This is a genomic window from Halomonas sp. PBN3 (genome assembly GCF_000475415.1).
GTDB lineage: Bacteria > Pseudomonadota > Gammaproteobacteria > Pseudomonadales > Halomonadaceae > Halomonas > Halomonas shengliensis.
Map to the genome: position 1 here is coordinate 1 of NZ_AXCA01000152.1, position 112221 is coordinate 112221.

Consider the following 112221-nt stretch of genomic DNA (forward strand, 5'->3'; position numbering starts at 1 on the left):
GACTCCCCCTCCTACTCGATTTCTCAAGGCACGAAGCGCCTTTACTTACAGCTTACGGCGTATAGCTTACAGCGCTGAGCTGGCCGAAGGCCGGCTCAGTCCCTCAGGCTGATGATTCGCCAGCCCCGGGCCTCGGCCACCTCGCGCAGGCTGGGGTCTGGGTCCACCGCCACCGGGTACCCCACGAGCTCCAGCAGCGCCAGGTCGTTGTGGGAGTCGCTGTAGAACCAGGCGTCATCCAGGGTGTGCTCCTTGTCGGCGAGCCACGCCTCCAGCCGCACTACCTTGCCCTCGCGGTAGCTGGGCGTGCCGCTGACGCGCCCGGTATAGCGGCCGTCGACGACCTCGGGCTCCACGGCGATCAGGTCGTCCACCCCGAGGCGCTCAGCGATGGGGCCGGTGATGAAGCGGTTGGTGGCGGTGACGATCAGCAGGGTATCACCGCGGGTGCGGTGGCGGGCCAGCAGCTCCTCGCCCTTGGCCAGGATATGCGGCTCGATCTTGCTGGCCATGAACTGCTGGTGCCAGGCGGCGAGCTGTTCGGGGCTGTTCTCGGCCAGGGGGCGGAGCGCCACCTCGAGGAAGGCGTGGATGTCCAGGGTGCCGGCCTCGTAGTCGGCCAGGAAGCGGTCGTTGGCCTCGCGGTAGGCCACCGGGTCGACGGCGCCCTGCTCGAGCAGGAACTCGCCCCAGGCATGGTCGCTGTCGATCGACAGCAGGGTGTTGTCCAGGTCGAAGATGGCCAGGCTCACGGCGACTCCAGGGTTGCGATGACGGATGAAGGAAGGCGGCGAAAGCCGGCGATTATGGCAGATGCCGTGGCCCCCTGCATCCTGCGCCGGAAGGCGTATTGATGCGCTTCGCGCCCTTGTGGAAGAATGGCGTCAATACTGTTTCAGACAAGGTGAAGTCCGTGATCGACGCTGACGGCTTTCGCCCCAACGTTGGCATCATCATCGCCAACGACGCGGGGCAGCTGCTCTGGGCGCGTCGGGTAGGGCAGAACGCATGGCAGTTTCCCCAGGGAGGCATCAAGGCGAGCGAGACACCGAAACAGGCGCTTTTTCGAGAGCTGCATGAGGAGATCGGCCTGACCGCCGATGACGTCGAGATACTCGCCTGTACCCGGGGCTGGCTGCGCTACCGCCTGCCGCGACGCATGATACGCACGCATTCCCGGCCGGTGTGCATCGGCCAGAAGCAGAAGTGGTTCCTGCTGCGGATCCGGTGCCAGGAGAGCCGCATCTGCATGGACCTCTCCGGCAAGCCGGAATTTGATGGCTGGCGCTGGGTCAGCTACTGGTACCCGCTGGGGCAGGTGGTGCCCTTCAAGCGCGAGGTCTACCGGCGCGCCCTGAAGGAGCTCTCCCCCCGGGCCCAGCGCCTGGCGCTGGGCCATGGCTGAGCCCGGCACGCCGTCGGGCCGAACCCCGGCCGGGTGAGGGAGTCACATGGCCGGGGTTCGACGTTTCCGTCGTGACCTCTGCCGCTACCGCCACGCCGCTCAATATACGACGTATAACAACAGGAAAAACGCGCGCCATGCTCGAGGTCTTGCGCCGCATCATCCAGGAAGTCAACGGGGCCCGCAGCCTGGAGGCGGCGCTCTCCACCATGGTGCGTCGCATCCGCAAGGCGATGCAGACCGATGTCTGCTCCTTCTACTTGTTCGACGAGGAGCTAGACCGCCTGGTGCTGATGGAGACCATCGGCCTGCGCGCCCAGGCGGTGGGCCAGGTAACCCTGCCCATCGGCGAGGGGCTGGTGGGCCTGGTGGCCCGCCGCGAGGAGCCGCTCAACCTGGAGGACGCCCAGGCGCATCCCCAGTTCCGCTACTTCGAGTCCACCGGCGAGGAGCGCTACTCCAGCTTCCTCGGGGTGCCCATCATCCACCAGCGTCGCATGCTCGGGGTGCTGGTGGTGCAGCAGGCCGAGAAGCGCCGCTACGGCGAGGAGGATGAGGCCTTCCTGGTGACCATGGCCGCCCAGCTCGGCGGGGTGCTGGCCCACGCCCTGGCCACCGGCAACCTTACCCGCCCGAGCCTCGAGGGCCAGGTGCGGTTCAAGGGGGTGGCCGCCTCGCCGGGCATGGCCATCGGCGAGGCGGTGGTGATCGCCCCGCCCGCCGACCTCGACAGCGTGCCGGACCTGATCCCCACCGACGTCGACTACGAGATCGCCCGCCTCAAGGAGGCGATCGGCCGCGTGCGCGAGGAGATCCGCGCCGCCGGCGAGCGCCTGGCCAACCGCATCTCCGCCCAGGAGCTGGCGCTGTTCGAGGTCTACCAGCAGATGCTCAGCGAGGCGGCCCTCTCCCAGGAAGTGGAGAAGCGCATCCGCGAGGGGCAGTGGGCGCCGGGGGCGCTGGCCGACGTGGTCAAGCGCCACGTGCAGTACCTCGAACGGGTCGACGATGACTATCTGCGCGAGCGCTCCGCCGACGTGCGCGACCTGGGCCGCCGGGTGCTGGCCCACCTCCAGGAGGAGACCCCCCAGACACCGGACGTCTATCCCGAGCGCACCATCCTGGTGGGCGACGAGCTGAGCGTGGCGCTGCTTGGCGAGGTGCCGCGGGACAGGCTCGTCGGCCTGGTCTCGGTGCGCGGCTCCAGCACCTCCCATGTGGCGATCCTGGCGCGCGCCATGGGCATCCCCACGGTGCTGGGCATGGTCGACCTGCCGCTGCCGCGCCTCTCCGGCGCGCGGGTGATCCTCGACGGCCATCGCGGCCGCCTCTTCGTCCGCCCCGGCCCGGAGCTGCTGACCCACTACGAGGGGCTGATCAGCGAGGAGCAGGCGCTCGCCGAGGTACTCGAGCACGAGCAGCACCTGCCCAGCCGCACCCCGGACGGCCACGACATGCCGCTGATGGTCAACACCGGCCTGGCGGTGGATGCGGTGGCCCAGCTCAAGCCGCGCATCAGCGGGGTGGGGCTCTACCGCACCGAGGTGCCCTTCATGGTCACCGAACGCTTCCCCGGCGAGCAGGAGCAGACCCGCCTCTACCGCGACCAGCTGGAGAGCTTTTCACCACTGCCGGTGGTGATGCGCACCCTGGACATCGGGGGCGACAAGGACCTGCCCTACTTCCCCATCGAGGAGGCCAACCCCTTCCTCGGCTGGCGCGGCATCCGCGTGACCCTGGACCATCCCGAGGTGCTGATGGTGCAGCTGCGTGCCATGCTGCGCGCCTCCCAGGGGCTCGACAACCTCCAGGTGCTGCTGCCCATGGTCACCAACGTCGACGAGGTCGACGCCGCCCAGCGCCTGCTGGAGCGCGCCATCGTCGAGCTGGGCGAGGAGGGGGTGACGGTGCCGCGGCCGCGGGTGGGGGTGATGATCGAGGTGCCGGCGACCCTCTACCAGCTCGACGCCCTGGCGGCGCGGGCCGACTTCTTCTCGGTGGGCAGCAACGACCTGACCCAGTACCTGCTGGCGGTGGATCGCAACAACCCGCGAGTCGCCGACCTCTACGACGCCTGCCACCCGGCGGTGCTCTCCGCCATGGCGACCCTGGCCCGGGAGTCGAGGCGGCTGGCGATGCCGGTCTCGGTGTGCGGCGAGCTCGCCGGCGACCCGGCCGGCGCCCTGCTGCTGATGGGCATGGGCTTCGATGCGCTCTCCATGAACGCCCCCAGCCTGCCCCGGGTGCGCGCCGCCATCCGTCGCGTCACCCGGGAGAGCGCCGAGGCGCTGGTGGCCCAGACCCTGCGCCTCGACTCCCCCGGCGAGGTGCGTCGCCATCTCGACCAGCGCATGGGGGAGTGGGACCTCGCCCACCTGTTGCCACCCCGCGATTGACCCGGCCTCGTTGCTGTAGGAGCGCGATTTATCGCGCGATGTTTTGGACAACGCCGAATAATCGCCCGATAAATCGGGCTCCTACGTCTGGATTCGCGTCTCACCCTCTGCCACTCCCCCCGGCCCGAAGCGTCGCTCGCCGATCTCGATACTCCCGCTGGCGTGCCAGCTCACCCAGGTCATGGCGCGGGTGCCGTACTGCTCGCCGATGATAAAGGGGGAGGAGAGGGTGCGCTCCAGTTCTAGCCCCACGCCGGTATCCGGCAGGGCGTGTTCATCGGCGGGGTGCGGATCGGCCATCGCCGCCAGGGCGTCATCCGGCCAGCGGCCATGGTGCAGGGCGCTGGCCAGGCCCTGGCGGGCGTCGATCAGCTTCGGCCAGGGCGTGTCGAGGGCGGCGTTGGAGAGGCCGTGGATACCGGGCGGCACTTCGCGGAGCGCGGCGCCTTGCCTGCCGCGGTGCAGGTGCCACAGCCGTTCGCCGTCGCCTGCCAGCAGGTTGAAGCCGGCATAGCGCAGTGCCTCGCCGCTTTCCAGACGGGCCAGCCAGGCAGGCAGGTCAGGGTGGGTGAGGGCATCATGGACCAGGCCGCCGCGGCTCGGTGCGCCATCGGGCACACGCTGCTCGGGGTCGCGCACGTTGGTCACCGCCGCGAAGCGACCGCGGCAGTGCACCGCCAGCCAGGTGCCGCCGGCCTCCAGGTCGCGCCCGCCGATGATCTCGGGGGCGTCGTCCCAGGCGGCCAGCGGGGCGGCGGGGCGGGCGTGAAACTCGTCGCGGTTGGCGACCAGGCGCAGGGGCCAGGCGCTGCCGGGGCGGTGGTCGAAGGCAATCAGGCACATGCGGCCAGCTTAGCGGCTCGGCGCCGGCCGGGGAAGCGTCCGCCATGACAGCGCCCACGGGCCGGCGTACACTCGTGCGATACCTCGTTAACGGCCAGGGATGACGGATGCGAGACGCCTATCGGCGCCCCCGGCGCCTTCCACCACTCATCGTCATGGCGCTACTGTTCCAGCTGCTCCTGCTGCTGGCCGGTGGCGCTATCCTGCTGTTTGGCCCCGGCGGCTCGGCAGCCTGGCTGATGGCCCTGCTGCTGGTTGCGAGCCTCAATCTGATGCTGGTGGTGCTGCAGCCCTGCGGCTGGACGAGCGACCCGCAAGCCGATCTGCCCGCCGAGGCCCCCGAGCAACGCCGGCTCGTGCGCGACTCGGTGGCCGAGCCCTCGGCGGTCGAGGAGCGGTTGCGGCGTCGGGTGAGCGACCTGGAAGACGACCTCGCACACCGTGAGCAGCGACTCAGCCGCCTGGCGGCCGGACGCGAGAGAGCTCGCGAGGAGTCCCGGCTCAAGTCGGACTACCTGACCCTGATGAGCCGCGAACTGCAGCGGCTACGCCTGCGTATCGATCAACTGGCCGGCGAGCAGGCGCCGACCCCGGAGGCCGGTCTGCGCATGGCCAGTGAGCTGCGCGAGCGTCTTGCCGACCTTGGCGAGCTGCTCGAGGGGCTGGCCGGTGAGCGCGAGCCGCCGTCGCCGCGTCCGGCCGAGCGCCCGGGGCGGGTTCTGATCGTCGACGATGGCCCGGTCAACCTGGTGCTGGCGCGTCAGGTGCTGGAGCGCGAGGGGCTCGAGGTCACCGCCGTGACCTCGGGGGCCGAGGCCCTGGCCCTGCAGGAGCAGGAGCACTTCGACCTGGTGCTGATGGATATCTTCATGGAGGGCATGGACGGCATGGAAGCGAGCCGGCGCTGGCGCGAGCAGGAGCGCGCGGGCCAGGTCGCCGCCGGCAGCGTACTGGTGGCGCTGACCGCCAATGCCAGCGATGCCGATCGCCGGCGCTTCGCCGAGGCCGGGCTGGACGACTTCCTGGCCAAGCCCTATCGCCCTCAGGAGTTGGTCGAACGGGTCACCCGCTGGCTGCCCGAACGCTTGGTGGAGGTTGGTGTCTTGTGAGCATGTTGTTGGTCTTCATCGGCTACCTGGCGTTGGGTGCCGTCGCCGGGACGCTGGCCGGCCTGTTCGGCGTGGGTGGCGGGTTGATCATCGTGCCGGCGCTGGTCTTCGCCTTCGGCCTGCAGGGCGTGCCCGCGGAGGTCACCATGCACCTGGCGGTGGGCACGTCGCTTGCCACCATCGTGGTCACCGGCGCCTCCTCGGCCTGGGGCCATTATCGCCGCGGCAGCATCCATCGCCAGTGGTTCCTGTCGCTGTTGCCCGGGCTGCTGCTGGGAGCTGTGGCCGGGGTGTTCGTCGCCGATGGGCTCTCCGCGGGCAGTCTCGGCACCCTGTTCGGTATCTTCGTGCTGGTGATGGCGGTGCGCATGGCGCTCTCCCGCGGGCCGCGCCTCGGCAGCGTGGCACCGGGGCGGGCGGTGATGGCCGCCGCCGGCGGGGTGATCGGTGGCGTCTCGGCGCTGTTCGGTATCGGCGGAGGCACCCTCTGCGTGCCCTGGCTGACCCGTTGTGGCGCGCCGCTGACCCAGGCCGTGGGTACCTCCGCCGCCTGCGGCATTCCCATCGCCCTGTTCGGGGCGGCTACCTTCATGGTGCTGGGTTGGGGCAATGCCCTGCTGCCCGCCGGCGCCGTGGGCTTCGTGATGTCGCCGGCCCTGCTGGGTATCGTGTTGGCCAGCGTTCCCTGTGCCCGCCTCGGGGTGTGGCTCGCCCATCGCCTGCCGGCCAGGGTGCTGCGCCTGGCCTTCGCTGGCCTGCTGGCTGGTGTCGGCCTTACCTTCGTTCTTTAGCTTTAAGCTGTAAGCTATAAGCTTTAAGAAAAACCCAATGCCGTCAGTCTTGGTGGCGAAATTCTACGCGGCCTACGGCTATATAAGGACTCGCATGCTCAGCTATCCCGACATCGACCCCGTAGCGATCTCTCTGGGCCCCTTCCAGGTGCACTGGTATGGCCTGATGTATGTGGTGGGCTTCGTCGCCGCCTGGTTCCTGGGGCGTCGTCGCGCCGCGCGCATCGGCCTTACCCCCGACGATATCGGTGACCTGCTGTTCTACGCCGCCCTGGGCGTGGTGCTGGGCGGCCGGCTGGGCTATGCGCTCTTCTATGGCCTCGACCAGTGGCTGGCCGACCCATTGTGGATCGTGCGGGTGTGGGATGGCGGCATGAGCTTCCACGGTGGCCTGCTCGGTGTGCTGATCGCGGCCTGGTGGTTCGCCAAGAAGAAGCAACTGGCCTTCTTTACCCTCACCGACTTCGTCGCCCCGCTGGTGCCCATCGGTCTGGGGGCCGGGCGCATCGGCAACTTCATCAACCGCGAACTGCCTGGGCGCGTGACCGAGATGCCCTGGGGCATGCCGTTCCCCGGCCTCGGGCCCGAGCCGCGTCACCCCAGCTCGCTCTACGAGGCGCTGCTGGAGGGCGCGGTGCTGTTCGTGGTGCTGTGGTTCGTTACCGCCACCCCGCGCCGCCGTGGCCTGGCTTCGGGACTCTTCCTCGCACTCTATGGTGCCTTCCGCTTCCTGGTCGAGTTCTACCGCCTGCCGGATGCCCATATCGGCTACCTGGCCTTCGGCTGGTTCACCATGGGCATGCTGCTGACGCTGCCGATGATCGCCGGTGGCCTGGCGCTGATCGCCTGGTCGCGCCGCCAGCCCGTCGATGCCCGTATCGGCACCCCGTAGGAGAGCGATTTATCGCGCGATACGCTAGAATTCGCTCCCTGCATTCATCAGCCAGAGAACACCGTGACCGACGAAACCCTGCCCGCCCTGGAACAGCCCTACCTCGACCTGATGCGCCAGGTGCTCGACTACGGCGTCGAGCGCGATGACCGCACCGGGGTGGGCACGCGCTCGATCTTCGGCCACCAGATGCGCTTCGACCTGGCCCGTGGCTTTCCGCTGCTGACCACCAAGAAGCTGCACACCCGCTCGATCTTCCACGAGCTGCTGTGGTTCCTGGCCGGCGACACCAATATCGCCTACCTGAAGGAGCACGGCGTGCGGATCTGGGACGAGTGGGCCGACGAGAACGGCGACCTCGGCCCGATCTACGGCTACCAGTGGCGTAGCTGGCCCGATCCGCGCGGCGGCCATGTCGACCAGATCGCGGGTCTGCTCGAACAGCTGCGGGTGAATCCCCGCTCGCGGCGGCTGATCGTCTCCGCCTGGAATCCCGCCCAGGTCGACGAGATGCAGCTGCCGCCGTGCCACTGCCTGTTCCAGTTCTACGTAGCCGAGGGGAAGCTCTCCTGCCAGCTCTACCAGCGCAGCGCCGATATCTTCCTGGGGGTACCCTTCAATATCGCCAGCTACGCGCTGCTGACCCAGATGATCGCCCAGGTGGCGGGTCTCGAACCCGGCGAATTCATCCACACCCTGGGTGATGCCCACCTCTACCTGAACCATCTGGAGCAGGCCGAAGAGCAGCTGTCTCGCACCCCTCGACCGGCCCCCCGGCTGGTGCTCGACCCGAGCATCGATGACCTGTTCGCCTTTGGCATCGAGCATATCGCCATCGAAGGCTACGATCCCCATCCGCATATCAAGGCCGAGGTGGCGGTATGAACCAGTCAGACCTCCTGAGCGATGACACCCTCGTTCCAGTGGCCATGATCGCCGCCATGGATCGTCGGCGGGTGATCGGCGTCGATAACCAGCTGCCCTGGTACCTGCCCGAGGACCTCAAGTTCTTCAAGCGCATGACCCAGGCCAAGCCGCTGGTGATGGGGCGCAAGACCTTCCAGTCCATCGGCCGGCCGCTGCCCGGGCGGCTCAATATCGTGGTCACCCGCGACACCGGGTTCGCCCACGACGGCGTGCGGGTCTGCCACGACCTGCCCTCCGCCCTGGCGCTGGCCGACCAGCAGGCCACCATCGACGGGGTGGAGGAGATCATGGTGATGGGCGGCGCCGAGATCTACGCCCAGGCGCTGCCGCATGCCAGCCGCCTCTACCTCACCGAGGTGGCGATTGAGGTGGCGGGCGATGCCCACTTCCCCGAGCTCGACCCCGCCGAGTGGGAGGAGGTGCAGCGCGTGCCGGGCAACCCCGCCGAGGGCCAGCCTGCCTACGACTTCGTCGAGTATCGCCGCCGCGAGGGCTAGCGCCGCGCGGCTGTCGGTGGCTAACGACATTTGTCACGCGCCGGCATCTGGCACAGACTGCATGGCAGTGTCCGTTTCACGCGCCTGGGAGGAGACCGGTTTGGCCGAGCAACGCCTACACTCGCTGCTGGATGCCCTGGACGGGCGAACCCGATCGCTGCTGCAGCACCTGGCCCTCGAGCGCGAGGCGCGCCGCCACGCCGAGGCCGTGCAGGGCGAGCTGGCCCAGCGCCTCGCCGAACTGGAGCGGCAACTGGCCGAGGCCGAGGCCACGCGCCTGGAACTCGACGAGGTGCGCCGCGAGCTCATGGAGGAGAATCGCGAGCTTGACGAGCAGAACAGCGAGCTGGAGGCCCACAACCGCCATCTCCACGAACGCCTGGCCGCCGGCGAGCCCGCCGAGGGCGGCTTCCGCCCCGGGCGCCGCTCCCAGGGCCTCTCGGCGCTGATCGGTCGGCGCCCCGCGCCGGCACCTGCCTCGGAAGCCCCCGTGGGAGCCCGATTCATCGGCGATAAGAGTGCCGCTGCTGGACCGGATGCTGATGCCAAGGGTGTCTCATCCCCTGTGGAAACCCGATCTGTTGGCGATCAGGCCACCTCAGCTGGCGCCGAGGGCTCGCCTGAATCGCCAAGCGCTCGCCAGGATTCCCTGGCCATCGGCGAGGCCCCTTCCCCCCAGGCACTGCTCGCCGAGTGGTACCAGCGCTACTCATCGACCTTCTTCAAGGGCCATACCCGGCCGCTCAAGGTCGGCATCCACGAGGAGCTGACCGCGCGCGAGCCCTGGTCCGAGAAGCTGGTGCGCCGGGCGCTGGCCTGCTACGTCAACCTGCCGCGCTACCTCAAGTCGGTGCGCGAGGGCGCCGAGCGCCTCGACCTGGCCGGCGAGCCGGCGGGGCGGGTGGATGCCGCGGCCGCCGAGCATGCCCACAAGAAGCTCGAGCGGCTGCAGGCCGAGCGCCGCCAGAAGGGCCGCCCGGCCCGGCAGCGCGGCAGGAAGGGGGAAGCCGCCAAGCGCGGCAAGCGCTCCGCCGAGGCACCCCGGCCTGACGCGGCCAGTACCGCCGCTCCCTCCTCGAACCGGGCTCCGGCCGCGGCCGAGGGTGCCGGACATGGCACCGCGCCGGGCCGGGAACCCGCCACCCTGGAAGAGAAGCTCTCCGCGCTGCTCGCCAAGCACAACCAGCGTTGATGCGCTGACTTGCTCTCGTCATATTCGCGGGGCATGATGAACTCGCCCGTGGCGCCAGGTGCCTGATTCGCTTGACGGATCGCCGTGGCTGGCCGAGCGGGTAGCGGGCACGCCGGGATGGCGCCCGAATCGCAAGGGCAGGAGGAGACGCGGGAGAACGGTGTTCGCAGCGAAGGAAAACAGTGTTTTTTCTTGTTGCGTTCCCGTATATCTCGGTATAGAGTTCTTCTTGCGAGCATTGGACTATAACAAGGCTTTGCCGAGGTCCGGCTCGCGCGCTGCCACCTCCCGGGAGGGAGCCTGCAGGCACGAGAACCGGCACCAAGACCGGCCAAGCCCGCTGACCCGCTCACCAAGAACGGGCAGCCACGATCGAAACAGCAAGCTAGTCAATAAGGAACCATCGCAATGAAAAAGACACTGTTAGCGACTGCTATCGCCGGTGCCCTGGCCGCTTCCGGCGCCCAGGCCGCCACCATCTACAACGAAGATGGCACCAAGTTGGATCTGTATGGCAACATCCAGTTGGCCTACTCGTCTGTAGAAAATGGTGAGGGCAGCACCGAGGATGAACTGTTCGACAACGGTTCTACCGTGGGTATCAACGCTTCTCACATGATCACGCGTGACCTGACAGCCTACATGAAGGCAGAGTGGGAGCACGATGTTGATGAAGCTAAAATCGATGACGGTATTGAAAACGGTGATCAGGCCTACGTTGGTGTTAAGGGCAACTTTGGTGACCTACGCGTTGGTTCTTGGGACCCGATAATTGATGACTGGGCACAAGATAAAATCACCAACAACGAGTTCGTTGACGTTTCAGACTCCTCTACTGATGCTGCTGGCCTTGCTAGTGCAGCCGGCTTCAGCTCTATCGACCGTGAAGGCGACAAGGTTCAATACGCCTCGCCAAGCTTCGGTGGCTTCGACTTTGCATTGGGTGTCCAGTACAAAGGTGATGCAGAAGACGAGTCTGGCTTCTCGCCTGTTGAAGATGGCTATACTTCTCAAGACGATGAAGCTGCCTTCTTTGGTGGCGTTCGCTACACCGTTGGTGGTCTCCAGCTGGCAGCAATCTATGATTCCCTGGATAACTACACGTTCGAAAGCGCTGCAGGTGATCTGGAAGCAGAAGCATACGCACTAAGCGCAGTTTACGGTTTTGGTGCTACTACGCTGGCCGCTAAGTACGAGCGTACTGATCTAGATTATGGCAGCGATGACGGTGAAGTGGACCGTTACGGCCTAAGCGCCCGTCATGGCTTCAACTTCGGTGACGTTTACGGTGGTTACCAGTTTGTAGATGCCCAAGACGCTGCTTACATTGTTGATGACAACGCGGGTACTTTTAACAACGCGGGCACTCTCGATACAGGTGGTGATGAAGAGTATAACGAGTTCCTGATCGGTGCTACCTACAACCTCAGCGCCAGCATGTACCTTTGGGCGGAAGCCGGCGTTTATGATCGTGAAGAAGACGCAGATGACTTCGTTGCTACAGGTGTTCTTTACAGCTTCTAAATCTTGTTCCTCGCGAACAAAGCTGTAATGATCGAAGCCGGCCCTTTGGGTCGGCTTTCTTGTATGCGGATTTTATTGGGTATCAAAGGAGAATAGTCATGGTCAATCGGTATGTGATCGGCCTCGGCGTAGTGCTGGTAACCACCAGTTTGCCGCTATGGGCGCAAAGCCCTGCCGAGCAGCGTAGTCTTGAGGCTGCTAGTCAGGTGGACATTTCAAAGTTCCTTTCTTCACAAACCGACGCGCGCAGCCGTACTTTTCCTTTTCGTGGCGAGCACACCCATACCTTTACGGTGACTGACACCGGGCAGTATCAGTTAGTCAGCAATCCCGTGGGAGGGGATAGCGATTATCGTATTTCCGCCTCGCTAACCGATGAGCAGGGCAATGTGATTCGACAGGAAGATGCCTTCGGTCGTAGTGGTGGGCTGGAAATGACCGTGGAGTTGGAGCCAGGTGAGTACACGCTTGCTACCGAGGCGCGTAAGATGGGATCAGCCAACTCTGGTGCGAACGGCTATTTGATTCAAGTAGTAGGGCTGGATGCGTCAGGCAATCGCGTAGCGCAAGGCGAAAGCGGCATTGATGATGGCGATGATGCCATTTTTGGTCAGGCAGGCGACACGGGTTCAGTGTTTGTTAGGCCGGGAGCTGCATCGGTGGCTCTTGGCAGCGACAAGCGCGGCAGTGAACAACAGGCCGCATCGGAAACGCTTGCTCAGCAAACAGATGACGCAGGCGGCAGTGATGATACGCTCGATACCATTCTGGCCGACGTGCGGATTGCCTTTGAGGGTGAGGTTGTCACCTTTACGCTCGATGAGCCAAGCAACGTTCAGATTGACAGCTCTACCTTTCCAGGCAACGAAGGTAGTTACCGCCTAGAAGCGCGTTTACTGGATGCTCAAGGTAACGTGGTCGCACAAGACCAGGGAACGGCTGTCGCGGGCGATTTTGCTATCAGCCAACAGTTAGAGCCCGGTGAGTACCGCGTATGGGTGGATGGGCGTCGGATCGGGTCGGCCCATGGGCGCGATTCGACCTACCAATTGCGTGTTGAAGTTATGCAATAACCCCGTATTGTGATTGCTTTTCGTCTTGATGGTACAGGGGAAGCCCAGTCACGCTGGGGCCGAGGGTGCCGGCGAGGGCTTCGATGGCGACGTCGACATGACCACCGAGTGGCCCCCGGCCGCTATCGCATTCGCGTGCAGGGCCAGAAGTTCGGGTCAGCCAGGACGGGTGTGAACAACTACGAACTCAAGGTGCAGCAGCTGGATCGTCGGTAGGGCTCGGCCCTCGGGTCCCGCATTCCGCCATTCGATCGGGACCACCAAAAAGCGCCCCGGCCAGTCTCTGGTCGGGGCGCAATCGATCGAACCTTCTCTTCTGTTCAGGCCGTCATCATCGGGCCGTCATCCGAGAGCTCAGAAGCTGTACTTGACCATGCCCTGCAGGCGCACCGCGTCGCCGTCGCGGCCGTCGACCACCTCGCGGGTATGGTAGGCCGCCTCGATGCCGTAGCTGACGCGCTGGATCGGTGACCAGATGTAGTTCAGGTGTACCGCCTCGAACTGCTCGTTGGCGCCTTCCACCCCAGCAATACCAGCTTCGCGGGCATCATCCAGATCCGCCTTGGAGATACCGTAGCCCAGGTTGATGGCACCGGGGCCAGCAGCCAGGCTCATGCCCACGTTGGCACCCCAGGCCTCGATGGTCTCGATGCTGTCGCCCTCCAGGTAGGCAGGCGCTGAGGGGTTGTTCTGCATATATTCGCCGATGCCGTCCCCCCAGGTCAGCGCGCCTCGCAGGGTCAGCGTTTCGGTGGCGGGATAGCGAGCCGCCAGGTTGAGGCCATAGCCGGTGGCGTTGTCATCGACGCCGTTGACCTCTTCGACTTCCAGCTGGCGGGCCATGGCAGAGGCGGAGTAGTGCAGGCCGGCGGCCTGGTTCTGATAGCGCAGAGTCAGATCGGGCAGGCCGGTCTTGGCGCCTTCATGCTCGGTGTAGATGCCGCGGTTGGGGTTGAAGCTGGAAGCGACGCCGTCCCGGTAGTCTTCCGGATCCGGATTCTCCAGGGCGACGTGCCAGTTGTTGAAGGAGTAGCGCAGCTGCGCCTTGCGGCCCACCTTGCTCTGGCCCGGCTGGGGCGCCAGGTCGATGGTCGGAGTCTTGCCCAGCAGGCTGCCGAAGTTGGTCCAAGTCTTGCCCGCCGTGATGCCGTTCCAGCTGCCGAAGGCGTGACGCAGGCGCAGGTCGCCGCCTTCCGGGGCGTTGTCGAACCAGTCCACCTCGACCAGGGTAGTCAGCTGGCTGCCGCCCACGGGGGTGGCGGTCTTGAAGCCCAGGCGGCTCTGATAGGCATGCAGGGTGGTATGGCCGTCGCTGCCCTCCTGGCCGTCGATCAGGATACGCGGCCGCGCGGCCAGGTCGCCGAGCTCGTTGTCGACGTCGTAGATCATGTCCAGCTTGGCGTAGCCGTAGACGCTGGCCTTGGTGTCGCCGACCTCGAAGTCGACGGCGTGGGAGGCTGAGGCGATGGCCAGCGCCAGGCTGCTGCCGGCGAGCAGCGTGGCGTGCTTGAGGCGGATGGGAGCGATCATTGGCTTTTCCTTCTTGCGGGACGCCCGGTGGGCGGAAGCGGCTCGGCAGCGCTGGCGGGTTCCCTCGATGATTCCGCTTGCCGCCGATGGTTGTCATGCTAACCACCCCGGCCCCCAGGGCCCACCGCCATGGGGCGGGAAAAGCTTGATATGGGTCAAGGCTTGGGAAGATCCGGGGATCCCCGTGATTTTCGTGGAAAATCCTGTTGCAGCGAGGGGTTAAGAAGGAATTAACGCCATGCCGTGGGTCATGGAGATGACGGGAAGGGGGCTGGTTAAACCAAAAAGCCCGGGCCAGTGGCCGGGGCGGAAGGATCGAAGCGTTCTGCTTGTACTGTCGGTGCTATCACCATGATGGCGGGGCGCGCCCCGCCAGCGGTCGGTGGCTTAGAAGCTGTACATCACCATGCCCTGAAGGCGAGTGGCGTCGCCATCGTCGCCACCCTTGGTCTCGCGGCTGGCCCAGCTGGCCTCGATGCCGTAGCTGATACGTTCGGCCGGCGACCAGATATAGTTCAGGTAAGCGGTCTCGAAGGTATCGTTGTAATCGACGGTGTCACCTGTTCCATCTGTGTAGTAGTCAGCATCGTCCAGATCGACAGTGGCAACATTGTAGGAGGCGTTAATGGCGCCGGGGCCGACCTTGATGCTGGCACCAAGGGTGCCGCCGGTACTCTCTACAGTTTCCATATCCCCGTTTGCATCGAGGTAGGCCGCGTGAGTAGAGCTATTCGGCGGTAAGTTCTTCGGGCTAACGTTCATGTAGCCGCCGATACCATCGCCATGGGTTACGCCGGCACGAAGTGTCACGGCCTCGGTAACATCCATGGCGGCTTCCAGAGCCACGCCCCAGCCAAAGGCGGAGTCGTCATCGACGGTGGCAGCGGTATCAGCATCGGCATCGTATTCGAGCTGGCGCAGCACCTGGTCCTCGTCATCGCCCACCAGCATCAGGCGCTGGCCGGCGGAGCAGGCCTATGTCGTCGTCCGTCGCTGGAAGGAGGGGCGCCAGAAGGCACTGTTTCCTGTCGACACCATCATCCTGGTGTCTCGGGATGATCTGCCGCTGGCCGAGCTTGTCGCCCGGCACCGCGGCAAGTAGTCCACAACCGGTCTTGAGCCAGCGGGATCGCGATCCTGGCAGCCAGGATCGCCAGGTCCCTCTGCGCGACTGGCGGCACTGCAGCCAGCAAGGGCGTCGTCAGACGCCAAGACGGCACGTTAATGCTCGCCATCGAGCCCGCTGACGACGACATTCGGGAGATCGACCACCCGATCCCAGTGGTCGAACGGTTCTATCACTGCTATCCGGGGATTAGGAGGGGTGGCGCCCCCATCAGGATTCGAACCTGAGACCTTCCCCTTAGGAGGGGGACGCTCTATCCAGCTGAGCTATAGGGGCGCTGCGGGGCAGCATTATAGGGAAACCGGCCGCGGAGGGGAACCGGTGACACCGGGCGGATGCGGGCATGAGCCCGATGCGGCTTGCGGGTAGAATGCCGGTATCACCGTTCAAGGTAGCCCGATGACCACGGCCGCGTCCCCGCTCTCCGCCCATGGCGACCGCCACTTCGATGGCCTGGCCGACAAGTTCGCCGCGAGCCTCTATGGCGGTGCGCGCGGCGAGCTGCGCCTGGCGCTGCTCGACCGCCTGCTGCCGGAGGTGCTCGACCTCGCGGGCCAGCCGGTGCTCGACGTGGGCGGCGGCCTGGGGCAGCTGGCGGCGTGGTTCGCCGGGCGCGGCCATCCGGTCACCCTCGCCGAGCCCTCCCTGGAGATGCTGGCGCATGCCCGGGAGGCGCTCCTGGCAACATCGGGTGAACGCGAGGTCACCTTCCTGCCGGTGCCGCTGCAGGCGCTGCCCGAGAAGGCCCCGGGCCCCTGGTCGCTGATCGCCTGCCATGCGGTGCTGGAGTGGCTGGGCGACCCGCGGGGTGCACTCGCCACCCTGGCCGGGCTGCTGGCGCCAGGCGGCCAGCTCTCGCTGATGGTCTTCAACCGCGACGCGCTGCGCTTCTCCAACGTGGTCAAGGGTAACCTGGAGAAGGCCCTGGCCGACCGCCTGGAGGGCAAGGGGCGGCGCCGGCGGCTGACGCCGATCTCGCCGTTGACCCATGCCCAGCTCATGGCCTGGAGCGAAGAACTGGGCCTGGAAGTGCGCAGCGTGGCCGGCGTGCGGGTCTTCCACGACTACCTGCGCCAGCCGCCGCAGAGCGACGCCGACCGTGAGCGGCTGTTCGAGCTCGAGTGGCGCTACTGCCGGGCCGAGCCCCACTGGCGGCTGGGCCGCTACCTGCTCTACACCCTGGTGCGCCCCGACGCATCGCCTTCCCCCGCCGAGGAGCCCCTGTGATGACATACCCGACCCCGCCTGCCGAGAGCCCGGTCTGCCAGCTGCTGGAACGCCAGGCCGCCGACTATCGCGGCTGGTGGTGGGTGGCGCCACCCCATGATGCCTGGCTGGCCTCGGGGCAGGGCGTGGCGGTCAGTGCCGACCTGGCGGTGCGCCAGGCGTGGCAGGCCGCCGGGCGCACGGCGCTCTCTCCCCTGGCGGCCGGGTTGCCGGCCGGTGAGGCCTCGCCACCCGGGGCGGTGCTGTTCTGGCCCAAGAGCCATGCACTGGGCGAGTGGTGGCTGCTGTGGCTCTGCGCCACCCTGCCGGAGGGCACGCCCCTGCAGCTGGTGGGAGAGAACCAGGGCGGCATCAGGCGGGTACTCAAGGTCCTGGCCGCGCTGGGGCTGGGGTGTCGCAAGCTCGACAGCGCCCGGCGCTGCTCGCTGTTCGAGACGCGTCTCGGCCGCGTGGGCATCGACCCCGAGGCGGCCTGGACCTCCTTCGAGGTCGAGCTGGACGGCGAGCGGCTGGCCCTGGCGAGCCACCCCGGGGTGTTCGGCCACGGCAAGCTGGATGACGGCACCCGGCTGCTGATCGAGACCCTGGCGGGGGAGGGAAAGTCGTCCGTCGATGTTCTCGATATGGGCTGTGGCGACGGCATCCTGGCCGCCTGGCTGGCGCGGCGCGGTGCCCGGGTGACCGCGGTGGATGTCAACGCCTTCGCGGTGGAGGCGACCCGGCGCAGCCTGGCGGCCAACGGCCTCGACGGCGAGGCCTTGCCTGGAGAAACGTTAGAGAGCGACGTCTACTCGGCGCTGGGGGGGCGCACCTTCGAGGCCATCGTCAGCAACCCGCCGTTCCACCAGGAGCGCGCCATCGACTACGGCCCCGCGGCGCGACTGATCGAAGAGGCCCCGGCGCACCTTACCCCCGGCGGCCAGCTGGTCATCGTCGCCAACGCCTTCCTGCCCTACCCGGATCGGCTGGAGCGCGCCTTCGGCGGCTTCGAGATCCTCGCCGACGACCGCCGCTTCCGGGTCTACCGGGCGGTCAGGCGCTGAAAGGGCGGCCCCTCACTGCGTCGGATCGCGGTAGTCGATCTGGGTGATGATCCAGGTGGTCTCGCCACCCGGGGCGGCCACCGTCACCTCCTCGTCAAGGGGCTTGCCGAGCAGTGCCCTGGCCAGGGGCGAGTCGACGCTGATCCAGCGCTTGTCCGGGGCGATCTCGTCGTGGCCGACGATGCGGATCCTCATCTCCTCGCCTTCCTCGTCCTCCAGGGTGACGAAGGCGCCGAAGTAGACCCTGCCGGTATCCGCCGGCAGCCGGTCCACCACCGTCAGCTCGTCGAGGCGCTTGGTCAGGTAGCGGATGCGGGCGATGACCCGGTTGAGCTCCTTCTTGTTGTAGGTGTAGTCGGCGTTCTCGGAGCGGTCGCCCAGGGCGGCGGCCTCGCCCACCTTGGCGGAGAGGGCGGGGCGCTTGACCCGCGAGAGATGGTCGAGGATGCCACGCAGCCGCTCGGCGCCCTCGGCGGTGATCAGGTGGCTCTTGGGTTCCTGGCGCGGGTCCTTGGCCGGATCGCGCCAGCGGGTCATGTTGCGGCCTTTCATGCTATTCCTCTTGATCCGGGCTATGGCGGCGAACATACGCCATGGCGGCCAGGCGGCCAAGCCGCTAGCCAATCATTCAAACGTTCGTTACATTTCAGGGCGGGAGCACAATACCAACACCCCGAAGGAGATCTGATATGCCGCGTCGTCGTCTGCTGAATACCACCATGGGCCTGGGGCTGAGCCTCGGCCTCGCTGTCCTGCCGCTGGCCGCTGCCCATGCCTGGGAGGCCCGCGTGGAGGGCATGAAGAACCACTGGGAACGCCTGATTACCGAGCAGCCCGAGGGGCAGCGCGGCGATGGCTTGAAGGCCCTCGCCGGCCAGGCCGAGCGGCTGGTGGAGGCCAACCCCGGCGAGGCGGTGCCGCTGGTGTGGCAGGGCATCATCGAGGCCTCCTGGGCCCGCGAGCGCAGCGGCCTGGGGGCGCTCTCCAGCGCCAAGCGTGCCCGGGAGGCGCTGGAGCGCGCCGTCGAGCTCGATCCCCAGGGCCATAACGGCTCCGCCTACGTCACCCTGGGCGCCCTCTACGATCGGGTGCCGGGCGGCCTGCTTGGCTTCGGCGACAGTGAGGTCGCCGAGGCGATGTTCCAGCAGGCGCTGGCGATCCGCCCCGACGGCATCGATGTGCACTTCTATTACGCCGCCTTCCTCGAGGAGGAGGGTCGCCTGGAGGCCGCCCGCGAACACGCCCGCCGTGCGCTGGAAGGGCGGGCGCGTCCTGGCCGCCAGGCCTCCGACGAGGCGCTGCGCGAGCAGGCACGCGAGATGCTCGCCCGGCTCTGACGCCGCGGCGACGGTTGGCATCCTCGTCCCGGGTCACGATAATGGGCGTCTTTGCGCCAGCGGAGGCCGCCATGAGTGACACGCCAGAGGTACCCGACCCGGCAACGGCGGCGCCCTTCACCCGCGCCGATGTGGAACTGCTGGAGCGGCGCTGCCTGCACCAGGGCTTCTTTCGGCTCGAGGAGCTGCACCTGCGCCACCGCCTGTTCGAGGGCGGCTGGAGCCAGCCCATGGTGCGCGAGGTGCACCATCGCCATGACGCCGTGGGGGTGCTGCTCTACGACCCCGAGCGCGACGCCGTGGCGCTGGTGGAGCAGTTCCGCGCCGGCGCCCTGGAGGACCCCGACTCGCCCTGGAAGCTCGAGGTGGTGGCGGGGCTCGTCGAGCGTGGCGAGAGCCCCGCCGAGGTGGCGCGCCGTGAGGCGCTGGAGGAGGCCGGCTGCGAGGTGGGCGAGCTCATCGAGCTTCACACCTACTACCCGAGCCCCGGGGCCTGCGACGAGCGGGTCACTCTCTACTGCGGCCTGATCGACAGCCAGGGCCTCGGTGGGGTGCATGGCCTCGACGAGGAGCACGAGGACATCCGCGTGCAGGTGATGCCGTTTCTGCGCGCCTGGGAACTCCTACAGGCGGGACGACTCGACAATGCCATGTGTCTGATCGCCTTCCACTGGCTGGCGGGCGAACGGGCCTCATTGCGAGCAAGGAGGTAGCGTGCCGAATCGAAGCGCCTACGTGACCGACCTGAAGGGCCTGCAGGGCGAGTGCAGCGCCAACTACCTGCGCCTGACGCGCCTGCTGGGCGACCTGGAGGCCGGCGAGACTCGCGAGGTGGAGCTGGTGAGCCACGGCCGCCGGGTGGGGGAGCTGTGCCTGAAGCTGCAGGAGCGCGCCCCCTACACCAGCATCGTGAGGGTCTCCCAGCGCGGCATCCTGGATGCCTACCTGGAGACGCCGCGCATGCGGGTGCATCTCTACCACGACGTGCGCATGGCCGAGGTCACCGATTTCCAGCGGCGCCGCCACTTCCACGGTCGCTACCGCTACCCCAACGCCCAGATGCACCAGCCCGACGAGAAGCTGCAGCTCAACCGCTTCCTCGGCGAGTGGCTGGAGCACGGCCTGGCCCATGGCCACTCCCTGGACCTGCCCGAGCTTCCCTGACTGAAGCCCTGAAGCTCTGCCCTGAAATATTGCTCTGAAGTGCTGCCCTGAAGCGTCGCCGCGAAACTGCCTCCCGGATTCGCCCTGAGCCATTGATGCCCCCGGAGTCCTGCCATGCCCCGCCTGATCCAGATCAGCGACTGTCACCTGTGTGCCGACCCTCGGGCCCGCGGCCGGCGCGGTGTTCCGCTGCGCCAGCTGGAGGCGGTGGTGGCGGCCGTCAACCATGAGCGGCCGGATCGGGTGCTGGTCACCGGGGACATCAGCAACGACGACAGCCCCGCCTCCTACGCCCTGGCCAGGCGCACCCTGGACACCCTCGAGGCCCCCTGGGAGTGGCTGCCCGGCAATCACGACGTGATCGAACCCATGGCCGCCACCCGGCCATTGCCGGCGGAGCTGACACTCGGCAACTGGCGCATCCTGCTGCTCGATACCCACCTGCCCGGCAAGCCCCATGGCGAGCTTGGCGAGGCGGCCCTGAAGGCCCTGGCCCGGCGCCTCGCCGCCGGCCCGGAGCGCCCGGTGCTGATTGCCATGCACCATCCTCCCGTGGCGGTGGGTTCGGCCTGGCTCGATGCCATCGGCCTGCACCACGCCGAGGCCCTCTGGGCGACGCTCGCCCCCTTTCCCCAGGTGAAGGCGATCCTCTGCGGCCATGCCCACCAGGCCTTCGCCACTCGCCGTGCGGTGGGGGGGCGCTCCATACCGGTCTACGGCTGCCCCTCGGTCACCGACCCCTTCCTGCCCGGCAGCGAGACCTTCGCCGTGGATCCGGTCACCCGGCCCGGCTTCCGGGTCTTCGAACTGGGGGAGGGCGAGGTCGAGACCCGGGTAGAACGCGTCGATATCTCCAAATAAGTTATAAAAAGATAGTCATTAATTCTTTTGGGTTATTATAGGCCCGGCGTTACCCTGCTGGCATCACGTACTCCACGTCATGCGAGGTAGCCGGCCATGACTCTGCTTCACGCCCCCCGACGCACGGCGTCGCTCCAGGCGAACGACGCCCCGGTCGCCGCCGATCCGCGGCGGCTGACCCACCTCAAGCAGCTCGAGGCGGAGTCGATCCATATCATCCGCGAGGTGGTCGCCGAGTTCGACAACCCGGTGATGCTCTACTCCATCGGCAAGGACTCCTCGGTGATGCTGCACCTGGCGCGCAAGGCCTTCTACCCCGGCCCGCCGCCCTTCCCGCTGCTGCACGTCAACACCACCTGGAAGTTCCGCGAGATGATCGCGTTCCGCGATGCGATGGCCGCGGAGTCCGGCATGGAGCTGATCGAGCACATCAACGAGGAGGGGCGGGCCGCCGGCATCAACCCCTTCGACCATGGCTCCAGCGGCTACACCGACGTGATGAAGACCCAGGCCCTCAAGCAGGCGCTGGACAAGTACGGCTTCGACGCCGCCTTCGGCGGGGCGCGCCGCGACGAGGAGGCCAGCCGCGCCAAGGAGCGGGTGTTCTCCTTCCGCGACAGGTTCCACCGCTGGGACCCCAAGAACCAGCGCCCGGAGCTGTGGAACCTTTACAACGCCCGGGTCAACAAGGGCGAGTCGATCCGTGCCTTCCCGCTCTCCAACTGGACCGAGCTGGACATCTGGCAGTACATCCACCTCGAAGGCATTCCCATCGTGCCGCTCTACTTCTCGGCGCCGCGTCCGGTGGTGGAGCGTGACGGCATGCTGGTGATGGTCGACGACGAGCGCCTGCCCCTCGAGGAGGGTGAGGTGCCCGAGGAGCGCTCCGTGCGCTTCCGCACCCTGGGCTGCTACCCGCTCACCGGGGCGGTGGAGTCCACCGCCGCTACCCTGCCCGAGATCATCCAGGAGATGCTGCTGACCCGCACCAGCGAGCGCAGCGGCCGCGCCATCGACCACGACCAGGCCGGCTCCATGGAGAAGAAGAAGCGCGAGGGCTATTTCTGATGTCACACCAATCGAGCCTTATTGCCGACAATATCGAGCAGTACCTGCACGAGCACGAGAACAAGGACCTGCTGCGCTTCATCACCTGCGGCAGCGTCGATGACGGCAAGTCGACCCTGATCGGCCGGCTGCTCCACGACTCCAAGATGATCTTCGACGATCAGCTCGCGGCGATCACCCAGGCCTCGAAGAAGAGCGGTACCACCGGCGAGGAGGTTGACCTGGCGCTGCTGGTCGACGGCCTGCAATCCGAGCGCGAGCAGGGCATCACCATCGACGTGGCCTACCGCTTCTTCTCCACCGACCGGCGCAAGTTCATCATCGCCGACACCCCGGGGCATGAGCAGTACACCCGCAACATGGCCACCGGCGCCTCCACGGCGAGCCTGGCGATCATCCTGATCGACGCGCGGCACGGCGTGCAGACCCAGACCCGGCGTCACAGCTTCATCGCCGACCTGCTGGGCATCCAGCACCTGGTGGTGGCGATCAACAAGATGGACCTGGTGGACTACTCCAGGGAGCGCTTCGAGGCGATCGTCGCCGAGTACCGGGAGCTCGCCGAGAAGCTCGATGCCCGCGATATCCGCTTCGTGCCGATCTCGGCGCTGGAGGGTGACAACGTGGTCAACCGCAGCGAGCGAACCCCCTGGTACGAGGGGCCGGCGCTGCTCGAGCTGCTGGAGACGGTGGAGGTGAGCCGCGACCGCAACCTCACCGACCTGCGCCTGCCGGTGCAATACGTCAACCGGCCGGACCTCGACTTCCGCGGCTATGCCGGCACCCTGGAGGCGGGCCTGCTGCGGCCCGGCCAGGCGATCAAGGTGTTGCCCTCGGGCCAGCGCTCCCGGGTCGAGCGCATCGTCACCTGGGACGGCGACCTGGAGGAGGCCTTCCCCGGCCAGGCGATCACCGTGACCCTGAGTGATGAGATCGATATCTCCCGTGGCGACTGGATCGTCGCCGACGACGCCGAGGTGGCGCTCTCCCATGCCTTCGAGGCGGACATCGTGTGGATGCACGAGACGCCGCTGGTGCCGGGGCGCCAGGTCGACATCCGCCTGGCCGGCCGCTCGGTGGCGGGGCAGGTGAGCGCCATCGACTACCAGGTGGACGTCAACAGCCTCGCGCAACATCCGGCCGAGCGCCTCGAGCTCAACGCTATCGCCCGCTGCCGGGTCGAGCTCACCGCCGAGATACCGCTGGACGAGTATGCGACTAGCCCCGGCACCGGCAGCTTCATCGTCATCGACCGGCTCTCCAACGTCACCCTGGGGGCGGGCATGATCCGCAGCGTGGTCGAGGGCGACGCGCCGCGTGTCGGCGAGGTGGACTGGGCCGGCTTTGAGGTCGAGCTCAACGCCCTGGTGCGCAAGTACTTCCCGCACTGGGAAGCCAAGGACATTCGCGAGCTGTTGAAATAATCTCAGCCCCGAGCTACTGCACCTGAGTAGCAGGAGCTCGGGGCTGTTCCGTCGACAAGCCTGCGAGGAGGCGCTGTGAACCCCTCCATGGGCGCTACCGATGCCCTGCTGCGCTTCTCGCGTCCCGCTCCGCTTGCAGGTCCGGTGCTGGCCATCCATGGCCAGCCCGTTCGGAGCAGTGCTCCTCACCCCTGGCATAGGACCTCCTCTTCGGCTTGTCCCCGGCGCCCCTCGCTGTGCTGTTGCAAGGTGCGGAGTACGGAAACCGGCTCTGTTAGGCTGTGTCCAATGCCTCATCGCCTTCGGAGCCGCCTTCGATGCTCGTGATCGCCGTCATCCTGCTGCTGGCTATCTTCCTGTTGCCCAATGTCTGGGCCCGCTGGGTGCTCAGGCGTCACGCCCGTGGCCGCGACGACTATCCCGGCACCGGGGCGGAGCTGGCCGATCACCTGCTGCGCCGGCTGGGCATCGAGGGGGTCAGGGTGGAGCGCACCGACCAGGGTGACCACTACGACCCCGAGGCGCAACGGGTGCGGCTCTCGCCGTCGGTGCATGACGGGCGCTCGCTCACCGCGGTGACGGTGGCGGCCCACGAGGTGGGGCATGCCATCCAGCATCACAACGGCTATGCGCCGCTGCTGGCGCGTTCACGTCTGGTCGCGGTGGCGCAGAAGGCCGAGAGGCTCGGTGCCCTCTTGATGATGGCCGCCCCCTTCCTGTTCCTCCTCACCCGCCTGCCCGGCGGGCTGGCCATCGTGGTGGCGGCGGCGGTGGTGAGCTTCGGCACCGCCGCCCTGGTGCACCTGGTGACCCTGCCGGTGGAGTTCGACGCCAGCTTCCAGCGCGCCCTGCCGCTGCTCAAGGAGTACATCCCGCCCTACGACATGCCTGGCGCCCGCCATGTGCTCACCGCCTGCGCCTTCACCTATGTGGCGGCGTCGCTGGCCAGCATCCTCAACCTGGGCCGCTGGCTGGTGATCCTGCGACGTTGACACTCCTTCCTTTCGGGTATTATGAGGTGTTACTTGGGTGGAACATAAACGGAGATAGCGTATGCGAGTCCGTTTGCTGACGATCGGAAACTCGAGAATGGTTTTGCTTCCTGCCACCATCTTGGACGAGTTGGGAATACGCGATGAAGCAGAGGTATGTTGGGACGGAACTCGTCTTGTAGTGGAGCCGGTCAAGCAACTGCGCAGACACTGGTTCGATGGCTATTGCGTTACAGGAGAAGAGGAGGCTTATGAGGGCTCGACCTCAGTCGATGAAGATGAGTGGCAGTGGTAGTCTTTGAGTTGATTTGCGCTGGCGAGGCTGTATGCCAACCCTGCTGAGGGATGGTCCTTATCGTTTCTTCTTCTATAGCGATGAAGGCGATCCTCGAGAACCTGCTCATGTGCACGTTGCTGCCGGTGAGCAGGTAGCGAAGTTCTGGCTGGAGCCCGTTGAATTACAATCGAGCAAGCGCTTGCGTGCCCATGAGATTAACCAGTTACGAAAGCTGGTGGAGCGGCACCGAGATGAGTTCCTGGAGGCATGGTATGCACACTTTGAACCTTGAGTCCGAACCGATTGCCGTCGACGTGAGATTCACCGCGGATGCCTTCCACGTCACACTGGAAGATGGTCGGGAGCTGTCTATCCCTCTGGCCTGGTTCCCTCGACTGCTGCATGGCACACCCGAGCAGCGTGTGCAGTGGGAGTTGATCGGACGGGGCGAGGGGCTGCATTGGGAAGCCCTGGATGAAGACATCTCCGTGGCTGGGCTGCTCGCCGGGCGTGGTGACCAGACACGACGTAGCAAGCCGGCCGCATGAGTATCAGAAAATCTCACGGTGAGCTTTTTGACCGGGAGATTAAGTACTAACCCGCCCGATTGGCGATGACCACCGCGCGGCGCGGGGCGGGATAGCCCTCGCGGGTCCGCGTCGGGTCCGCGGGGTCGAGGAAGTCGGCCAGGGACTGGAAGGTCATCCACTCGGTGGCGCGCTGCTCGTCCGTCGTGGTCACCGCCTCGTCCACCACCCGCACGTTGTCGAACCCGCAGCGCGCGAGCCACCCGCAGAGGGCGGCGGAGGAGGGCAGGAAGTAGACGTTGGGCATGGCGGCGTAGCGCTCCCCCGGCAGCAGTACCGTGCACTCGTCGCCCTCCACCACCAAGGTCTCCAGCACCAGCTCGCCGCCGGGGCGCAGGGCGTCCCTGAGCTGCAGCAGGTGCTCCAGGGGGGAGGGGCGATGGTAGAGCACCCCCATGGAGAACACCGTGTCGAAGCAGCCGAGCCCCTCTGGCACCGCCTCGATGCCCACCGGCAGGAAGTGGGTGCGATGGCCGTCGGCGTCGCCGACGAAGTGGCGCACCGCCCGGAACTGCCAGAAGAAGCGCGGCGAGGGGTCGATCACCAACACGAAGGCGGCACCCGCCCCGGCCATGCGCCAGCCGTGGTAGCCGCTGCCGCCCCCCACGTCCAGCACCCGCCGGCCGGCGAGCGGCGCCAGGTGCGGCGCGACGCGCTGCCACTTCCAGTCGGAGCGCCATTCGCTGTCGATATGGATGCCGGCAAGCGAGAAGGGCCCCTTGCGCCAGGGGGCGAGCTTGGCGAGCAGGTTCCCGGCCTGGCGGCGCCGGCTGTCGGAGAGCGTGACCTCGACGCTGACGGTGTCGGCGTCCAGCCGCACCCGGCGTTCGTCCGGCAGCGGGGGCAGCTTGGCCACCGCCTTCTCCCAGGCGGGCAGGTCGCCGAAGCGCCTGCGGTCGAGGCCGCTGGCGAGCTGCTCGGGGAGTCGGGCCAGCCAGGTCTCCAGGCCCTGGTCGAGGAAGGCGCGGTAGAGGTCGCGGTGTTCGGCGGGGATCGGCATGGCTCAGGCCTCCCGCGGCGTCGACGGGGCGCCCTCGAAGGCGGCGTCCTTGAACGCCTCACTCTTGAAGGCGACGACGGAGGCGAAGTTGAGCAGCTGGCACCAGGTGTGGCTGCGCGAGAAGCCGGCCCGGGCCAGGCGCGCATGGTGTTCGGCCAGGGTGTCGGGCACCAGCACGTTCTCCAGCGCCGTGCGCTTCTGGCTGATCTCCAGATCGCTGTAGCCGTTGGCGCGCTTGAAGTCGTGGTAGCGCTCCACCAGCCAGGCGTTCTCCTGCTCGTCCTCCGCGCGGATCTTCTCGGAGAGCACCAGCACGCCACCGGGTTCCAGCGCCGCGAAGAGCCGCGTCATCAGCGCCTCGCGGTCCTCCGGGGGCAGGAACTGCAGGGTGAAGTTGAGCACGATCATGCCCGCGGGGGCGTACTCCAGGGTGCGGATGTCGCCCTCGATCACCTCCATGGCATGCCCGGGACACTCGGCGGCCAGTGTCTCCCGGGCGCGGGCGACCATCGCCGGCGAGAGGTCCACGCCGGTGTAGCGGAAGGCATCGGGGCTCAGCCGGCCGGCCAGGGCCAGGCCGCCGGCGCCCAGCGAGCAGCCCAGGTCGTAGACCCGGGCGCCGTGGCGCAGGTGTCGGGCGGCGATCAGCCCCAGCATGCCGAGTATCTGGCCGTAGCCCGGCACCGAGCGCCGGATCATGTCGGGGAAGCAGGCGACGACTCGCTCGTCGAAGGAGAAGCGCGCCACCCGGTCGAGGGGTGTCGAAAAGATCGCGTCACGGTAAGATGCGTCACTCATCGTCGAGCCAGTCATGCAGGGAAATCCGTCATTCTACGTCGGGAAACAGGGCGGTGCACGGTAGCCCGTACCGCGGCGTCCAAGGAGGAACCATGATCGACCAGACCCCCGCCTGGCAGGTAGTGAAGGACCATGCCGAGACCCTGAAGCGTCACCATCTGCGCGAGCTGTTCGCGGCCGAAGCCGATCGCCAGCCGCGCTTCACCCGCCGTGCCGCGGGCCTGACCCTCGACCTCTCCAAGCAGCGCTGGTCCGCCGAGACCCTCGCGCACCTGCTGGCGCTGGCCGAGGCGGCCGAGGTGCCGGACGCGATCCGTCGACTGCTCGACGGTGAGCGGGTCAATGTCAGCGAGGACCGCCCGGCGCTGCACACCGCCCTGCGCCTGCCCGCCGATGCCTCGCTGGTGGTGGAGGGCGAGGATCTGGTGCCGGGGGTGCACCGCACCCTGGACCGCATGGCCACCATGGTCGAGCGCTTCCACGCCGGCCAGTGGCGCGGGGCCACCGGCAAGGCGATCACCGACGTGGTCAACCTGGGGGTCGGCGGCTCGGACCTGGGGCCGGTGATGGTGACCCACGCCCTGGCCGACTATCGTCCACGGGAGGTCCACCCGGTCGAGGTGCACTTCGCCTCCACCATGGACGGTTCCCAGCTGGCCGACTACCTGCGCCGCTTGAGCCCCGAGACCACGCTGTTCGTGCTGTCGTCGAAGTCCTTCACCACCATCGACACCCTCTCCAACGCCAGCACCGCCCGCGACTGGCTGATGGCGCGCCTGGGCGGGGAGGAGGGCGTCGACGCCGAGCTGGTGATGCGCCAGCACTTCATCGGCGTCTCGGCGAGCCGCGGCAAGATGGCCGAGTGGGGCATCGCCGAGGCCCATCAGCTGGAGTTCTGGGAGTGGGTCGGCGGGCGCTACTCGCTGTGGGGCGCCATCGGCCTGCCCATCGCCCTGGTGGTGGGCATGGCGAACTTCCGGGCGCTGCTGGCCGGGGCCCACGCCATGGACGTCCACTTCCGCGAGGCGCCGCTTGCCGACAACCTGCCGGTGCTGCTGGCGCTGGCGGGGATCTGGAACGTCAACTTCCTGGATATCCGCGCCCACTCCATCCTGCCCTACGATGGCCGCCTGGAGTACTTCGCCGCCTACCTCGAGCAGCTGGAGATGGAGTCCAACGGCAAGTCGGTGACCCATGACGGCCGCGAGGTGGGCTACGCCACCTGCCCGGTGCTGTGGGGGCAGCTCGGTCCCAATGCCCAGCACGCCTTCTACCAGCTGCTCCACCAGGGCACCCAGGCGGTGGAGTGCGACTTCATCGCCCCGCTGCGGCGCTATGACGATGTCGAGGACCTCGCCACCCGCACCCACCTCAAGGGGCAGCACCGCCTGACGCTGGCCAACTGCTTCGCCCAGTCGCGGGTGCTGATGCTTGGCGACGATGCCATTCCCGACGATGGCCCGCGCCCCGGCCACAAGCGCTATCGCGGCAACCAGCCCTCCACCACCCTGCTGCTCGACGCCCTCACCCCGGCCACCCTGGGGGCGCTGATCGCGCTCTACGAGCACAAGGTGTTCGTCCAGGCGACCGTTTGGGGCATCAATCCCTTCGACCAGTGGGGCGTCGAGCTCGGCAAGAAGATCGCCGGCGAGACCCAGCGCATCCTCGAGAGCCACCAGGGCGTGGAGGCCATGGATGCCTCCACCCGGGCGCTGATTGAGGCGGCCTGGGCGGCCGAGGAGGAGACAGAGGTGTGATGCTGGCTATGCATACAGGTGATGCGGTATGCTGAGCGCGCCATGGCGGACGCCACCGGCCAGCGGCGTGCTCTACCTGCACGGCTTCAACAGCGGGGCCGACTCGCCCAAGGGCGTGCTGGTGCGCCAGGCCTGCGCGGCCCTGTCGCTGCCCTGTCTCACGCCGCAGCTGCCGCACCGTCCGCGTGAGGCGCTGGCGCTGGCCGAGGCGCGCCTGGCCGAGCTGGGGGAGCGCCCGCTGGTGGCGGGCAGCTCCATGGGCGGCTTCCTGGCTACCTGCCTGGCCGAACGCCACGGCCTTCCGGCCGCGGTGATCAACCCGGCGGTGCGGCCGGCGGACCTGGTGGCCGAGTGGGTGGGGGAGCGCTTCGCGAACGACTATACCGGCGAGCGCTTCACCATCGAGGCGCATCACCTGGCCGAGCTCGCGGCACTGACGCCGGAGCGGCTCACCGCGCCCGAGCGCTACCTGCTGCTGCTGGGCAGCGCCGACGAGGTGCTCGACCCTGGGCACGCCTTCCGGCTCTATCGCGGCGCCCGCACCCTGCTGCACCCCGGTGCCGACCACGCCTTCACGGTGCTCGCGCGGCACCTGCCGGCGCTGCTCGCACACGGCGGCCACGCCCTGCCGGCGGCCTGACAGGCAAGCCAACACAAGGAACCGGACGACACATGACGCAATACAGTGCCAGCTCCATCGAGGTGCTCTCCGGCCTCGAGCCGGTGCGCAAGCGCCCGGGGATGTACACCGACACCAGCCGGCCCAACCACCTGGTCCAGGAGGTGGTCGACAACAGCGTCGACGAGGCGCTGGCCGGCCACGCCAGCCGCATCAGCGTGCGCCTGTTCGAGGATGGCGGCATCGAGGTGGCCGATGACGGCCGCGGCATGCCCATCGACATCCACCCCGAGCACGGCGTCTCCGGGGTGGAGCTGATCCTCACCCGCCTCCACGCCGGCGGCAAGTTCTCCAACGCCAGCTACCAGTTCTCCGGCGGCCTCCATGGGGTCGGGGTCTCGGTGGTCAATGCGCTCTCCAAGCGCCTCGAGGTGGAGGTGCTGCGCGACGGCAGCCGCCACGCCATCGCCTTCGAACATGGCGAGCCGGTCTCGCCGCTGTCGGTGGTCGGCAGCGTGGGCAAGCGCAACACCGGTACCGTGCTGCGCTTCTGGCCCGAGGCGAGCTACTTCGACAGCCCGCGGCTCGCCGTCGGGCGCCTCAAGCACCTGCTGCGCGCCAAGGCGGTGCTCTGCCCGGGCCTCGAGGTACGCCTGGTGGAGCCGGACGGTACCGAGAGCCGCTGGCAGTACGAGGACGGCCTGCGCGACTACCTGGCCCAAGCCACCGACGGCTATGAGGTGCTGCCGGCCTCGCCCTTCATCGGCCACTTCGCCGATGCGGAGCACGGCGTGGACTGGGCGATCCAGTGGCTGCCGGAGGGCGGCGAGCCGCTGCTGGAGAGCTACGTCAACCTGATCCCCACCCCCCAGGGCGGCACCCACGTCAACGGCCTGCGTGCCGGCCTGCTCGAGGCCCTGCGCGAGTTCTGCGAGTACCGCAGCCTGCTGCCGCGGGGCGTCAAGCTCACCGCCGAAGACCTGTGGGAGCGGGTCAGCTATGTGCTGTCGGTGAAGATGCTCGATCCCCAGTTCGCCGGCCAGACCAAGGAGCGGCTCTCCTCGCGCACCGTGGCGGGCTTCGTCTCGGGGGTGGTCAAGGATGCCTTCTCGCTGTGGCTGAACCACCATGTCGACCAGGCCGAGGCCCTCGCCGAGCTGGTCATCAGCGCCGCCCAGCGCCGCCAGAAGAGCTCGAAGAAGGTGGCGCGCAAGAAGGTCACCTCGGGACCGGCGCTGCCCGGCAAGCTGGCCGACTGCTCCGGCCAGGACCCGGCCCAGAGCGAGCTCTTCCTGGTGGAGGGCGACTCCGCCGGCGGCAGCGCCAAGCAGGCGCGCAACCGCGAGAGCCAGGCGATCCTGCCGCTGCGCGGTAAGATCCTGAATACCTGGGAGGTGGAGAGCCACGACATCTATGGCTCCCAGGAGGTCCACGACATCGCCGTGGCCGTGGGCATGGAGCCGGGCAGCGACGACCTCTCCAAGCTGCGCTACCACAAGATCTGCATCCTCGCCGACGCCGACTCCGACGGCCTGCATATCGCCACCCTGCTGTGCGCGCTCTTCGTGCGTCACTTCCCGGCACTGGTGGATGCCGGCCACGTCTACGTGGCGATGCCGCCCCTCTACCGCATCGACCTCGGCAAGGAGGTCCACTACGCCCTGGACGAGAGCGAGAAGGTGGCGATCCTGCGCCAGCTCGAGGGCAAGCGCGGCACCCCCAACGTGCAGCGTTTCAAGGGCCTGGGCGAGATGAGCCCGCTGCAGCTGCGCGAGACCACCATGGCGGTGGAGACCCGCCGCCTGGTGCAGCTCACCCGGGAAGCGGGCGACGGCACCATGGAGATGATGGACATGCTGCTGGCGCGTAAGCGCGCCGCCGACCGCAAGAGCTGGCTCGAGGATTACGGCAACCTGGCGGATATCGAGGTATAGCCACAAGCCACAAGCCACAAGCCACAAGCGCCAAGGGCGAGCGGCGCCGGGGACAGGTCGGAGGGGAGGTCCTATGCCAGGGATGGCATCGGTAGCGCCCAGGGAAGGGTTCACAGCGCCTCCCCGAAGGCCTGTCGCCGGATCAGCCGCGAGGTAAGAAAGCCAACGATTTTGGACACCCTGATCAGGGGCATACCGTATGACCATGGATATCCAGGTGGCGGAGGGCGATGTCGAACGCCTCTCGCTGCGCGAATACACCGAGAAGGCGTACCTCGACTACTCGATGTACGTCATCCTCGACCGGGCGCTGCCCCATGTGGGCGACGGCATGAAGCCGGTGCAGCGGCGCATCGTCTACGCCATGCGCGAGCTCTCGCTCACCGCCAACGCCAAGCACAAGAAGTCGGCGCGCACCGTCGGCGACGTGCTGGGCAAGTTCCATCCCCACGGCGACAGCGCCTGCTACGAGGCGATGGTGCTGATGGCCCAACCCTTCAGCTACCGCTACCCGCTGGTGGATGGCCAGGGCAACTGGGGCAGCCCCGACGACCCCAAGTCCTTCGCCGCCATGCGCTACACCGAGGCGCGGCTGTCGAAGTTCTCCGAGGTGCTGCTCGCCGAGCTGGGCCAGGGCACCGTGGACTGGACCCCCAACTTCGACGGCACCATGAACGAGCCGGTGGTGCTGCCGGCGCGCCTGCCCCATGTGCTGCTCAACGGCGGCACCGGCATCGCCGTGGGCATGGCGACGGACATCCCGCCGCACAACGTGCACGAAGTGGTGGAGGCCACCTGCCACCTGCTGCGCCATCCCGAGGCCACCACCGCCGACCTGGTCCGACAGCTGCCGGCCCCCGACTTTCCCACCGAGGCGGAGATCATCACCCCGCGCTCGGACCTCAGGAAGCTCTACGAGAGCGGGCGTGGCTCGGTGAAGCTGCGCGCCCGCTACGTGCGCGAGGAGGGCAACGTGGTGATCACCGCGCTGCCCTACCAGGTCAGCGGGGCCAAGGTGCTCGAGCAGATCGCCGCCCAGATGCAGGCCAAGAAGCTGCCCATGGTCGCCGACCTGCGCGACGAGTCGACCCACGAGGAGCCGACCCGCCTGGTGATCGAACCGCGCTCCAACCGGGTCGACATCGAGGCGCTGATGGCGCACCTCTTCGCCACCACCGACCTCGAGAAGAACATCCGCGTCAACATGAACGTGATCGGCCTGGACGGCCGCCCACGGGTCATGCCGCTGCCCGAGCTGCTCGGCGAATGGCTGCGCTTCCGCCGCGCCACGGTGCGTCGCCGCCTCGAGCATCGCCTGGGCAAGGTGGAGGATCGCCTGCACCTGCTCGAAGGCCTGCTGATCGCCTACCTCAACATCGACGAGGTGATCCGCATCATCCGCGAGGAGGACGAGCCCAAGCCCGCGCTGATGGCCGCCTTCGGTCTCTCCGACCGCCAGGCCGAGGCGATCCTGGAGCTGCGCCTGCGCCACCTGGCCAAGCTCGAGGAGATGAAGATCCGCGGCGAGCAGGAGGAGCTCGAGGCCGAGCGTGCCCGCCTGCAGGAGCTGCTCGGCAACGAGGCGGCGCTCACCGACCTGATCGAGGCGGAGCTGCGCGAGGCCGGCGAGAGCTACGGCGATGCGCGCCGCTCGCCCATCGTCGAGCGCGAGGAAGCCCGCGCGCTTTCCGAGGTGGAGCTGGTGGGCGCCGATCCCATCACCGTGGTGCTCTCCGAGAAGGGCTGGATCCGCAGCGCCAAGGGGCACGAGATTGACCCCGCCGGGCTCTCCTACAAGGCCGGCGACCGCTTCGCCCTGGCCGCCCGCGGCAAGACCAACCAGCCGCTGGTGCTGCTCGACGACACCGGTCGCGCCTACACCCTGCAGGCCCACAACCTGCCAAGCGCCCGGGGGCAGGGCGAGCCCATCACCAGCCGGGTCAACGTGGTGACCGGCGCCCATATGGCGGGGGTCATGCTGGCGCCGCCGGCCACCCGCTACCTGCTCGCCTCCGACGGCGGCTATGGCTTCGTGGCCCGGCTCGAGGAGCTGATCGGCAAGAACAAGTCGGGCAAGGCGGTGCTGACGGTGCCCAAAGGGTGCAACGTCCTGCCCCCGGTGGCGGTGCCGGAAGGGGAGGGGGCACTGGTCGCCGCGGTCTCCAACGAGGGGCGCCTGCTGCTCTTCCCGCTGGCGGACCTGCCGGAGATGGCCAAGGGCAAGGGCAACAAGATGCTCGATATCCCCGGCCCCCGCGCCGCGCGGCGCGAGGAGTTCGTGCGCGACCTGGTGGTGCTGCCGGAGGGCGCGGCGCTGGTGGTGCACGCCGGCAAGCGCCACCTCACCCTCAAGGCGGACGATCTGGCGTATTATCGCGGCGAGCGCGGCCGGCGCGGCAGTAAGCTGCCCCGCGGCCTGCAGAAGGTCGACAGGCTGGAAGCGTTGAGCGGCGACACCTGACAAGATGGTGCCGCGGCGCCGGGTCAGCCGCGGAAACGAGAGAGCTCCTGAGGCAACCATGACACGACGAATCCTGATTCGCGCCACCGGCGCGGCGCGGCCGGGCCAGCTGGCCGGCCTCGGCCGAGCCCTGGCCACCAGCGGCGCGCGGCTGCTGGACATCAACCAGAGCGTGACCTTCGGCATGCTCTCCCTGGAGGCTCTGGTGGGCCTCGACCACGAGGCCGACCTCGAGGCGGCGCTGGCGGCGGCGGGAGACGAGCTGGGCCTCGACGTCCAGGCGATCCAGGTCGCCGCCGAGGACTACCAGCGCTGGAGCAGCCAGGCCAGCCAGCCACGGCTGATCCTGACCCTGCTGGCGCCGCACCTGCCCGCCGGGATCCTGGCCGAGGTGGGCGCGCTCACCGCCGAGCATGGCCTGACCGTGGAGCTGATCCATCGCCTCTCCGGCCGCGAGCCGCTGGATGGTGGCGTGCCCGGCGAGCACGACGCCATCCAGGGCGCCTGCGTGGAGTGCTGGCTGCGCGGCGAGGAGGTCGACCTCGACGCCCTGCGCGAGAAGGCCCTGGCGCTGGGCGCCATGCACGGCGTGGACATCGCCATCCAGGAGGACTCCATCTGGCGCCGCCACCGTCGCCTGGTCTGCTTCGACATGGACTCCACCCTGATCAAGGCCGAGGTGATCGACGAGCTGGCGCGTCGCCACGGCGTGCATGACGAGGTGGCCGAAGTCACCGAGCGCGCCATGCGCGGCGAGCTCGACTTCCAGCAGAGCTTCCGCGAGCGCATGGCCAAGCTCAAGGGGCTCGACGAGTCGGTGCTGGCCGAGATCGCCGAGGAACTGCCGCTGATGGACGGCGTCGAGCGCCTGATGGCCCAGCTCAAGCGCCTGGGCTATCGCACGGCGATCCTCTCCGGCGGCTTCACCTACTTCGCCCGCCACCTGCAGGAGCGGCTCGGCTTCGACGAGATCCACGCCAACGAGCTGGTGATCGAGAACGGCAAGGTGACCGGCGAGGTCGCCGAGCCGATCCTCGATGCCGACCGCAAGGCGCTGCTGCTGCGCGAGATCGCCGAACGCGAGGGGCTGGCCATGGAGCAGACCATCGCCGTGGGCGACGGCGCCAACGACCTCAAGATGCTGGCCGCCGCCGGCCTCGGCATCGCCTTCCGCGCCAAGCCCCTGGTGCGCGCCCAGGCGCGCCACGCCATCTCCACGCTGGGGCTCGACGCCGTGCTCTACCTGATCGGCTATCGCCAGGGTGACCTGGAGGAGCCGAGACCGTGAGGGCAGGGGTTGAGACCTGGCGCGACCGCTTCGAGCGGCTGCGCGCCAACAAGTTGTTCGAGACCGCGGTCATCGCCATCATCATCCTCTCGGCGCTGCTGATCGGCGCCAAGACCTATGAGGAGACCAGCCGTTTCCAGCAGTGGCTGCTGGTCCTGGACATGGCGGTGACGGTGTTCTTCCTGGTGGAGATCCTGATCCGCATGGCGGCGGAGAAGCGCCTGCGCGACTTCTTCCGGCGCGGCTGGAACGTCTTCGACTTCCTGATCGTCACCGCCAGCCTGATCCCCCTGGACGATTCGGAGATGGTGCTGCTGGCGCGGCTGCTGCGCATCTTCCGGGTGCTGCGCCTGGTGTCGATGATCCCCGAGCTGCGCCTGCTGATGGCGGCGCTGGTCAAGTCGATCCCGCGCATGGGCTACGTGGCGCTGCTGATGTTCATCATCTTCTACATCTACGCCGCCATCGGCAGCTTCCTATTCGCCGATGTCGACGACTTCCTGTGGGGCAACATCTCCATCGCCATGCTCACCCTGTTCCGGGTGGCCACCTTCGAGGACTGGACCGACGTGATGTACGCCACCCAGGAGGTGTACGCCTGGAGCTGGCTCTACTACCTGACCTTCATCTTCCTGACCGCCTTCATCTTCCTCAACATGATGATCGGCATCGTGCTCGATGTGATGCAGAAGGAGAGCGTGCAGCAGGAGATCGAGAGCGGCGAGGGCGAGGCCGCCGAGCTCCACGGCCTGCGCGATGACGTGCGCGAACTGCGCGAGCAGCTCTCGCGCATGGAGACGCTGCTGGAACGGCGGAGTTGACAACGTCGCCCAGGCCTGATTCTCTAGGGGGCATGAACCTGACCGCGTACGACCTCGACCTACGACTACTAGCGCTGGCCTGAGCGCTGGCGGTGCCGTCTGCACCGCCGAGTCATCGCTCCCCCGTGGAGCCCCGGTCGTCAAGAGGTCGTACCATGTCATCCACCCCCGTCATCACCCAAGCCCATCGTGCCGCCGCGGTCGCGCCCATGTGCCGCGATGCCGTCGTGCCGATGCTGCCTGCCCCCGCGCCCCGACCGCCCCACGGCCGTCGGGGCGCGGTCGTTTGCGAACGCCAGCCCGCCTGACGCCCCGATCCCAGAGGAGAACGCCGCCATGATGCTCGACAACCCCGCCGCCAAGTATCGCCCCTTCGTCGCCGTGGACCTGCCCGATCGCCAGTGGCCCAACCGCCGCATCGAGCAGCCGCCGATCTGGACCAGCGTCGACCTGCGCGACGGCAACCAGTCGCTGATCGATCCCATGGACCAGGAGCGCAAGCAGCGCCTCTTCGACCTGCTGGTGAAGATCGGCTTCAAGGAGATCGAGGTGGGCTTCCCCTCCGCCTCCCAGACCGACTACGACTTCGTGCGCTCGCTGATCGAGAACGACAGGATCCCGGACGACGTCACCATCCAGGTGCTGACCCAGGCCCGTGACCACCTGATCGACCGCACCTTCGAGGCGCTGCAGGGGGCGAAGAGCGCCATCGTGCACGTCTACAACGCCACTGACCCGATGTTCCGCCGGGTGGTGTTCGGGGTCGACAAGCCCGAGTGCATCCAGATCGCCGTGGAGGCCACCGCGCGCATCCGCCAGCGCATGGAGGAGGCGCCGCAGACGAACTGGACCTTCCAGTACTCGCCGGAGCTCTTCACCACCACCGAGATGGAGTTCGCTAAGGAGATCGTCGAGGCGGTGATGGATACCTTCGGTGCCAGCACCGAGAAGAAGATGATCGTCAACCTGCCGGCCACGGTGGAGGTCGCCACCCCCAACAACTACGCCGACCAGATCGAGTGGTTCTGTCGCCATGTCAAGGACCGCGACGCCCTGATCGTCAGCGTGCATCCCCACAACGACCGCGGCACCGGCGTGGCCGCCGCCGAGATGACCCTGATGGCCGGCGCCGATCGTGTCGAGGGCACCCTGTTCGGCAACGGCGAGCGCACCGGCAACGTGGACCTCGTCACCCTGGCGATGAACATGTACACCCAAGGCGTGCATCCGGGGCTCGACTTCTCCAACATCACGCCGGTCATGCGCGAGGTGGAGTACTGCAACCAGCTGCCGGTGCACCCGCGCCACCCCTACGTGGGTGACCTGGTGTTCACCGCCTTCTCCGGCTCCCACCAGGACGCCATCAAGAAGGGCATGGCCGAGCGTCGCGCCCACCCGGAGGCCGTCTGGGACGTGCCCTACCTGCCCATCGACCCGCTCGACGTGGGCCGCAGCTACGAGGCGGTGATCCGCGTCAACAGCCAGTCCGGCAAGGGCGGGGTCTCCTACCTGCTCGAGCAGGAGCACGGCATCGAGCTGCCGCGCCGCCTCTCCATCGAGTTCAGCCAGGTGGTGCAGGAGGTGGCCGACCGCACGGGCAAGGAGATCACCTCGCAGATGATCTACCAGGCCTTCGCCGACGAATACCTCGAGCAGACCTCGCCCTTCGGCCTGGTCAGCCACCGCCTCTCCTCGGAGCCCGACAGCCCCACCGTGACCCTGGAGGCGACCATCGAGGAGCGCGGCGAGCGGCGTACCCTCACCGGCCAGGGCAACGGCCCGCTGGCGGCCTTCATCAAGGCGCTGGCCGCCGCCGGCCATGACGTGGAGATCATCGACTACCACGAGCACTCCCGTGGCCAGGGCTCGGATGCCGAGGCGATCGCCTACGTGGAGGTGCGCATCGACGGCGAGGCGGTGTTCGGCGTGGGCAGTGACGAGAGCATCACCAGCGCCTCCATGAAGGCGGTGATGAGCGCCATCAACCGCAAGCTCTCCACCCAGGCACCGGCGGCCAATGTCACGGCCGCCTCCTTAGCTTGAAGCCATAAGCTGGAAGCTTGAAGAAAACCCGATACCCCCAGCCTCATGCCGATTCCTCGGCGTGGGGCTGGGGCTTGTTCTTACGGTCCCAAGCTTGAGCCCGCAAAGCGGGCGTTCTTCCTGTTCCAAAGCAACCGGGAACTTCCAGCTTCAAGCTTCCAGGAGCGAAGCGACGCTCTTCCAGCTCAGAGTGGCGTCTTGCTCCCTTCGCCGGGAATCTCCCTGACCAGCCGCGGCATCAGGAAGCCCGGCAGTTGCTCCCGCAGGCCCGCGACCAGCTCGCGGGCCTCCTCGTCGGGCACGTCGAAGTGGGCCGCGCCTGCCACGGGGTCGAGCACATGGAGGTAGTAGGGCAGCACACCGGCGTCGAAGAGCCGCTCGGAGAGCGCGGCCAGGGCCGCCACCGAGTCGTTGACGCCGCGCAGCAGCACGCTCTGGTTGAGCAGCGTCACGCCGGCGCCCCTGAGCCGCGCGCAGGCGGCGATCACGGCGTCATCGATCTCGTCCGCGTGGTTGATATGCAGCACCACCACCTTCTGCAGGCGGGTGGCGGAGAGCCAGGCGAGCAGGGCGTCGTCGACCCGCTCGGGGATCACCACCGGCAGCCGGGTGTGGATCCGCAGCCGTTTCAGGTGGGGAATCTCGCCCAGGCGCTCCACCAGCCAGGCCAACTGGCGGTCGCTGGCGGCCAGCGGATCGCCGCCGGAGAGGATCGTCTCGCGGATGGTGGTATCGTCGCGCAGGGTGGCGAGGCTCGCCTCCCATTGGGCCCGGGAGGGGGAGTTTTCGGCGTAGGGGAAGTGGCGCCGGAAGCAGTAGCGGCAGTTGACCGCGCAGGCGGGGCTCGCGATCAGCAGCACCCGGCCGGCGTACTTGTGGATCAGCCCCTTGGCCGGCGTGTGCGCGGCTTCCTCCAGCGGGTCGGTGACATAGCCGGGGGCGGGCCGGGCCTCCGCGTCTAGCGGCAGCACTTGGCGCAGCAGGGGGTCGTCCAGGTCCCCCGGGCGCATGCGCGCCAGGAAGGCCTCGGGCACGCGCACCTCGAAGAGCCCATGGCCCGCCTCGGCCCCGGGCAGCCAGCGCTCATCCAGCCCCAGGCGGCGGCACAGCTCGCGCGGGTCGCGGATGGCGCCGGCCAGCTGGGCCTGCCAGGCGGGCGGCGGCGTCAGCGGTTCGGCGTCGTCATGACGCTGCAAAGGGGTGGGGCTTCGGGTTATCATGCGGCACACCAGTCGATACGGGCGAGGCGGACGCCGTGGCGCACCGCCTCGCCGAGAGTCGTTTCCCAGCGCGCCGCCGGGGTTACCGGGGGCGCGCTCGAATATACGAGTGAGTGAAGATGGCGAGCTATTCTACCAACGAATTCAAGGGCGGTCTGAAGGTGATGCTTGACGGCGATCCCTGCGCGATCGTCGAGAACGAGTTCGTCAAGCCCGGCAAGGGCCAGGCGTTCAACCGCGTCAAGCTGCGCAACCTGATGACCGGCAGGGTCTGGGAGCGCACCTTCAAGTCCGGCGAGAGCCTGGAAGGGGCCGACGTCCTCGACCTGGACATGGAGTACCTCTATAACGACGGCGAGATGTGGTACTTCATGAAGACCGACGGCTCCTTCGAGCAGTACCCGGTGGAGAAGAAGGCCCTGGGCGACACCGAGAAGTGGCTCAAGGAGCAGGTGGTCTACACCGTCACCCTGTGGAACGACAACGCCATCAGCGTGACGCCGCCCAATTTCATCGAGCTCGAGGTCACCGAGACCGATCCCGGCCTCAAGGGCGACACCGCCCAGGGCGGCTCCAAGCCGGCGACCCTCTCCTCCGGCGCCGTGGTCCGCGTGCCGCTGTTCATCAACGAGGGCGAGGTGCTCAAGGTGGATACGCGGTCCGGCGAGTACGTCTCCCGCGCCTGATTGCATTTAGCTACGCGCTGAAAGCGGCGCCGGGGACAGGTCGAAGCGGAGGTCCTATGGCAGGGGTGAGGAGCACTGCTCCGAACGGGCTGGCCATGGATGGCCAGCACCGGACCTGCGAGTGAAGCGGGACGCGAGAGCGAAGCAGGGCAATCGGTAGCGCCCAGGGATGGGTTTACAGCGCCTCCGCGATGGTCCGACACTTCGGGGCCTGTCGCCGGATAAGCCGCGGATCTGCCCTATTAAGGCCACGCTTCGGCGTGGCCTTGGCGATTCTGGAGACCCTGAAGATGATCGATGACTGGCGCCCCACGGCGACCATCGCGACCCTGCGCGAGCGGGCGCGACTGCTGGGCGAGGTGCGCGCCTTCTTCGCCGAGCGGGACGTGCTGGAGGTGGAGACCCCGGTGCTGGGCCACGGCGGCAGTACCGACCTGCACCTGGCTTCGCTCTCGGTGGAGGCGACCACGCCGGCCGGCCGTGAACGGCTGTGGCTGCAGACCTCGCCGGAGTTCGCCATGAAGCGCCTGCTGGCGGCGGGTAGCGGGCCGATCTTCCAGCTGGCGCGCTGCTTCCGTGATGGCGAGGTGGGGCGGCGCCACAACCTCGAGTTCACCATGCTGGAGTGGTATCGCCCGGGCATGAGCCTCGAGGCGCTGATCGAGGAGACGGCGGCGCTGGTGCACCGGGTGCTGGGCCGAGAGCCGGAGGAGGCGCCGGGAGCGCTGCGGCGTCGACGCTATCGTGAGCTGTTCCGCGAGGCGCTGGCCATCGATCCCTTCACCGTGCCACTCGACACGCTGCGCCGACTGGCGGCGGCGCAGGGCGGCCTGGCCATGGACGACGCCCCCCGCGACGACTGCCTCGACCTGCTGATGAGCCTGGTGATCGAGCCGCAGCTGGGCCGAGAGGGCATCGAGGTGGTGGTGGACTATCCGGCCAGCCAGGCGGCGCTGGCGCGGCGCCACCGCGACCCGGAGGATGGCGAGTGGGTCGCCTCGCGCTTCGAGCTCTACCTGGCGGGGCTGGAGCTCGCCAACGGCTACGACGAGCTCACCGATGCCGCCGAGCAGGCGGCGCGTTTCGATGAGGACAACGCCGCCCGGCGGGCGGCGGGGCTTGTCGAGGTGGAGGTGGACGCCCGCCTGCTGGCGGCACTCGAGCACGGCATGCCGGCGGGCAGCGGGGTGGCGCTGGGCATCGACCGGTTGATCCAGCTGGCGCTGGGCCACGAGAGCGTGGCGGAGGTAATGGCCTTCGCCACCCCGCGCTGCTAGGCCCGGGAGACCAGGGCGCCGGGGGGAAGTCTAAACGGAGGTCCTATGCCAGGGATGGCATCGGTAGCGCCCAGGGATGGGTTCACAGCGCCTCCGCGATGGTCCGGCACACCGGGACTTTCCGCCGGGACAGCCCGGGGACTATTTCGCCAGTTCCCCCAGCGACTGCCCCATCCGAACCTTGTCGCCGGCCTCGATACCGTCGGCGAAGGTCAGCGGCTCGGCGAAGGCCATCACCACGGTAGAGCCGAGCTTGAAGCGGCCCATCTCCTCGCCCTTCTCGAGCCGCACCGGGGTGTCGAAGCGCAGGCGCTGCACCTCGCCCCGGGGCAGCGGGGTGATCTGCCCCGCCCATACCGTCTCGATGGCGGCGACGATCATCGCCCCCACCAGCACCAGCGCCATGGGCCCGTGTTCGGTGTCGAAGTGGCACACCAGCCGCTCGTTGCGGGCGAACAGGTTAGGGACATGCGCGGTGGTGGCGGCATTGACCGAGAACAGCCGCCCCGGCACATAGACCATCTCGGTCAGGGTACCGGCAAAGGGCATGTGCACCCGGTGGTAGTCGCTGGGAGAGAGGTAGACGGTGGCGAAGCTGCCGCCGAGGAAGCGACGGGCGGCGTCGCCGTCGCCCCCCAGCAGCTCCATGGCCGAGAAGCGGTGCCCCTTGGCCTGCAGCAGCTGGCCGGCCTCGATGGCGCCGAACTGCGAGAGCCGCCCGTCCGCGGGGCTCACCACCCCCTCACCGATGGGGCGCGCGTCCGTCTTGAGGGCGCGGGTGAAGAAGTCGTTGAAGGTGGCGTAGGCGGTCGGGTCCGGCTCGGCGGCCTCCGCCATGTCGACCCCGAAGCGGCGGATGAAGGCGCGCACCAGGGCGTTGCGCAGCGCGGGCTGGCGACACTCGGCGAGCCGCCCCACCAGCCGCGACAGCAGGTGGTGGGGCAGGGGGTACTGGATCAGGGAAAACAGCTTGGCGAGGGACAAGGCACGAGGTCTCTGAGGGGAATCGGGGGTAATGGCGGCTTACTTCTCGATCGGGGTATCGTCGCGGTTGCCCCACTCCTTCCAGGAGCCGGCGTAGCCGCGGATCCTCTCGAAGCCGAGCGCCCGGCCCACCAGCCAGGTAAAGCCGCTGCGATGGTGGCTCTGGCAGTGGGTCACCACCTCCATGTCCGGGGTCAGGCCCAGGGCCTCAAGCTCGGTGATCAGTTCGGCGTAGTCACGGATGCGCAGGCCGCGCTCGCGGTCCATGGCCTCGGTCCACTCCAGGTTCACCGCGCCCGGTACATGGCCGAGGCGGCGGTTGTCGCCCTTCTCGCCACGGTACTCGGCCGGGGAGCGGGCGTCCCATACCGCGAAGCCCTTCTCGCCCAGGCGTTCGGCCAGCTCGGCACGGTCGACGAGCACCTCGGGGTGCAGGATCTCCGCTTGGTAGTCGCTGGGGGTGGGCCGGCTGGCCTCGCTTGCCACCGGCTGACCCGCCTCGCGCCAGGCATGGATGCCGCCGTTGAGGTAGGAGTAGCGGGTGTGGCCGATCAGCTCCAGGGTCCACAGCAGGCGCCCCGCCCAGCCGCCGCCCTCGTCGTCGTAGGCCACCACGTGGGTGTCGCGGGTCAGGCCCAGCTCGCTGAACAGCGCCGAGAGCTGCTCGACGGTGGGCTCGAGGCAGGGCACCTCGCCCTCGCCGCGCATCAGCCGCGCCTTGTCCAGGAACACCGCGCCGGGCACGTGGCCCTCGGCGTAGCTCTCGGCCTTGAGGGGCACGTCGACGATCAGCAGCGACGGCTCGTCGAGGTGCTCGGCGAGCTGTTCCGGCTCGACGATCAGCGGCAGCAGGTTGGCTTCGGAACTCATGGGGCTCTCCTTGCTTGTTCTGGATCGGGCGTGTTCTGGATCGGGCGTGTCAGAGCTTGGCCTGGCTTATGCCAGCGAGTCGAGGATACGCCGGTAGCTGGCGAAGCGCTCGGGGTGGATCTCGCCGCGCTCCACCGCCTCGAGCAGGGCGCAGCCGGGCTCGTGACGGTGGCGACAGTCGCGGAAGCGGCAGTGGCCGAGGTGGGGGCGAAACTCGATGAACCCCTCGGTGACCTGCCGCTCGTCCAGGTGGGTCAGGCCGAACTCGCGGATCCCGGGGGAGTCGATCAGCTCTGCGCCCTCGGCCTCCGGCAGGCGGTAGAGCCGTGCGGTGGTGGTGGTGTGGGTGCCCTTGCGCGACTCCTTGGACAGCGCACCGATGCGAAGTTCCTCGTCGGGGAGCAGGCGGTCGATCAGCGAGGACTTGCCCACGCCGCTCTGCCCCACGAACACCGAGGTGCGCCCGGCCAGGCGCGCCAGCAGCGCCGAGAGGCCATCCTCGCGCTCGGTGGTGGTGGCCACCACCGGGTAGCCCAGCGCGGCGTAGCGCTCCAGCAGCACCCTCAGCTCGCCGCCCCCCTCGGGCAGCAGGTCGACCTTGTTGAGCACCAGCACCGGCGGGATGCCGGTGGCCTCGGCGGCCACCAGGTAACGGTCGATCAGGTTGGGGTGGGGCTCGGGTTCCACGGCGAAGACGATCAGCAGCTGGTCGATGTTGGCGGCCACCGGCTTGAGCTGGCCGCGGGCGTCGGGACGCTCCAGCACGCTTTCGCGCTCGCCCCGGGCCACCACCACGCCCTCCACGGTGCGTCCCTCGGCATCCTCGCGGCCGCGCCACACCACCCGGTCGCCGGTCACCAGGCCCTCGAGGTTGGCGCGCAGGTGGCAGCGCACGGCGCCGCCGTCGTCATCCGGGCGCACCTCCAGGGTGCGGCCGAAGTGGGCCACCACCCGTCCCGGCCGCTCGGGGCCATAGTCGCCGGCGGCCAGCTTCTCGCTATCCTGCTCGTCCTTCCGCGCGGCGCGCTCGGCACGCTCGGCCTGGATCTTCTCGACGCGCCAGCGCTGCTGGCGGCTCAGCTTGCGTTTGCTCATGGGCCCCTGAAGCTCGGTACAATGTCGGCATTGTACTCATCCATGACGCCGGCTGTCGCGACGTTGCGCGCCGGCCCCGCAGGAGGCGATTCCCCATGAGCTCGACCCCCCCCGCCAAGGGCGACACGCCCGATCCCCGCCAGCAGCGCCTGGTGTGGATCGACCTGGAGATGACCGGGCTGGACCCGGAGAAGGAGCGCATCATCGAGGTGGCCACCCTGGTCACCGACGCCGAGCTCAACATCGTCGCCGAGGGGCCGGTGATCGCCGTGCGCCAGCCCGACGCCCTGCTCGGCGCCATGGACGCCTGGTGCACCCGGACCCACGGCGAGTCGGGGCTGACCGCCCGGGTCAAGGCGAGCGATGTCGACACCGCCGAGGCGGAGCGGCGTACCCTCGCGTTCCTGCGCGAGCATGTGGCGCCCGGCAGCTCCCCCATGTGCGGCAACAGCGTGCACCAGGATCGCCGCTTCCTGGAGCGCGAGATGCCGGCGCTGCTGGCCTTCTTCCACTACCGCAACCTGGACGTCTCGACCCTCAAGGAGCTGGCCAAGCGCTGGAACCCTGGCGCCATGGCGGGCTTCCAGAAGCGCAACGTGCACCTGGCCATGGACGACATCAAGGAGTCTATCGCCGAGCTGGCCCACTACCGGGAGACCTTCCTGCGCCTGCCGGGAGCGCAGAGCGACGAGGAGGAGTAGGCCTGGTTGGGACAAGCGCGGCTTTACCGGCGGCGGGTCCGATCGGGGGCGCTGTGAACCCATCCATGGGCGCTACCTCGGCCCTGCGGCGCTCTCGCGTCCCGCTCCGCTTGCAGGCCCTGTGCTGGCCATCCCTGGCCAGCCCGTTCGGAGCAGTGCTCCTCACCCCTGGTCCTCGGACCCCCTCCGGACCAGCCCCCGGCGCCGCTCGCTACCGGGGTCTCCTCAAGCGCTAGTGATGATGTTCTGGCGCTTCTCCCGCTGCCTGTCCAGCGCCCAGCGCACATGCTCGCGCACCAGCTCGGAGGGGTAGGCCAGCCGCGCGCGCAGCGCGGCCTCCACCGCCTCGCTCCAGGGGGCGTTGCCGAGCCCCACGGCGAGGTTGCGCAACCAGCGCTCGTAGCCGATGCGGCGGATCGGGCTGCCGGCGGTCTTCTCCAGGAACTCCTCCTCGCCCCAGGCGAACAGCGCCAGCAGGCTCGCCCGGTCGAGGGCGTGTCGCGGGGTGAAGTCCGCCTCGCCGGTGGGCGTGGCGAAGCGGGTGAAGGGGCAGACCAGCTGGCAGTCGTCACAGCCGAACACCCTGTTGCCCATCGCTTCGCGGTAGCGTTCGGGAATCGCCCCGTGCAGCTCGATGGTGAGGTAGGAGATGCAGGCCCGGGCATCCACCACCCGGTCCGCGACGATGGCGTCGGTGGGGCAGGCCGTACGGCAGGCGCTGCAGCTGCCGCAGTGCTCCCCCTCGAAGGGCGGGTCCACCGGCAGCGGCAGGTCGGTGTAGAGCTCGCCCAGGAAGAACCAGGAGCCGGCCCTGGGGTGGAGCAGCATGGCGTTCTTGCCGACCCAGCCGAGCCCCGCCTTGCGCGCCAGGGCCCGCTCCATCACCGGCGCCGAGTCGACGAAGGCGCGGTAGCCGAAGGGGCCCACCTCGGCCTCCAGGCGCTTGGCCAGGGCCGCCAGGCGCTTGCGCATCAGCTTGTGGTAGTCGCGGCCGGTGGCGTAGCGCGAGACGTAGGCGGTCTGGGGCCTCGCCAGGGTCTCGAGGGTCTCCACCTCCGCGGGCAGGTAGTCCAGGCGCACGCTGATCACCCGGATCGTGCCCGGCACCAGCTCCTGCGGCCGGGTGCGCTTGCTGCCGTGCTTGGCCATGAAGCCCATCTCGCCGTGATGGCCCGCCGCCAGCCAGCGCGCCAGGCGTGCCTCGTCCTCGGCCAGGTCGACGTCGGTGATGCCCAGCTGCTGGAAACCGAGCTCGTGGGCCCAGCCGCGCAGGCGCTCGGCCAGGGCATGCGGATCGGGGGCGTCGTCGAGGGCGGACGGGGAGGACATGATCGCGGAAACACCGTGCAGGGGGCCGGCGCCACTTGGCGACGGCCGCGGAGGCTTTACACTGTTCGATAAATGCCTTGCCTGCATTCCTATCGAACCCTCGCCATGGTAAAGCATCGCGACCCGGGAGACACCGCATGGCCGACGCCACCCGCACTGCCGAACCGCTTCACCCGCTCTACCGCGCCGAACAGGTGCGTGAGCTCGACCGCCGTACCATCGAGAAAGGGGTGGCGGGCTTCGCCCTGATGCAGCGCGCCAGTGCCGCCGCCTGGCAGGCGCTGCGCGCGCGCTGGCCAGAGGCGCGCTCGCTCACGGTGCTGTGCGGGGCCGGCAACAACGGTGGCGACGGCCATGTGCTCGCCGCCCTGGCCGCCGCCGAGGGGCTCGCCGTGCAGCGTATCCTGCTCAAGGAGATCGAGGCGCTCTCGGGCGACGCCCGTCGCGCCGCCGACATGGCCACCGCGGCCGGCGTCGGCGCCGTGCCCTGGACGACCAGCATGGCCTTGGAGGGGGACGTGCTGGTGGACGCCCTGCTGGGCACCGGGCTCTCCGGCGAGGTGCGCGGCGCCTTCCGCGAGGCGATCGCTGCGATAAACGCAAGCGACAGGCCCGTACTGGCCATCGACATCCCCTCGGGCCTGCATGCCGACACCGGTGCGGTGCTGGGCGAGGCGGTCAGGGCGAGTGCCACCGTGACCTTCATCGGCGACAAGCTGGGGCTCCACACCGGGGCCGCCGCCGACCATGTGGGTGAGCACCTCTTCCGTGCCCTCGGCGTGGACGCGGCGGCCGAGGCCGACCTGGTCCCGGCGGCCGAACGGCTGGCGGTGGGCCTGATCGAGGCCTGGCTGGCGCCACGGGCCCGCACCGCCCACAAGGGCGCTTGCGGCCACGTGCTGATCCTGGGTGGGGCCCCTGGCTTCGGCGGGGCGGCTCTGCTCGCCGCCGAGGCCTGCGCCCGGCTGGGGGCCGGCAAGGTGAGCCTGGTCACCGCGCCCGAGCATGTCACGGCGAGCCTGGTGCGCCGCCCGGAGGTGATGGTCCATGGCGTGCGCGGTGCCGCCGACCTCGGCGCGCTGCCCGACCAGGCCGACGTCCTGGCGGTGGGGCCGGGCCTGGGGCAGGGCAGCTGGGGGCAGGGGGTGCTGCAGGCGGCGCTCGCGGCGGGCAAGCCCCTGGTGGTGGATGCCGATGGCCTCAACCTGCTGGCATCACGCTTCGCGGGCCCCGCCCGCGACGACTGGATCCTGACCCCGCACCCCGGTGAGGCGGCCCGTCTGCTGGGGTGCAGTGCGGCCGAGGTGGAGGCGGACCGTCCCGCGGCGGCACTCGCGCTGCGCGATCGCTACGGTGGCGTGGTGATCCTCAAGGGCGCCGGCAGCCTGGTGGCGGGGCCTTCGGGGCTCGCCGTCTGTGCCTGTGGCAACCCGGGCATGGCCAGCGGTGGCATGGGCGATGCGCTGACCGGCATGGTCGCGGCGCTGCTCGCCCAGGGGCTCCCTGCCGAGCGGGCGGCACGCCTCGGCGTGCTGGTGCACGCCCGCGCCGCCGACCTGGCCGCCGCGGCGGGCGGGGAGCGTGGTCTGCTGGCCGGCGATCTGGCATCCTATGCGCGAATTCTGGTCAACCCGACGGCGGGCGAGGGCGATGCGGTTGCGACTCGATGATGAAGCCTCCCAGGTGGCCCTGGGCGAGTGCCTGGGGCGTGCCCTGGGCGGACGCGGGCGGGTCCACCTGGAAGGCGAGCTGGGGGCCGGCAAGACCACCCTGACGCGCGGCGTGCTGCGCGCCTATGGTCACCGTGGTGCGGTGAAGAGCCCCACCTACACCCTGGTGGAGCCCTACACCCTGGATGGCGTACGCATCTACCACTTCGACCTCTATCGCCTGGGCGACCCCGAGGAGCTGGAGTTCATCGGCGGCCGGGACCTGCTCGGCGATGACGCCCTGAGCCTGATCGAGTGGCCCGGCCGCGGCGAGGGGTGGCTGCCGCCCCCCGACCTGTGCGTCTCGCTGCGCGTGCTCGGCACCGGGCGCGAGGCCAGGCTCGAGGCCGTGAGCGACCATGGCCGCGCGGCGCTGGCACGCCTCGCCGAGGAGCCGCGCCTGGTGACCTGGCGAGCCAGGGATGGCGAAGGCGAGGCTGGGGCATGAGGCGAGTGGCCGCACGACTGCTGGGCGGGCTGCTGCTGGCGCTGGTCTCCCTGGGCGCCGCGGCGGGGGAGGTCGAGAACCTGCGCCTGTGGGCGGCCCCCGATCACGCCCGCCTGGTGTTCGACCTCGCCACGCCGACCCGCGCCGAGGTCTTCTCCCTCGACAACCCCCGGCGCCTGGTGATCGACCTCGACGACAGCCGCATGAAGGCCGATGTCGAGGGGCTCGACCTCACCGGCAGCGCCATCGGCCGCATCCGCACCGGGGTCCGTGACGGCAACGGGCTGCGCGTGGTGCTGGAGCTCGAGCGCGAGGTCGAGCCGCGTCACTTCACCCTGCAGCCCAACGACCAGTACGGCCATCGCCTGGTGGTGGACCTGGAGTACCCCGGGGAGAGCGCGGTGGAGGATCCCATCGACCCCATCGAGGCGATGATCCGCGAGCAGGAGATCGCCGCCAAGCGGGCCCAGGCCCAGGCCGACCTCGGTGGTTCCGTGGTGGCGCCCGAGCCCGAGAGCGCGGTGCAGCGTGCCCAGCCCCACCCCAGGCGTGACATCATCATCGCCATCGACGCCGGCCACGGCGGCGAGGACCCGGGTGCCATCGGCCCCTCGGGGACCCGCGAGAAGGACGTGGTGCTGGGCATCGCCAAGCGCCTGCAGGAGCGGGTCAACGGCACCGAGGGGTTCCGCGCGGTGATGATCCGCGACAGCGACTACTATGTCGGCCTGCGCCAACGCACCCGCATCGCCCGGGAGCAGAAGGCGGACTTCTTCGTCTCCATCCATGCCGACGCCTTCAACAGCCCGCGGCCCAATGGCAGCTCGGTCTATGCGCTCTCCCAGCGCGGCGCCACCTCCGAGACCGCCCAGTGGCTGGCCGAGAGCGAGAACCGCGCCGACCTGATCGGCGGGGTGGACGGCAGCCTGTCGCTCAGGGACAAGGACGAGGTGCTGCGCGGGGTGCTGCTGGACCTGACCATGACCGCCACCCTCAACGACTCCCTGGCCATCGGCGGGCAGGTGCTCGACCGCCTGGGCGGCGTCAACCGCCTGCACAAGTCGCGGGTCGAGCAGGCCGGCTTCGTGGTGCTTAAGTCCCCCGATATCCCCTCGCTGCTGGTGGAGACCGGCTTCATCTCCAACCCCGACGAGGAGCGCCGACTGCGCGACCCCGGCCACCAGCAGGGGCTGGCCCGGGCGATCTTCGCCGGCATCGAGGCGCACTTCCGCACCAACCCGCCGCCGGCCAGCCTGCTGGCCTGGCAGCGCGACCACGGGCGCAGCACCGCGGGCAACGAGTACCGCATCCAGCCCGGCGACACCCTCTCGGAGATCGCCGCCCGTCACGATGTCCCGGTCCGCCGCCTCAAGCAGGCCAACGAGCTCAACGGTGACGTCATCCGGGTGGGGCAGGTGCTGCGCATCCCCCGTTCCTGAACGTCCATCCTGCGTGGAGTGATATGTCACAACAGCGTCGTATCCGGGTCCTGGACCCGCGTCTCGCCAACCAGATCGCCGCCGGCGAGGTGGTGGAGCGCCCCGCCTCGGTGGTCAAGGAGCTGGTGGAGAACGCCATCGATGCCGGCGGCTCGCGCATCGAGGTGGAGCTGGAGGCGGGCGGCGCACGGCTCATCCGGGTGCGCGACGACGGCGGTGGCATCGGCGAGGAGGACCTGCCGCTGGCCCTGTCGCGCCACGCCACCAGCAAGATCGTCTCGCTGGAGGAGCTGGAGGGGGTGGCGAGCCTCGGCTTTCGTGGCGAGGCGCTCGCCTCGATCAGCTCGGTGTCGCGCCTGGAGCTGACCTCCAACGTCGACAAGGACCCCACCGCCGGCTGGCGGGTGGTGGCCGAGGGGCGCCAGATGGCGCCGCGGGTCAGCCCGGCACCGCACCCCCGGGGGACCTCGGTGACGGTGCGCGACCTGTTCTTCAATACCCCGGCGCGGCGCAAGTTCCTGCGCACCGAGAAGACCGAGTTCGGTCACGTGGAGGAGGCCTTCCGCCGCCAGGCGCTCTCCCGCTATGACATCGGCTGGACCCTGCGCCATAACCAGAAGACCATCCACCAGCTGCGCGCGGGGGTCGACCCCGCCAGCCGCGAGCGGCGCATCGCCGCGCTGCTGGGCAAGGCCTTCCTCGAGCATGCCCTGCACCTGGACATCGAGGCCTCGGGCCTGCGCCTGTGGGGCTGGGTCGGCCTGCCCACCCACTCCCGGGCCCAGGCCGACCAGCAGTACTTCTTCGTCAATGGCCGGGTGGTGCGCGACCGCCTGGTGGCCCACGCCGTGCGCCAGGCCTACCGCGATGTGCTCTTCCACGGCCGCCACCCGGTATTCGTCCTCTACCTGGAGGTCGACCCCGCGGTGGTGGACGTCAACGTCCACCCCACCAAGCACGAGGTGCGCTTCCGCGACGGCCGCCTGGTCCACGACTTCCTCTTCTCCAGCCTGCACCGGGCGCTGGGCGAGGCCCGCGCCGGGCAGGCCGGCGCCGCCGCCGAGGAGGAGGGGCCCGAGGAGGGCGAGTCGGCATCTGCCGAGGCCCCCGCGGGCGTCGCCGAGGCCGCCGGGCGCTGGCAGCAGCAGCCCATGGCGCTGCCGGGGCGCGACGAGGGGAGCAAGGTGACCCCGGACCGGGTGCGGGCCTTCATGGAGGGGTATCGCAGCCTGCACCCGGAGCACGAGGAGAGCCTGCTCACCCCCCAGCCCGCGGCGCCCGGGGCCGGCGGGGCCGCCGCCGGCCTGGCGCTCGCCGAGCGCCAGGCGACGCAGGCCCGGCGCCGCGAGTCGCTGCCCGAGGCGGACGACACTCGGGCGCCACCGCTGGGCTACGCCATCGCCCAGCTGCACGGGGTCTATATCCTCGCCCAGAGCGAGCGCGGCCTGATCCTGGTGGACATGCACGCCGCCCACGAGCGTATCGTCTACGAACGCATGAAGACCCAGGTGCACGGCGGACGGCTCCAGGCCCAGCCGCTGCTGGTGCCGGTGTCGCTGGCCGCCAGCCCCGCCGAGGTCGCCACCGCCGAGGCGGAGCACGAGGCCTTCGCCCGCCTGGGGGTGGAACTCGACGTCGCCGGCCCCGAGACGCTGCTGGTGCGCCAGGTGCCGGCGCTTTTGAGTGATGCCGACGTCGAGCCGCTGGTGCGTGAGATGCTCGCCGACCTCGAGCGCTACGGCCGCTCCGATCGCCTCGAGGCACACATCAACGAACTGCTCTCCACCATGGCCTGCCACGGCAGCGTGCGCGCCAATCGCCGCCTGACCGTGGAGGAGATGAACGCCCTGCTGCGCGACATGGAGCGCACCGAGCGCAGCGGCCAGTGCAACCACGGCCGCCCGACATGGACCGAGATGAGCATGAGGGAGCTGGACCGCCTCTTCATGAGAGGGCAGTAGACCCATGCCCGATACGCGCCCCCCCGCCATCCTGCTGATGGGCCCCACCGCCGCCGGCAAGACCGACCTGGCCATCGCGCTCCACGAGCGCCTGGGGGTCGAGCTGATCAGCGTCGACTCCGCCATGGTCTACCGCGGCATGGACATCGGCAGCGCCAAGCCCTCCGCCGAGGAGCTGGCCCGGGCGCCGCACCGGCTGATCGACATCCGCGACCCCGCCGAGCCCTACTCGGCGGCCGACTTCCGCGAGGACGCCCTGCGCGAGATGCGCGAGATCAGCGCCGCCGGGCGGGTGCCGCTGCTGGTGGGCGGCACCATGATGTACCTGAAGCAGCTGCTCCACGGGGTCGCCAACCTGCCGAGCGCCGACCCGGTGGTGCGCGCCGGGCTCGAGGCCGAGCTCGAATCCCGTGGCCTGGCCGCCCTGCACGCCGAGCTCGGCCGCGTCGATCCCGCCTCCGCGGCGCGCATCCACCCCAACGACCCCCAGCGGCTGCTGCGGGCGCTGGAGGTGTTTCGCCTCAGCGGTCGCCCACTCAGCGAGCTGTGGGCCGAGCAGCGCCCGGAAACCTTTCCCTGGCGCACGCTGTCGATAGGGCTCGCGCCGGCCGACCGGGCCGTGCTGCACGAGCGCATCGCCGCGCGCTTCCGGGCCATGCTCGCCCAGGGCCTGGTCGAGGAGGTCGCGGCGCTCAGGGCCCGCGGCGATCTCGACGCCTCGCTGCCCGCGATGAAGAGCGTGGGCTACCGTCAGGTGTGGGAGTACCTCGACGGCGAGGTCGACCGGGCCGGGCTGGAGCAGCGCGGCATCGTCGCCACCCGGCAGCTGGCCAAGCGCCAGCTGACCTGGATGCGCGGCTGGGAGGCGCTGCACTGGGTCGACCCCCTGGTCGGCGATCCCCTGGCCGAGGTGCTGAAATTGGTGCGCCAATTCGGCACTTAGCGTAAGATACGGTGTTCGGCAGGCCGCTGGCCGGGCCCCGCGACGGGCCCCAGAATCCCAACAACCCAACCCCCAGAGACAATTCCAGGGAGAGCAACATGTCCAAAGGGCAGTCCCTTCAAGATCCGTACCTGAACATCCTGCGCAAGGAGCGCATCCCGGTATCGATCTTCCTGGTGAACGGCATCAAGCTGCAGGGCCAGATCGAGTCGTTCGACCAGTTCGTGATCCTGCTGCGCAACACCGTCAGCCAGATGGTCTACAAGCACGCCATCTCCACCGTGGTGCCGTCGCGCAACGTGCGTCTGCCGGCCCAGGACCCTGCCGCCGCGCAGGAAGGCCAGTGAGGTAGTGATTGTTTTTTGAACGTCCCGACGCCGGAGAGACGGCGGTACTCGTCCATGTCGACTTCCAGGACGAGCAGGAGCGTGAGGATCCGGGCGAGTTCCTGGAGCTGGTGCGCTCCGCGGGGGCCGAGCCGGCCACCCTGCTGACCGGCAGCCGCCACCGGCCGGACCCGCGCACCTTCGTGGGCTCCGGCAAGGTGGAGGAGCTGCGCGAGGCGCTGTCGGTGCACGGCGCCGAGCTGGTCATCTTCAACCATGCCCTGAGCCCCTCCCAGGAGCGCAACCTCGAGCGCACGCTCAAGTGTCGCGTGCTCGACCGTACCGGCCTGATCCTCGACATCTTCGCCCAGCGGGCGCGGACCCACGAGGGCAAGCTGCAGGTGGAGCTGGCCCAGCTGGAGTACATGTCGACCCGCCTGGTGCGCGGCTGGACCCACCTGGAGCGCCAGAAGGGCGGCATCGGCCTGCGTGGTCCCGGCGAGACCCAGCTCGAGACCGACCGCCGCCTGCTGCGCGGGCGTATCAAGGCGATCCACCGTCGCCTCGACAAGGTGCGCGGCCAGCGCGAGCAGAACCGCCGCTCCCGTGCCCGGGCCGAGATCCCCAGCGTCTCGCTGGTGGGCTACACCAACGCCGGCAAGTCAACGCTGTTCAACGCCCTGACCGCATCCAGGGTCTATGCGGCCGACCAGCTCTTCGCTACCCTCGATCCGACGCTGCGGCGCCTGGAGATCGAGGACGTGGGGCCGGTGGTGATGGCCGACACCGTGGGCTTCATCCGCCACCTGCCGCACAAGCTGGTGGAGGCCTTCCAGGCTACCCTGCAGGAGGCTGCCGAGGCGACCCTGCTGGTGCATGTCATCGACGCCGCCGACCCCGACCGCGACCTCAACGTGGAGCAGGTGGAGACGGTGCTCGACGAGATCGGCGCCCTGGAGGTGCCGACGCTCAAGGTGATGAACAAGATCGACCTCCTCGACAGCGCCCCGCGCATCGAGCGCGATGGCGAGGGGCGACCCGAGGTGGTCTGGCTCTCGGCCCGCGAGGGGCGGGGGCTCGAGCTGCTCGAGCAGGCCCTGGCCGAGCGCCTGGCCGAGGATGTCATCGGCTTCCCGCTGACCCTGGCCCCCGAGCAGGGCCGGCTGCGCGCCGCCCTGCACGAGCTCGGCGCCGTGCGCGAGGAGCGCTTCGACGACGACGGCCGGACCCGCCTGCAGGTGCGTCTGCCGCGCCGCGACTTCCTGCAGCTGATGGCGCGACTGGGCGAGCGTGCCGAGGACTACCTGCCCGCGGCGCTGCAGGCGCGCGAGGCCTGGGAAGAGGCCTCCGGCCCGGGCTAGCGGGGCAGTAACGGGACACACAGGATCGCAACCGAGGCCCGGGCCGCCAGGCGTGGCCGGGGCAGCAACGCAGAGTGGAGAAAACCTATGGCCTGGAATGAGCCTGGTGGTGGTGGCAACCAGCACGACCCCTGGAGCGGGGGCGGTGGCCGCCGCGGAGGCGGTGGCAGCGGTGGCGGTGGCGGAGGCAACCAGCCGCCGGACCTGGACGAGGCCCTGAAGAAGTTTCAGGACAAGCTCAACGGCATGCTGGGTGGTCGCGGCGGCAAGAAGGGCGGCGGCGGTGGCGGCAACAAGGGCGGTGGCAAGCCGCGCAACGCCTTCACCCTGCCGGGCCTGCTGATCGTGGTGGCGCTGGCCATCTGGGCCGCCTCGGGCTTCTACCTGGTCGACCAGTCCGAGCGCGGCGTGGTGCTGCGCTTCGGCAAGTTCCAGGAGGTGGTGAGCCCGGGCCTGCAGTGGAACCCGCCGCTCGTCGATGACGTGCGCATGGTCAACGTCACCCGGGTGCGCTCGCTGACCCAGACCCAGTCGATGCTGACCCGCGACGAGAACATCGTCGAGGTCGAGATCTCGGCCCAGTACCAGGTCGCCCAGCCGCGCGACTTCGTGCTCAACGTGCGCAACCCGCAGCTCTCCATCGAGAACGCCCTGGACAGCGCCCTGCGCCACGTGGTCGGCGGCACCGACATGATCGATATCCTGACCTCGGGCCGCGAGATCCTCGGCAGCTCCGTGGCCAGCCGCCTGCAGTCCTACCTGGATAGCTACGGCACCGGCATCCGGCTGCAGACCATCAACATCGAGTCCACCTCGGCGCCGGCGCCGGTGATCGACGCCTTCGACGACGTCATCCGTGCCCGCGAGGATCGCCAGCGCACCATCAACCAGGGCATGGCCTACGCCAACGCCATCATCCCCGAGGCCCAGGGCCAGGCGCAGCGCATCGTCGAGCAGGGCCAGGGCTACCGTGAGTCGGTGGTCGCCGAGGCGCGCGGTCAGACCAACCGCTTCAACTCGCTGCTTGGCGAGTACCAGGACTCTCCGGAGGTGATGCGCCAGCGCCTCTACCTCGACGCCATCGCCGAGGTGTTCGGCAAGACGCCGAAGGTGCTGGTCGACGTGGCCGAGGATGCGCCGCTGATGTACCTGCCCCTCGACCAGATGGGCGGCGGCAGCGGCTCCCCCCGGCAGCAGGGCGAACAGGGCGAGCTCGACCCGCGGGTGCTCGAGCGCCTGCGCAGCAGCGAGGCGGGTAGCACCTCCTCGAGCAACAGCAGCAACACCGGTGGTATCCGCAGGGAGGGCCGCTAAATGATCAACAATCGTTCCCTGCTCATCGTCGGCGGCCTCGCCGCCGTGGCCTGGCTGGCCAGCAACAGCCTCTACGTGGTCGACGAGACCGAGCGCGCCGTCAAGCTGCGCTTCGGCGAGATCATCGAGGAGAACATCCAGCCCGGCCTGCACGTGAAGGTGCCGATCACCCAGACGGTGCGCAAGTTCGACACCCGGGTGCTGACCCTGGACACCGATCCCAGCCGCTACCTGACCCTGGAGCAGAAGGCGGTGATCGTCGACTCCTACGTTAAGTGGCAGGTGGTCAACCCGACCAAGTACTACGAGGCCACCTCCGGCGACGAGATGATGGCGGTGCGCCTGATCCAGCCGCGGGTCGACGAGAGCCTGCGTAACGAGTTCGGTCGCCTCAACCTGCAGCAGATCATCGCCGAGCGTCGCGACGACCTGATGACCGGGCCCACCGAGGACCTCGACGCGCTGCTGCGCGACGAGCTCGGGGTGGCGATCCTCGACGTGCGGGTCAAGCGCATCGACCTGCCCGACGACGTCTCCTCGGCGGTCTACGAGCGCATGCGCTCCGAGCGTGAGCGCGAGGCCCGCGAGTGGCGTGCCCAGGGCCAGGAGGAGGCCGAGCGCATCCGTGCCAACGCCGACCGTCGCCGCCAGGTGCTGCTGGCCCAGGCCAACGAGCGCGCCGAGACCCTGCGCGGTGAGGGCGACGCCGAGGCGGCCGCGCTCTATGACCAGGCCTACTCCCAGGATCCCGAGTTCTTCGCCTTCTGGCGCAGCCTGCAGGCGTACCGGGAGAGCTTCGATGGCGACCGCGACATGCTGGTGCTCGACCCCTCCAGCGACTTCTTCCGCTACCTGAAGAGCGCCATCCCCTCCGGCGAGGAGTGATGGCCAGACGCGCCGGGGTTCATCCCCGGCGCAAACGTGGTAGACTCCTGCAACCGGGCGTGGCCCGGTTTTTTTGTGGCCGTCCCCCGCCGCGACGCGCCCCCGAACTCTCGGCCGGAGCGCCCGTTTCCCGGCCATTTCACTGCCTTGCAGGAAGATTCACATGACCATCGCTGACCGCTGGCTGCTGCCCGACGGCATGGACGAGGTGCTGCCGCCCCAGGCGAGCCGCATGGAGGAGCTGCGCCGCGCGCTGCTCGACCTCTATCACCGCTGGGGCTACGACCAGGTGATGCCCCCCACCGCGGAGTTCCTCGACTCCCTGCTTACCGGCACCGGCTCGGACCTGGCGCTGCAGACCGTCAAGCTCACCGACCAGCTCACCGGCCGCATGATGGGCATTAGCGCCGACGTCACCCCCCAGGTGGCCCGCATGGACGCCCACTCCCTCAAGCGCCAGGGCCCGGTGCGGCTGTGCTACTGCACCAATGTGCTGCGCGCCACCCCGGACCAGCATCAGGGCGGACGCAGCCCGGTGCAGGTGGGGGTCGAGCTGTTCGGCCACGCCGGCCTCGAGGCCGACCTCGAGATCCTCAACCTGGCGCTGGCCTCGCTGACCGCCGCCGGCGCCGAGGAACTGCACCTGGCGCTGGGTCACATCGGCATCTACCGCAGCCTGGTGGAGGCCGCCGGGCTCGACGCCGACGCCGAGCGGGCGATGTTCGAGGCCCTCGAGCTGAAGTCGCCGGGCGAGCTCGCGGCGCGGGTCGCCGAGAGCGTGGCGGATCCGGCGCTGGCCGAGATGTTCATGGCGCTGGGGCGCCTGCACGGCGGCGTGGAGGTGCTCGACGAGGCCCGCGAGGCTCTCGCCGAGGCGCCCGCCCCGGTGGCCGCGGCGCTGGAGCAGCTGCGCGCCCTGCTGCGTGGCGTGCTGGCCGCCCACCCCGAGGTGGCCCTCTACCTCGACCTGGGGGAGCTGCGCGGCTACGCCTACCACACCGGCATGATGTTCGCCGTCCATGTACCCGGCTATGGCCAGGCGCTGGCCAAGGGCGGGCGCTATGATGACACCGGGCGCGCCTTCGGCCGCGCCCGCCCGGCCACCGGCTTCTCCATGGACCTCAAGCAGCTGGCCACGCTGTCGCCGGCCGAGCCGCCCCGCGACGGCATCTGGGCGCCGGCGGAGGGCGAGGGGCTGGCGGAGGCCGTGATGGCGCTGCGCGCCGAGGGCGAGCGCGTGGTGCAGGCGCTGCCCGGGCAGCGCACCGGCCCCGTGGAGCACCGCTGCGACCGTGAGCTGGTGCAGGCCGCTGGCCGCTGGCAGGCCGTGACACTGTAGACTGGGTTACCACCTTGGCGCGACGGCCCGCCGCCGCGCGGCAACGAGAGACGAGAGAGCAATGGGCAAGAACGTAGTCGTACTGGGCACCCAGTGGGGTGACGAGGGCAAGGGCAAGGTCGTCGACCTGCTCACCGAATCCGCCGACGCGGTGGTGCGCTTCCAGGGCGGTCACAACGCCGGCCACACCCTGGTGATCGACGGCGAGAAGACCGTCCTCCACCTGATCCCCTCCGGCATCCTCCGCCAGGACAAGATGTGCGTCATCGGCAACGGCGTGGTGCTGTCCCCCGAGGCGCTGATCAAGGAGATCCGCGAGCTGGAGGCCAAGGGCGTGCCGGTACGCGAGCGCCTGCGCCTGTCGCCGGCGTGTCCGCTGATCCTGCCCTACCATGTGCGCCTCGACCAGGCCCGCGAGAAGGCCCGCGGCGTGGCCAAGATCGGCACCACCGGGCGCGGCATCGGCCCCGCCTACGAGGACAAGGTGGCGCGTCGCGGCCTGCGCCTGGGCGACATGCTGCATCGCGAGCGCTTCGCCTCCAAGCTCGGCGAGGTGCTGGACTACCACAACTTCGTGCTGGTCAACTACCACGGCGAGGCGCCGGTGGACTTCCAGGAGGTCCTCGACGGCGCCATGCAGATGGCCGAGGAGCTGCGTCCCATGGTGGCCGACACCGTGAGCCTGGTGCATGGCGTGCGCCGCAACGGCGAGAACATCCTCTTCGAGGGCGCCCAGGGCTCGCTGCTGGACATCGACCACGGCACCTACCCCTATGTCACCAGCTCCAACACCACCGCCGGCGGCACCGCCACCGGTTCCGGCGTGGGACCGCTCTACCTCGACTACGTATTGGGCATCACCAAGGCCTACACCACCCGGGTCGGCTCCGGTCCCTTCCCCACCGAGCTGTTCGATGACCATGGCCGCCACCTGGCCGAGAAGGGCCACGAGTTCGGTGCCACCACCGGGCGGCCACGCCGCTGTGGCTGGTTCGACGCCGTGGCCCTGCGTCACGCGGTGCAGATCAACTCGGTCTCCGGCCTCTGCCTGACCAAGCTCGACGTGCTCGACGGCCTGGAGAACATTCGCGTCTGCGTCGGCTACCGCAGCAAGGATGGCGAGGTGCTCGACACCCCGGTGGACTCCGAGGGCTACGAGGCCATCGAGCCGGTCTACGAGGACCTGCCGGGCTGGAGCGAATCCACCCTGGGGGTGCGTCGGGTCGAGGACCTGCCGGCCAACGCGCGCGCCTACATCAGCTTCCTGGAGGAGAGGGTGGGGACCTCCATCGACATCATCTCCACCGGACCCGACCGCAACGAGACCATCGTGCTGCGCAACCCCTTCGGGGGCTGAGCGCGGCTGACCCGCCGAGATCCAGCAGGCCCCGCATCGCGGGGCCTGTTGCGCTTATGGGTTGCGCTCCGGGGGATCAGTAGTCGATACCGCGTCGCGCCTGGAGGCCGGCATTGAAGGCGTGGCGCACCTCCTGCATCTCGGTGACGGTGTCGGCCATGGCCAGCAGGTCGCGATGGGCGTTGCGCCCGGTGACGATCACGGTCTGCTCGGCGGGACGATTCTCGATGGCGCGCCGGACCGTGGCGATGTCCAGGTAGCCGAACTTGAGCATGTAGGTGATCTCGTCGAGCACCACCAGGTAGACCCCGGGGTCGGCCAGCATGCGCTCGGCGTCGGCCCACACCTCTTGGCAGGCGGCGGTGTCCGCCTCGCGGTTCTGGGTCTCCCAGGTGAAGCCGGTGCCCATGATGGCGACCTCGAGGTTGGGGTCCTCCACCAGCCGCTCGCGCTCGCCGCACTCCCACTGCCCTTTGATGAACTGCACCACCCCGACCCGGTAGCCATAACCCAGGGCGCGGGTGACGGTGCCCCAGGCGGCGGTGGTCTTGCCCTTGCCGTTGCCGGTGAAGACCAGCAGCAGGCCGCGCTGCTCGGTGGCGGCGGCCACCTTCTCGTCGACCCGGGACTTGAGTTTCTGCATCGCCTGGCGGTGGCGGGTATCGCGATCGTTCATCCTGGCTCCGTTTTCTGTACAAGGCTTGTCTAGGAGGGCGCAGCATACGCCAGCCGATGCCGCGCGTCAGCTCCCCTGACGTACCTGCGCCTCCAGGCGCGACAGGAACACTCCCATGATGCGTTCATAGAGGCCGCGGCCCAGCACGCTGTCCTCGATGCCGACGTCGATGTTGGGGTTGTCGTTGACCTCGATCACCACCACCCGCTCGCCGGCCTGCTTGAGGTCGACCCCGTAGAGGCCGTCGCCGATCAGCCGGCACGCCTTGAGCGCCGCCTTGATCACCGCCGGTGGCACCTCCTCGGGGGCGTGGGTGGTGAAGCCGCCGCTCTTCACCCGGCCACCGGAGTGGTCGTAGATCTGCCAGTGGCCGCGGGCCATGTAGTAGCGGCTGGCGAACAGCACCTGGCCATCCAGCACCCCGATGCGCCAGTCGTACTCGGTGGGCAGCCACTCCTGCACCAGCAGCAGGGCGGAGTCGCGGAACAGCCGCGCCGCCTCACGCTCCAGGGCCTGCAGACTCTCCACCTTGACCACGCCCCGGGAGAAGGCGCCGTCGGGCACCTTGAGCACCAGCGGGAAGCCCAGGTGCCCGACGCGCTCGACCAGGGGGCGGCGAAGGCGTCCTGTTCCTCGCCCACCAGGTCGCGCAGGGTCAGCGGCCGTAGGCGCGCCAGCCGCCACTGGTCGTGGCGACGGACCAGCCTGGCCTCCAGCAGCGGGCAGGGCAGCCGCTCGAAGAGCTTGCGCGCCAGGCGCTCGAGGCCCGGCTCGCGACACTCGCCGAACATCACCCTCAGGGTGAGGGTATCGCCGGCCAGGCGCTCGTGGCGGGCCAGGTCACCGAGCAGCGGGGCCAGGGTGTCCAGCTGCAGGTCGATCAGTGCCTTGCGCGACAGCTCGTTGAGGGTCTCCACCGTGGGCAGCACCCGCTGGCCGCGGGCCTGGGCCAGCAGCGAGACGTAGTAGCCGGTGCCCAGGTAGTCGAGCTCGCCGCACAGGTTGATCACGTGGGTGGTGCGCTCACCCTCGGCGGCGGCGCGGTGGCGTGGGTCCAGCGAGAGGTACGCCTCGGCGGTGATCAGGTCCTCGCTGGGGTAGTAGGGCTGCCAGTCGGCGAGGCGGTCGACGACGATACGCAAGGGGCACATGGGCGTGGGCTACCGGTCGATGGGGGAGGGCGGCGCGCGGCCGGACAGCGGCCAGCATGCTATCGCCGCACGGTGGCGACAAGCGCCTTCGTGGGTGAAAAGATTTGGTTCTTCGCAGACTGGCGTGAAAGTGAAGCCATCTTTGGCAGAGGCGGGATAGAGAAACGGCGGTAAATCCGAGTAAGCTGATATTCGCCAAAACGTCAGCCTACGGACACCGCCGTTGCCATGGATGCTACCCCGCTCTGCCTGTTCTGGAAAGGTTTCACCGTCACCCACCACGAGTTCCTGGATCCTCAGACGCTGCGGCTCCAGTTGGAGCCCGATGACCGGATCCCGCCGGTTTGCAGCGGCTGCGACCATGCCTGTTTCCTGGTTCATGACGTGCATCGCCGGCGCGTTCATGAGGCGCCACTGTTGATCTACCGGGTGGAGCTCGACGTCCCGGTACGCCGCCTGCGCTGCCCGGTTTGTGGCCCGACACGGGAGCGTATCGACTGGCTGCCGGGGCGCTCACCGGTCACCACCACGTTGCGCCAGTGGGTGGAGCGCCTGGTCACGTTGCTGCCGATTCGGCATGTCGCCGACCTGGTCGGCTTGCACTGGCATACCGTCAAGACCATTGACAAGCAGCGTCTGCAGCGCGACCTACCGGCACCTGACCCGAGTCGGTTACGGCGGCTGATGATGGATGAGTTCGCCCTGCACAAGGGGCACCGCTACGCCACGGTGGTCGCCTGCGCCGACACCCAGCAGGTGGTATGGGTGGGCGAAGGCCGCTCCCGCGAAGCAATCCGGCCGTTCTTCGAATGGCTGGGCGAGGCGCGTGAACAGATCGAGGCGGTCGCCATGGACATGAACTCAGCCTTTGATGCAGAGGTGAAGGACCAGTGCCCCAATGCCGAGGTGGTCTACGACCGCTTCCATGTGGTGGCCAAGTACGGACGCGAGGTGATGGACCGGGTTCGCGTTGATCAGGCCAACCAACTGCGCGACGACAAGGCCGCTCGCAAGGTCATCAAGGGAAGCCGCTGGCTACTGCTGCGCAACGCCGACAACCTCAAGCCCGAGCAGGCGGTCAAGCTGGAGGAGTTGCTGGCAGCCAACGCGTCATTGACCACGGCCTATGTGCTCAAGGACCAGTTGAAGACCCTGTGGTTTGCCGACGACGAGGCTACTGCCCGAAGCGCCTGGCAGGAATGGTACGAGATGGCCACCAGCAGTGGCATCGAGGCTCTGGGGCGCTTCGCCAAGCGACTGGCCCCGTACCTTGAAGGGATCCTGTCCAGTGCCCGGCACCGGCTAAATACCAGCGTGCTGGAGGGCATGAACAACCGGATCAAGGTCATGAAGCGGATGGCTTACGGGTACCGCGACACGGAGTACTTCTTCCTGAAGATCCGTGCCGCGTTTCCCGGCAAAGTGCGATGAACCAAAGATTTCATGCTGTCGCCCGGGTGACAGCGATCCTGGGTGCCACCAGAATCGGCGTGTTCCATGCGGAGTACCCGATGACCGTTCAGCTGCGCCGGGCCACCGGCCATGATCTCGATGCCCTCTACCGGCTGGAGGAGAGCGCCTTCAGCGGCGACCGCTTCAGCCGCCGCCAGCTCTGGCACCTGCTCAACCGCGCCCACGCCGAGACCTGGGTGCTGGAGCGCGACGCCGAGGCCCTCAGCCCGGCTCGGCTGCTGGGCTACGGCACCCTGCTGTTCCGCCACGGCAGCGACCGGGCGCGGCTCTACTCCTTCGGCATCCACCCCGACGCCCGCGGCGCTGGCCTGGGGCGCCGGCTGCTCGAGGCGCTGGAGGCGGCCGCCGTGGCCCGCGGCAGCGCCCGACTGGGCCTGGAGGTGCGGGTCGACAACCGCGTGGCCCTAGCCCTCTACCGGCGCATGGGCTTCCGGCTCGAGCGATGGCTGCCGGAGTACTACGAGGATGGCTGCGCCGCCTGGCAGATGGTCAAGGCGCTGGAGGCGGCGGCGGCCGCGCCCTGATAGAATCGCGCCATCCCTAACCCCCTATCGACACACCCAGGAGCCGTCATGCCCTCCTTCGATATCGTCTCCGAGTTCGACAAGCACGAGGCCAGCAACGCCGTCGACCAGGCCAACCGCGAGATCCAGTCGCGCTTCGACTTCAAGGGCGTCGACGCCGGCTTCACCCTGGAGGGCGACACCGTCAGCCTCGAGGCCGAGGTGGACTTCCAGCTCAAGCAGATGCTCGACGTGCTGCGCGGAAAGCTGATCGGCCGCGGCATCGATGCCCGCTGCCTCGACGTCCAGGAGCCGGTGCTCTCCGGGGTGCGCGCCCGCCAGCAGGCCCACCTCAAGCAGGGCCTGGAGCAGAAGGAGGCCAAGGACATCGTCAAGCGCATCAAGGACTCCAAGCTCAAGGTGCAGGCCCAGATCCAGGGCGAGAAGGTGCGCGTCACCGGCAAGAAGCGCGACGACCTCCAGGCGGTGATGGCGCTGCTGCGCGGCGAGCAGGGCCCCGACCTGCCGCTGCAGTTCGACAACTTCCGCGACTGATCCCGCCTCGGGCCCGCGGCTAAGGGCCCCATAGCCAGCCCCGATTGGCATGCCGGGCCCGCCTGCGCTTCAATGAAGAGATCGTCGGTAAGGGAGCGCCGGATGTCCGAGCTCAAACGCCTCGTCTACCTCGCCATCGCCGGCGTCGGCTTCGCGCTGGGGGTGGTGGGTGTGTTCGTGCCGCTGATGCCCACCACCTGCTTCATGCTGCTGGCGGTGTGGGCCGCCACCAGGAGCTCGCCGCGCCTGGCCGGCTGGATCCGCGCCCACCCGCGCTTCGGCCCCGCGGTGCTGGCCTGGGAGGGCGAGCGTGCCATCCCGCGCCATGCCAAGCGGCTCGCCGCCGCCATGCTGGCGCTGTCGATGCTGGTGCTGGCGCTCACCGTGAGCCTGCTGTGGCTTAAGCTCGCCCTGATCGCCGGCCTCGCCCTGCTCGGGGCCTGGATCGTCACCCGGCCGGAGCCGGCAGTGTGACGGGTGCTTTGAGTAGATCTGTCGAAGTGAGTTATCAGACGACAGCGAAAGGCGCTGGGGACAGGCCGAAGAGGGGGTCCTATGCCAGGGATGGCATCGGTAGCGCCCAGGGAGGGGTTCACAGCGCCCCCTCGAAGGCCTTTCCCCGGGAAAGCCTGGAGCGGTGCTTACAACTGCGATAGCCCTGGCGCTTTGAGGTCGGGGGGCGCGGCGCCGTACAATGGGGGCAATTCTCGACAGGAGCATCTCGCATGTCCGACCCCCAGGCGACCTACCTGAGCGACTACCGTCCCCCTGCCTACCGCGTCACCCACACCGAGCTCACCTTCGACCTCGACCCCGCCGCCACCCGGGTCAAGGCGCGCCTGCACCTCGAGCGTCACCCCGAGCGCACGGCCGGCGAGCCGCTGGTGCTCGATGGCGAGGGCCTGACCCTGGAGGCGATCGCCCTCGACGGCGAGCCCCTGGAGGCGGACGAGTACAGCCAGGACGAGGCGCGCCTGACGGTGCACCGGGTGCCCGAGCGCTTCCACCTGGACACCGAGGTGACCATCGCGCCCGAGGCCAACACCGCCCTGGAGGGGCTCTACCTCTCCAACGGCATGTACTGCACCCAGTGCGAGGCGGAGGGCTTCCGGCGCATCACCTTCTACCCGGATCGCCCCGACGTCATGGCCACCTTCGCCACCACGGTGATCGGCGGTGCCGGCGAGCCGGTGCTGCTCTCCAACGGCAACCCGGTGGAGCGCGGCGAGCTGCCGAACGGTCGTCACTTCGTCACCTGGGAGGACCCGCACCCCAAGCCCTGCTACCTGTTCGCGCTGGTGGCCGGCGACCTGAAGAAGGTCGAGGACGCCTTCACCACCATGAGCGGGCGTGAGGTGACCCTGCAGATCTGGGTCGAGGAGGAGAACCTCGACAAGACCGACCACGCCATGGCCTCGCTGAAGCGCGCCATGCGCTGGGACGAGGAGGCCTACGGCCGCGAGTACGACCTCGACCTATTCATGATCGTGGCGGTCAACGACTTCAACATGGGCGCCATGGAGAACAAGGGGCTCAACATCTTCAACTCGGCGGCGGTGCTGACCCATCCCCACACCGCCACCGACGCCGCCTTCCAGCGGGTCGAGAGCATCGTCGCCCACGAGTACTTCCACAACTGGTCCGGCAACCGCGTCACCTGCCGCGACTGGTTCCAGCTCTCCCTCAAGGAGGGCTTCACCGTCTATCGTGACCAGTGCTTCTCCGCCGACACCAACTCCCCGGCGGTCAAGCGCATCGAGGACGTCTCCTTCTTCCGCACTGCGCAGTTCGCCGAGGATGCCGGCCCCACCGCCCACCCGGTGCGTCCCGACCACTACATCGAGATCGGCAACTTCTACACCCTGACCATCTACGAGAAGGGTGCCGAGGTGGTGCGCATGCTGGCCAACCTGGTGGGCGAGGAGGCCTTCCGCCGCGGTAGCGACCGCTACTTCGAACGCTTCGACGGCCAGGCGGTGACCATCGAGGACTTCGTCGACTGCATGGCCGAGGCCTCGGGCCTGGATCTTTCCCAGTTCCTGCGCTGGTACTCCCAGGCCGGCACCCCGGAGATCGACGCCTTCGGCGAGTATGACTATGCCAAGGCCGAGTACCGCCTGATCCTGCGCCAGCGCACCCCGGTGACCCCCGACCAGCCCGACAAGCAGCCGCTGCACATCCCGGTGCGCCTGGGCCTCGTCGGCACCAAGAGCGGCCGCGACCTGCCGCTGACCCTGGAGGGCGAGGCGCTGGGCAGCGACGCCGTGATCCACCTGCGCGAGGCGGAGCAGGAGTTCCTGTTCACCGATGTCAGCGAGGCCCCGGTGCCCTCGCTGCTGCGCGGCTTCTCGGCGCCGGTGAAGCTGCGCTTCCCCTATGGCCGCGAGGACCTCGCCTTCCTGCTGGCCAACGACGGTGACGGCTTCAACCGCTGGGACGCCGGCCAGCGCCTGGCCATGCTGGCCCTGGACGACCTGATCGCCGCCCACCGCAACGGGGTGGAAAAGGTGATGGACCCGCGGGTGATCGAGGCCTTCCGTGGCCTGCTGGAGGGGGAGCCCGAGGATCGCGCGGTGCTCGCCGAGATGCTCACCCTGCCCAGCGAGGCCTATATCGCCGAGCAGCAGCCGCTGGTGGATGTCGACGCCATCCACGCCGCCCGGGAGTTCATGCGCCAGGGGCTGGCCATGGCGCTGCGCGACGACTTCCTGCGGGTCTATCGCGAGAACCAGCGCGACGAGGCCTATGCGCCGACCCCGGAGCAGATCGCCCGGCGCAGCCTCAAGAACGTGGCGCTGGCGTATCTCATGGCCATCGAGGACGAGGATGGCGTGGCCCTGGCCCGGGAGCAGTTCGAAGCCGACCACAACATGACCGATGTGCGCCACGCCCTGACCCTGCTGACCCACAGCCGCCGCGATGAGCTCAGCGAGCCGGCACTCAAGGCCTTCGGCGAGAAGTGGGCCCACGACCCGCTGGTGATGGACCAGTGGTTCGCCATCCAGGTGACCCGCCCGCAGGCCGACGTGCTGGAGCGGGTCAAGTTCCTGATGGAGCACCCCGCCTTCTCGCTGAAGAACCCCAACAAGGTGCGCGCCCTGATCGGCACCTTCGCCGCCCAGAACCGGGTCAACTTCCACCGCCTGGACGGCGCGGGCTACCGCCTGCTGGCCGACACCGTGATCGAACTCAACCGCCTCAATCCCGAGATCGCCGCGCGGCTGGTCACCCCACTGACCCGCTGGGCGCGCTTCGACGAGCCGCGCCAGGAACTCATGAAGGCCGAGCTCGAGCGCATCCGCGCCGAGGAGCTCTCGCCGAACGTCTACGAGGTAGTCGAAAAGGCCCTGGCCTGATTACCCGTTTCCCTGACAGCAAAAAAGCGCCGCCCCGAGGGGCGGCGCTTTCACGTCGGGATGGCGGTCAATAGATCAGCCAGCTCAACACCACGAAGCCCAGCAGCAGCCATACCAGGGTGGCGACGATGGCGCGGCGGGTGAGGGCGCGGAACGCCTTCCACAGCATCCACAGGCCGACCACCAGGATCAGCAGGCTGACGATGGAGGTGGAGATGCCCAGCGAGCCGGCCAGCCACTGAAGAAAGCCGCGGGCGGAGTCGCCGATGTTGGCGAAGAAGCCGGTCAGCAGGTCGACGACGAAGCGGATGACCTCGCCGAGCGTCCTGCCGACCCAGGTGAAGAACTCTTCCATGTGCGTAGTCCCTGACGTGTCGCGTAGCCGCTAACGGTAACCACCCCTGCCACGCTTGTCATCATCGGCCGGGGCCTCAGCCGAGGTGGCTGGAGACCGGCTCGATGCCTGACTCCTCGGCGGCACTGTCCGCCAGGGCCCGGCCCGCCTCGTCGTAGACGTGGAACACCGCGCTGGCACCCAGCTCCCGGATCGGCTCGATCTCTTCCGGGAACTCGACCACGGCGGTGATCTTGCCCGGGAACTGGCGCGAGCGCAGTTGCTTGAGGGCGAAGAGGTTACCGGCATGGTGAGGCATGGCCAGTACCACCATGTGCACGCCGGGTGACATCAGCAGCTTGTCCCAGAAGTCGGAATCCAGCGCATCGCCCTCCACGGCATTGAAACCGCGGCTGGAAAGCATCTTGATGCTGGCGGGGTTGCTGTCGATGCCCAGCACGCGCAGGCCATACTGCTTCTGCAGACGGCGATAGACGCTACGTCCGATGCGCCCCATCCCCAGCACCACGGCCTCGGCATCCCCCACCTCGATGGGGCGGTCGCTGGGGGAAAGCTCCCCGCGGAGCCGCTTGGGCAGGCGTGGCTCCAGCCAGCGATAGATGCCCTCGCTGACGGCATTGATCATCGCCGAGAGGCCGAAGCTCAGCGCCACGGCCAGCGAGATCACGATCAGCCAGTCCTCGCCGAGGAGTCCCCCCGAGACGGCGATGGCCCCCACGATCAGCCCGAACTCCGAGTAGTTGGAGAGGCTCAGGGTCGCCAGGATCGAGGTGCGGTTGCGCATCGGGAAGCGCATGAACACCAATTGGTAGAGCAGGCTCTTGAGGGGCAGCAGTGCCAGCAGCAGCAGCGCCATGCTCAGGTGGCTGAGCTCGGGCATGGCGGTGAGGCCGATACCCAGGAAGAACCCCACCAGCAGAAGCTCCTTGATGTTGAACATGGACCGCGCCAGGGTCTGGGCGGCGGGATGGGGCGCCAGCAGCAGGCCGATGATCAGGGCGCCGAGATCCCCCTTGACCCCGAGCGCCTCGAACAGGGAGTAGCCTAGCACCAGGGCGAGCAGCATCCCGAAGAGGATCTGCATCTCGCCATGGCCAAGGCGGTCGAGCAGTTGGCGCAGCAGCGGAGCGAGGGGGATCAGCAGTACCAGGCCCAGCGCCCAGACGCTGGGCAGCTTGCCGGTGGAGGCAGTGATGAACAGCACCGCGAAGATGTCCTGCATGATCAGCACGCCGATGGCGAGCCGGCCATAGGCGGTCTGGGTCTCGCTGCGCTTCTCCAGCACCTTGATCACGAACACCGTGCTGGAGAAGGAGAGGGCGAAGCCCAGCAGCAGCAGTGTCTGCCACTGGCTGTCGGCCAGCAGGCTCAGTCCCCAGCCCTTGAGCAGCGCCAGCAGGCCGAAGAACAGCAGCGACGAGCCCAGCATGTGCAGGGTGGCGCCGCCCCAGACATCTCCGCGCAGCAGGGTGCGCACGTCGAGTTTCAGGCCGATGGTGAACAGCAGCAGGGTGACCCCGATGTCGGAGATCAGGTCGAGCAGGGGCGTCCTGTCGAAGCCCAGGGCGTTGAGGAGGAAACCGGCGACCAGGAAGCCGACCAGTGGCGGCAGTCGGATGGCGATGGCGCCGAGGCCGCCGACGAAGGCGGCAAGGAGAAAGGCCGGTTCGATCATTCACGCTCCCTGTTCGATGGATCGGACATGCCCCACAGTTTACGGGAGCCGGCGGTGGAATGGCATGATTCGACGCCAGCCTGCCCTGGCGGTGTGACGCCGCCGAGACGGGACGGGCCTCGCCTTGCCGGTGTCGTCAGTCTGCCGGCGAGCGGCTAAGGTTAAGCGAGGGTGCCGCAGTCGGCGCCTGTCCCTTCACTCCCGGTCGAGGATGCCATGGACCTCTCGCTGATCCTGCCCATCGTGCTGCTGGTCGCCCTGCTGATCTATGCGGTCAGCATCTACAACCGCCTGGTGGCGCTGAAGAACCGCTTCCAGAACGCCTTCGCCCAGATCGAGGTGCAGCTCAAGCGGCGCCACGACCTGATCCCCAACCTGGTGGAGACCGCCCGCGCCTACATGGCCCACGAGCGCGAGACCCTCAGCGCGGTCACCGAGGCGCGCAACGCCGCCGAGGTGGGCCTCAAGCACGCCGCCGCCGCCCCCGGCAATGCCGCCGCCATGGCCGAGCTGGCCGGTGCCGAGGGGGCGCTGGGCGCCGCCCTGGGGCGCCTCAACGTGGTGATGGAGGCCTATCCGGACCTCAAGGCCTCGGAGAACATGCAGCAGCTCTCCGAGACCCTGACCAGTACCGAGAACCGCGTCGCCTTCGCGCGCCAGGCCTTCAACGACGCCGTCATGCAGTACAACACCTACAAGCAGAGCTTCCCGCCGGTGATCCTGGCGGCCTCCTTCGGCCACCGCGACGACGCCGCGCTGCTCGAGTTCGAGGACAGCGCCGAGATCCAGGCCGCGCCGCGCGTCAGCTTCTGAGGCTCGCGCCATGGACTTCTTCACCGCCCAGGATCGCGCCCGGCGCCTCTCCGGCCGGCTGGTCCTGCTGCTGCTGCTCGCCGTGGTGGCCCTGGTGGTGCTGACCTGCGTGCTGGTGGCGGTGACGGTGGTGGTGCTGAACCCGGAGCGGATGGGGGCCGGCGACCCGCTGACGGCGGCGCTGGAGCCGCGCCTCTTCGCCATGGTGGCGGGCGGCGTGGTGGCGGTGGTGGTGCTCGGCGGCCTGGTGCGCCATCTGCAGCTGCGTGCCGGGGGCTCGGCGGTGGCCGAGGCGCTGGGCGGGCGGCCGCTGGCGCTGGACACCCGCGACGAGGGCGAGCGGCGGCTGCTGCATGTGGTGGAGGAGATGGCCATCGCCTCGGGACTGCCGGTGCCCGCCGTCTACCTGCTCGACGACGCCGCCATCAACGCCTTCGCCGCGGGGCACGACAGCCACGATGCGGTGATCGGCGTGACCCGCGGGGCCATCGAGCACCTCGACCGCGACCAATTGCAGGGCGTCATCGCCCATGAGTTCAGCCATATCCTGCACGGCGACATGCGCCTCAACCTGCGCCTGGTGGCGCTGCTCCACGGCATCCTGGTGATCGGCCTGGCGGGGCTCGACCCACGCCTGCTCGATGCCGCCCACGAGCCCTTCGCGGCCCGGGCGCTGGTCTACGCCATCCTGATGGGCGTCGAGCCGGCCAGCCGCGAGGCCCAGCGGGCGGTGCTGGGGCGCCAGGCGCTGCCCGAGGTGGTGGCCGAGCTCGATGCCCTGGCCGAGCCCCTGGACCGGCTCTCGCCCGGCGACCGGCTGCCGCTGATCGAGCTCTCGCTGCCGGCGCTGCGCGCCCTGAGCCCCGCCCAGGGCGCGCGCTTTCGCAGCTGTCTGGATGGCCTGATGGCCGCCGAGACGGCGCCCGGCGCCCTGCAGTGGGCCCTGCATCGCCTGGTGCGTGCCGGGCTCGACGGCGAGCGGCGTGCGCTGCGCGACCGCCGGCTGGCCGACCTGGGTGGCCCGCTGTCGCGGCTGCTCTCCGCCCTGGCGCTGGCGGGTCACCCCGAGCCCGAGGCGGCGCGGGAGGCCCTGGCCGGCGTGTCCGCGGCGCTGGGCGTGCCCCTGGACTTCGTCGCCGAACCGGCGACGGCCGCGGAGCTGGAGTGGGCGCTCTCGCGGCTGGCACGGCTGCGCGACGCCGATCGCGCGCCGCTGGTCGCCGCCATGGTGTGCTGCGTGGCGCATGACGGCCGCGTCGCCCCCGAGGAGGCCGAGCTGCTGCGCGCGGTGGCCTGGAGCCTGGGCTGCCCGCTGCCGCTGGGCGAGCTCGACGCGGCCTGAGCGGGCGACTTGCGAGGCACGAGGCGCTCTGCTGCAATGTGTCTCCTTGAACACGCAGATGGAGTCGCCATGAGCACCCAACCCTGGAAACCGACCCTAGTGGCGCTGCTGCTGGCGCTGGGCCTGGCCGGCTGCGGCAACGGCGACGATCCCGCCCCCGAGGCCTCGTCAGGCGCCGAGGAGAGTGCCGAGGAGAGTGTCGAGGAGAGTGTCGAGGAGAGTGTCGAGGCCGCGCCGACGGAGCCGGCACCCGAGGAGCCCGTCGAGGCACCCGAGGCGGACGTGGCGGCCGAGGACGCCGGAGGGGCAGAGGCCGCCGTGGAAGGGGAGGGCGCGCCGGCCGGTGAGCCGGTCGAGGCCGATGCCGAGACGACGCTGGGGGCCTCGCCCGAGGCGACCCTGGAGGGGGAGGGAACCCTGACCGGCGAGGCGACCCGCGAGGACGTGGATGCCATCATCGAGGAGACCGAGAAGCGCTTCGAGGAGGCCCGCCAGCGCATCGACGAGCAGTTCGAGCAGGCCGAGCAGGAGGCCGTGGTGCCGGAGCCCATGGAGGGAGAGGCGGAGGTCGGGATCGACATCGACACCTCCCTCGACGAGGAGCCGCTGAGCGGGGAGGCGATGGGCGATGCCGAGGTCGACGCCTTCCTCGAGGAGCAGGAGCGCCGCTTCGAGGCGGCCCAGCGCGAACTGGAGCAGCAGTTCGAGGCGATGGAGCAGGAGGTGCCCGAGTTCGGCGACGATCAGGCTACACCCTGGGAGGAGGCGTCCGTGCCGGGCGAGGAGGCGACGCCCGAGGAGTGAGCGGTCGTAGGCTTCCGGCAGCACGACCCATGGCACCCAACGCGACGGGCCCACCGCCAGGGTGGGCCCGTCTCTTTCAGCGGCGGCTCAGCAGCAGTGCTGTCGCCGCGTCCGGCAATGCCTCAGTCGGCGGGCCGGATGTTGGAGGCCTGAAGGCCCTTCTTGCCCTGAGTCACTTCGAAGGTGACCTTCTGGCCGTCCTGCAGGGACTTGAAGCCTTCAGCCTGAATCTCGGAGAAGTGCGCGAACAGGTCATCGCCGCCGTCGTCCGGGGAGATGAAGCCGTAACCCTTGGTGTCGTTGAACCACTTGACAGTGCCAGTTGCCATTTGTCGATTTCCTTAACTTGCTAGATAGTGTTGCCGGCGCGGGCGTGACGTCACGCCGTTGCCGCGGTGCCTGGCGGGAAAAGAAGGAAGCGTGTTCAACTGACATCGTTCCATCCGGGACCAGCGCATCGTCTGCGGCGCCTCGGCTTACCGGCCTGGGTGCCCGCGGTGGGACGCCGGGAGCCGCTACCGAGCCCGCAAGGTCACTCTAGTTGGAAACCCCGGAAGCGTCCAGCACGCCCGGCCACCTCCCTTCACCCGTTTCGAGATCGACATGACCCATACCGCCATCGCCCCTCGCGACACCCACAGCAAGCTGCTCGGCTACCTGCTCTGGCTGTTCGGCTTCCTGGGGGCCCACCGCTTCTACTACGGCAAGCCGGTGACCGGCACCCTATGGTTCTTCACCCTCGGCCTGCTGGGCATCGGCTGGCTGATCGACCTCTTCCTGATCCCTTCCATGGATCGCCAGGCGGACCTGCGCTTCACCGCCGGGCCCATCAACTATTCCCTGGCCTGGCTGCTGCTGACCTTCCTCGGGGTGTTCGGCCTGCACCGCTTCTACCAGGGCAAGTGGCTCACCGGGATCCTCTACCTGCTCACCTTCGGCCTGCTGGGGCTGGGGGTGCTGTACGACTTCTGGACCCTCAACGACCAGATCTCGATGCGCCACGCGCGCCGGGCGGGCTAGCGCCATGCTGGTCGATGCGCAGTTCTGGCCCTTCCTGGTGGCGATCACCCTGCTTTCCGTCACCCCGGGAGTGGACACCCTGCTGGTGATCCGCAACACCGCCCGCGGCGGGGTGCGCGACGGGGTGCTCACCAGCCTGGCGATCTGCTGCGGGCTCTTCGTGCACGCCGCGGTCTCGGCGCTGGGGATCTCGCTGATCCTGCTGCAGTCGGCCTGGGCCTTCGGCGTGCTCAAGCTGGCGGGGGCCGCCTACCTGATCTGGCTGGGGCTCCAGGCGCTCCTCGCGGCGCGGCGCGGCCAGGGGCTGCCGGTAGCCGGGGTAAGCGGGGCACGCCAGACGGTGCCCGTCTGGCGGCCGCTGCGCGAGGGGCTGCTCTCCAATGTGCTCAACCCCAAGACGGTGGTCTTCTACATGGCCTTCCTGCCGCAGTTCATCGCCCCCGGCGACCCGGCACTGGCCAAGTCGCTGTTCCTGGCCGGGGTGCACTTCGTGATCGCCAACCTCTGGCAGGTGGGGGTGGCGCTGATGGTGGGCGGCGCCGGCCGGCTGCTGGCCAGCGCCGCCTTCGCCCGCTGGCTCAACGGCGTGACCGGCGCCGTGCTCATCGCCTTCGGCATCAAGCTGGCGCTGGAACGCCAGCCCGGCTAGTTGCGGGCCAGCAGCGAGCCGTCGTAGCGCACCGCCTTCTCGGCGTCGCTGAGCATCGCGACCCCCGTGCTGTCGCCGCCGTTGGCCAGGCTCTCGAAGATCGCCCGGTAGGTGAGTACCGCCTTGACGTAGCGGCGGGTCTCGCGGAAGGGGATGCGCTCGACGAAGAGGTCGAACTCGCTGCCGGCACTCTCCTCCAGCCAGCGGTCCACGCGGCCGGGGCCGGCGTTGTAGGCCGCCGCCGCGGCCAGGCGGTTGCCCCGGTAGCGTTCCAGCATGTCGCGGATGTAGGTGCTGCCCAGGCGAATGTTGAGCTCGGGGTCGAGCACGCCGTAGGGGCCGGGGTCGCCGATGCCGAGCTGGCGGGCCAGCTGGGTGGCGGTGCCGGGCATCACCTGCATCAGGCCGCGGGCGCCGGCCGGCGAGAGCGCCTCAGGGTTGTAGGCGCTCTCGCGCCGGGCGATGCCCATCAGCAGGTAGGGGTCGACCCCGGTCATCCGCCCCCAGTGCAGGAAGTGCTCGCGGTAGGCCTCGGGGAAGCGCCACGCCAGGGCATCCCACAGCTGCCCGGCGATGGTGGTCTGCACCAGCTTGGCGTGCCAGCCACGGCGGGCGGCGTAGTCGCCCAGGGCGCGCACCTCGCGCGGGCCGGCGCGGCGCACCGCGGCGTACCACTCGCTGGCGGCGAGTCCCGGCTCGCCGATGCGCATCAGCGCCTCGGTGCGGCGCACCACCGGCCAGTCGGCCACCTCGCGACGCTCGGCCTCGCCGATGGCGTTGCGCTCCAGGTTCAAGGCGTAGGGCTGGCCCAGGCGGTCGGCGGCGGCGAAGCCGAAGAAGCTGCGCTCCTCGGCCGCCCGGGCGTAGGCCGCCCGGGCCTCGCTGTCGCGCCCCAGCTGCTCCTGGGCGCGGGCGGCCCAGTAGTGCCAGCGGGCGTCATCGCGGGTCTCGGCATCCATCTCGGCGAGCCATGCCAGCACCCCGCGCCAGTCGCGCTCGGCAAGGGCGGTGCGCACGCGAAGCTCGAGGAGCTCCGGGGCGGGCAGCTGGGGGAGGGCGGCATCCACCCAGGCGCGGTTCTCGCGTACCTCGCGCACCAGCGAGTAGAAGATCAGGTCGCGCTCGATGGCCCGGCGGTGCTCGGGGGCGATCGCCAGCTGCGGGGCGATCTGGCGCCAGGCCGCCAGGGCCTGTTCGGTGTCGGCACGCACGTAGCCGTGCAGGGCGGCGGCGAAGAAGGGGCCGCTGCCCGCACAGTCGGGGCCCAGGCAGCGGGGCACCTGGGTCACCGTGGCGAACGACTGCTGCACCCGCTCGACGGCGGCGAGGGCGCCCTGCCAGCGGCTGCCCAGCAGCCGCCCCAGGTAGCGTGCCAGGCCGCTCTCGCCGGCCTGCCAGGCGAGCATCTGGCGCTCCCAGATCTCCGACTCACCGATCTCGCCACGGGCGCGCAGGGTATCGAAAAGGGTGTCACAGGCGTCGGGCTGGGAGCGCCCGACGCGCCACAGCTCACGCCCACCCTCGGCGGCCATGGCGGGATCGCGGTCGAGCAGGGCGGTGTAGTAGTAGCAGCGACGCGCGGTGCCCTCCGGCTCGCCGTCGGCCACCGTCAGCAGGTGGGCGCGACGCCCGGCATGGCCGTACTGGGCGATGGCCTGGCCGCGCAGCCACTCGGCCAGGGGCGAGTCGGCGTGGCGGTCGATGAAGTCGAGCACCTCACCGGGGGCGACCTCGGGGAGGCGGTCGCGCAGGCGATGGTAGGCCACGTAGCCGGCCAGCGGGTGGTCTTGGATGGCGGCCTGGTCGACCGCGGGCCAGTCGCCGGCCCGGGCGGCCGCCAGGGCCTCGCGCATGGCGCGGTCATCGGCCTGGGCGGCCTGGGGCGGCCAGGCCAGCGGCAGGCAGGCCAGGGCGGCGACGGCCAGGCCGCGCCAGGAGAGCAGGGTGGGGCGCAGGAACATGGCGAAGCCTCCAGCAGAACGTTGCACGATGCCTCATCCTCGCCCAGGGGCGGGGCGGCGGGATAGTGTCGCCCGGTCACGACAGGCCCGCGAGGGGGCGCGGCGGGCGCGGATCGCCTGTGGTACCTTCCTGCCTTGATAGCGGAGTTTGCCGCGACGGACAAGGAGAAGGCCCATGGCGCAGAAGGGTGGCAACCTGAAGACGCGGCTGCGGCGCCGCTCCCGGGTGCTGGCGCAGATCGCCCGGGCACTGCGGCTGTTCGTGCCGATGCTCAGGGACGTGCTGCGCGGGCGCTACCGCCCGGTGCCCTGGCCGGCCATGCTGTGGATGCTGGCGGCGCTGGCCTATCTGGTCTCGCCGCTGGACCTGATCCCCGACGTCCTGGTGCTGGTGGGGGTGCTCGACGACGCGGTGATCGTCGGCTGGCTGCTGACCCGGGTCGACGCCGCCCTGGCTCCCTATCGCGCCTGGCGCGAGGGCGGGGTGGGCGCCAACGAGGACGACGCCTCCATGACCTGATACGATCGTTTGATCGACCCGCGAGACGAGCCCGACCCGCATGACGTTCCCCACCGATGCCTCGCCCGACGCCGCCGACTGGCGGCGTGCCCTGACCCGCTTCGTGACGGTGATCCCCCACACCCGGGAGCTGGGCCTCGAGGTGCTCGCGGCCGGCCCCGAGGGGGTGCGCATGCGCCTGCCCTGGCACACGGACCTTACCGGCGACGCCGTGCGCGGCCTGGTGCATGGCGGCGTGCTGACCATGCTGCTGGATACCGCCTGCGGTTCGGCGGTGCTGCCGGCCCTGCCCGCCCCCGAGGTGTGTCCGACCCTGGACCTGCGCGTCGACCACTATCGCCCGGCGTTGGCCGGCGAGCCGCTCGAGGTGGAGGCCTGGACCCGACGGGTCACCGCCTCCATCGTCTTCACCGAGGGGCGCGTCTGGCAGGCGGGGCACGGCGACGTCGCCCGGGCCGTCGGCAACTTCGTGCGCCTGGGGCCGCGCAACACCCCGCCCGGTTTCGCCGCGGCGCTGTTTGCCGAGGAGGCCTCCCATGCCTGAGGGCTTTCATCGCGCCGCCTGGCTGGCGCGCACCCGCGACGACCGCGACCTGGCCGCCTGGCTGGCGCTGATCCCCTACGCCCGGCGCATCGGCGTCAGCGCCGAGCCCGATCCCACGGGCGACGGCCTGCGCTACCGCCTCGAGCCGCACCCGGGCAACGTCGGCAACGTCATGCTGCCGGCACTGCACGGCGGCGTGGTGGCGGCCTTCATGGAGACCGCCGCGACCCTCGACCTGATGCTGGCCACCCGCGAGCCGCGCCTGCCGCGGGTGGTGGACCTCTCCATCGATTACCTGCGCGCCGCGCGCCTCGCGCCCACCTTCGCCCGCTGCGAGCTGCTGCGCGAGGGGCGCCGGCTGGCCAATGTCACGGTCAGCGCCTGGCAGGCGCGGGAGACGGCCCCGGTGGCCACCGCGCGACTGCACTTCGTGCTGGGTGAGCCCGACGCCGAGGATCGTTGAGCCCTCCTGCCGCCTTGAAAAGCGTCCACCGACCCCCATATCGACTGCCGGTTACCCACATGCCGTCATGTCGAGAAGAGAGAGGGGTTCACGCCACATGACCACCGCGACGCACCACGAGGAGACCCTCGGCTTCCAGACCGAGGTGAAGCAGCTGCTCCACCTGATGATCCACTCCCTGTATTCCAACCGGGAGATCTTCCTGCGCGAGCTGATCTCCAACGCCGCCGATGCCTGCGACAAGCTGCGCTACGCGGCGCTGGACGACGACGCCCTCTACGAGGGTGACAGCGAGCTGCGCATCGAGATCGAGCACGACGCCGAGGCGGGCACCGTCACCGTGCGCGACAACGGCATCGGCATGAGCCGCGACGAGGTGATCAGTAACCTCGGCACCATCGCCCGCTCCGGCACCGCCGAGTTCCTCAAGCAGCTCTCCGGCGAGCAGCAGAAGGACGCCCGCCTGATCGGCCAGTTCGGGGTGGGCTTCTACTCCGGCTTCATCGTCGCCGACGAGGTCACGGTGCGTACCCGCAAGGCGGGCAGCGCGCGGGACGAGGGCGTCGAGTGGCGCTCGAAGGGCGAGGGCGAGTTCACCGTCGCCGATGTCGAGCGCGAGGCCCACGGCACCGAGATCGTGCTGCACCTCAAGGCCGATGCCCAGGAGTTCGCCGACGACTTCCGCTTGCAGAGCCTGGTGCGCAAGTACTCCGACCATATCGAGGTGCCGGTGCGCATGCCCAAGGTCGAGACCGCCCGCGACGAGGAGGGCAACGAGATCGAGGGCAGCGAGACGGTCACCTGGGAGACCGTCAACGAGGCCACCGCGCTGTGGGTGCGCCCCAAGGGCGAGATCTCCGACGAGGAGTACAAGGCCTTCTACAAGCACGTGGCCCACGACTTCTCGGACCCGCTGACCTGGAGCCACAACAAGGTCGAGGGCAAGCTCGAGTACACTAGCCTGCTCTACGTGCCGGGCCGCGCGCCCTTCGACCTCTATGAGCGCGACGGCGCCCGGGGCGTGAAGCTCTACGTGCAGCGCGTCTTCATCATGGACGACGCGGAGCAGTTCCTGCCGCTCTACCTGCGCTTCATCAAGGGCGTGCTGGATACCCGCGACCTGTCGCTCAACGTCTCCCGCGAGCTGCTGCAGCAGGACCCCCAGGTCGAGAAGATCAGGTCCGCGCTGACCAAGCGCGCGCTGGACATGCTCAAGAAGCTGGCCAAGGACCAGGAGGCTTACCAGACCTTCTGGAACACCTTCGGCAGCGTGCTCAAGGAGGGGCCGGCGGAGGACTTCGCCAACCGCGAGAAGATCGCCGGCCTGCTGCGCTTCTCCACTACCCACACCGACAGCGCCACCCAGGACCAGTCCCTGGCCGACTACGTCGAGCGCATGCCGGAGGGGCAGCAGAAGATCTACTACATCGTCGCCGACGGCTTCAATGCGGCGAAGTCCAGCCCACACCTGGAGATCTTCCGTAAGAAGGGCATCGAGGTGCTGCTGCTGCACGACCGCATCGACGAGTGGCTGATGAGCCACCTCCACGAGTACGACGGCAAGAGCTTCGTCGATGTCGCCAAGGGCGAGCTCGACCTCGGCGAGATCGAGGGCGAGGAGGAGAAGAAGGCCCAGGAGGAGACCGCCAAGGCCAAGGAAGACCTGGTCAAGCGGGTCCGCGAGGCGCTGGGCGAGAGCGTCCAGGAGGTCAAGGTGACCCACCGTCTCACCGATTCGCCGGCCTGCGTGGTGCTGCCCGAGCACGAGATGGGCTTCCAGATGCGCCGCCTCATGGAGGCCGCCGGCCAGAAGGTGCCGGAGGTCAAGCCGATCCTCGAGCTCAACCCCGAGCACGCGCTGGTGGCGCGCCTGGAGCAGACCGAGGGCGAGGGCTTCGCCGACCTGGCCCATGTGCTGCTCGACCAGGCGATCATCGCCGAGGGCGGTCACCTCGATGACCCGGCCGTCTACGTCAAGCGCCTCAACGCCCTGCTGAGCGCCTGACCCCACCGCGTCACCTTCTCCGCTGCAGGCCGCCTTCGGGCGGCCTGCGCGCTTTTGCCCTTGCCTTCCTGCCTCCCGCGGCGCACCGTTGTCGAGACGTTTCTGCCCCGGATGCTTGCCTTTTCATCGCCTTCGACGCATTTTCGACGGTTGTGCAATGCGGCATTGTCCGGTATGAATATCCGGTCTGACCTATGCAAGAATTCAATAACCAACCGGGAGATCCAACGTGAAGATTGGTGCACCCAGGGAGCTCGCCAAGGGCGAGGCGCGTGTGGCGCTGACCCCTGACAGCGCGCAGTTCATCCAGAAGCTTGGACATGACTGCCTGATCGAGAGCGGTGCCGGCGTGGCCGCCGGCTTCGACGACCAGGCCTATCGCGACGCCGGCGTGACCGTGGTCGACGGCGCCGAGGCGCTGTGGAACGAGGCCGAGGTGGTGATCAAGGTCCGTGAGCCCGAGGAGGCGGAGGTCAAGCACCTGCGCCAGGGGCAGACCCTGATCAGCTTCTTCTGGCCGGCCCAGAACGAGGAGCTGCTGGAGAAGTGCCGTGCCCAGGGCGCCACCGTGGTGGCCATGGACATGGTGCCGCGCATCTCGCGGGCCCAGAAGATGGACGCCCTCTCCTCCATGGCCAACATCGCCGGCTATCGCGCGGTGATCGAGGCGGGCAACAACTTCGGACGCTTCTTCACCGGCCAGGTGACCGCCGCCGGCAAGGTGCCGCCGGCCAAGGTGCTGGTGGTGGGTGCCGGCGTGGCGGGCCTCGCCGCCATCGGCACCGCCACCAGCCTGGGTGCCGTGGTGCGCGCCTTCGATGTGCGTCCCGAGGTGGCCGAGCAGATCGAGTCCATGGGCGCCGAGTTCCTGTTCCTCGACTTCGATGAGAGCCAGGACGGTGCCGAGACCGGCGGCTATGCCGCGCCCTCCAGCCCCGAGTTCCGCGAGAAGCAGCTGGAGTGCTTCCGCGAGCAGGCACCGGACGTGGACATCGTCATCACCACCGCGCTGATTCCCGGCCGCCCCGCGCCCAAGCTGTGGCTCGAGGACATGGTCAAGGCCATGAAGCCCGGCTCGGTGATCGTCGACCTGGCGGCCGAGAAGGGCGGCAACTGCGACCTCACGGTGCCTGACGAGAAGGTGGTGACCGAGAACGGCGTGACCGTGGTCGGCTACACCGACTTCCCGTCGCGCATGGCGACCCAGTCGTCGCTGCTCTACGCCACCAACATCCGCCACATGCTCACCGACCTGACGCCGGAGAAGGATGGCCAGATCGTCCACGACATGGAGGACGACGTCATCCGTGGCGCCACGGTGACCCACCAGGGCGAGGTCACCTTCCCACCGCCGCCGCCCAAGGTGAAGGCGATCGCCGCGGCGAAGCCCAAGCCCAAGGAGAAGGAGCCGACCCCCGAGGAGAGGAAGGCCGCCGAGCACGCCGCCTTCAAGGCCCAGACCAAGCGCCAGGTGACCCTGCTCGGCGTCGGCGGCGCGCTGATGCTGCTGCTCGGCCAGGTGGCCCCGGCCTCCTTCATGCAGCACTTCATCGTCTTCGCCCTGGCCTGCTTCGTCGGCTTCCAGGTGATCTGGGGGGTCAGCCACTCCCTGCACACGCCGCTGATGGCGGTGACCAACGCCATCTCCGGGATCATCATCCTGGGCGCGATCCTGCAGATCGGCTCGGGCAACGGCCTGGTGACCCTGATGGCGGCCATCTCGGTGCTGGTGGCGACCATCAATATCGTGGGCGGCTTCCTGGTGACACGCCGGATGCTGGCCATGTTCCAGAAATCGTGAACCGCGGAGACAACCCATGCTGAGTCAAGGATTCGTGTCTGCCGCGGCGATCGCGGCAAGTGTGCTGTTCATCCTCTCCCTGGGGGGGCTGAGCAACCAGGAGAAGGCCAAGCGGGCGGTGTGGTACGGCATCGTCGGCATGGCGGTGGCGGTGTTCTTCACCGCCTTCGGCCCGGGCATCGGCGCCTACGGCTGGATGATCCCGATGATGATCATCGGCGCCGGCATCGGCGTCTATGTGGCCAAGAAGGTCGACATGACCGAGATGCCGCAGCTGGTGGCGGCGCTGCACAGCTTCGTCGGCCTGGCGGCGGTGTTCGTCGGCTGGAGCGCCGACCTCGAGCGGCGTCGCGTGCTCGCCGCGCGTGCCGTCGAGGCCAGCACCGACCAGTTCTCGGCCTTCGCCGGCCTGGTGGCCACAAAGGCGCCGGACGAGCTGATGTTCCTGCAGATTGAGGTGGTGCTGGGCGTGTTCATCGGCGCGGTGACCTTCACCGGCTCGGTGATCGCCTTCGGCAAGCTGGCCGGCAAGGTGGACGGCAAGCCGAAGCAGCTGCCCGGCGGGCACATGCTCAACGCCGGCGCCGCGGCGCTGTCGCTGCTGCTGGCCATCCTCTACCTCAACGGTGCCGGCTTCTGGACCCTGCTGCTGATCGCCGCCCTGGCGTTCTTCATCGGCTACCACCTGATCATGGGCATCGGCGGCGCCGACATGCCGGTAGTGGTGTCGATGCTCAACAGCTACTCCGGCTGGGCCGCGGCGGCCATCGGCTTCACCCTCTCCAACGACCTGCTGATCGTCACCGGCGCCCTGGTGGGCTCCTCCGGTGCCATCCTGTCGTACATCATGTGCAAGGCGATGAACCGCAACTTCCTCAACGTCATCCTCGGCGGCTTCGGCGGTAGCCAGGGCCCGGCGGCGGAGATCGAAGGGGAGCAGGTGGCCATCGACGCCGGTGGCGTGGCCAGCGCACTCAACGACGCCGACAGCGTGATCATCGTGCCGGGCTACGGCATGGCGGTGGCCCAGGCGCAGAACGCGGTCAGCGAGCTGACCCGCAAGCTGCGCAGCGCCGGCAAGGAGGTGCGCTTCGGCATCCACCCGGTGGCGGGTCGTCTGCCCGGCCACATGAACGTGCTGCTGGCCGAGGCCAAGGTGCCCTACGACATCGTGCTGGAGATGGACGAGATCAACGACGACTTCGCCACCACCGACGTGGTGATCGTCATCGGCTCCAACGACATCGTCAACCCGGCCGCCCAGGAGGATCCCAACAGCCCCATCGCCGGTATGCCGGTGCTGAAGGTGTGGGAGGCCAAGCAGGTGTTCGTCTGCAAGCGTGGCCAGGGCACCGGCTACTCCGGCATCGATAACCCGCTGTTCTTCAAGGAGAACACCCGGATGTTCTACGGCGATGCCAAGGCCAGCATCGAGTCGCTGCTGCCGCAGATCGACTGAGCCGGCCAACCGCCCGGGCCGAGGCCCGGGCGCTGTCGCCTCGAGACGCCCCCTTCGCGGGGCGTTTTTCGTTACACTGCGCCCATCGATTCCGACCGACACGGGGCGACCATGACCGACCAACCCCTGCGCGTGGCGGTGCTCGGCGGCGGCAGCTTCGGCACCGCGCTGGCCAGCATCGCCGCCGACAACGGCGCCCGGGTGCGCCAGTGGCTGCGCGACCCGGCGCTGGCTGAGCAGATCAACCGCGAGCACGTCAACGGTCGCTACCTGCCCGACTACGCCATCAACCCCGCGGTGGTGGCCGCCACCGGGATGGCCGAGGTGCTCGAGGGTGCCGACCTGGTGCTGGTGGCGATCCCCTCCAAGGCGTTCCGCGAGGTGGTGCGCCAGGCGCGTCCCTTCCTCGCCCCGCACCAGGTCCTGGTGACCACCACCAAGGGCATCCAGGAGGAGGGCTTCAAGCTGATGAGCCAGATCCTCGAGGAGGAGACCGGCTTCGCCCATATCGGGGTGATCTCCGGGCCCAACCTCGCCTCCGAGGTGGCCGACAAGCAGCTGACCGCCACGGTGATCGCCAGCGACGACCCCGAGACCCGCACCTGGGTGCAGACGGCGCTGGGCTGCGACTACTTCCGGGTCTACGCCAGCAACGACCGCTACGGGGTGGAGCTCGGCGGGGCGCTCAAGAACATCTACGCCATCGCCGCCGGCATGGCCGCCGCGCTGGGCATGGGCGAGAACACCCGCAGCATGCTGATGACCCGGGCGCTGGCCGAGATGAGCCGCTTCGCCGTGGCCCAGGGCGCCAACCCCATGACCTTCCTGGGGCTGGCCGGGGTGGGGGACCTCATCGTCACCTGCTCCTCGCGGCTGTCGCGCAACTACCGGGTCGGCTACGCCCTGGGCGAGGGCAAGTCCCTCGACGCGGCGGTGGAGGCCCTGGGCCAGGTGGCCGAGGGGGTCAACACCGTGCGCCTGGTGCGCGACAAGGCCCGTGCCGAGGGCATCTACATGCCGCTGGCCGAGGGGCTCTACCAGGTGCTGTTCAAGGCCGTGCCGGCCAAGGAGATGGCGAAGATGCTGATGCTGGGCGAGCAGAGCAGCGACGTGGAGTTCGTGCTGGCCCGGGAGGACGTCCAGCGTGCCCACCGCGAACAGGAGGGCGACAAGCAGGTGACAAAGGGTGGCGAGCATGGCTGAGCGGCTCTGGCTCATGCGCCACGGCGAGGCGGCCCCGGGTGCGCCGGACCCCGAGCGGGCGCTCACCGACCGCGGCCGGCTGGAGGTGGCGCGCATGGCGACCTGGCTGGCCGGCCAGGACGGGGTGGGCGAAGCGCGCCTGCTGGCGAGCCCCTACCGCCGCGCCCGCCAGAGCGCCGCGGCGCTGGCCGAGGCGCTGGCGCGCGAACCCGAGACGCTCTCCCTGATCACGCCGGACGACCCGCCCGGGGCGGTGAGCGACTGGCTGCTCGAACAGCCGGCGGGGCGGCCACTGATCCTGGTCAGCCATATGCCACTGGTGGGGGCCCTGACCGGGCTGCTGGTGGAGGGGCGAGCGGATCGTGGCCTCGGCTTCCCCACCGCCGGGGTGGCGGAACTGGAGGCCGAGGTGTGGGCGGCGGGCTGTGCCCGCCTGGCACGCTTCGTCAGCCCTGCCGATCTGGGCTGAGCCGGTTCCTGGCTGGGGCTTTGCAGAACGCTTGGGGCGCTGGGGGCAACCCGAAGAGGAGATGCCGTCTCTCCTGACTCGCGCTGCTAGATCAGCCCAGCCACCTGCAGGCCGAAGGCCCCCAGGGTGAGGGTGACGCTGGCCATCAGGGTGGTCAGGGCGATGATGTTGGCGGTGAGTACGGCGTTGCCGCCCATCGCCTTGGCCATCACGAAGGCCGCCGCCGCGGTGGGACTGGCGAAGAACAGGAACATCACCCCCAGCTCGCGCCCCTCGAAGCCTGCCAGCCAGGCCGCGCCGGTGGAAAGCGCCGGCAGCGCCACCATCTTCATCAGGCTGGCGCTGAGCGCCGTGATGCCGGAGGCCTGCAGGGCGCCGAAGGAGAGGGTGGCGCCGATGCAGATCAGCGCCAGCGGCAGGGTCAGGGAGGCGAAGTAGTCGCCCGAGGTGAGCAGCCAGCCGGGCAGCGGCGGGGCCAGCAGCGCCACCGGCACCGCCGCCAGCACCGCCAGGATCAGCGGGTTCTTCACGATATGGGCGAGGATGTCGCGCCAGTCGACCCGGGCCTCGTCGCGATAGGCGGCCAGCGCCACCACCGAGAAGGCGTTGTAGGTGAGGATCACCACCCCCAGCAGCAGCCCCCCGGCGGAGAGGCCGTAGTCGCCGTACATACCGGCGGCCAGCGCCAGGCCGACGATGCCGCAGTTGCCACGGAAGGCTCCCTGGATATAGCTGCCGCGATCGGCGCGGGGCACGCGCAGCGCGGCCCAGCCCCACACCGCCAGGAAGCCGCCCAGGGTGATCAGCGCGAAGGCGACCAGCAGCCGGGGGTTGAGGGTGGCCGCCAGGTCGGCACGGATGATGCTGAGGAAGATCAGCGTGGGCAGGGTAGCCTTGAACACCAGCTGGGAGGCGGTGGTGACGAAGGCGGCGTCGATCCAGCGGGCGCGTTTGAGCCCCAGCCCGATGAAGACCATGGCGAAGACCGGCAGGGTGATCTCCAGGGTGGCGCGGAAGAGCGCCAGGGCCGCCATCAGCGCACCAGCCAGAAGCCGACCACCACGGCGACCAGCACGGTGGCGAAGAACAGACGGTTGCGGGTGCGGGTATCACGGGGCTTGGGGGCGTTCACGGCGGCTCCGGGGCTGGTCTGGGATGACTTGGCGAACCATGGTAATCCCGTTAGCCTGCTACCACCAGGCGCCCCGCGCCGCCGCCACCTCCGGATCAGGATATGCGATGACCGCCGCCGAGACCGACCGCCCCACGCTGCTGTTCGCCCATGCCAACGGCTTCCCCGGGGTCTGCTACCGCAGCTTCCTGGCGCCGCTGGGAGAGCGCTTCACCCTGCACCCCCTGGACCGCCTGGGCCATCATCCCGACTTCCCGGTGGGGCACAACTGGCTGGCGCTGCGCGACGAGCTGCTCCACGCCCTGGAGGCCCGCGAGACCCCAGTGATCGGCGTGGGGCACTCCATGGGCGGGGTGCTGATGGCGATGGCCGCCGAGGCGGCCCCCGAGCGCTTCCGCTGCGTGGTGATGCTCGACCCGCCGCTGATGCTGGGGCTCGACGCCTGGGCCATGAAGACCGCCAAGCGCCTGGGGCTGGTGGACCGCGTCACCCCCGCCGGCCGTAGCCTGGGGCGGCGCACCACCTGGCCGGATCGCGAGGCGATGCGCCACTACCTGCGCCGCCGCGGGCTCTTCCGGCGCTTCACCGAGCAGGCCCTGGACGACTACGTGGAGGGCGGCACCCGCCTGCTCGACGATGGCCGCGCGGTGCTGGTCTATGACTCGGCCATCGAGGTAGCGATCTTCCGGCACCTGCCCGACCACTTGGGGGACCTGCCGCGCCGGCTGCGGGTGCCTCACGCGGTGCTCGCCGCCGAGGACTCCGACCTGCTGACCCCGCGACGCCGCCGGCGCCTCGCCCGCCACGGGGTGCGGGTACGCCTGGTGCCCGGCAGCCACATGTTCCCCATGGAGCACCCCGACGCGGCCCGCCAGGGCCTGCTCGCAGTGCTCGACGAGCTGATCGGGGAGGCGCCATGACGACGCCCGCCTCGCTGCGCCTGGCCGACGACCGCCTGGCGGCCCTGGCCTGGGGCGACCCCGGGGCGCCCACCTGGCTGGCGCTGCATGGCTGGCTCGACAACGCGGCGAGCTTCTCGCGCCTCGCCCCTCGGCTGGTGGCGCGCCTGGGCATCCGCGTCGTCGCCATCGACTTCGCCGGCCATGGCCACTCCGCCCACTCGCCGGGTGACTACGCCATCTGGGACTACTGCGACGACGTCCTCGACGCCGCCGAGGCGCTGGGCCTCGACGCGCCGACCCTGCTGGCCCACTCCATGGGCGCTGGGGTGGCCTGCCTGGTCGCCGCGGCGCTGCCCGAACGGGTGGGGCGGCTGGCGCTGATCGACGGCCTGGGGGCGGTGACCACGCCGGCCGACCAGGCCCCGCGGCAGTTGCGGCGCGGCCTGCTGGGCCACCGCCGTCCGCCCTCCCGCGGGCCGCGCTATGCTGACGAGGAGAGCGCCGTGGCTGCGCGCGCCAGGGGCGGCGCGACCCCGGTGGAGGCCGCCACGATCCGGCCGGTGGTGGCGCGCAACCTGCGCCTCCTGGCGGAGGGGGACCTGGGCTGGCGCAGCGACCCTCGGCTGGTGCGCCCCTCCCCGGTGCGCCTGACCCCTTCCCAGGTGGCGGCCTGCCTGGCGGCGATCGCCTCTCCCGTACTGCTGGTCGAAGGGGAGGGCGGCATCCTCGGCGAGGGCGAGCGGGCGCGTGCCGCCCGTGCGGCGCTGCCGGGGCTCGAGCGCCGGGTACTGCCGGGCGGGCACCACCTGCACCTGGAACCCGGTGCGGTGGCGGCGGTGGCCGAGGCCATCGCCGCCTGGGTCGAGGGGGCGAGCGATGTATCGTTCCCGGCAGGGGCGGAACACGACAGCGACGAGGCAGGCGGATGACCGCGAGACGCAGGCGACAGCGCGAGGCGGCAGGACGCGAAGCGAGAGGCGAGGGGGCCATGAACGACGACAGGCGTGGCGACGCCGGCGAGAAGCGGGTGGCGCTGGTGCTCGGCAGTGGCGGCGCGCGCGGCTATGCCCATATCGGGGTGATCGAGGAGCTCGAGCGGCGCGGCTACCAGGTGGTGGCGGTGTCGGGGTGCTCCATGGGCGCCCTGGTGGGCGGGGTCTTCGCCGCCGGCCAGCTGGCGGCCTACCGTGACTGGGTCTGTCGGCTCGACTACTTCGACGTGCTGCGCCTGGTGGACATCACCTGGAGCCCCATGGGCGCCATGAAGGCCAGCAAGGTGATGGCCAAGCTGGAGAGCATGGTGGGGGGCACCCGCATCGAGGACCTGGCGATCCCGGTCACCACCGTGGCCACCGACCTGACCCGCCAGCGCGAGGTGTGGTTCCAGAGCGGTTCGCTGCTGGAGGCCATTCGCGCCTCCATTGCCGTGCCCGGCGTGATCACCCCGGTGCATCGCGGTGAGCAGGTGCTGGTCGACGGCGGCCTGCTCAACCCGCTGCCCATCACGCCTACGGTGGCGGCCCACGCCGACTTCGTGCTCGCCGTCAACGTCACGGCGCACAGTCCGCGACCGATCAGCCTCGAGGAGCTGTTGCCCCAGACCCAAGGTTCAGCACCGGCGTCGCGCGATGTGCAGGCCGATGATGCCCCGGGCAGTCTGCAGCTCACCGGCTGGATGGACGATGTGCGCGATGCCACCCGGCGGCTGATCGACGGGCTGGGCAGTGCCGGTAGCGGCGAGGAGGAGGGCGACGGCCAGACGCGTGGCACCCGTGCCTGGGGCCGCCTGGACATGATTCTCGCCTCCTTCGATATCACCCAGGCCTCGCTGGCCAAGTACAAGGTGGCGGGGCACCCGCCGGATGTGCTGATCGAGGTGCCCAAGACGGTGTGCGGCGCCTACGAGTTCCACCGTGCCGAGGCGTTGATCACCCTGGGCCGCCAGCTGGCGGTGGAGGCGCTCGACCGCTTCGAGGGACGCCACCACCCGGGCTGGGGCAGCCGGTCCATCGTGGTGGAGCCGGAGGCGCCGGAAAGGTAGGGGGGGGATCAGGGCATGCCGCGCCGGCGCAGCAGCACGTAGACGGCGCCGGTGCCGCCGTCGGCATCGGTGGCCGAGCAGAAGGCCAGCACCCCCGGCCACTCGCGCAGCCAGGCGTTGACGTGGCTCTTGATCACTGGGTAATTGCCGTCGGCCCCCCACGCCTTGCCGTGCACCACCAGCAGGCAGCGGCGCCCCTCGGCGCCGGCGTCGCGCAGGAAGCTCTCGAGCTCGGCTCGCGCCTCGTCCAGGGTGTAGCCGTGCAGGTCCAGCCCCGCCTCCCAGGCCAGCTCGCCGCGTTTCAGGCGGCTGCGCTCCCGCCAGGGGAGGTCGGGCAGGAAGAATTCCAGATACTCCGAGGGGCGCACCGCCTCGACACGGCCGTCGGAGGTGCGTCCCGTGCTGCTCTCCTCGCCGGCGGCCTGGGCGGCGGCGCGGCGCGCGGCGGCGGCCGGGTCCTCGCGGCGGGGGCGGCCGGGGTCGGCGCGGTTGCGGGCGATGCGGCGCACCCCGGCCTCGCGTAGGGCCTGGCGGAAGGCGCTGATCTCGTCGTCGTCCGGGCGGTGGCGGTCTCGGCTCATGGGAGTCGGGTCGGTTGGCGTGGGCGCCCAGTATACCCGGCGTGGCGTGGCTGTGAACCGGCGCACCGGGTTACAATCGCCGCTTTCCCCACGATGTTCAGGTGCTCCCTTGGCCGACCCGCACGCCCCCCGCGCGACCTCCTCCCTCGCCCTCGACGACGACCGCCTGGTCGCCGAGCTCTTCACCCTGCGTGACTGCCTGCGCTGGGCGGCCAGCGAGTTCCACCTCGCCGGGCTGTTCCACGGCCATGGCACCGAGTCGCCCTGGGACGAGGCGGTGGCGCTGACCCTGGGGGCCCTGCACCTGCCCTGGAACGTCGACCCGGCGGTGCTCGATGCGCGCCTGTTGCCCATGGAGCGCGAGCGCATCGTGGCCCTGGTGCGCGCCCGCGTCACCACCCGCCGGCCGCTGCCCTACCTGCTCGGCGAGGCGTGGTTTGCCGGCCTGCCCTTCGACGTCGACGAGCGGGTGCTGATCCCGCGCTCGCCCATCGCCGAGCTGGTGGAGTCGGGCTTCGCCGCCTGGTTCCCCGAGGAGCCGCCGGCGCGGGTGCTCGACCTCTGCACCGGCTCGGGCTGCATCGGCATCGCCACCGCGCTGCACCTGCCCACCTGCGAGGTGGACCTCTCCGACATCAGCGAGGAGGCGCTGGCGGTGGCGCGCCGGAACATCGGCCGCCACGACGTCGGCGAGCGGGTGCGTGCGGTGCACTCGGACCTCTTCGCGGCGCTGCCGGGGCGCTATGACCTGATCGTCTCCAACCCGCCCTACGTAGACGCCCGGGACCTCGCCACCATGCCCGCCGAGTTCCGCCACGAGCCGGCCCTGGCGCTGGGGGCCGGCGACGACGGCCTGGCGATCGTGCGCCGCATCCTGCGTGAGGCCCGCGCCCACCTGAACGACCACGGCGTGCTGATCGTCGAGGTGGGCAACTCCGACCACCACCTGGAGGCCGCCTTCCCCGAGGTGTCCTTCCTGTGGCTCGACTTCGAGCGCGGCGGCCAGGGCGTCTTCGCCCTCACCGCCGAGGAACTCGACGCCCATGCGGCGTCCTTCGCCTGATCCCCGCCCCCTCAAGGAGACGCGCCCATGTCCGGCAACACCTTCGGCAAGCTGTTCACCGTCACCACCTTCGGCGAGAGCCATGGCCCGGCGCTGGGCGCCATCGTCGACGGCTGCCCGCCGGGGCTGCCGCTGTCCGAGGAGGACCTGCAGCGTGACCTCGACCGCCGCCGGCCGGGCACCTCGCGCCACACCACCCAGCGCCGCGAGCCCGACCGGGTGAGGATCCTCTCCGGAGTCTTCGAGGGGGTGACCACCGGCACCTCGATCGGCCTTGTGATCGAGAACACCGACCAGCGCTCCAAGGACTACTCGAAGATCAAGGACCAGTTCCGCCCGGCCCACGCCGACTACAGCTACCACCACAAGTACGGCATCCGCGACTACCGCGGCGGTGGGCGCTCCAGCGCCCGGGAGACCGCCATGCGGGTGGCCGCCGGGGCGATCGCCAAGAAGTACCTGGCGGCCCAGGGCATCGTGGTGCGCGGCTATATGAGCCAGCTCGGCCCCATCGCCATCGACTTCCGGCAGTGGGAGGCGGTGGACGCCAATCCCTTCTTCTGCCCCGACCCCGACCGCGTGCCGGAGCTCGAGGCCTACATGGACCAGCTGCGCCGCGACCAGGATTCGGTGGGCGCGCGGATCACCGTGGTCGCCGAGGGGGTGCCGCCGGGCCTCGGCGAGCCGGTGTTCGACCGCCTCGATGCCGAGCTGGCCCACGGCCTGATGAGCATCAACGCGGTCAAGGGGGTGGAGATCGGCGACGGCTTCGCCAGCGTGGCCAGCCGCGGCAGCGAGCACCGTGACGAGATGACTCCCGACGGCTTCCTCTCCAACCACGCCGGCGGGGTGCTGGGGGGCATCTCCAGCGGCCAGGCGATCATCGCCCACCTGGCGCTCAAGCCCACCTCCAGCATCACCACGCCCGGGCGCAGCATCGACGTCCACGGCAACCCGGTGGAGGTGGTCACCCGGGGGCGCCACGACCCCTGCGTGGGCATCCGCGCCACCCCCATCGCCGAGGCGATGATGGCGCTGACCCTGATGGACCACCTGCTGCGCCATCGTGCCCAGAACGCCGAGGTTCGGGTGGAGACCCCGGTGTTGCGTTAAGGCTCTCCTGTCCTCGGCGCTCTTCCAGACAAGAGCGCTGGAGGCTGCTGCGGTGACAGGCCCCGGAGCGCCGGACCGTCGAGGGGGGCGCCGTGAATGCCTCCATGTACGCTAGCTCCGCCGTCCCTGGCCTCCGGACCAACTCTTCTCCGACCTGCCCCGGGCGCCTCTCGCCGTGCTGGATGCCAACCGCCACTCTCGGGTGCCACCCGCGTTGAGGGATGGCACCGGCGGCCTGCTACACTGCGGACTGGACCCCAAGGACAAGGCCGCCACCATGAAGATCAACGTCGAGTTCGACCTCACCCCCGACGAGTTCCGCCAGGCGCTGGGCCTGCCCGACGTGGCCGGTTTCCAGAAGGACCTGCTGGATCGCATCCAGCGGCAGATGGAGTCCGGCGTCGAGGGCTACGATCCCATGAGCCTGATGCAGCCCTTCCTGCAGCAGTCCGGCATGGGGCAGGGGCTGACCCAGGGACTCTCCCAGGGCCTGTCCCAGGGGCTCTCCAGCTTCGGCACCTACCAGCAGATGATGCTCGACATGCTCAAGCAGGCCGGCCAGTCGGCCGCCCAGGGCCGCGACGCCACGGGCGGCGAGGCGAACGAGTCCGGCACCTCGGCGGGGGCGAAGGCCGAGGGGCCCGCCTCGGCCAGCTCCTCCCGCAAGGCCGGCACCTCCAGCCAGAAGAAGGGCACCGCCGGCGCCCGCTCGCGCGCCAAGCGCGGGGAGTGAGCGGCGCCTTCGCCTTTCATCGTCTTGCCGCTGTCTTGTAGCTCTCTTGCAACATGGGCGCTGGCAGACTAGGCTTTGTGCAGTGCAACATGGCGGGTGCAACACCCGCCAGGCGAAACCATCACGGGAGGATTCCCCATGCAGGACAAGATGATCGAAAACTTCAACGAGCAGACCCGCAAGTTCTTCGAGCCGATGCGCAAGCTCAACTCCCTGATGCTGGACAACATGGAGAAGCTCTCGCAGTACCAGATGGAGTCCATGAAGCGCTACAGCCAGATGGGCACCGAGCGGCTGCGCGACGCCAGCGAGGTTAAGGACGCCGACAGCCTGCGTGACTTCGGCACACGCCAGGCCGAGATGATGAACCAGCTCTCCGAGCAGATGATGGAGGACGCCAAGGCGCTCTCCGAGATGAGCATGGAGTTCAAGGCCGAGATGGAGAAGCTCTTCACCGAGCAGGCCAAGGCCCTGGGTGAGGCCCAGCAGGGCGCCGCCGCCCAGGCGCAGGGCGCGGCGGCCAAGGCCGAGAAGAGCGAGCAGCCGGCCAAGGCGCAGTCCTCGCGCGGCGGCAGCACCAAGAGCTGAGGCGCCGGCATCCTGCCCGCCTGCCATCGCAGGTCACCGATCGAACCGCCGCCCTCCCCAGGAGGGCGGCGACGCATGCTGTCTGACGTCGGCTCGGCATAGCCGACGCACCGGGAGGGTTCAATGCAGCCAGGGGTTCAAGCACCGACACAGGCCGAGCTGGAGGCGTGGAACGCCCAGCTCCAGCAGATCGGCGAGGAGTATCGTCACCTGATGGGCGACCTGCTGGAGCGCATGGTGCCCAGCGATGCCGCCGACTCCGTCTATGAGGACATGCGTTCAAGCTTCCAGGCGGCGGCCGAGTCGCTGATGGGCAACCCGCCCCAGCTGTGGCAGACCCAGGCGCGGCTGCTGCAGGAGCAGGTCCAGCTGTGGCAGAACGGCCTGCGCGCCATGGCCGGCGAGCAGGTGGAGCCGCTGGTCACGCCGGCCAAGGGCGATCGGCGCTTCAAGGACGAGGCCTGGACCCAGGACCCCTACTACCTGGCGATCATGCAGCAGTACCTGCTGTTCTCGCGGCTGGTGGAGGAGCTGATCGACGGCCTGGAGCTGCCGGCGGAGCAGAAGCGACGCCTCGACTTCTATGCCCGCCAGCTGGTCAACGCCATGTCGCCCACCAACTTCGTCACCACCAACCCGGAGGTGATGCGGCGGACCATGGAGACCCAGGGCCAGAACCTAGTCGACGGCCTGGCCCGGCTGCGCCAGGACCTCGCCAACTCCCCCGAGGGGCTCAACGTCACCATGACCGACCGCAGCGCCTTCGAGGTCGGCCGGAACATCGCCGTCACCCCGGGCTCGGTGGTCTTCGAGAACGAGCTGATCCAGCTGATCCAGTATGCCCCCAGCACCGAGCAGGCCTACAGGACCCCGCTGCTGGTGGTGCCGCCCTGGATCAACAAGTACTACATCCTCGACCTGCGCGAGGACAACTCCTTCGTGAAGTGGCTGGTGGGGCAGGGGCACACGGTGTTCTTGATCTCCTGGCGCAACCCCGGGCCCGAGCAGCGTGACCTGACCTGGGCCGACTACATGCAGCTGGGTCCCATCGATGCCATGGCGGCGATCGAGCAGGCCACCGGCGAGAAGTCGGTCAACCTGCTCAGCTACTGCGTGGGCGGTACCCTGGCGGCCTCCACCGTGGCCTACCTGACCAGCACTCGCCGCGGGCGCAAGGTGAAGTCGGTCACCTACATGACCACGCTGCAGGACTTCCGCGACCCCGGCGAGATCGGCGTCTTCCTCAACGAGCCCGTGCTGCAGGGCATCGAGGCCAAGATGGCGCGCGACGGTTACCTGGACGGCCGGGTGATGGCCTTCAGCTTCAACCTGCTGCGCGAGAACGACCTCTTCTGGTCCTTCTACATCAGCAACTACCTGAAGGGCGACGTGCCGGCACCCTTCGACCTGCTCTACTGGAACACCGACGGCACCAACCTGCCGGCGGCGACCCACGGTTGGTACCTGCGCCACATGTACATGGAGAACCGCCTCGTCCAGCCCGGCGGCATCGAGCTCGACGGCGTCAAGATCGACCTGCGCAAGGTCTCCACGCCGAGCTACTTCCTCTCCACCCGGGAGGATCACATCGCCCGCTGGAACAGCACCTACTACGGCGCCCTGCTGCCCAAGGGGCCGGTCACCTTCGTGCTGGGTGGCTCCGGCCACATCGCCGGGGTGGTCAACCCGCCGCACAAGAACAAGTACGGTTACTGGACCAACGACGCGCTGCCCGAGACCCACGAGGCGTGGCTCGAGGGGGCCGAGCAGCATGAGGGCTCCTGGTGGCCCCACTGGCAGGCGTGGATGACCGACAACGGCTACGCCGACCCCGAGAAGATGGTGCCGGCGCGTCAGCCCGGCGACGGTGAGCTGGATATCCTCGAGCCGGCCCCGGGGCGCTATGTCAAGATGACCATCCCCGAGGTGCTGGGCGAGGTCCCGACTTCGTCGAAAGCCTGAAGCTGTAAGCTATAAGCTGTAAGAAGAAGCGCCCAGCCGAGTGATCGGCTGGGCGCTTCTTGTTGGGTTCATCGCAGAGTGGCGTGCCTCCATCGCCCAATGAATTGGGCTCCTACGCGGTGGGGCGGCGGCCCAGCCGCAGGCCGGGCAGCACCAGCAGGGCGGCGAGCAGCCAGACGGGCCAGCTGCCGGTGCGGGTGAAGGGCGTCAGGCCCGTCATGGGCTGCACATCGCCGGCGAGGCTTGCCATCTCGAACTGCGGGGCACGCGCGATCACCTCGCCGCGGTCATCGATGAGGGCGGTGACGCCGTTGCTGGTGGCGCGCATCAGGTAGCGGCCGTTCTCCAGGGCGCGCAGCCTTGCCATCTGCAGGTGCTGCAGCGGGCCGATGGAGCGCCCGAACCAGGTGTCGTTGGAGACCGTCAGCAGTAGCTCGCTGTGGCGTGCCTGGGCGGCCACCCGGTCGGCGTAGATGATCTCGTAGCAGATGGCGTTGCCGATGGCGGTGCCGCCGGCGACGATCGGCCCCTGCCCCTCGGGCCCCGGGGTCATCGCCGGCATGGGCAGGTCGAAGAAGGCGATGGTGTCGGCGAGCAGCGGCTCCAGCGGCAGGTACTCGCCGAAGGGCACCAGGTGGCGCTTGCGATACGCGCCCTCGACATCGCCCAGGCCAATCACGCTGTTGTAGTAGAGCCCCTCGCCGTCGCGCTGCAGGATGCCGGTGAGCAGGGCGGTCTGCGGGGCGAGGTTGGACTGCACCCGCTCGAGGATCGGGCGCGCCTCGCGCTCGAACATCGGCAGCGCCGCCTCGGGCCAGACGATCAGGTCCAGGTCGTCGGGCTGGGCGCGGGTCAGCGCGGCGTAGCGGTTGGCCGCCTCGCGCTGTCCCTCGGCGCTCCACTTGATGGCCTGGTCGAGGTTGCCCTGCAGCAGGGCGACCCGCAGCGGCTCCCCGACGGGCTGGGTCCACTGGGCGGGCAGTGCCAGGGGCAGCAGCCACAGCGCGGCCAGCGGCACGGCGGCCCAGGCGCGCCGGCGCAGCAGCTCGACGCCCAGGGTGCCGGTGAGCGCGGTGAGCAGCGACAGCAGGTAGACCCCGCCCACCGGCGCCCAGGGGGCCAGCGGGGAATCGACCTGGGAGGTGCCGAGCAGCAGCCAAGGGAAGCCGGTGAACAGCCAGGTGCGCAGCCATTCGCCCAGCACCCAGGCGCCGGCGAAGGTGAGCCAGGCGAGCCTGGGCCCGGTGAGGCGGCGGTAGGCCCACAGGGTCACGGCGGGGAACAGCGAGAGGCCGACCACGAACAGGGCGGTGAGCGCCAGCGCCAGGGGCACGCCGGTATAGCCGTAGTCGTGGATCGACACGAAGACCCAGGAGGCACCGGCGCCGAACAGGCCGAGGCCGTAGCAGGCGCCACGCAGGGCGGCCTGGCCGGGTGAGAGGGCGCCCAGGCCCGCATAGAGCAGGCCCGCGGCCACCGGGCCCAGCCACCAGAGCTGGAAGGGGGCGGCGGAGAGGGTGGTGAACACGCCCGCCACCAGGGCCAGCAGGCAGCCCAGGGCGGGGGAGAGGCGAAACGCCGGCATGGGGTCCTCCGTGGCGATGGCGTCAGTCGTTGGCGTCGGGGTCGTCGGCCTCGCAGCGCTCGGCCTCGAGCAGGCGGATACGCCGGTTGTCGGCGTTGAGCACGGTGAAGCGCCAGCCGCCGATCTCGGTGTGCTCGCCGCGGGCGGGCAGGTGGCCGAAGCGCTGCATCACCAGGCCCCCCAGGGTATCGAACTCCTCGTCGGAGAAGCGGGTCTCGAAGCGCTCGTTGAAGTCCTCGATGGGTGTCAGGGCGCGGATCGCGAAGCGCCCTCCCTCCAGCTCGCGGATATCCTCCTCCTCGTCGGCGTCATGCTCGTCCTCGATCTCGCCGACGATCTCCTCGAGGATATCCTCGATGGTGACGATGCCGGCGGTGCCGCCGTACTCGTCCACCACGATCGCCATGTGGTTGTGGGTGCTCTGGAACTCCTTGAGCAGGCTGTTGAGGCGCTTGGACTCCGGCACGAACAGCGCCGGGCGCACCACCTCCTCCAGGCGGAAGGGGCGGCCGTTCTGCTGGCCGCCGCGCAGCAGTGGCAGCAGGTCCTTGGCCAGCAGGATGCCCTTGACCTCGTCGAGGTTCTCGCCGATCACCGGGTAGCGGGAGTGGCCGGTCTCCAGGATCACCGGCAGGTACTCCTCCAGCGGCTGGTCCAGGGCGATGGCGGTGACCTGGGAGCGCGGGATCAGCACCTCGCGGACCTGCTGGTCGCTGATCTGCAGGGCACCCTCGATGATCATCATGGCGTCCTGCTCGAGCTTGAGGCGGCTGGCCGCCTGGCGCAGGAACTCCAGCAGCTCGTCCCTGGAGCTGGGCTCGTCGCTGTCGCCGGTGACGGCGTTGAGCAGCTTCTCGAACCAGGAGCGGTGGTCCTGGCTACTCGATCGGTCTTCGCTCATGGGTCGGGTCACTCCTCCTCGCTGTCGGGCGCCGTTCGATAGGGGTCGGCGATCCCCAGTCCGTCCAGTATCTCGCGTTCGAGCGCCTCCATGGCCTCGGCCTCGTCGTCCTCGAGATGATCATGGCCGAGTAGGTGCAGGGTACCGTGCACCACCATGTGAGCGTAGTGATCGCCGAGGGGCTTGTCCTGCTCGGCGGCCTCGGCCACCACCACCGGGTGGCAGACCACCAGGTCGCCGAGCAGCGGCAGGGCCACGCCGGGTGGGCACTCGAAAGGGAAGGAGAGCACGTTGGTGGGCCTGTCCTTGCCGCGGTAGTCGCGGTTGAGCACGCGGCTCTCCTCGGCGTCCACCAGGCGCACGGTGAGCTCGATGCGCGTCTCCTCGGGGTGACGGGCGAGCACCGCTCCCACCCAACGCTCGAGGTCGGCCTGGCTGGGCAGCCCCTCGGCCGCGATCGCCGCCTGGCGGTCCACATGGGCCGGGGTCATGACTCGCCCCGCTCGCGGTCACGGCGCTCCAGGCGTTCCTGGCGCAGCGCCTCGCGCTCCTGGTCGCGGGCCTCCTTGCGGGCGCGCTCGGCGGCCTCCTGCTCGGCCTCGAAGCTGTCGTAGGCCTCGATGATGCGCTGCACCAGCGGGTGGCGCACCACGTCCTTGGCGGCGAAGTGGGTGACGCCGATGCCGGGGGTGCCCTTGAGCACCTCGAGCACCTGGATCAGCCCCGAGCTCTGGCCACGGGGCAGGTCGACCTGGGTGACGTCGCCGGTGATCACCGCGGTGGAGCCGAAGCCGATGCGGGTCAGGAACATCTTCATCTGCTCGCGGGTGGTGTTCTGGCTCTCGTCGAGGATGATGAAGGCGTTGTTCAGGGTGCGCCCGCGCATGTAGGCGAGCGGGGCGATCTCGATCACCTGGCGCTCGATCAGCTTGGCCACCTGCTCGAAGCCGATCATCTCGTAGAGGGCGTCGTAGAGCGGGCGCAGGTAGGGGTCGATCTTCTGGGCCAGGTCGCCGGGCAGGAAGCCGAGCTTCTCGCCGGCCTCCACCGCCGGTCGCACCAGCAGGATGCGGCGCACCTCCTGCTGGTTGAGGGCCTCCACCGCGGCGGCCACGGCCAGGTAGGTCTTGCCGGTACCCGCCGGCCCGATGCCGAAGTTGATGTCGTGGGCGCGGATGCTCTGCACATAGCCCTGCTGGTTGAGGCCACGGGGCTTGATCAGGGTGCGCGGGGTGCGGATCAGCACCTCGCCCTCGTCGGCGCCGCCCTCGTCCTCGTCGAGGGCCTCGAGGCCCGACTCCTGGAGGAAGAGGTGCACGGTGTCCGGGCTGAGTTCGCTGGCCTCGGTCTCGCGGTAGAGGTGCTCCAGCAGGTTGGCGGCGGCCTTGACCCGGTGGATGGGGCCGGCCAGCTGGAAGATGTTGCCGCGGTTGCGCAGGGTGATGCCCAGCCGCGACTCCACCAGCTTGAGGTGCTCGTCGCGCTGGCCGCACAGGGTGGCCAGGCGGCGCGGATCGTTGGGTTCGAGGGTCAGGGTGATGATGCGGTTGGCCTGGGAGGCTGGCTGGCTCAAGGCGGGCGGGTCCCCTGGATGGTGAATGGTTGGGCTCAGCTTACTGCCCCGGCGTTTGTCGGGGCAATGTGCAGGCTGACGATAGACCGCTCGGGGCTTCAGTAGATCGCCGGGGAGGCGAGCTCGCCGCGCAGCGAGTTGGGCAGCGCCTCGCTGATCTCCACGTCGACGAAGTAGCCGATCAGCTCGGTGGGATTGGGGGCGCGGAAGTTGACCACCCGGTTGTTCTCGGTGCGCCCCGAGAGCTGGCCCGGGTCGCGCGGCGCGAAGCCGGTGACCAGGATGCGCTGGGTGGTGCCTACCATGCGCCGGCTGATCTGCATGGTCTGCTGGTTGATGCGCTCCTGGAGGATTGCCAGGCGCTGTTTCTTGGTCGCCTCCGGAGTATCGTCCGGAAGGCCGGCCGCCGGAGTACCGGGGCGCGCCGAGTAGACGAAGCTGAAGGAGTGGTCGAAGCCGATGCGGTGGATCAGGTCCATGGTGGCCTCGAAGTCCGCCTCGGTCTCGCCGGGGAAGCCGACGATGAAGTCCGAGGAGAAGCTGATGTCGGGACGCAGCGCACGGATGCGCTCCAGCTTGTCGACATACTCCTCCACGCCGTGGCCACGCTTCATGGCGGCGAGCACCCGGTCGGAGCCGGCCTGCACCGGCAGGTGCAGGTGGCTGACCAGCTCGGGGATCTCGCCGTAGGCCTCGATCAGGCTGTCGGAGAACTCCACCGGGTGGGAGGTGGTGAAGCGGATGCGGTCGATCCCCTCCACCGCGGCCACGCAGGCGATCAGCTCGGCCAGGTCGATCTCGTCGCCCAGCCGGTTGAGGCCGCGGTAGGCGTTGACGTTCTGGCCCAGCAGGTTGATCTCGCGCACGCCCTGGTCGGCGAGGTGGATCACCTCGTCCATCACCGCCTCGAAGGGGCGCGAGACCTCCTCGCCGCGGGTATAGGGCACCACGCAGAAGGTGCAGTACTTGGAGCACCCCTCCATCACCGAGACGAAGGCGGTGGCGCCATCGGAGCTCGGCTTGGGCAGGTGGTCGAACTTCTCGATCTCGGGGAAGGTGACGTCCACCACCGAGATCTGGCTCTGCTGGCGCGAATCGAGCATGGCCGGCACCCGGTGTAGGGTCTGGGGGCCGAACACCATGTCGACGTGGGGCGCTCGCTTGCGCAGCGCCTCGCCCTCCTGGCTGGCCACGCAGCCACCCACCCCGATCACCAGGTCGGGGTTGGCCTCCTTGAGCTTCTTCCAGCGGCCGAGCTGGTGGAAGACCTTCTCCTGGGCCTTCTCGCGGATCGAGCAGGTGTTGAGGAGGATAACGTCCGCCTCGCGCTCGTCGTCGGTGAGCTCGAGACGGTGGGATTCGCCGAGCAGATCCGCCATGCGGGCGGAATCGTACTCGTTCATCTGGCAGCCGTGCGTCTTGATGAAGAGTTTCTTCGCCATAAGAATTGGGTCGTGGCGCCAGGCGCCCGACGTCTGTCACCGGTGGGTTCGGGAATGGTCGACGCTCGCCGCGGCGAGCCGCCGGCGGCGGGGTGGCGTTGGCCCCGGGTCATCGATCGACGGGAAGGGCCAATGGAAAACAGGCCAATATTATACGGGGCGTGCCGGCCGGGAGCCAGCCTGGCCGCCGGGCGAGTGTGCTACCCTGAGCCACCTGCGGGACCCGTCGCTGGTCAGGAAGTGACCAGTCACGCCGAGCGCCCATGGGGTGCCGCCGCCGCGACACTTTCCCACGGTTGTCCCGGCGGTTGTCCACAGCAGCTGTGAACAAGCATCGCGGCGGTGCAGGCAGGAGGCCCGCGCCGCCCACGCATCGCGCCGAACCCGAGCCATCGTGCGGAATGCATCCGCCAGGACTTTTCAGCCAGGACCACGGCATGACGACACACCACATCACATCGCGACTCGGCCTGGGGCTGCTGCTGGGCCTGCTGGCCCTGCCGCTGTCGGCCCAGGAGGAGCAGCAGGCGAGCGACACCGTCTGGGTCTCCGACGCCCTGACCACCTATGTGCGCAGCGGCCCCACCGACGGCTACCGCATCGTCGGCACCCTGACCGCCGGCGAGCCCGTCGAGCGCCTCGAGACCTCCGGTGACTACACCCGGGTGCGCGGCCCCGGCGGCGACGTCGTCTGGGTGCCCAGCGGCCAGCTCCAGGAGACCCCCAGCGCCCAGGTGCGCCTGCCTGAGCTCCAGCAGCGCGTCGCCGAGCTGGAGGCCGAGCTTGAGGGGATCAACGCAACCTGGGAGGAGCGCATCGCGACGCTGCGCGAGACCCTGGAGGTGCGCGAGGCGCGTATCGCCGAGCTGGAGGCGCGTAACCACGAGCTGGACAGCGAGGCGGCAAGCTCCCGCGAGGCGGTGCGTGACCTCCAGGCGCGCCTGGCCACCCGCGAGGAGGACCTGCTGCTGCGCTACTTCATGTATGGCGGCGGGGTGGCCGGCGCCGGCCTGCTGGCGGGGCTGATCATTCCCCACCTGCCGCGCCGCCGCCGCAAGCGCGACCGCTGGTTCTGAGCCCATGAAGGAAGAACCGGAGATGGAGAACGCGTGGCTGGCCCGCTGGCGGGAGGGTCGCATCGGCTTCCACCGTGACGCCCCGCATCCGGCGCTGCGACGCCACTGGCCGGGCCTCGCGGTGCCCGCCGGCACCAAGGTGCTGGTGCCGCTGTGTGGCAAGAGCCTCGACATGCGCTGGCTGGGCCGGCAGGGCCATCCGGTGCTGGGGATCGAGCTCGCCCCCGAGGCGGTCGAGCAGTTCCTGGCCGAGGGCGGCGAGCCGGTGTCGCGCTACCGTCAGGCGGGCTTCGAGGTGTGCCGCCAGGGCAGCGTCGAGCTGTGGCGTGGCGATGTCTTCCACTTCCATATCGAGCAGGCGGCCGAGATCGGCGCCTTCTACGATCGCGCCGCGCTGATCGCCCTGCCACCCGCCACCCGCCAGCGCTACGCCTTCCATCTGGCCCAGCTGATACCTCCGGGGGCCAGCGGGCTGCTTATCGGCCTTGAGCGTGCGGTCGGAGAGGAGCGGTCTGGGCCGCCATTTCATGTGCCGGAAGAGGAGGTGCGGGAGCTGTTCGAGCCCAACTTCAGGATCACGTTGCTGGAGAGAGGCGCCCCGGAGCCGGGCAGCGGTTTCCGGGAGCATGTCTGGGCGTTGGTGCGTCGCGGGCCCCTGGACGAGGCCTGACGCCGCGACTCAGCGCGCCAGCAGGCGGCCCAGCTCCGGGTCACGGAAGGCGCGGTCGAGGCCGTCCTCGAGCAGCGCCTCGACCATCCGGGTGTTGGCCTCCTGGTCCGGGCGCAGGGCGTAGCCCTGGGTGCGGCGTGAGGTGTAGGTGCCGGTGTAGGTGTTGCCGCCGTTGATCGCCTCGGCGACGAACACCGCCTCAATTCGTGCCTCGCCGATCACCGGCTGGCTGTCGCCGCGCCCGTAGCCCAGGTGGGCCAGGGTCAGGGTCAGGCTGGGCCGCCCCTCGGCGGGCTCGGTGGTGGGGGTGAAGCCCATCTCGCGCAGGGCCCGCTCGGCCTCGCGCTGCAGCTTGGGTACCAGCTGGTGGGCGTAGACGGTGATGGTGGCGGTGGACATGGCGCTGCCGCCGCGGGTGCCGATCACCTCGCCGTCGCGCTCATCGACGGCGACTACCGTCACCGTCTGGCCGCTGCCTGTCTGGGGCACGGCGGCGCTGCGCCTGGGGTCGACGTCGAGGGTCTGGGGGGCGGCGCAGCCGGCCAGCCAGCCGGCGGCCAGCAGGGCGAGGGGCAGGGCGAGGAAGCGACGACGCTGCATGGCAGGACTCCCGTGTCGAGGATGTGGGACACCAGTATAGCCGGCGCCGCCGCCGGCCGGTACGCCGGCGGCGGCTCGGTTACACTGTCGTCAAGTGCCGAAGGAGTCGTGCCATGATCCGCACCGCCACCGCCGAGGATATCCCCCGGCTCACCGACATCTGGCGGCGTGCCGCGACGCGCGCCCACCCCTTCATCCCCGCCGGATTCTGGGCCACCCGCGCTGAGGCCATAGCCCAGCGGCTGGCCGCGGCCGAGGAGGCGCTGGAGGTGGAGGTGTTGGAGGTGGAGGGGCGGGCGATCGGCTTCGCCGCCCTGACCGGCGATCACCTCGAAGCGCTCTACATCGACCCCGAGGTGCAGAGCTATGGCCACGGGTCACGGCTGATGGCCCACGCCATGGCGCGTCACGCCCGGCTCACCCTGTGTGTCTACTCGCGCAATGTGCGCGCGGTCTCCTTCTACCACCGGCTGGGCTTTCACGCCGTGGCGCAGCGCCACGAGCCCGAGGCCGGTGAGGAGGAGACCCTGATGCGCTGGGAGCGCTGAGGCCGCGCCTCAGGCCGCCGCCGCGCGCGCCGGGGCGGCTGGCTGGGGGCGACCATCCGCGGTGAAGCGGTGCCAGCGGCGCGGGATGGCGTAGAGGCGCTGGCCGCGGGTCAGGCCCAGGCGCTCGTAGTCGGCGTGGCGCAGCGTGGCCAGCCATGGCTCGGCCATCCAGTCGGCGGCCAGCTCCACCCGCACCTCGGCACCCACCGGGGAGACGGCGGTGACCGTCGCCGGCAGGTGCGCCTCGGGGCTCGGCGCCTCGGCCAGGCGCACCTCGTGGGGACGCAGCAGCAGGCGCTCACGCCCGGCAGGCAGCGAGGTCCGAAGGCGTGCCGCGCCGCAGGTCAGCACCCCGTCGCGCACCTCGCCCTCCAGGTGATTGACGTCGCCCAGGAACTCGAAGACGAAGCGGTTGGCCGGCGCGTGGTAGAGGGCGTCGGGGGTGTCGATCTGCTCGATGCGGCCGTGGCTCATCACCGCCACGCGGTCGGAGAGCTCCAGCGCCTCCTCCTGGTCGTGGGTCACGAACAGGCTGGTGAAGCCCAGCTCGTCGTGGAGCTGGCGCAGCCAGCGGCGCAGCTCCTGGCGCACCTTGGCGTCCAGGGCGCCGAAGGGCTCGTCGAGCAGCAGCACCTCGGGTCGCAGGGCCAGCGCCCGGGCCAGGGAGACGCGCTGCTGCTGGCCGCCGGAGAGCTGGGCTGGGTAGCGGTCGGCGAAGCGTTCCAGCTGGACCATCTCCAGCAGGCGATAGACCCGGGCGCGGATCTCGCCGCTGGAGGGGCGTTCGCGGCGCGGCAGCACGGTGAGGCCGAAGGCGACGTTGTCGAACACCGTCATGTGGCGGAACAGTGCATAGTGCTGGAAGACGAAGCCGATGCGCCGGTCGCGCACGTGCACGTCGGTGACGTCGCGGTCGCCGAACAGGATGCGCCCGGCGGGGTCGCGGTCCGGGGTCTCGAGGCCGGCGATGATGCGCAAGAGGGTGGTCTTGCCCGAGCCCGAGGGGCCCAGCAGGCCCACCAGCTCGCCCTCTGCGACCTCCAGGTTGACCGGTTCCAGGGCGCGCCCGGCACGACCATAGTGCTTGGCGATATCGCTCAGGCGAATGCTCATGGGGAAACCTCCTGGCGCGCGGTGCGCCATTCCAGGCCGGCCTTGGCGGCCAGGGTGAACAGGGCGAGCAGGGCCAGCAGGGCGGCGCTGGCGAAGGCGCCCACGGTGTTGTAGTCCTGGTAGAGCTGCTCGAGGTGCAGCGGCAGGGTCATGGTCTCGCCGCGGATCGCCCCGGAGACCACCGAGACGGCGCCGAACTCGCCCACCGCCCGGGCGTTGGTGAGGATCACCCCGTAGAGCAGCGCCCAGCGGATGTTGGGTAGGGTGACCCGACGGAACAGGGTCCAGCCTGAGGCACCCAGGGTCACGGCGGCCTCCTCCTCCCGGGAGCCCTGGGCCTGCATCAGCGGGATCAGCTCGCGGGCGACGAAGGGGCTGGTGACGAAGATCGTCACCATCAGGATGCCCGGCCAGGCGAACATCAGCTGGATGTCGTGGGCGTCCAGCCAGCCGCCGATCCAGCCGTTGCGGCCGTAGAGCAGCAGGTAGACCAGCCCCGCCACCACCGGCGAGACGGCGAAGGGGATATCGATCAGGGTCTGCAGCAGGCGTCGCCCCGGGAAGTCGAAGCGGGTCACCAGCCAGGCCAGCGCCACCCCGAACACCAGGCAGACGGGGATAGTCAGCACGGTGACGAACAGTGTCAGGCCGATCGCCGCCAGGGTGTAGTCATCGCTGACGTTGGCCCAGAACACCGCCACCCCCTCGGCGAAGGCCTGGGCGAAGATCGCCACCAGCGGCAGCAGCAGGAAGAGCCCGGCCAGCAGCAGGGCGGCGGCGATCAGGCCGCGCCGCACCGCCTTGGCATCACCGATCCGTTGCATCAGCCGCGCCCTCCATGCAGTTTGCGGATGAAGCGCCCCTGCCAGACGTTGATCGCCAGCAGCAGCGCCAGCGACACCGCCAGCACCACCGAGGCGATGGCCGAGGCACCGGCGTAGTCATACTCCTGCAGCTTGACGAAGATCATCAGCGAGGTGATCTCGGTCTCGAAGGGGGCGTTGCCGGCGATGAAGATGATGGCGCCGAACTCGCCCAGGGAGCGCACGAAGGCGAGCCCGGTGCCGGTGACCAGTGCCGGCCACAGGTAGGGCAGCAGCACCCGCCGAAAGCCGGTGGCGTCGCCGGCGCCCAGGGTCATGGCGGCCTCATCCACCTCGGCGGGCAGGTCCTCCAGCACCGGCTGCACCGTGCGCACCACGAAGGGGATGCTGGTAAAGGCCATGGCCAGGGCGATGCCCACCCAGGTGTAGGCGACCTGCAGGCCCAGCGGCTCGAGCAGGGCGCCGACCCAGCCGTTGCCGGCGTAGAGGGTGGCAAGCGTGATGCCCGCCACCGCGGTGGGCAGGGCGAAGGGCAGGTCTATCAGGGCGTCGAGCAGGCGCTTGCCCGGGAAGTCGTAGCGCACCAGCACCCAGGCCATCAGCAGGCCGAAGGCGGCGTTGGCCAGCGCCGCCACGGCGGCGGCGCCGATCGTCACCGTGTAGCTGGCCACCACCCGGCTATCGCTGACGATCGCCCAGTACTCCGCCAGGCTCAGCCCCTTGAGCTGGCCCACCAGCCCGGTCATCGGCAGCAGCAGCACCAGCGACACGAAGGTCAGGCTGATGCCCAGCGACAGGCCGAAGCCGGGCAGCACCCGCTGCGTGCGGGCGGGGAAGGGCAGGGCCAGGCGTGCGGCGCGTTGACTCATGGTGATGGCTCCGCGCGCCTAGCGGCGCTGCAGCTGGTCGAGGAGGCCGCCGCTGGCGAAGTGGGTCTCCATGGCCGCGTCCCAGCCGCCGAAGACCTCTTCCACCTTCAGCAGCTCGGTCTCGGGGAACTGCTCGGCGAACTCCTCGACCACCGCCTCGTCGTGCACGCGGTAGTTGAAGCCGGCCAGCAGGCGCTGGGTCTCCTCCGCGTAGAGGTACTCCAGGTAGGCCCGGGCCAGTTCCTGATTGCCGTTGCGCTCGGCGTTCTCCTCGACCACGGCCACCGGGAATTCGGCCAGGATGCTGACCGGCGGCACGATCACCTCGTAGTCGTCGCTGCCGTACTCGCCGCGGATGTTGTTGACCTCGGACTCGAAGCTGATCAGCACGTCGCCGATGCCGCGCTCGATGAAGCTGGTGGTGGCGCCACGGCCGCCGGTGTCGAACACCACCACGTTGCCGAGGAAGTCGCGCATGAAGGCCTGGATCTGTTCCTCGTCGCCGTCGAACTGATGCTCGGCGAAGCCCCAGGCGGCCAGGTAGGTGTAGCGGCCGTTGCCGGAGGTCTTGGGGTTGGGGAAGACGATCTCCACGCCCTCGTCGTCCAGGTCCTCCCAGCCGTCGATGCCCTTGGGGTTACCCTTGCGCACCAGGAAGGCGGTGGTGGAGTAGTAGGGCGAGGCGTTGTTGGGCAGCGCCTGCTGCCAATCCTCGGCCACCAGGCCGTCGTCGGCCAGCACCTGGACGTCGGTGACCTGGTTGAAGGTGACCACATCGGCGCGCAGCCCCTGCAGGATGGAGCGCGCCTGGGCGGAGGAGCCGCCGTGGGACTGCTGAATGGCGATCTCCTCGCCCTGGGTCTCCTTCCAGTGGGCGATAAACTCGGGGTTGATCGCGGCGAACAGCTCGCGGGCGATGTCGTAGGAGGAGTTGAGCAGTTCGCGCTCGGCCGCCATCGCCGGGGCGGCCAGGCCGGCCCCCAGGGCGATGGCGAGCAGCGGGCGAGCGAGACGGGGATGGCGGATCATGGCGTGACTCCAAGGGGTGTGAATGACGTTGCGAGAAGAGTAGGTCGGCGCAAAAGTAATTACAATGGTATTTTTTATTCGATTATAGAATATTTGGCTGCGCCCCCGGCATCCCCGCCTGCCGCCAAGGGCGGGGTCTGCTAGAATGCGCCCTCTCGCCAGCGACCTCGGACTCCCCGCCATGACCGATGCCACCCGCGACTTCCTGATCGCCCCCTCCATCCTCTCCGCCGACTTCGCGCGGCTGGGCCAGGAGGTGGACGACGTGCTGGCCTCCGGCGCCGACATCGTCCACTTCGACGTGATGGACAACCACTACGTGCCCAACCTCACCATCGGGCCCATGGTCTGCCAGGCGCTGCGCCACCACGGCGTCACTGCGCCCATCGACGTGCACCTGATGGTGCGGCCGGTGGACCGCCTGATCGGCGACTTCATCGACGCCGGCGCCAGCATCATCACCTTCCACCCCGAGGCCTCGGACCATATCGACCGCTCCCTGCAGCTGATCCGCGACGGCGGTTGCCGGGCCGGCCTGGTGTTCAACCCGGCCACCCCGCTCAGCTACCTCGACTACGTGATGGACAAGGTCGACATGGTGCTGCTGATGAGCGTCAACCCCGGCTTCGGGGGCCAGTCGTTCATCCCCGCGACCCTCGACAAGCTGCGCGAGGCGCGCCGGCGCATCGACGCCTCCGGTCGCGATATCCGCCTAGAGGTGGATGGTGGCGTCAAGGTGGACAACATCGCCGAGATCGCCCGGGCGGGGGCCGACACCTTCGTCGCCGGCTCGGCGATCTTCAAGGCGAGCAACGCCGCCGACCCCCACCGCTACGACGGCGTGATCCGCGAGCTCCGCGAGCAACTGGCCGGCGCGCGCTGAGGCCGTGAGCGAGCGCGCCCTGTCGAAGGCGTCCGTGCCGGCGCGCGAGGGACGGCTCTGGCACCTCTACGTGGTGGAGACGGCAAGCAGGACGCTCTACACCGGCATCACCACCGACGTGGCCCGGCGCCTGGCCGAGCACGCCGCCGGGCGCGGCGCCAAGGCGCTGCGCGGCAAGGGTCCGCTGACCCTGCGCCACAGCGAGCCGGTGGGCGAGCATGGCGAGGCGCTGCGCCGCGAGGCCGAGATCAAGCGGCTCTCCGCGGCGAGGAAGCGGGCCTGGCTGGCCCGCGTCCAGCGCTGATTCAATGCAGCTTCATGCGCGGGCGTATGAAGCGGTTGAGGCCGTCCACCAGCATGGTCACGGCGGTCTTGAGGCTGCCGTGAATGGCGCGCTGGTGCATGCGGTAGAGCGAGGCGTAGAAGAACTTCGCCAGGTGCCCCTCGACGAACAGGCTGCGTGCCGAGGCGCCGCGCATCAGGCTGCCGATTGCCTCGAAGTGGGCCAGCGAGATCAGTGAGCCGCGATCGCGGAAGGTGAAGTCCCTGAGCGGCCGGCCGTCGAGGCTGGCGCGCAGGTTGCGGTAGAGCAGCGAGGCCTGCTGGTGGGCGGCCTGGGCGCGCGGCGGCACCGGCTTGCCGCCCGCCTGGGGACAGCTGGCGCAGTCGCCGAAGGCGAAGATGGCCGGGTCATCGAGGCTCTGCAGGCTGGGGTGGACCTTGACCTGGTGGTTGCGCTCGGTGGAGAGGCCCAGCGTCGAGAGGAAGGGCGGGGCCTTGATGCCCGCTGCCCAGACGCTGAGGTCGGTGGCGATGCGCGTGCCGTCGGCGGTGGTGAAGCCGGTGGCGTCCACGTCGGTCACTCGGGTCTCCAGGTGGAGCGTCACGCCGAGCTTCTCGAGCTCGGTGTGCACCGCCCGCGAGATGCGCTCCGGCAGCGCCGGCAGCAGCCTCGGGGCCGCCTCCAGCAGGTGCACCGAGAGCTGGCCGGCGTCCAGGCGGGTGAAGCCGTAGCTGTGCAGCATGCGCGAGGCGTCGTAGAGCTCGGCGGCGAGCTCCACCCCGGTGGCCCCGGCGCCGACGATGCCCACGGTGAGGTGGGAGTGGGTGCGCCGCTCGGGATCGCTGAAGCGCAGGAAGGTGTTGAGCATGTCGCGCCGGAAGGCCTCGGCCTGCTCCGGGCTGTCGAGGAAGTGGCAGTGCTCGGCGACCCCGGGGGTGCCGAAGTCGTTGCTGACGCTGCCCAGCGCCAGCACCAGCCGGTCGTACTCGAGGGTGCGGGGCGGCAGCACCTCCTGGCCCTCGTCGTCGAGCACCGCGTCCAGCGTCAGCCGCTTGCCCTCGCGGTCCAGGTCGCACAGGGTGCCGCGCTGGAAGCGGTAGCCGTTGGCGCGGGCGTGGCCCTGGTAGGAGACCTCGTCGAGCCCCGAGTCCAGGGCGCCGGTGGCCACCTCGTGGAGCAGCGGCTTCCAGATGTGGGTGGGGTTGCGGTCGACCAGCACGACCTCGGCGCGGCCACGCCGGCCGAGGCGGCGCCCGAGGCGGGTGACCAGTTCGAGGCCGCCGGCGCCGCCGCCGACCACCACGATACGGGGAGCTGCCATGAGTGACTCCTGGAAAAGGTGAGGGTATGGGGGAGACGTCGCCCCAGCATAGCGGCCCCTATGGCGGCTGCCTACGTGACCGGCTCGAGAGGCAGGCCGGCTCTTGATAGGTTTCCATACTGAAAAGGAGAGCAGTGACGATGCATCGCATGCTGGAGGGGGTCGCCCTGGTGGCCTTCGACCTGGACGGCACCCTGATCGACTCGGTGCCCGACCTGGCCATCGCCGTGGACGCCGCCCTGGGCGAGCTGGGCCTGCCCGCCGCCGGTGAGGCGCGGGTGCGTGACTGGGTGGGCAATGGCTCGCTAGTGTTGATGGAGCGCGCGCTGCGGTTCGCTGTTGATTTGGGCGCCGGGGCAGCCTCGCCTGCCACCGGTGTTGATATCGATAAGGCACTGCTGGAGCGCGCCCATGCGGCCTTCCTCGCGCACTACGGCCGCGACCCCGGTGCCCACACCCGGCTCTATCCCGGGGCGCGGGAGTGCCTCGATGCCCTGCGAGCGCGCGGCCTGCCGCTGGCCCTGGTGACCAACAAGCCCCACGCCTTTATCGCGCCACTGCTGGAGGGGCTGGGCCTGGCCGAGCATTTCGCGCTCTGCCTGGGCGGCGACAGCCTGCCCGAGAAGAAGCCCCACCCGGCGCCGCTGCTGCACGTGGCCAGCCACTTCGGCCTGCCCCCTCAGGCCTGCCTGATGGTGGGGGACTCCCGTCACGATATCGCCGCCGGCCAGGCCGCCGGCTTTCGTACCCTGGCGGTGCCCTACGGCTACAACCATGGCGAGCCGGTGCGCGAGAGCGGCCCGGACGGCGTGGTTGAATCGCTGGCGGAACTCGTTTAACGTGAGTTCGGCTCATGCTATAAGCGCGGCCCAATCAATACGTTATTGCGATAGACGCGGACACCCCGATGATCAGCCGCCCCCTGCCGGACCCCCTCATGCCCGGCGGCGTGCTCCACGCCGCCCGCTACCTGCCCCGCTCGCCCGTCCGCGGCGGCTGGCGATGGTGACGCTCGCCCCGCGAGTCTGTCTCGGCGCCACCGCGCCCACCTTCGCCAACCCCCTTTCCCGAGGACACCGGGCATGATGACCCCCGAACGTTTCCGCGAGCTGGCCGACGCCGGCTACAACCGCATTCCGGTCACCCGCGAGGTGCTGGCCGACCTCGACACCCCGCTCTCCACCTACCTCAAACTGGCCAACGCGCCCTGGACCTTCCTGCTCGAGTCCGTGCAGGGCGGCGAGAAGTGGGGCCGCTACTCCATCATCGGCCTGCCCAGCCGCGAGCGCATCGAGGTGCGTGGCTTCAGCATCAGCCATATCGTCGACGGTGAGCTCCACGGCGCCGCCGAGGTGGAGGACCCGCTGGCGTGGATCGAGCAGTTCCAGGCTCGCTTCAAGGTGCCGCGCCTGGACGACCAGCCGCGCTTCGACGGCGGCCTGGTGGGCTACTTCGGCTACGACACCATCCGCTACATCGAGCCGCGCCTGCGAAGCCCGGTCGCCGCCGCCAAGCCCGACCCGCTGGGCGTGCCGGACATCCTGCTGATGGTGGCCGACGACCTGGTGGTGTTCGACAACCTCTCCGGGCGGCTGACGCTGTGGACCCACGCCGACCCTGCCGAGGCCGGCGCCTACGCCGCCGCGGTGGAGCGCCTGGAGGCGCTGGAGATCCGCCTGCGCAGCGCCACCCTCAACACCGTGAGTCCCGGCACCGGCAGCGCCGCGGTGGAGGAGGGCGACTTCACCTCCGGCTTCACCGAGGCGGGCTTCAAGGCCGCGGTGGAGACCATCAAGGAGTACGTGCTGGCCGGCGACGTCATGCAGTGCGTGCCCTCCCAGCGCATGTCGATCCCCTACCGCGCCGCCCCCCTGGACCTCTACCGCGCCCTGCGCAGCCTCAACCCCTCGCCCTACATGTTCTACCTCGACCTGGGCGACCACCAGGTGGCCGGCTCGTCGCCGGAGATCCTCACCCGCCTGGAGGAGGGCGAGGTGACGGTGCGGCCCATCGCCGGCACCCGCAAGCGCGGCCGCACCGAGGCCGAGGACCAGGCGCTGGAGGCGGAGCTGCTGGCCGATCCCAAGGAGCGCGCCGAGCACCTGATGCTGATCGACCTGGGGCGCAACGACGTCGGCCGCATCAGCGAGACCGGCTCGGTGAAGGTCACCGAGGAGATGGTGGTAGAGCGCTACTCCCACGTCATGCACATCGTCTCCAACGTCACCGGCCGCCTGAAGCCCGGGCTCACCGCCATGGACGCCCTGCGCGCCACCTTCCCGGCGGGAACCGTCTCCGGGGCCCCCAAGATCCGCGCGCTGGAGATCATCGACGAGCTGGAGCCGGTCAAGCGCGGCATCTACTCCGGGGCGGTGGGCTATCTCTCCTGGCACGGCAACCTGGACACCGCCATCGCCATCCGCACCGCGGTGATCAAGGATGGTCAGCTCCACGTCCAGGCCGGCGCCGGCATCGTCGCCGATTCGGTGCCCGAGCAGGAGTGGCAGGAGACCCTCAACAAGGGGCGGGCGCTGTTCCGCGCCGTGGCCATGGCCGAGCGTGGCCTGGACAACCTCGAATAAGGCGCCGGAGAGAGCCATGAACGTCTGCATGATCGACAACTACGACAGCTTCACCTTCAACGTGGTGCAGTACCTGGGGGAGCTGGGCGCCGAGGTGACCACCTACCGCAACGACGCCATCACCCTGGCCGAGATCGAGGCCATGGCCCCGAGTCACCTGGTGATCTCCCCCGGGCCCTGCACCCCGGACCAGGCCGGCATCTCGCTGGCGGCCATCCGCCACTTCGCCGGCCGGCTGCCGATACTGGGCATCTGCCTGGGCCACCAGGCGATCGGCCAGGTCTACGGCGGCGAGGTGGTGCGCGCCCCCCAGGTGATGCACGGCAAGACCTCGGCCATCCGCCACACCGGCCAGGGGGTGTTCGAGGGCCTCGAGGATCCCCTGGAGGTGACCCGCTACCACTCGCTGGTGGTGGCCCGGGAGACCCTCCCCGACTGCCTGGAGATCACCGCCTGGACCGATGACGACGACGTCACCCCGGGGCTGATCATGGGGCTGCGCCACCGCGAGCTCGACGTCGAGGGCGTGCAGTTCCACCCCGAGTCGATCCTCAGCCGCCAGGGCCACGACCTGCTGGCCAACTTCCTCAAGCGCCGCGCGCCGGCGCCGCTGGGCCAAGCCTGACGCAAGGAGACCCATGATGCAGATGCGAGATGCCCTCGGCGCCCTGATGCGCCGCGAGAACCTCGGCTTCGCCGCGACCCACGAGATCATGCGCCAGATCATGACCGGCGAGGCCAGTGACCCGCAGATCGCCGC

108 protein-coding genes, 1 tRNA gene and 1 pseudogene (1 of these 110 only partly in view) are annotated in these 112221 nt (G+C 69.3%); 77 read left to right on the forward strand and 33 right to left on the reverse strand.

The genetic code is table 11. The features are described from left to right. Positions 1 to 95: 95 nt before the first annotated feature. Complete coding sequence (locus Q673_RS25770; RefSeq protein WP_023005565.1) at positions 96 to 752, reverse strand: HAD family hydrolase; 657 nt, start codon at positions 750 to 752, stop codon at positions 96 to 98. Positions 753 to 913: 161 nt separating this feature from the next. Between Q673_RS25770 and Q673_RS25775 the strand changes: the two genes are divergently transcribed. Together Q673_RS25775 and ptsP are read left to right on the forward strand one after the other, a co-directional pair. Continuing rightward, entirely contained in the window at positions 914 to 1405 is a 492-nt protein-coding gene (locus tag Q673_RS25775) for an RNA pyrophosphohydrolase (protein WP_023005566.1), read from the forward strand. A gap of 137 nt (positions 1406 to 1542) precedes the next feature. After that, positions 1543 to 3801 (forward strand): phosphoenolpyruvate--protein phosphotransferase, encoded by a 2259-nt coding sequence (ptsP, locus tag Q673_RS25780; RefSeq protein ID WP_023005567.1) that lies wholly within the window; start codon positions 1543 to 1545, stop codon positions 3799 to 3801. Between the two features lie 81 nt (positions 3802 to 3882). Here ptsP and Q673_RS25785 read toward each other — a convergent pair whose 3' ends face one another. Next, positions 3883 to 4644, reverse strand: a complete 762-nt coding sequence (locus Q673_RS25785; RefSeq protein WP_023005568.1) for an NRDE family protein — start codon at positions 4642 to 4644, stop codon at positions 3883 to 3885. A 107-nt stretch (positions 4645 to 4751) separates the two neighbouring features. On the opposite strand from Q673_RS25785, the gene Q673_RS25790 reads away from it, so the two are divergent. The 8 genes from Q673_RS25790 (at position 4752) to Q673_RS36500 (ending at position 12649) form a co-directional block, all read left to right on the forward strand. Next, on the forward strand, positions 4752 to 5753 hold the full coding sequence (locus Q673_RS25790; RefSeq protein WP_023005569.1) for a response regulator: 1002 nt from the start codon (positions 4752 to 4754) through the stop codon (positions 5751 to 5753). Positions 5754 to 5755: 2 nt separating this feature from the next. Further along, positions 5756 to 6544, forward strand: a complete 789-nt coding sequence (locus Q673_RS25795; protein WP_442778053.1) for a sulfite exporter TauE/SafE family protein — start codon at positions 5756 to 5758, stop codon at positions 6542 to 6544. Positions 6545 to 6638: 94 nt separating this feature from the next. Continuing rightward, entirely contained in the window at positions 6639 to 7436 is a 798-nt protein-coding gene (lgt, locus tag Q673_RS25800; RefSeq protein ID WP_023005571.1) for a prolipoprotein diacylglyceryl transferase, read from the forward strand. 111 nt (positions 7437 to 7547) lie between these two features. Next, on the forward strand, positions 7548 to 8321 hold the full coding sequence (locus Q673_RS25805) for a thymidylate synthase (protein ID WP_052004218.1): 774 nt from the start codon (positions 7548 to 7550) through the stop codon (positions 8319 to 8321). Further along, positions 8318 to 8860: a dihydrofolate reductase gene (locus tag Q673_RS25810; RefSeq protein ID WP_023005573.1), complete on the forward strand. Its 543-nt coding sequence runs from the start codon at positions 8318 to 8320 to the stop codon at positions 8858 to 8860. The genes Q673_RS25805 and Q673_RS25810 overlap by 4 nt, the downstream gene beginning before the upstream one ends. 100 nt (positions 8861 to 8960) lie before the next feature. Further along, entirely contained in the window at positions 8961 to 10052 is a 1092-nt protein-coding gene (locus Q673_RS0118320) for a ProQ/FINO family protein (protein ID WP_023005574.1), read from the forward strand. Between the two features lie 408 nt (positions 10053 to 10460). After that, positions 10461 to 11576, forward strand: coding sequence for a porin (locus Q673_RS25815; protein ID WP_023005575.1), 1116 nt, complete (start codon positions 10461 to 10463; stop codon positions 11574 to 11576). A 98-nt stretch (positions 11577 to 11674) separates the two neighbouring features. After that, on the forward strand, positions 11675 to 12649 hold the full coding sequence (locus tag Q673_RS36500) for a hypothetical protein (protein ID WP_152527092.1): 975 nt from the start codon (positions 11675 to 11677) through the stop codon (positions 12647 to 12649). A gap of 354 nt (positions 12650 to 13003) precedes the next feature. On the opposite strand, the gene Q673_RS25820 is transcribed toward Q673_RS36500, so the two are convergent. The 3 genes from Q673_RS25820 to Q673_RS25830 form a co-directional block, all read right to left on the reverse strand. Next, entirely contained in the window at positions 13004 to 14179 is a 1176-nt protein-coding gene (locus Q673_RS25820; protein WP_023005576.1) for a hypothetical protein, read from the reverse strand. Between the two features lie 387 nt (positions 14180 to 14566). After that, on the reverse strand, positions 14567 to 15130 hold the full coding sequence (locus Q673_RS25825) for a hypothetical protein (RefSeq protein WP_023005577.1): 564 nt from the start codon (positions 15128 to 15130) through the stop codon (positions 14567 to 14569). Positions 15131 to 15504: 374 nt separating this feature from the next. Further along, positions 15505 to 15581, reverse strand: a tRNA-Arg gene (locus Q673_RS25830). A gap of 123 nt (positions 15582 to 15704) precedes the next feature. Between Q673_RS25830 and Q673_RS25835 the strand changes: the two genes are divergently transcribed. Both Q673_RS25835 and Q673_RS25840 read left to right on the forward strand, forming a co-directional pair. Further along, complete coding sequence (locus Q673_RS25835) at positions 15705 to 16532, forward strand: methyltransferase domain-containing protein (protein WP_023005578.1); 828 nt, start codon at positions 15705 to 15707, stop codon at positions 16530 to 16532. Then, complete coding sequence (locus Q673_RS25840; protein WP_023005579.1) at positions 16532 to 17575, forward strand: methyltransferase; 1044 nt, start codon at positions 16532 to 16534, stop codon at positions 17573 to 17575. Before Q673_RS25835 ends, Q673_RS25840 begins: the two co-directional genes overlap by 1 nt. 12 nt (positions 17576 to 17587) lie before the next feature. On the opposite strand, the gene greB is transcribed toward Q673_RS25840, so the two are convergent. Further along, complete coding sequence (gene greB / locus Q673_RS25845) at positions 17588 to 18127, reverse strand: transcription elongation factor GreB (RefSeq protein WP_023005580.1); 540 nt, start codon at positions 18125 to 18127, stop codon at positions 17588 to 17590. Between the two features lie 137 nt (positions 18128 to 18264). On the opposite strand from greB, the gene Q673_RS25850 reads away from it, so the two are divergent. The 9 genes from Q673_RS25850 (at position 18265) to Q673_RS25885 (ending at position 25246) form a co-directional block, all read left to right on the forward strand. After that, a complete protein-coding gene (locus Q673_RS25850; RefSeq protein WP_023005581.1) occupies positions 18265 to 18912 on the forward strand; it encodes a tetratricopeptide repeat protein in 648 nt (215 codons plus the stop codon). A gap of 71 nt (positions 18913 to 18983) precedes the next feature. Continuing rightward, positions 18984 to 19625, forward strand: a complete 642-nt coding sequence (locus Q673_RS25855; RefSeq protein WP_023005582.1) for an NUDIX domain-containing protein — start codon at positions 18984 to 18986, stop codon at positions 19623 to 19625. A gap of 1 nt (position 19626) precedes the next feature. After that, the gene (locus Q673_RS25860; protein WP_023005583.1) at positions 19627 to 20076 is read left to right on the forward strand and encodes a DUF1249 domain-containing protein; all 450 of its coding nucleotides are present in this window, start codon (positions 19627 to 19629) and stop codon (positions 20074 to 20076) included. Positions 20077 to 20190: 114 nt separating this feature from the next. Then, positions 20191 to 20937 carry a phosphodiesterase gene (locus Q673_RS25865; RefSeq protein WP_023005584.1) on the forward strand — a complete coding sequence of 249 codons (747 nt, stop codon included), beginning with the start codon at positions 20191 to 20193 and terminating at the stop codon, positions 20935 to 20937. A 96-nt stretch (positions 20938 to 21033) separates the two neighbouring features. Then, positions 21034 to 22005 (forward strand): sulfate adenylyltransferase subunit CysD, encoded by a 972-nt coding sequence (cysD, locus tag Q673_RS25870; RefSeq protein WP_023005585.1) that lies wholly within the window; start codon positions 21034 to 21036, stop codon positions 22003 to 22005. Then, complete coding sequence (gene cysN, locus Q673_RS25875) at positions 22005 to 23429, forward strand: sulfate adenylyltransferase subunit CysN (protein ID WP_023005586.1); 1425 nt, start codon at positions 22005 to 22007, stop codon at positions 23427 to 23429. Before cysD ends, cysN begins: the two co-directional genes overlap by 1 nt. Before the next feature lie 317 nt (positions 23430 to 23746). After that, complete coding sequence (locus Q673_RS25880) at positions 23747 to 24421, forward strand: zinc metallopeptidase (RefSeq protein ID WP_023005587.1); 675 nt, start codon at positions 23747 to 23749, stop codon at positions 24419 to 24421. 326 nt (positions 24422 to 24747) lie between these two features. Then, complete coding sequence (locus Q673_RS35975) at positions 24748 to 24990, forward strand: DUF4160 domain-containing protein (RefSeq protein WP_081712007.1); 243 nt, start codon at positions 24748 to 24750, stop codon at positions 24988 to 24990. After that, complete coding sequence (locus Q673_RS25885; RefSeq protein WP_023005588.1) at positions 24971 to 25246, forward strand: DUF2442 domain-containing protein; 276 nt, start codon at positions 24971 to 24973, stop codon at positions 25244 to 25246. Before Q673_RS35975 ends, Q673_RS25885 begins: the two co-directional genes overlap by 20 nt. A 46-nt stretch (positions 25247 to 25292) precedes the next feature. Here the strand turns inward: Q673_RS25885 and cmoB are convergent, their stop codons facing one another. Next, on the reverse strand, positions 25293 to 26285 hold the full coding sequence (gene cmoB, locus Q673_RS25890; RefSeq protein ID WP_023005589.1) for a tRNA 5-methoxyuridine(34)/uridine 5-oxyacetic acid(34) synthase CmoB: 993 nt from the start codon (positions 26283 to 26285) through the stop codon (positions 25293 to 25295). A 3-nt stretch (positions 26286 to 26288) separates the two neighbouring features. After that, positions 26289 to 27083: a carboxy-S-adenosyl-L-methionine synthase CmoA gene (gene cmoA, locus Q673_RS25895; RefSeq protein ID WP_023005590.1), complete on the reverse strand. Its 795-nt coding sequence runs from the start codon at positions 27081 to 27083 to the stop codon at positions 26289 to 26291. Between the two features lie 92 nt (positions 27084 to 27175). Between cmoA and pgi the strand changes: the two genes are divergently transcribed. The 7 genes from pgi (at position 27176) to leuA (ending at position 38006) form a co-directional block, all read left to right on the forward strand. Next, entirely contained in the window at positions 27176 to 28840 is a 1665-nt protein-coding gene (pgi, locus tag Q673_RS25900; RefSeq protein ID WP_023005591.1) for a glucose-6-phosphate isomerase, read from the forward strand. 28 nt (positions 28841 to 28868) lie between these two features. Then, complete coding sequence (locus Q673_RS25905; protein WP_023005592.1) at positions 28869 to 29480, forward strand: YqiA/YcfP family alpha/beta fold hydrolase; 612 nt, start codon at positions 28869 to 28871, stop codon at positions 29478 to 29480. 32 nt (positions 29481 to 29512) lie between these two features. Continuing rightward, complete coding sequence (gene parE, locus Q673_RS25910) at positions 29513 to 31393, forward strand: DNA topoisomerase IV subunit B (protein ID WP_023005593.1); 1881 nt, start codon at positions 29513 to 29515, stop codon at positions 31391 to 31393. A gap of 199 nt (positions 31394 to 31592) precedes the next feature. Next, entirely contained in the window at positions 31593 to 33854 is a 2262-nt protein-coding gene (parC, locus tag Q673_RS25915) for a DNA topoisomerase IV subunit A (RefSeq protein WP_023005594.1), read from the forward strand. A gap of 58 nt (positions 33855 to 33912) precedes the next feature. Then, positions 33913 to 35142 (forward strand): phosphoserine phosphatase SerB, encoded by a 1230-nt coding sequence (gene serB, locus Q673_RS25920; protein WP_023005595.1) that lies wholly within the window; start codon positions 33913 to 33915, stop codon positions 35140 to 35142. After that, positions 35139 to 35963, forward strand: coding sequence for an ion transporter (locus tag Q673_RS25925; RefSeq protein ID WP_023005596.1), 825 nt, complete (start codon positions 35139 to 35141; stop codon positions 35961 to 35963). The genes serB and Q673_RS25925 overlap by 4 nt, the downstream gene beginning before the upstream one ends. A 336-nt stretch (positions 35964 to 36299) precedes the next feature. Beyond that, the gene (gene leuA, locus Q673_RS25930; RefSeq protein ID WP_023005597.1) at positions 36300 to 38006 is read left to right on the forward strand and encodes a 2-isopropylmalate synthase; all 1707 of its coding nucleotides are present in this window, start codon (positions 36300 to 36302) and stop codon (positions 38004 to 38006) included. Positions 38007 to 38191: 185 nt separating this feature from the next. Here the strand turns inward: leuA and epmB are convergent, their stop codons facing one another. Then, positions 38192 to 39226 carry an EF-P beta-lysylation protein EpmB gene (epmB, locus tag Q673_RS25935; protein ID WP_031218002.1) on the reverse strand — a complete coding sequence of 345 codons (1035 nt, stop codon included), beginning with the start codon at positions 39224 to 39226 and terminating at the stop codon, positions 38192 to 38194. 119 nt (positions 39227 to 39345) lie between these two features. On the opposite strand from epmB, the gene efp reads away from it, so the two are divergent. Further along, positions 39346 to 39912, forward strand: coding sequence for an elongation factor P (efp, locus tag Q673_RS25940; protein WP_023005599.1), 567 nt, complete (start codon positions 39346 to 39348; stop codon positions 39910 to 39912). 290 nt (positions 39913 to 40202) lie between these two features. Then, entirely contained in the window at positions 40203 to 41189 is a 987-nt protein-coding gene (gene epmA, locus Q673_RS25945) for an EF-P lysine aminoacylase EpmA (protein WP_023005600.1), read from the forward strand. A 141-nt stretch (positions 41190 to 41330) separates the two neighbouring features. Here epmA and asd read toward each other — a convergent pair whose 3' ends face one another. From asd to rsgA, 3 genes are all read right to left on the reverse strand, one after another. Further along, positions 41331 to 42173 (reverse strand): archaetidylserine decarboxylase, encoded by an 843-nt coding sequence (gene asd, locus Q673_RS25950; RefSeq protein WP_023005601.1) that lies wholly within the window; start codon positions 42171 to 42173, stop codon positions 41331 to 41333. A gap of 39 nt (positions 42174 to 42212) precedes the next feature. Further along, complete coding sequence (locus Q673_RS25955; RefSeq protein ID WP_023005602.1) at positions 42213 to 43043, reverse strand: sulfurtransferase; 831 nt, start codon at positions 43041 to 43043, stop codon at positions 42213 to 42215. A gap of 66 nt (positions 43044 to 43109) precedes the next feature. Next, positions 43110 to 44138, reverse strand: a complete 1029-nt coding sequence (rsgA, locus tag Q673_RS25960; protein WP_023005603.1) for a small ribosomal subunit biogenesis GTPase RsgA — start codon at positions 44136 to 44138, stop codon at positions 43110 to 43112. A gap of 95 nt (positions 44139 to 44233) precedes the next feature. Between rsgA and orn the strand changes: the two genes are divergently transcribed. Continuing rightward, positions 44234 to 44839: an oligoribonuclease gene (orn, locus tag Q673_RS25965; protein WP_023005604.1), complete on the forward strand. Its 606-nt coding sequence runs from the start codon at positions 44234 to 44236 to the stop codon at positions 44837 to 44839. Between the two features lie 225 nt (positions 44840 to 45064). On the opposite strand, the gene queG is transcribed toward orn, so the two are convergent. Beyond that, positions 45065 to 46168, reverse strand: coding sequence for a tRNA epoxyqueuosine(34) reductase QueG (gene queG, locus Q673_RS25970; protein WP_023005605.1), 1104 nt, complete (start codon positions 46166 to 46168; stop codon positions 45065 to 45067). Between the two features lie 137 nt (positions 46169 to 46305). Between queG and Q673_RS25975 the strand changes: the two genes are divergently transcribed. The 11 genes from Q673_RS25975 to Q673_RS26025 all read left to right on the forward strand — a co-directional run bounded on the left by Q673_RS25975 (position 46306) and on the right by Q673_RS26025 (position 59250). Then, the gene (locus tag Q673_RS25975) at positions 46306 to 47838 is read left to right on the forward strand and encodes a bifunctional ADP-dependent NAD(P)H-hydrate dehydratase/NAD(P)H-hydrate epimerase (RefSeq protein ID WP_023005606.1); all 1533 of its coding nucleotides are present in this window, start codon (positions 46306 to 46308) and stop codon (positions 47836 to 47838) included. Further along, a complete protein-coding gene (tsaE, locus tag Q673_RS25980) occupies positions 47819 to 48325 on the forward strand; it encodes a tRNA (adenosine(37)-N6)-threonylcarbamoyltransferase complex ATPase subunit type 1 TsaE (RefSeq protein WP_023005607.1) in 507 nt (168 codons plus the stop codon). The genes Q673_RS25975 and tsaE overlap by 20 nt, the downstream gene beginning before the upstream one ends. Next, positions 48322 to 49764 carry an N-acetylmuramoyl-L-alanine amidase gene (locus tag Q673_RS25985; protein WP_031218007.1) on the forward strand — a complete coding sequence of 481 codons (1443 nt, stop codon included), beginning with the start codon at positions 48322 to 48324 and terminating at the stop codon, positions 49762 to 49764. The genes tsaE and Q673_RS25985 overlap by 4 nt, the downstream gene beginning before the upstream one ends. A 23-nt stretch (positions 49765 to 49787) precedes the next feature. After that, positions 49788 to 51725 (forward strand): DNA mismatch repair endonuclease MutL, encoded by a 1938-nt coding sequence (gene mutL / locus Q673_RS25990; RefSeq protein WP_023005609.1) that lies wholly within the window; start codon positions 49788 to 49790, stop codon positions 51723 to 51725. Between the two features lie 4 nt (positions 51726 to 51729). Next, positions 51730 to 52668 carry a tRNA (adenosine(37)-N6)-dimethylallyltransferase MiaA gene (gene miaA, locus Q673_RS25995; RefSeq protein ID WP_023005610.1) on the forward strand — a complete coding sequence of 313 codons (939 nt, stop codon included), beginning with the start codon at positions 51730 to 51732 and terminating at the stop codon, positions 52666 to 52668. Between the two features lie 98 nt (positions 52669 to 52766). Next, the gene (gene hfq, locus Q673_RS26000; protein ID WP_023005611.1) at positions 52767 to 53015 is read left to right on the forward strand and encodes an RNA chaperone Hfq; all 249 of its coding nucleotides are present in this window, start codon (positions 52767 to 52769) and stop codon (positions 53013 to 53015) included. 8 nt (positions 53016 to 53023) lie between these two features. Further along, the gene (gene hflX, locus Q673_RS26005; protein ID WP_023005612.1) at positions 53024 to 54355 is read left to right on the forward strand and encodes a ribosome rescue GTPase HflX; all 1332 of its coding nucleotides are present in this window, start codon (positions 53024 to 53026) and stop codon (positions 54353 to 54355) included. A gap of 87 nt (positions 54356 to 54442) precedes the next feature. Continuing rightward, positions 54443 to 55669, forward strand: coding sequence for an FtsH protease activity modulator HflK (gene hflK / locus Q673_RS26010; RefSeq protein ID WP_023005613.1), 1227 nt, complete (start codon positions 54443 to 54445; stop codon positions 55667 to 55669). Continuing rightward, positions 55670 to 56554, forward strand: a complete 885-nt coding sequence (gene hflC, locus Q673_RS26015) for a protease modulator HflC (protein ID WP_023005614.1) — start codon at positions 55670 to 55672, stop codon at positions 56552 to 56554. Positions 56555 to 56717: 163 nt separating this feature from the next. Continuing rightward, entirely contained in the window at positions 56718 to 57893 is a 1176-nt protein-coding gene (locus tag Q673_RS26020) for an ATP phosphoribosyltransferase regulatory subunit (RefSeq protein ID WP_023005615.1), read from the forward strand. A gap of 61 nt (positions 57894 to 57954) precedes the next feature. Beyond that, complete coding sequence (locus Q673_RS26025; protein WP_023005616.1) at positions 57955 to 59250, forward strand: adenylosuccinate synthase; 1296 nt, start codon at positions 57955 to 57957, stop codon at positions 59248 to 59250. Between the two features lie 76 nt (positions 59251 to 59326). Here Q673_RS26025 and cobO read toward each other — a convergent pair whose 3' ends face one another. The 3 genes and pseudogenes from cobO to Q673_RS37155 all read right to left on the reverse strand — a co-directional run. Beyond that, the gene (cobO, locus tag Q673_RS26030) at positions 59327 to 59926 is read right to left on the reverse strand and encodes a cob(I)yrinic acid a,c-diamide adenosyltransferase (RefSeq protein WP_023005617.1); all 600 of its coding nucleotides are present in this window, start codon (positions 59924 to 59926) and stop codon (positions 59327 to 59329) included. Positions 59927 to 59992: 66 nt separating this feature from the next. Further along, the gene (locus tag Q673_RS35980) at positions 59993 to 60706 is read right to left on the reverse strand and encodes an ATP-grasp domain-containing protein (RefSeq protein WP_327050012.1); all 714 of its coding nucleotides are present in this window, start codon (positions 60704 to 60706) and stop codon (positions 59993 to 59995) included. After that, a pseudogene (locus Q673_RS37155) lies at positions 60601 to 61077 on the reverse strand (RimK-like ATPgrasp N-terminal domain-containing protein); the annotation flags it as partial. The gene Q673_RS35980 and the pseudogene Q673_RS37155, both read right to left, overlap by 106 nt. Before the next feature lie 228 nt (positions 61078 to 61305). On the opposite strand from Q673_RS37155, the gene Q673_RS26040 reads away from it, so the two are divergent. The 5 genes from Q673_RS26040 (at position 61306) to pepN (ending at position 66964) form a co-directional block, all read left to right on the forward strand. After that, the gene (locus Q673_RS26040) at positions 61306 to 62508 is read left to right on the forward strand and encodes an ISL3 family transposase (protein WP_023005620.1); all 1203 of its coding nucleotides are present in this window, start codon (positions 61306 to 61308) and stop codon (positions 62506 to 62508) included. Between the two features lie 80 nt (positions 62509 to 62588). Continuing rightward, positions 62589 to 63074 (forward strand): GNAT family N-acetyltransferase, encoded by a 486-nt coding sequence (locus tag Q673_RS26045; protein WP_023005621.1) that lies wholly within the window; start codon positions 62589 to 62591, stop codon positions 63072 to 63074. 48 nt (positions 63075 to 63122) lie between these two features. Beyond that, positions 63123 to 63608: a YajQ family cyclic di-GMP-binding protein gene (locus Q673_RS26050; protein ID WP_023005622.1), complete on the forward strand. Its 486-nt coding sequence runs from the start codon at positions 63123 to 63125 to the stop codon at positions 63606 to 63608. 102 nt (positions 63609 to 63710) lie between these two features. After that, the gene (locus Q673_RS26055) at positions 63711 to 64082 is read left to right on the forward strand and encodes a YbaN family protein (protein ID WP_023005623.1); all 372 of its coding nucleotides are present in this window, start codon (positions 63711 to 63713) and stop codon (positions 64080 to 64082) included. 251 nt (positions 64083 to 64333) lie between these two features. Then, positions 64334 to 66964: an aminopeptidase N gene (gene pepN, locus Q673_RS26060; RefSeq protein WP_023005624.1), complete on the forward strand. Its 2631-nt coding sequence runs from the start codon at positions 64334 to 64336 to the stop codon at positions 66962 to 66964. 67 nt (positions 66965 to 67031) lie between these two features. On the opposite strand, the gene Q673_RS26065 is transcribed toward pepN, so the two are convergent. Together Q673_RS26065 and Q673_RS26070 are read right to left on the reverse strand one after the other, a co-directional pair. Next, positions 67032 to 67319 carry a hypothetical protein gene (locus Q673_RS26065; RefSeq protein WP_023005625.1) on the reverse strand — a complete coding sequence of 96 codons (288 nt, stop codon included), beginning with the start codon at positions 67317 to 67319 and terminating at the stop codon, positions 67032 to 67034. A gap of 76 nt (positions 67320 to 67395) precedes the next feature. After that, positions 67396 to 68994: a cation:proton antiporter family protein gene (locus Q673_RS26070; protein WP_023005626.1), complete on the reverse strand. Its 1599-nt coding sequence runs from the start codon at positions 68992 to 68994 to the stop codon at positions 67396 to 67398. A 216-nt stretch (positions 68995 to 69210) separates the two neighbouring features. On the opposite strand from Q673_RS26070, the gene Q673_RS26075 reads away from it, so the two are divergent. The 3 genes from Q673_RS26075 to Q673_RS36710 all read left to right on the forward strand — a co-directional run bounded on the left by Q673_RS26075 (position 69211) and on the right by Q673_RS36710 (position 71953). Continuing rightward, positions 69211 to 69807, forward strand: a complete 597-nt coding sequence (locus tag Q673_RS26075; RefSeq protein WP_023005627.1) for a LemA family protein — start codon at positions 69211 to 69213, stop codon at positions 69805 to 69807. A gap of 10 nt (positions 69808 to 69817) precedes the next feature. After that, positions 69818 to 71149 carry a M48 family metalloprotease gene (locus Q673_RS26080; protein WP_023005628.1) on the forward strand — a complete coding sequence of 444 codons (1332 nt, stop codon included), beginning with the start codon at positions 69818 to 69820 and terminating at the stop codon, positions 71147 to 71149. A gap of 69 nt (positions 71150 to 71218) precedes the next feature. After that, a complete protein-coding gene (locus Q673_RS36710) occupies positions 71219 to 71953 on the forward strand; it encodes a hypothetical protein (RefSeq protein ID WP_023005629.1) in 735 nt (244 codons plus the stop codon). Positions 71954 to 72075: 122 nt separating this feature from the next. Here Q673_RS36710 and Q673_RS26090 read toward each other — a convergent pair whose 3' ends face one another. Further along, on the reverse strand, positions 72076 to 72282 hold the full coding sequence (locus tag Q673_RS26090) for a cold-shock protein (protein ID WP_023005630.1): 207 nt from the start codon (positions 72280 to 72282) through the stop codon (positions 72076 to 72078). A gap of 274 nt (positions 72283 to 72556) precedes the next feature. Between Q673_RS26090 and Q673_RS26095 the strand changes: the two genes are divergently transcribed. Both Q673_RS26095 and Q673_RS26100 read left to right on the forward strand, forming a co-directional pair. Then, complete coding sequence (locus Q673_RS26095) at positions 72557 to 72973, forward strand: NINE protein (protein ID WP_023005631.1); 417 nt, start codon at positions 72557 to 72559, stop codon at positions 72971 to 72973. A 4-nt stretch (positions 72974 to 72977) separates the two neighbouring features. After that, complete coding sequence (locus tag Q673_RS26100; protein WP_023005632.1) at positions 72978 to 73622, forward strand: LysE family translocator; 645 nt, start codon at positions 72978 to 72980, stop codon at positions 73620 to 73622. On the opposite strand, the gene Q673_RS26105 is transcribed toward Q673_RS26100, so the two are convergent. After that, the gene (locus Q673_RS26105; RefSeq protein ID WP_023005633.1) at positions 73619 to 75583 is read right to left on the reverse strand and encodes a transglycosylase SLT domain-containing protein; all 1965 of its coding nucleotides are present in this window, start codon (positions 75581 to 75583) and stop codon (positions 73619 to 73621) included. The two genes, Q673_RS26100 and Q673_RS26105, sit on opposite strands and share 4 nt — an antisense overlap. Positions 75584 to 75758: 175 nt before the next feature. Here Q673_RS26105 and Q673_RS26110 point away from each other — a divergent pair, with 175 nt between their 5' ends. From Q673_RS26110 to sixA, 8 genes are all read left to right on the forward strand, one after another. Next, positions 75759 to 76103: a YkvA family protein gene (locus tag Q673_RS26110; protein WP_023005634.1), complete on the forward strand. Its 345-nt coding sequence runs from the start codon at positions 75759 to 75761 to the stop codon at positions 76101 to 76103. A gap of 40 nt (positions 76104 to 76143) precedes the next feature. Next, the gene (locus Q673_RS26115; protein WP_023005635.1) at positions 76144 to 76647 is read left to right on the forward strand and encodes a PaaI family thioesterase; all 504 of its coding nucleotides are present in this window, start codon (positions 76144 to 76146) and stop codon (positions 76645 to 76647) included. After that, a complete protein-coding gene (locus Q673_RS26120; RefSeq protein ID WP_023005636.1) occupies positions 76640 to 77110 on the forward strand; it encodes a PaaI family thioesterase in 471 nt (156 codons plus the stop codon). The genes Q673_RS26115 and Q673_RS26120 overlap by 8 nt, the downstream gene beginning before the upstream one ends. A 97-nt stretch (positions 77111 to 77207) precedes the next feature. Beyond that, entirely contained in the window at positions 77208 to 79115 is a 1908-nt protein-coding gene (htpG, locus tag Q673_RS26125; RefSeq protein WP_023005637.1) for a molecular chaperone HtpG, read from the forward strand. Positions 79116 to 79344: 229 nt separating this feature from the next. After that, positions 79345 to 80916 carry a Re/Si-specific NAD(P)(+) transhydrogenase subunit alpha gene (locus Q673_RS26130; protein ID WP_023005638.1) on the forward strand — a complete coding sequence of 524 codons (1572 nt, stop codon included), beginning with the start codon at positions 79345 to 79347 and terminating at the stop codon, positions 80914 to 80916. A 16-nt stretch (positions 80917 to 80932) separates the two neighbouring features. Continuing rightward, a complete protein-coding gene (locus Q673_RS26135) occupies positions 80933 to 82375 on the forward strand; it encodes an NAD(P)(+) transhydrogenase (Re/Si-specific) subunit beta (protein WP_031218017.1) in 1443 nt (480 codons plus the stop codon). 111 nt (positions 82376 to 82486) lie between these two features. Beyond that, the gene (locus Q673_RS26140) at positions 82487 to 83578 is read left to right on the forward strand and encodes an NAD(P)H-dependent glycerol-3-phosphate dehydrogenase (RefSeq protein WP_023005640.1); all 1092 of its coding nucleotides are present in this window, start codon (positions 82487 to 82489) and stop codon (positions 83576 to 83578) included. Beyond that, on the forward strand, positions 83571 to 84047 hold the full coding sequence (gene sixA / locus Q673_RS26145) for a phosphohistidine phosphatase SixA (RefSeq protein WP_023005641.1): 477 nt from the start codon (positions 83571 to 83573) through the stop codon (positions 84045 to 84047). The genes Q673_RS26140 and sixA overlap by 8 nt, the downstream gene beginning before the upstream one ends. An 86-nt stretch (positions 84048 to 84133) precedes the next feature. On the opposite strand, the gene Q673_RS26150 is transcribed toward sixA, so the two are convergent. Continuing rightward, positions 84134 to 85081 carry an AEC family transporter gene (locus tag Q673_RS26150; protein ID WP_023005642.1) on the reverse strand — a complete coding sequence of 316 codons (948 nt, stop codon included), beginning with the start codon at positions 85079 to 85081 and terminating at the stop codon, positions 84134 to 84136. 205 nt (positions 85082 to 85286) lie between these two features. On the opposite strand from Q673_RS26150, the gene Q673_RS26155 reads away from it, so the two are divergent. Genes Q673_RS26155 through Q673_RS26165 form a run of 3 tightly spaced genes read left to right on the forward strand, consistent with a single transcriptional unit; the run spans position 85287 to position 88122 of the window. After that, entirely contained in the window at positions 85287 to 86099 is an 813-nt protein-coding gene (locus Q673_RS26155; RefSeq protein ID WP_023005644.1) for an alpha/beta fold hydrolase, read from the forward strand. Further along, positions 86096 to 87010 carry an alpha/beta fold hydrolase gene (locus tag Q673_RS26160; protein WP_023005645.1) on the forward strand — a complete coding sequence of 305 codons (915 nt, stop codon included), beginning with the start codon at positions 86096 to 86098 and terminating at the stop codon, positions 87008 to 87010. The genes Q673_RS26155 and Q673_RS26160 overlap by 4 nt, the downstream gene beginning before the upstream one ends. A gap of 59 nt (positions 87011 to 87069) precedes the next feature. Beyond that, a complete protein-coding gene (locus Q673_RS26165; protein WP_023005646.1) occupies positions 87070 to 88122 on the forward strand; it encodes a patatin-like phospholipase family protein in 1053 nt (350 codons plus the stop codon). Positions 88123 to 88130: 8 nt separating this feature from the next. Here the strand turns inward: Q673_RS26165 and Q673_RS26170 are convergent, their stop codons facing one another. Next, on the reverse strand, positions 88131 to 88703 hold the full coding sequence (locus Q673_RS26170) for a Smr/MutS family protein (protein ID WP_023005647.1): 573 nt from the start codon (positions 88701 to 88703) through the stop codon (positions 88131 to 88133). Between the two features lie 109 nt (positions 88704 to 88812). On the opposite strand from Q673_RS26170, the gene prmB reads away from it, so the two are divergent. From prmB to phaC, 5 genes are all read left to right on the forward strand, one after another. Further along, the gene (gene prmB / locus Q673_RS26175; protein WP_023005648.1) at positions 88813 to 89766 is read left to right on the forward strand and encodes a 50S ribosomal protein L3 N(5)-glutamine methyltransferase; all 954 of its coding nucleotides are present in this window, start codon (positions 88813 to 88815) and stop codon (positions 89764 to 89766) included. Between the two features lie 27 nt (positions 89767 to 89793). Continuing rightward, the gene (gene aroC, locus Q673_RS26180; protein WP_023005649.1) at positions 89794 to 90879 is read left to right on the forward strand and encodes a chorismate synthase; all 1086 of its coding nucleotides are present in this window, start codon (positions 89794 to 89796) and stop codon (positions 90877 to 90879) included. A 175-nt stretch (positions 90880 to 91054) separates the two neighbouring features. After that, positions 91055 to 91612 (forward strand): hypothetical protein, encoded by a 558-nt coding sequence (locus Q673_RS26185; protein WP_428252578.1) that lies wholly within the window; start codon positions 91055 to 91057, stop codon positions 91610 to 91612. Positions 91613 to 91750: 138 nt separating this feature from the next. Next, a complete protein-coding gene (locus Q673_RS26190) occupies positions 91751 to 92200 on the forward strand; it encodes a phasin family protein (protein ID WP_023005651.1) in 450 nt (149 codons plus the stop codon). Positions 92201 to 92323: 123 nt separating this feature from the next. Continuing rightward, the gene (gene phaC, locus Q673_RS26195) at positions 92324 to 94162 is read left to right on the forward strand and encodes a class I poly(R)-hydroxyalkanoic acid synthase (protein ID WP_023005652.1); all 1839 of its coding nucleotides are present in this window, start codon (positions 92324 to 92326) and stop codon (positions 94160 to 94162) included. A gap of 112 nt (positions 94163 to 94274) precedes the next feature. Here the strand turns inward: phaC and lnt are convergent, their stop codons facing one another. The 5 genes from lnt to miaB form a co-directional block, all read right to left on the reverse strand. Next, on the reverse strand, positions 94275 to 95747 hold the full coding sequence (gene lnt / locus Q673_RS26200; RefSeq protein ID WP_023005653.1) for an apolipoprotein N-acyltransferase: 1473 nt from the start codon (positions 95745 to 95747) through the stop codon (positions 94275 to 94277). Between the two features lie 22 nt (positions 95748 to 95769). Next, positions 95770 to 96648, reverse strand: coding sequence for an HlyC/CorC family transporter (locus tag Q673_RS26205; protein ID WP_023005654.1), 879 nt, complete (start codon positions 96646 to 96648; stop codon positions 95770 to 95772). A gap of 8 nt (positions 96649 to 96656) precedes the next feature. Further along, entirely contained in the window at positions 96657 to 97139 is a 483-nt protein-coding gene (gene ybeY / locus Q673_RS26210; RefSeq protein WP_023005655.1) for an rRNA maturation RNase YbeY, read from the reverse strand. Then, the gene (locus tag Q673_RS26215) at positions 97136 to 98221 is read right to left on the reverse strand and encodes a PhoH family protein (RefSeq protein WP_023005656.1); all 1086 of its coding nucleotides are present in this window, start codon (positions 98219 to 98221) and stop codon (positions 97136 to 97138) included. Before Q673_RS26215 ends, ybeY begins: the two co-directional genes overlap by 4 nt. 98 nt (positions 98222 to 98319) lie before the next feature. Further along, entirely contained in the window at positions 98320 to 99663 is a 1344-nt protein-coding gene (gene miaB / locus Q673_RS26220) for a tRNA (N6-isopentenyl adenosine(37)-C2)-methylthiotransferase MiaB (RefSeq protein ID WP_023005657.1), read from the reverse strand. A 437-nt stretch (positions 99664 to 100100) separates the two neighbouring features. On the opposite strand from miaB, the gene Q673_RS26225 reads away from it, so the two are divergent. Both Q673_RS26225 and Q673_RS26230 read left to right on the forward strand, forming a co-directional pair. Then, positions 100101 to 100739, forward strand: coding sequence for a TIGR04211 family SH3 domain-containing protein (locus tag Q673_RS26225; RefSeq protein WP_023005658.1), 639 nt, complete (start codon positions 100101 to 100103; stop codon positions 100737 to 100739). A 22-nt stretch (positions 100740 to 100761) separates the two neighbouring features. Continuing rightward, positions 100762 to 101409, forward strand: a complete 648-nt coding sequence (locus Q673_RS26230) for a thiopurine S-methyltransferase (RefSeq protein ID WP_023005659.1) — start codon at positions 100762 to 100764, stop codon at positions 101407 to 101409. A gap of 9 nt (positions 101410 to 101418) precedes the next feature. On the opposite strand, the gene Q673_RS26235 is transcribed toward Q673_RS26230, so the two are convergent. Then, positions 101419 to 102009, reverse strand: a complete 591-nt coding sequence (locus Q673_RS26235) for a YajG family lipoprotein (RefSeq protein WP_023005660.1) — start codon at positions 102007 to 102009, stop codon at positions 101419 to 101421. 113 nt (positions 102010 to 102122) lie between these two features. On the opposite strand from Q673_RS26235, the gene Q673_RS35555 reads away from it, so the two are divergent. Continuing rightward, the gene (locus Q673_RS35555; protein ID WP_023005661.1) at positions 102123 to 102557 is read left to right on the forward strand and encodes a GNAT family N-acetyltransferase; all 435 of its coding nucleotides are present in this window, start codon (positions 102123 to 102125) and stop codon (positions 102555 to 102557) included. Positions 102558 to 102566: 9 nt separating this feature from the next. Here the strand turns inward: Q673_RS35555 and Q673_RS26245 are convergent, their stop codons facing one another. Genes Q673_RS26245 through cysP form a run of 4 tightly spaced genes read right to left on the reverse strand, consistent with a single transcriptional unit; the run spans position 102567 to position 106392 of the window. Then, positions 102567 to 103670, reverse strand: coding sequence for a sulfate/molybdate ABC transporter ATP-binding protein (locus Q673_RS26245; RefSeq protein WP_023005662.1), 1104 nt, complete (start codon positions 103668 to 103670; stop codon positions 102567 to 102569). Then, on the reverse strand, positions 103667 to 104494 hold the full coding sequence (cysW, locus tag Q673_RS26250) for a sulfate ABC transporter permease subunit CysW (protein WP_023005663.1): 828 nt from the start codon (positions 104492 to 104494) through the stop codon (positions 103667 to 103669). Before cysW ends, Q673_RS26245 begins: the two co-directional genes overlap by 4 nt. Further along, complete coding sequence (gene cysT / locus Q673_RS26255) at positions 104494 to 105363, reverse strand: sulfate ABC transporter permease subunit CysT (protein ID WP_023005664.1); 870 nt, start codon at positions 105361 to 105363, stop codon at positions 104494 to 104496. The genes cysW and cysT overlap by 1 nt, the downstream gene beginning before the upstream one ends. A gap of 18 nt (positions 105364 to 105381) precedes the next feature. After that, positions 105382 to 106392 carry a thiosulfate ABC transporter substrate-binding protein CysP gene (gene cysP, locus Q673_RS26260; RefSeq protein ID WP_023005665.1) on the reverse strand — a complete coding sequence of 337 codons (1011 nt, stop codon included), beginning with the start codon at positions 106390 to 106392 and terminating at the stop codon, positions 105382 to 105384. Between the two features lie 181 nt (positions 106393 to 106573). On the opposite strand from cysP, the gene rpe reads away from it, so the two are divergent. Further along, positions 106574 to 107275 carry a ribulose-phosphate 3-epimerase gene (gene rpe, locus Q673_RS26265; RefSeq protein ID WP_023005666.1) on the forward strand — a complete coding sequence of 234 codons (702 nt, stop codon included), beginning with the start codon at positions 106574 to 106576 and terminating at the stop codon, positions 107273 to 107275. 4 nt (positions 107276 to 107279) lie between these two features. Continuing rightward, positions 107280 to 107579 carry a GIY-YIG nuclease family protein gene (locus Q673_RS0118335; RefSeq protein ID WP_023005667.1) on the forward strand — a complete coding sequence of 100 codons (300 nt, stop codon included), beginning with the start codon at positions 107280 to 107282 and terminating at the stop codon, positions 107577 to 107579. A 1-nt stretch (position 107580) separates the two neighbouring features. Here the strand turns inward: Q673_RS0118335 and Q673_RS26270 are convergent, their stop codons facing one another. Then, positions 107581 to 108879, reverse strand: coding sequence for an NAD(P)/FAD-dependent oxidoreductase (locus Q673_RS26270; RefSeq protein WP_023005668.1), 1299 nt, complete (start codon positions 108877 to 108879; stop codon positions 107581 to 107583). 140 nt (positions 108880 to 109019) lie between these two features. On the opposite strand from Q673_RS26270, the gene Q673_RS26275 reads away from it, so the two are divergent. The 4 genes from Q673_RS26275 to trpD all read left to right on the forward strand — a co-directional run. Next, positions 109020 to 109718: a phosphoglycolate phosphatase gene (locus Q673_RS26275; protein WP_023005669.1), complete on the forward strand. Its 699-nt coding sequence runs from the start codon at positions 109020 to 109022 to the stop codon at positions 109716 to 109718. 246 nt (positions 109719 to 109964) lie between these two features. Then, on the forward strand, positions 109965 to 111461 hold the full coding sequence (trpE, locus tag Q673_RS26280; RefSeq protein ID WP_031218029.1) for an anthranilate synthase component I: 1497 nt from the start codon (positions 109965 to 109967) through the stop codon (positions 111459 to 111461). Between the two features lie 16 nt (positions 111462 to 111477). Next, positions 111478 to 112086 carry an anthranilate synthase component II gene (locus Q673_RS26285; RefSeq protein ID WP_023005672.1) on the forward strand — a complete coding sequence of 203 codons (609 nt, stop codon included), beginning with the start codon at positions 111478 to 111480 and terminating at the stop codon, positions 112084 to 112086. Between the two features lie 16 nt (positions 112087 to 112102). Next, on the forward strand, positions 112103 to 112221 hold the beginning of the coding sequence (gene trpD, locus Q673_RS26290) for an anthranilate phosphoribosyltransferase (RefSeq protein ID WP_031218031.1). Its footprint extends 901 nt past the window's final position; only the first 119 of its 1020 coding nucleotides appear in the window; it begins with the start codon at positions 112103 to 112105; the stop codon falls past the right edge of the window.

Coding starts and splice junctions, on each gene's coding strand:
- Q673_RS26120 (WP_023005636.1), top strand. CDS start 76,640: ATGCCTGAGGGCTTTCATCGCGCCGCCTGGCTGGCGCGCACCCGCGAC.
- cysN (WP_023005586.1), top strand. CDS start 22,005: ATGTCACACCAATCGAGCCTTATTGCCGACAATATCGAGCAGTACCTG.
- Q673_RS25785 (WP_023005568.1), bottom strand. CDS start 4,644: ATGTGCCTGATTGCCTTCGACCACCGCCCCGGCAGCGCCTGGCCCCTG.
- Q673_RS25840 (WP_023005579.1), top strand. CDS start 16,532: ATGACATACCCGACCCCGCCTGCCGAGAGCCCGGTCTGCCAGCTGCTG.
- Q673_RS25850 (WP_023005581.1), top strand. CDS start 18,265: ATGCCGCGTCGTCGTCTGCTGAATACCACCATGGGCCTGGGGCTGAGC.
- Q673_RS26285 (WP_023005672.1), top strand. CDS start 111,478: ATGAACGTCTGCATGATCGACAACTACGACAGCTTCACCTTCAACGTG.
- Q673_RS26150 (WP_023005642.1), bottom strand. CDS start 85,081: ATGGCGGCCCTGGCGCTCTTCCGCGCCACCCTGGAGATCACCCTGCCG.
- cobO (WP_023005617.1), bottom strand. CDS start 59,926: ATGAACGATCGCGATACCCGCCACCGCCAGGCGATGCAGAAACTCAAG.
- parC (WP_023005594.1), top strand. CDS start 31,593: ATGACCATGGATATCCAGGTGGCGGAGGGCGATGTCGAACGCCTCTCG.
- Q673_RS25820 (WP_023005576.1), bottom strand. CDS start 14,179: ATGATCGCTCCCATCCGCCTCAAGCACGCCACGCTGCTCGCCGGCAGC.
- hflK (WP_023005613.1), top strand. CDS start 54,443: ATGGCCTGGAATGAGCCTGGTGGTGGTGGCAACCAGCACGACCCCTGG.
- Q673_RS26245 (WP_023005662.1), bottom strand. CDS start 103,670: ATGAGCATTCGCCTGAGCGATATCGCCAAGCACTATGGTCGTGCCGGG.
- pepN (WP_023005624.1), top strand. CDS start 64,334: ATGTCCGACCCCCAGGCGACCTACCTGAGCGACTACCGTCCCCCTGCC.
- Q673_RS26100 (WP_023005632.1), top strand. CDS start 72,978: ATGCTGGTCGATGCGCAGTTCTGGCCCTTCCTGGTGGCGATCACCCTG.
- queG (WP_023005605.1), bottom strand. CDS start 46,168: ATGTCCTCCCCGTCCGCCCTCGACGACGCCCCCGATCCGCATGCCCTG.
- mutL (WP_023005609.1), top strand. CDS start 49,788: ATGTCACAACAGCGTCGTATCCGGGTCCTGGACCCGCGTCTCGCCAAC.
- cysP (WP_023005665.1), bottom strand. CDS start 106,392: ATGATCCGCCATCCCCGTCTCGCTCGCCCGCTGCTCGCCATCGCCCTG.
- epmA (WP_023005600.1), top strand. CDS start 40,203: ATGATCGATGACTGGCGCCCCACGGCGACCATCGCGACCCTGCGCGAG.
- Q673_RS26115 (WP_023005635.1), top strand. CDS start 76,144: ATGACGTTCCCCACCGATGCCTCGCCCGACGCCGCCGACTGGCGGCGT.
- htpG (WP_023005637.1), top strand. CDS start 77,208: ATGACCACCGCGACGCACCACGAGGAGACCCTCGGCTTCCAGACCGAG.
- Q673_RS26105 (WP_023005633.1), bottom strand. CDS start 75,583: ATGTTCCTGCGCCCCACCCTGCTCTCCTGGCGCGGCCTGGCCGTCGCC.
- Q673_RS36500 (WP_152527092.1), top strand. CDS start 11,675: ATGGTCAATCGGTATGTGATCGGCCTCGGCGTAGTGCTGGTAACCACC.
- Q673_RS25865 (WP_023005584.1), top strand. CDS start 20,191: ATGCCCCGCCTGATCCAGATCAGCGACTGTCACCTGTGTGCCGACCCT.
- hfq (WP_023005611.1), top strand. CDS start 52,767: ATGTCCAAAGGGCAGTCCCTTCAAGATCCGTACCTGAACATCCTGCGC.
- miaB (WP_023005657.1), bottom strand. CDS start 99,663: ATGGCGAAGAAACTCTTCATCAAGACGCACGGCTGCCAGATGAACGAG.
- Q673_RS26170 (WP_023005647.1), bottom strand. CDS start 88,703: ATGAGCCGAGACCGCCACCGCCCGGACGACGACGAGATCAGCGCCTTC.
- Q673_RS26275 (WP_023005669.1), top strand. CDS start 109,020: ATGCATCGCATGCTGGAGGGGGTCGCCCTGGTGGCCTTCGACCTGGAC.
- Q673_RS26050 (WP_023005622.1), top strand. CDS start 63,123: ATGCCCTCCTTCGATATCGTCTCCGAGTTCGACAAGCACGAGGCCAGC.
- Q673_RS26025 (WP_023005616.1), top strand. CDS start 57,955: ATGGGCAAGAACGTAGTCGTACTGGGCACCCAGTGGGGTGACGAGGGC.
- Q673_RS25810 (WP_023005573.1), top strand. CDS start 8,318: ATGAACCAGTCAGACCTCCTGAGCGATGACACCCTCGTTCCAGTGGCC.
- ybeY (WP_023005655.1), bottom strand. CDS start 97,139: ATGACCCCGGCCCATGTGGACCGCCAGGCGGCGATCGCGGCCGAGGGG.
- Q673_RS25790 (WP_023005569.1), top strand. CDS start 4,752: ATGCGAGACGCCTATCGGCGCCCCCGGCGCCTTCCACCACTCATCGTC.
- Q673_RS26095 (WP_023005631.1), top strand. CDS start 72,557: ATGACCCATACCGCCATCGCCCCTCGCGACACCCACAGCAAGCTGCTC.
- Q673_RS25815 (WP_023005575.1), top strand. CDS start 10,461: ATGAAAAAGACACTGTTAGCGACTGCTATCGCCGGTGCCCTGGCCGCT.
- rsgA (WP_023005603.1), bottom strand. CDS start 44,138: ATGAGCAAACGCAAGCTGAGCCGCCAGCAGCGCTGGCGCGTCGAGAAG.
- sixA (WP_023005641.1), top strand. CDS start 83,571: ATGGCTGAGCGGCTCTGGCTCATGCGCCACGGCGAGGCGGCCCCGGGT.
- Q673_RS25835 (WP_023005578.1), top strand. CDS start 15,705: ATGACCACGGCCGCGTCCCCGCTCTCCGCCCATGGCGACCGCCACTTC.
- Q673_RS26140 (WP_023005640.1), top strand. CDS start 82,487: ATGACCGACCAACCCCTGCGCGTGGCGGTGCTCGGCGGCGGCAGCTTC.
- Q673_RS25825 (WP_023005577.1), bottom strand. CDS start 15,130: ATGCTGGTGGGCGATGACGAGGACCAGGTGCTGCGCCAGCTCGAATAC.
- Q673_RS25885 (WP_023005588.1), top strand. CDS start 24,971: ATGCACACTTTGAACCTTGAGTCCGAACCGATTGCCGTCGACGTGAGA.
- Q673_RS25975 (WP_023005606.1), top strand. CDS start 46,306: ATGGCCGACGCCACCCGCACTGCCGAACCGCTTCACCCGCTCTACCGC.
- Q673_RS26110 (WP_023005634.1), top strand. CDS start 75,759: ATGGCGCAGAAGGGTGGCAACCTGAAGACGCGGCTGCGGCGCCGCTCC.
- Q673_RS26070 (WP_023005626.1), bottom strand. CDS start 68,994: ATGATCGAACCGGCCTTTCTCCTTGCCGCCTTCGTCGGCGGCCTCGGC.
- Q673_RS25985 (WP_031218007.1), top strand. CDS start 48,322: ATGAGGCGAGTGGCCGCACGACTGCTGGGCGGGCTGCTGCTGGCGCTG.
- Q673_RS25805 (WP_052004218.1), top strand. CDS start 7,548: ATGCGCCAGGTGCTCGACTACGGCGTCGAGCGCGATGACCGCACCGGG.
- greB (WP_023005580.1), bottom strand. CDS start 18,127: ATGAAAGGCCGCAACATGACCCGCTGGCGCGATCCGGCCAAGGACCCG.
- leuA (WP_023005597.1), top strand. CDS start 36,300: ATGATGCTCGACAACCCCGCCGCCAAGTATCGCCCCTTCGTCGCCGTG.
- hflC (WP_023005614.1), top strand. CDS start 55,670: ATGATCAACAATCGTTCCCTGCTCATCGTCGGCGGCCTCGCCGCCGTG.
- Q673_RS26165 (WP_023005646.1), top strand. CDS start 87,070: ATGAACGACGACAGGCGTGGCGACGCCGGCGAGAAGCGGGTGGCGCTG.
- cysT (WP_023005664.1), bottom strand. CDS start 105,363: ATGAGTCAACGCGCCGCACGCCTGGCCCTGCCCTTCCCCGCCCGCACG.
- epmB (WP_031218002.1), bottom strand. CDS start 39,226: ATGATAACCCGAAGCCCCACCCCTTTGCAGCGTCATGACGACGCCGAA.
- rpe (WP_023005666.1), top strand. CDS start 106,574: ATGACCGATGCCACCCGCGACTTCCTGATCGCCCCCTCCATCCTCTCC.
- Q673_RS26270 (WP_023005668.1), bottom strand. CDS start 108,879: ATGGCAGCTCCCCGTATCGTGGTGGTCGGCGGCGGCGCCGGCGGCCTC.
- Q673_RS25905 (WP_023005592.1), top strand. CDS start 28,869: ATGCTGAGCGCGCCATGGCGGACGCCACCGGCCAGCGGCGTGCTCTAC.
- cysD (WP_023005585.1), top strand. CDS start 21,034: ATGACTCTGCTTCACGCCCCCCGACGCACGGCGTCGCTCCAGGCGAAC.
- Q673_RS25795 (WP_442778053.1), top strand. CDS start 5,756: ATGTTGTTGGTCTTCATCGGCTACCTGGCGTTGGGTGCCGTCGCCGGG.
- aroC (WP_023005649.1), top strand. CDS start 89,794: ATGTCCGGCAACACCTTCGGCAAGCTGTTCACCGTCACCACCTTCGGC.
- lnt (WP_023005653.1), bottom strand. CDS start 95,747: ATGCCGGCGTTTCGCCTCTCCCCCGCCCTGGGCTGCCTGCTGGCCCTG.
- Q673_RS25880 (WP_023005587.1), top strand. CDS start 23,747: ATGCTCGTGATCGCCGTCATCCTGCTGCTGGCTATCTTCCTGTTGCCC.
- tsaE (WP_023005607.1), top strand. CDS start 47,819: ATGCGGTTGCGACTCGATGATGAAGCCTCCCAGGTGGCCCTGGGCGAG.
- Q673_RS26080 (WP_023005628.1), top strand. CDS start 69,818: ATGGACTTCTTCACCGCCCAGGATCGCGCCCGGCGCCTCTCCGGCCGG.
- Q673_RS26040 (WP_023005620.1), top strand. CDS start 61,306: ATGGATGCTACCCCGCTCTGCCTGTTCTGGAAAGGTTTCACCGTCACC.
- ptsP (WP_023005567.1), top strand. CDS start 1,543: ATGCTCGAGGTCTTGCGCCGCATCATCCAGGAAGTCAACGGGGCCCGC.
- trpE (WP_031218029.1), top strand. CDS start 109,965: ATGACCCCCGAACGTTTCCGCGAGCTGGCCGACGCCGGCTACAACCGC.
- Q673_RS26065 (WP_023005625.1), bottom strand. CDS start 67,319: ATGGAAGAGTTCTTCACCTGGGTCGGCAGGACGCTCGGCGAGGTCATC.
- Q673_RS26135 (WP_031218017.1), top strand. CDS start 80,933: ATGCTGAGTCAAGGATTCGTGTCTGCCGCGGCGATCGCGGCAAGTGTG.
- orn (WP_023005604.1), top strand. CDS start 44,234: ATGAGCTCGACCCCCCCCGCCAAGGGCGACACGCCCGATCCCCGCCAG.
- Q673_RS26235 (WP_023005660.1), bottom strand. CDS start 102,009: ATGCAGCGTCGTCGCTTCCTCGCCCTGCCCCTCGCCCTGCTGGCCGCC.
- lgt (WP_023005571.1), top strand. CDS start 6,639: ATGCTCAGCTATCCCGACATCGACCCCGTAGCGATCTCTCTGGGCCCC.
- Q673_RS35555 (WP_023005661.1), top strand. CDS start 102,123: ATGATCCGCACCGCCACCGCCGAGGATATCCCCCGGCTCACCGACATC.
- Q673_RS26155 (WP_023005644.1), top strand. CDS start 85,287: ATGACCGCCGCCGAGACCGACCGCCCCACGCTGCTGTTCGCCCATGCC.
- Q673_RS26075 (WP_023005627.1), top strand. CDS start 69,211: ATGGACCTCTCGCTGATCCTGCCCATCGTGCTGCTGGTCGCCCTGCTG.
- Q673_RS26225 (WP_023005658.1), top strand. CDS start 100,101: ATGACGACACACCACATCACATCGCGACTCGGCCTGGGGCTGCTGCTG.
- miaA (WP_023005610.1), top strand. CDS start 51,730: ATGCCCGATACGCGCCCCCCCGCCATCCTGCTGATGGGCCCCACCGCC.
- cmoA (WP_023005590.1), bottom strand. CDS start 27,083: ATGAGTGACGCATCTTACCGTGACGCGATCTTTTCGACACCCCTCGAC.
- Q673_RS25855 (WP_023005582.1), top strand. CDS start 18,984: ATGAGTGACACGCCAGAGGTACCCGACCCGGCAACGGCGGCGCCCTTC.
- cmoB (WP_023005589.1), bottom strand. CDS start 26,285: ATGCCGATCCCCGCCGAACACCGCGACCTCTACCGCGCCTTCCTCGAC.
- Q673_RS25955 (WP_023005602.1), bottom strand. CDS start 43,043: ATGAGTTCCGAAGCCAACCTGCTGCCGCTGATCGTCGAGCCGGAACAG.
- Q673_RS26160 (WP_023005645.1), top strand. CDS start 86,096: ATGACGACGCCCGCCTCGCTGCGCCTGGCCGACGACCGCCTGGCGGCC.
- Q673_RS26230 (WP_023005659.1), top strand. CDS start 100,762: ATGGAGAACGCGTGGCTGGCCCGCTGGCGGGAGGGTCGCATCGGCTTC.
- Q673_RS26055 (WP_023005623.1), top strand. CDS start 63,711: ATGTCCGAGCTCAAACGCCTCGTCTACCTCGCCATCGCCGGCGTCGGC.
- Q673_RS26205 (WP_023005654.1), bottom strand. CDS start 96,648: ATGAGCGAAGACCGATCGAGTAGCCAGGACCACCGCTCCTGGTTCGAG.
- Q673_RS35975 (WP_081712007.1), top strand. CDS start 24,748: ATGCCAACCCTGCTGAGGGATGGTCCTTATCGTTTCTTCTTCTATAGC.
- serB (WP_023005595.1), top strand. CDS start 33,913: ATGACACGACGAATCCTGATTCGCGCCACCGGCGCGGCGCGGCCGGGC.
- pgi (WP_023005591.1), top strand. CDS start 27,176: ATGATCGACCAGACCCCCGCCTGGCAGGTAGTGAAGGACCATGCCGAG.
- efp (WP_023005599.1), top strand. CDS start 39,346: ATGGCGAGCTATTCTACCAACGAATTCAAGGGCGGTCTGAAGGTGATG.
- Q673_RS26190 (WP_023005651.1), top strand. CDS start 91,751: ATGCAGGACAAGATGATCGAAAACTTCAACGAGCAGACCCGCAAGTTC.
- Q673_RS26045 (WP_023005621.1), top strand. CDS start 62,589: ATGACCGTTCAGCTGCGCCGGGCCACCGGCCATGATCTCGATGCCCTC.
- parE (WP_023005593.1), top strand. CDS start 29,513: ATGACGCAATACAGTGCCAGCTCCATCGAGGTGCTCTCCGGCCTCGAG.
- phaC (WP_023005652.1), top strand. CDS start 92,324: ATGCAGCCAGGGGTTCAAGCACCGACACAGGCCGAGCTGGAGGCGTGG.
- cysW (WP_023005663.1), bottom strand. CDS start 104,494: ATGCAACGGATCGGTGATGCCAAGGCGGTGCGGCGCGGCCTGATCGCC.
- Q673_RS26020 (WP_023005615.1), top strand. CDS start 56,718: ATGACCATCGCTGACCGCTGGCTGCTGCCCGACGGCATGGACGAGGTG.
- Q673_RS36710 (WP_023005629.1), top strand. CDS start 71,219: ATGAGCACCCAACCCTGGAAACCGACCCTAGTGGCGCTGCTGCTGGCG.
- Q673_RS26090 (WP_023005630.1), bottom strand. CDS start 72,282: ATGGCAACTGGCACTGTCAAGTGGTTCAACGACACCAAGGGTTACGGC.